Annotated in this window: 88 protein-coding genes and 1 pseudogene (1 of these 89 only partly in view); 41 read left to right on the forward strand and 48 right to left on the reverse strand. The window is 64.0% G+C overall.

Annotated elements, in window-relative coordinates; genetic code table 11:
- Nucleotides 1-77: the 3' end of a cytochrome c biogenesis CcdA family protein gene (locus JOF48_RS02630; RefSeq protein WP_209677031.1), read on the forward strand. It extends 787 nt beyond the left edge of the window; 77 of the gene's 864 nt are visible here — the last part of the coding sequence; its start codon lies beyond the left edge, outside the window; its stop codon occupies nt 75-77.
- Nucleotides 74-535, forward strand: coding sequence for a hypothetical protein (locus JOF48_RS02635; RefSeq protein ID WP_209677033.1), 462 nt, complete (start codon nt 74-76; stop codon nt 533-535). Before JOF48_RS02630 ends, JOF48_RS02635 begins: the two co-directional genes overlap by 4 nt.
- Before the next feature lie 279 nt (nt 536-814).
- On the opposite strand, the gene JOF48_RS02640 is transcribed toward JOF48_RS02635, so the two are convergent.
- The 8 genes from JOF48_RS02640 to JOF48_RS02675 form a co-directional block, all read right to left on the reverse strand.
- Nucleotides 815-1,726 carry an alpha/beta hydrolase family protein gene (locus JOF48_RS02640; RefSeq protein WP_209677035.1) on the reverse strand — a complete coding sequence of 304 codons (912 nt, stop codon included), beginning with the start codon at nt 1,724-1,726 and terminating at the stop codon, nt 815-817.
- A 91-nt stretch (nt 1,727-1,817) separates the two neighbouring features.
- The gene (locus tag JOF48_RS02645) at nt 1,818-3,494 is read right to left on the reverse strand and encodes an acyl-CoA dehydrogenase family protein (protein WP_245346378.1); all 1,677 of its coding nucleotides are present in this window, start codon (nt 3,492-3,494) and stop codon (nt 1,818-1,820) included.
- A 209-nt stretch (nt 3,495-3,703) separates the two neighbouring features.
- Entirely contained in the window at nt 3,704-4,177 is a 474-nt protein-coding gene (locus JOF48_RS02650; protein ID WP_209677037.1) for a hypothetical protein, read from the reverse strand.
- Between the two features lie 39 nt (nt 4,178-4,216).
- Complete coding sequence (locus JOF48_RS02655) at nt 4,217-4,651, reverse strand: DUF1810 domain-containing protein (protein WP_342591137.1); 435 nt, start codon at nt 4,649-4,651, stop codon at nt 4,217-4,219.
- Complete coding sequence (locus tag JOF48_RS02660) at nt 4,641-5,315, reverse strand: alpha/beta fold hydrolase (RefSeq protein ID WP_209677039.1); 675 nt, start codon at nt 5,313-5,315, stop codon at nt 4,641-4,643. Before JOF48_RS02660 ends, JOF48_RS02655 begins: the two co-directional genes overlap by 11 nt.
- Nucleotides 5,316-5,375: 60 nt before the next feature.
- Complete coding sequence (pcp, locus tag JOF48_RS02665; RefSeq protein WP_209677041.1) at nt 5,376-6,026, reverse strand: pyroglutamyl-peptidase I; 651 nt, start codon at nt 6,024-6,026, stop codon at nt 5,376-5,378.
- Between the two features lie 50 nt (nt 6,027-6,076).
- The gene (locus JOF48_RS02670) at nt 6,077-7,657 is read right to left on the reverse strand and encodes an ABC transporter ATP-binding protein (protein ID WP_209677043.1); all 1,581 of its coding nucleotides are present in this window, start codon (nt 7,655-7,657) and stop codon (nt 6,077-6,079) included.
- 322 nt (nt 7,658-7,979) lie between these two features.
- Nucleotides 7,980-13,493: a DUF3320 domain-containing protein gene (locus tag JOF48_RS02675; protein ID WP_209677045.1), complete on the reverse strand. Its 5,514-nt coding sequence runs from the start codon at nt 13,491-13,493 to the stop codon at nt 7,980-7,982.
- A gap of 528 nt (nt 13,494-14,021) precedes the next feature.
- On the opposite strand from JOF48_RS02675, the gene JOF48_RS02680 reads away from it, so the two are divergent.
- Entirely contained in the window at nt 14,022-18,860 is a 4,839-nt protein-coding gene (locus tag JOF48_RS02680) for an InlB B-repeat-containing protein (protein ID WP_209677047.1), read from the forward strand.
- A 127-nt stretch (nt 18,861-18,987) separates the two neighbouring features.
- Here the strand turns inward: JOF48_RS02680 and JOF48_RS02685 are convergent, their stop codons facing one another.
- From JOF48_RS02685 to JOF48_RS02695, 3 genes are all read right to left on the reverse strand, one after another.
- On the reverse strand, nt 18,988-20,466 hold the full coding sequence (locus tag JOF48_RS02685) for a carboxypeptidase-like regulatory domain-containing protein (protein WP_209677057.1): 1,479 nt from the start codon (nt 20,464-20,466) through the stop codon (nt 18,988-18,990).
- A gap of 360 nt (nt 20,467-20,826) precedes the next feature.
- Nucleotides 20,827-21,468, reverse strand: coding sequence for a vitamin K epoxide reductase family protein (locus tag JOF48_RS02690; protein WP_209684060.1), 642 nt, complete (start codon nt 21,466-21,468; stop codon nt 20,827-20,829).
- Nucleotides 21,469-21,495: 27 nt separating this feature from the next.
- Nucleotides 21,496-22,191 carry a DsbA family protein gene (locus tag JOF48_RS02695; RefSeq protein WP_209677059.1) on the reverse strand — a complete coding sequence of 232 codons (696 nt, stop codon included), beginning with the start codon at nt 22,189-22,191 and terminating at the stop codon, nt 21,496-21,498.
- Nucleotides 22,192-22,325: 134 nt separating this feature from the next.
- Here JOF48_RS02695 and JOF48_RS02700 point away from each other — a divergent pair, with 134 nt between their 5' ends.
- Nucleotides 22,326-24,563 (forward strand): putative transposase, encoded by a 2,238-nt coding sequence (locus JOF48_RS02700; RefSeq protein ID WP_209677061.1) that lies wholly within the window; start codon nt 22,326-22,328, stop codon nt 24,561-24,563.
- Between the two features lie 319 nt (nt 24,564-24,882).
- Here JOF48_RS02700 and scpC read toward each other — a convergent pair whose 3' ends face one another.
- Nucleotides 24,883-26,394 carry a succinyl-CoA:acetate CoA-transferase ScpC gene (scpC, locus tag JOF48_RS02705; protein ID WP_209677063.1) on the reverse strand — a complete coding sequence of 504 codons (1,512 nt, stop codon included), beginning with the start codon at nt 26,392-26,394 and terminating at the stop codon, nt 24,883-24,885.
- 221 nt (nt 26,395-26,615) lie between these two features.
- Here scpC and JOF48_RS02710 point away from each other — a divergent pair, with 221 nt between their 5' ends.
- The gene (locus JOF48_RS02710; RefSeq protein ID WP_209677065.1) at nt 26,616-26,924 is read left to right on the forward strand and encodes a hypothetical protein; all 309 of its coding nucleotides are present in this window, start codon (nt 26,616-26,618) and stop codon (nt 26,922-26,924) included.
- Between the two features lie 347 nt (nt 26,925-27,271).
- On the opposite strand, the gene JOF48_RS02715 is transcribed toward JOF48_RS02710, so the two are convergent.
- On the reverse strand, nt 27,272-28,930 hold the full coding sequence (locus JOF48_RS02715; RefSeq protein ID WP_209677066.1) for an ATP-dependent nuclease: 1,659 nt from the start codon (nt 28,928-28,930) through the stop codon (nt 27,272-27,274).
- Nucleotides 28,931-29,680: 750 nt separating this feature from the next.
- On the opposite strand from JOF48_RS02715, the gene JOF48_RS02720 reads away from it, so the two are divergent.
- Nucleotides 29,681-30,046, forward strand: coding sequence for a hypothetical protein (locus tag JOF48_RS02720; RefSeq protein WP_209677068.1), 366 nt, complete (start codon nt 29,681-29,683; stop codon nt 30,044-30,046).
- A gap of 49 nt (nt 30,047-30,095) precedes the next feature.
- Nucleotides 30,096-30,449 carry a hypothetical protein gene (locus JOF48_RS02725; RefSeq protein ID WP_209677070.1) on the forward strand — a complete coding sequence of 118 codons (354 nt, stop codon included), beginning with the start codon at nt 30,096-30,098 and terminating at the stop codon, nt 30,447-30,449.
- A gap of 10 nt (nt 30,450-30,459) precedes the next feature.
- Here the strand turns inward: JOF48_RS02725 and moaA are convergent, their stop codons facing one another.
- A complete protein-coding gene (moaA, locus tag JOF48_RS02730; protein WP_209677072.1) occupies nt 30,460-31,488 on the reverse strand; it encodes a GTP 3',8-cyclase MoaA in 1,029 nt (342 codons plus the stop codon).
- A 138-nt stretch (nt 31,489-31,626) separates the two neighbouring features.
- Between moaA and JOF48_RS02735 the strand changes: the two genes are divergently transcribed.
- Complete coding sequence (locus JOF48_RS02735; RefSeq protein WP_209677074.1) at nt 31,627-32,022, forward strand: hypothetical protein; 396 nt, start codon at nt 31,627-31,629, stop codon at nt 32,020-32,022.
- Nucleotides 32,023-32,090: 68 nt separating this feature from the next.
- On the opposite strand, the gene JOF48_RS02740 is transcribed toward JOF48_RS02735, so the two are convergent.
- Nucleotides 32,091-32,507: a winged helix-turn-helix transcriptional regulator gene (locus JOF48_RS02740; protein WP_342591138.1), complete on the reverse strand. Its 417-nt coding sequence runs from the start codon at nt 32,505-32,507 to the stop codon at nt 32,091-32,093.
- A gap of 89 nt (nt 32,508-32,596) precedes the next feature.
- Between JOF48_RS02740 and JOF48_RS02745 the strand changes: the two genes are divergently transcribed.
- On the forward strand, nt 32,597-33,238 hold the full coding sequence (locus JOF48_RS02745) for an NAD(P)-dependent oxidoreductase (RefSeq protein ID WP_209677076.1): 642 nt from the start codon (nt 32,597-32,599) through the stop codon (nt 33,236-33,238).
- Nucleotides 33,239-33,336: 98 nt separating this feature from the next.
- Here JOF48_RS02745 and JOF48_RS02750 read toward each other — a convergent pair whose 3' ends face one another.
- The 4 genes from JOF48_RS02750 to JOF48_RS02765 form a co-directional block, all read right to left on the reverse strand.
- Nucleotides 33,337-33,477, reverse strand: coding sequence for a hypothetical protein (locus JOF48_RS02750; RefSeq protein WP_209677078.1), 141 nt, complete (start codon nt 33,475-33,477; stop codon nt 33,337-33,339).
- 13 nt (nt 33,478-33,490) lie between these two features.
- Nucleotides 33,491-34,408: a DNA-methyltransferase gene (locus tag JOF48_RS02755; protein ID WP_209684079.1), complete on the reverse strand. Its 918-nt coding sequence runs from the start codon at nt 34,406-34,408 to the stop codon at nt 33,491-33,493.
- A gap of 211 nt (nt 34,409-34,619) precedes the next feature.
- Nucleotides 34,620-35,363, reverse strand: coding sequence for a pullulanase X25 domain-containing protein (locus JOF48_RS02760; RefSeq protein ID WP_342591139.1), 744 nt, complete (start codon nt 35,361-35,363; stop codon nt 34,620-34,622).
- A gap of 131 nt (nt 35,364-35,494) precedes the next feature.
- Nucleotides 35,495-36,334, reverse strand: coding sequence for a protein NO VEIN domain-containing protein (locus JOF48_RS02765; protein ID WP_209677080.1), 840 nt, complete (start codon nt 36,332-36,334; stop codon nt 35,495-35,497).
- A 310-nt stretch (nt 36,335-36,644) separates the two neighbouring features.
- On the opposite strand from JOF48_RS02765, the gene JOF48_RS02770 reads away from it, so the two are divergent.
- The gene (locus tag JOF48_RS02770; RefSeq protein ID WP_209677081.1) at nt 36,645-37,793 is read left to right on the forward strand and encodes a DNA cytosine methyltransferase; all 1,149 of its coding nucleotides are present in this window, start codon (nt 36,645-36,647) and stop codon (nt 37,791-37,793) included.
- Between the two features lie 199 nt (nt 37,794-37,992).
- On the opposite strand, the gene JOF48_RS02775 is transcribed toward JOF48_RS02770, so the two are convergent.
- Nucleotides 37,993-38,448 (reverse strand): hypothetical protein, encoded by a 456-nt coding sequence (locus JOF48_RS02775; protein WP_209677083.1) that lies wholly within the window; start codon nt 38,446-38,448, stop codon nt 37,993-37,995.
- Nucleotides 38,449-39,024: 576 nt separating this feature from the next.
- Here JOF48_RS02775 and JOF48_RS19975 point away from each other — a divergent pair.
- From JOF48_RS19975 to drmB, 4 genes are read left to right on the forward strand one after another with little or no spacing between them, the layout of a single operon-like run.
- A complete protein-coding gene (locus tag JOF48_RS19975; protein ID WP_209677085.1) occupies nt 39,025-43,803 on the forward strand; it encodes a sacsin N-terminal ATP-binding-like domain-containing protein in 4,779 nt (1,592 codons plus the stop codon).
- Nucleotides 43,800-45,317, forward strand: coding sequence for a nuclease-related domain-containing DEAD/DEAH box helicase (locus tag JOF48_RS02785; protein ID WP_342591322.1), 1,518 nt, complete (start codon nt 43,800-43,802; stop codon nt 45,315-45,317). Before JOF48_RS19975 ends, JOF48_RS02785 begins: the two co-directional genes overlap by 4 nt.
- Complete coding sequence (locus tag JOF48_RS02790; protein WP_209677089.1) at nt 45,314-48,478, forward strand: helicase-related protein; 3,165 nt, start codon at nt 45,314-45,316, stop codon at nt 48,476-48,478. The genes JOF48_RS02785 and JOF48_RS02790 overlap by 4 nt, the downstream gene beginning before the upstream one ends.
- Nucleotides 48,459-50,276 (forward strand): DUF1998 domain-containing protein, encoded by a 1,818-nt coding sequence (gene drmB, locus JOF48_RS02795; protein ID WP_209677091.1) that lies wholly within the window; start codon nt 48,459-48,461, stop codon nt 50,274-50,276. The genes JOF48_RS02790 and drmB overlap by 20 nt, the downstream gene beginning before the upstream one ends.
- An 812-nt stretch (nt 50,277-51,088) precedes the next feature.
- Here the strand turns inward: drmB and JOF48_RS02800 are convergent.
- A complete protein-coding gene (locus JOF48_RS02800) occupies nt 51,089-51,352 on the reverse strand; it encodes an ATP-binding protein (RefSeq protein ID WP_209677093.1) in 264 nt (87 codons plus the stop codon).
- A 166-nt stretch (nt 51,353-51,518) separates the two neighbouring features.
- Between JOF48_RS02800 and JOF48_RS02805 the strand changes: the two genes are divergently transcribed.
- The 6 genes from JOF48_RS02805 (at nt 51,519) to JOF48_RS02830 (ending at nt 57,309) form a co-directional block, all read left to right on the forward strand.
- Nucleotides 51,519-53,201, forward strand: a complete 1,683-nt coding sequence (locus JOF48_RS02805; protein WP_209677095.1) for an NERD domain-containing protein — start codon at nt 51,519-51,521, stop codon at nt 53,199-53,201.
- Nucleotides 53,202-53,359: 158 nt separating this feature from the next.
- On the forward strand, nt 53,360-53,953 hold the full coding sequence (locus JOF48_RS02810; protein WP_209677097.1) for a hypothetical protein: 594 nt from the start codon (nt 53,360-53,362) through the stop codon (nt 53,951-53,953).
- Nucleotides 53,954-54,014: 61 nt separating this feature from the next.
- Nucleotides 54,015-54,644, forward strand: a complete 630-nt coding sequence (locus JOF48_RS02815) for a TY-Chap domain-containing protein (protein WP_209677099.1) — start codon at nt 54,015-54,017, stop codon at nt 54,642-54,644.
- 194 nt (nt 54,645-54,838) lie between these two features.
- Nucleotides 54,839-55,282 (forward strand): hypothetical protein, encoded by a 444-nt coding sequence (locus tag JOF48_RS02820; RefSeq protein WP_203312756.1) that lies wholly within the window; start codon nt 54,839-54,841, stop codon nt 55,280-55,282.
- An 80-nt stretch (nt 55,283-55,362) separates the two neighbouring features.
- Nucleotides 55,363-56,568: a YncE family protein gene (locus JOF48_RS02825; RefSeq protein WP_209677101.1), complete on the forward strand. Its 1,206-nt coding sequence runs from the start codon at nt 55,363-55,365 to the stop codon at nt 56,566-56,568.
- Nucleotides 56,569-56,733: 165 nt separating this feature from the next.
- Entirely contained in the window at nt 56,734-57,309 is a 576-nt protein-coding gene (locus JOF48_RS02830) for a hypothetical protein (protein ID WP_209677103.1), read from the forward strand.
- Nucleotides 57,310-57,428: 119 nt separating this feature from the next.
- Here the strand turns inward: JOF48_RS02830 and JOF48_RS02835 are convergent, their stop codons facing one another.
- A complete protein-coding gene (locus tag JOF48_RS02835; RefSeq protein WP_209677104.1) occupies nt 57,429-57,839 on the reverse strand; it encodes a peptidoglycan-binding domain-containing protein in 411 nt (136 codons plus the stop codon).
- A gap of 281 nt (nt 57,840-58,120) precedes the next feature.
- Between JOF48_RS02835 and JOF48_RS02840 the strand changes: the two genes are divergently transcribed.
- From JOF48_RS02840 to JOF48_RS02875, 8 genes are all read left to right on the forward strand, one after another.
- Complete coding sequence (locus JOF48_RS02840; protein ID WP_209677105.1) at nt 58,121-59,284, forward strand: ABC transporter substrate-binding protein; 1,164 nt, start codon at nt 58,121-58,123, stop codon at nt 59,282-59,284.
- 41 nt (nt 59,285-59,325) lie between these two features.
- Nucleotides 59,326-61,089 carry an ABC transporter permease gene (locus JOF48_RS02845; protein WP_209677106.1) on the forward strand — a complete coding sequence of 588 codons (1,764 nt, stop codon included), beginning with the start codon at nt 59,326-59,328 and terminating at the stop codon, nt 61,087-61,089.
- Nucleotides 61,082-62,209 carry an ABC transporter ATP-binding protein gene (locus JOF48_RS02850; protein ID WP_209677107.1) on the forward strand — a complete coding sequence of 376 codons (1,128 nt, stop codon included), beginning with the start codon at nt 61,082-61,084 and terminating at the stop codon, nt 62,207-62,209. Before JOF48_RS02845 ends, JOF48_RS02850 begins: the two co-directional genes overlap by 8 nt.
- A gap of 142 nt (nt 62,210-62,351) precedes the next feature.
- The gene (locus tag JOF48_RS02855; protein ID WP_209677108.1) at nt 62,352-63,560 is read left to right on the forward strand and encodes an MFS transporter; all 1,209 of its coding nucleotides are present in this window, start codon (nt 62,352-62,354) and stop codon (nt 63,558-63,560) included.
- Nucleotides 63,561-63,588: 28 nt separating this feature from the next.
- Nucleotides 63,589-65,283, forward strand: coding sequence for an ATP-binding protein (locus tag JOF48_RS02860; protein WP_209677109.1), 1,695 nt, complete (start codon nt 63,589-63,591; stop codon nt 65,281-65,283).
- A complete protein-coding gene (locus JOF48_RS02865; protein ID WP_209677110.1) occupies nt 65,280-65,966 on the forward strand; it encodes a response regulator in 687 nt (228 codons plus the stop codon). The genes JOF48_RS02860 and JOF48_RS02865 overlap by 4 nt, the downstream gene beginning before the upstream one ends.
- Before the next feature lie 396 nt (nt 65,967-66,362).
- Nucleotides 66,363-69,569, forward strand: coding sequence for a glycosyl hydrolase family 95 catalytic domain-containing protein (locus JOF48_RS02870; RefSeq protein ID WP_209677112.1), 3,207 nt, complete (start codon nt 66,363-66,365; stop codon nt 69,567-69,569).
- 275 nt (nt 69,570-69,844) lie between these two features.
- Nucleotides 69,845-70,315 carry a DUF6941 family protein gene (locus JOF48_RS02875; protein WP_209677114.1) on the forward strand — a complete coding sequence of 157 codons (471 nt, stop codon included), beginning with the start codon at nt 69,845-69,847 and terminating at the stop codon, nt 70,313-70,315.
- A gap of 83 nt (nt 70,316-70,398) precedes the next feature.
- Here the strand turns inward: JOF48_RS02875 and JOF48_RS02880 are convergent, their stop codons facing one another.
- The 10 genes from JOF48_RS02880 to JOF48_RS02925 form a co-directional block, all read right to left on the reverse strand.
- Nucleotides 70,399-71,919 carry a SulP family inorganic anion transporter gene (locus JOF48_RS02880; protein ID WP_209677116.1) on the reverse strand — a complete coding sequence of 507 codons (1,521 nt, stop codon included), beginning with the start codon at nt 71,917-71,919 and terminating at the stop codon, nt 70,399-70,401.
- A gap of 173 nt (nt 71,920-72,092) precedes the next feature.
- Nucleotides 72,093-73,040 carry an aldose 1-epimerase family protein gene (locus JOF48_RS02885; protein ID WP_209677118.1) on the reverse strand — a complete coding sequence of 316 codons (948 nt, stop codon included), beginning with the start codon at nt 73,038-73,040 and terminating at the stop codon, nt 72,093-72,095.
- Nucleotides 73,041-73,189: 149 nt separating this feature from the next.
- Nucleotides 73,190-73,924 (reverse strand): copper homeostasis protein CutC, encoded by a 735-nt coding sequence (locus JOF48_RS02890; RefSeq protein WP_209677120.1) that lies wholly within the window; start codon nt 73,922-73,924, stop codon nt 73,190-73,192.
- A gap of 19 nt (nt 73,925-73,943) precedes the next feature.
- Nucleotides 73,944-75,518 carry a M81 family metallopeptidase gene (locus JOF48_RS02895; RefSeq protein WP_209677122.1) on the reverse strand — a complete coding sequence of 525 codons (1,575 nt, stop codon included), beginning with the start codon at nt 75,516-75,518 and terminating at the stop codon, nt 73,944-73,946.
- The gene (locus JOF48_RS02900) at nt 75,515-76,954 is read right to left on the reverse strand and encodes a sulfatase family protein (RefSeq protein ID WP_209677124.1); all 1,440 of its coding nucleotides are present in this window, start codon (nt 76,952-76,954) and stop codon (nt 75,515-75,517) included. Before JOF48_RS02900 ends, JOF48_RS02895 begins: the two co-directional genes overlap by 4 nt.
- Before the next feature lie 20 nt (nt 76,955-76,974).
- The gene (locus tag JOF48_RS02905; protein WP_209677126.1) at nt 76,975-77,853 is read right to left on the reverse strand and encodes an ROK family protein; all 879 of its coding nucleotides are present in this window, start codon (nt 77,851-77,853) and stop codon (nt 76,975-76,977) included.
- Nucleotides 77,850-79,193 carry an alpha-L-fucosidase gene (locus tag JOF48_RS02910; protein WP_209677128.1) on the reverse strand — a complete coding sequence of 448 codons (1,344 nt, stop codon included), beginning with the start codon at nt 79,191-79,193 and terminating at the stop codon, nt 77,850-77,852. Before JOF48_RS02910 ends, JOF48_RS02905 begins: the two co-directional genes overlap by 4 nt.
- Nucleotides 79,194-79,226: 33 nt before the next feature.
- Nucleotides 79,227-80,117: a carbohydrate ABC transporter permease gene (locus JOF48_RS02915; protein WP_209677130.1), complete on the reverse strand. Its 891-nt coding sequence runs from the start codon at nt 80,115-80,117 to the stop codon at nt 79,227-79,229.
- Nucleotides 80,110-80,922 carry a carbohydrate ABC transporter permease gene (locus tag JOF48_RS02920; RefSeq protein ID WP_209677132.1) on the reverse strand — a complete coding sequence of 271 codons (813 nt, stop codon included), beginning with the start codon at nt 80,920-80,922 and terminating at the stop codon, nt 80,110-80,112. Before JOF48_RS02920 ends, JOF48_RS02915 begins: the two co-directional genes overlap by 8 nt.
- A gap of 169 nt (nt 80,923-81,091) precedes the next feature.
- Nucleotides 81,092-82,381 (reverse strand): ABC transporter substrate-binding protein, encoded by a 1,290-nt coding sequence (locus JOF48_RS02925; RefSeq protein WP_209677134.1) that lies wholly within the window; start codon nt 82,379-82,381, stop codon nt 81,092-81,094.
- A gap of 142 nt (nt 82,382-82,523) precedes the next feature.
- On the opposite strand from JOF48_RS02925, the pseudogene JOF48_RS20125 reads away from it, so the two are divergent.
- Nucleotides 82,524-82,688 (forward strand): annotated as a pseudogene (locus JOF48_RS20125) (winged helix-turn-helix domain-containing protein); the annotation flags it as partial.
- 60 nt (nt 82,689-82,748) lie between these two features.
- Nucleotides 82,749-83,720 carry an ROK family protein gene (locus JOF48_RS02930; protein WP_342591140.1) on the forward strand — a complete coding sequence of 324 codons (972 nt, stop codon included), beginning with the start codon at nt 82,749-82,751 and terminating at the stop codon, nt 83,718-83,720.
- 1 nt (nt 83,721) lies between these two features.
- On the opposite strand, the gene JOF48_RS02935 is transcribed toward JOF48_RS02930, so the two are convergent.
- The 8 genes from JOF48_RS02935 to JOF48_RS02970 are packed head-to-tail and all read right to left on the reverse strand — an operon-like array spanning nt 83,722 to nt 92,189.
- Nucleotides 83,722-85,068, reverse strand: a complete 1,347-nt coding sequence (locus JOF48_RS02935) for an alpha-L-fucosidase (protein WP_209677138.1) — start codon at nt 85,066-85,068, stop codon at nt 83,722-83,724.
- Complete coding sequence (locus JOF48_RS02940; protein WP_209677140.1) at nt 85,065-85,949, reverse strand: amidohydrolase family protein; 885 nt, start codon at nt 85,947-85,949, stop codon at nt 85,065-85,067. The genes JOF48_RS02935 and JOF48_RS02940 overlap by 4 nt, the downstream gene beginning before the upstream one ends.
- The gene (locus JOF48_RS02945) at nt 85,946-86,275 is read right to left on the reverse strand and encodes an L-rhamnose mutarotase (RefSeq protein WP_209677142.1); all 330 of its coding nucleotides are present in this window, start codon (nt 86,273-86,275) and stop codon (nt 85,946-85,948) included. Before JOF48_RS02945 ends, JOF48_RS02940 begins: the two co-directional genes overlap by 4 nt.
- A gap of 9 nt (nt 86,276-86,284) precedes the next feature.
- Nucleotides 86,285-87,802, reverse strand: coding sequence for a sugar ABC transporter ATP-binding protein (locus JOF48_RS02950; RefSeq protein ID WP_209677144.1), 1,518 nt, complete (start codon nt 87,800-87,802; stop codon nt 86,285-86,287).
- Nucleotides 87,799-88,896 (reverse strand): ABC transporter permease, encoded by a 1,098-nt coding sequence (locus tag JOF48_RS02955; protein ID WP_209677146.1) that lies wholly within the window; start codon nt 88,894-88,896, stop codon nt 87,799-87,801. The genes JOF48_RS02950 and JOF48_RS02955 overlap by 4 nt, the downstream gene beginning before the upstream one ends.
- Nucleotides 88,893-90,020, reverse strand: coding sequence for an ABC transporter permease (locus JOF48_RS02960; protein WP_209677148.1), 1,128 nt, complete (start codon nt 90,018-90,020; stop codon nt 88,893-88,895). The genes JOF48_RS02955 and JOF48_RS02960 overlap by 4 nt, the downstream gene beginning before the upstream one ends.
- The gene (locus JOF48_RS02965; protein WP_209677150.1) at nt 90,017-91,105 is read right to left on the reverse strand and encodes a mandelate racemase/muconate lactonizing enzyme family protein; all 1,089 of its coding nucleotides are present in this window, start codon (nt 91,103-91,105) and stop codon (nt 90,017-90,019) included. Before JOF48_RS02965 ends, JOF48_RS02960 begins: the two co-directional genes overlap by 4 nt.
- Nucleotides 91,106-91,133: 28 nt before the next feature.
- Nucleotides 91,134-92,189 (reverse strand): sugar ABC transporter substrate-binding protein, encoded by a 1,056-nt coding sequence (locus JOF48_RS02970; protein ID WP_209677152.1) that lies wholly within the window; start codon nt 92,187-92,189, stop codon nt 91,134-91,136.
- Nucleotides 92,190-92,306: 117 nt separating this feature from the next.
- On the opposite strand from JOF48_RS02970, the gene JOF48_RS02975 reads away from it, so the two are divergent.
- The 8 genes from JOF48_RS02975 (at nt 92,307) to JOF48_RS03010 (ending at nt 100,743) form a co-directional block, all read left to right on the forward strand.
- Nucleotides 92,307-93,020, forward strand: a complete 714-nt coding sequence (locus JOF48_RS02975) for a GntR family transcriptional regulator (RefSeq protein WP_209677154.1) — start codon at nt 92,307-92,309, stop codon at nt 93,018-93,020.
- 55 nt (nt 93,021-93,075) lie between these two features.
- The gene (locus JOF48_RS02980) at nt 93,076-93,243 is read left to right on the forward strand and encodes a hypothetical protein (protein ID WP_209677156.1); all 168 of its coding nucleotides are present in this window, start codon (nt 93,076-93,078) and stop codon (nt 93,241-93,243) included.
- A 530-nt stretch (nt 93,244-93,773) separates the two neighbouring features.
- A complete protein-coding gene (xylA, locus tag JOF48_RS02985) occupies nt 93,774-94,964 on the forward strand; it encodes a xylose isomerase (protein WP_209677158.1) in 1,191 nt (396 codons plus the stop codon).
- Between the two features lie 2 nt (nt 94,965-94,966).
- A complete protein-coding gene (gene xylB, locus JOF48_RS02990) occupies nt 94,967-96,424 on the forward strand; it encodes a xylulokinase (RefSeq protein ID WP_209677160.1) in 1,458 nt (485 codons plus the stop codon).
- Nucleotides 96,425-96,493: 69 nt separating this feature from the next.
- The gene (locus tag JOF48_RS02995; RefSeq protein WP_245346384.1) at nt 96,494-97,666 is read left to right on the forward strand and encodes a Gfo/Idh/MocA family protein; all 1,173 of its coding nucleotides are present in this window, start codon (nt 96,494-96,496) and stop codon (nt 97,664-97,666) included.
- 28 nt (nt 97,667-97,694) lie between these two features.
- Complete coding sequence (locus tag JOF48_RS03000) at nt 97,695-98,696, forward strand: sugar phosphate isomerase/epimerase family protein (RefSeq protein ID WP_209677162.1); 1,002 nt, start codon at nt 97,695-97,697, stop codon at nt 98,694-98,696.
- A 107-nt stretch (nt 98,697-98,803) separates the two neighbouring features.
- Nucleotides 98,804-100,045, forward strand: coding sequence for an ROK family protein (locus JOF48_RS03005; RefSeq protein ID WP_209677164.1), 1,242 nt, complete (start codon nt 98,804-98,806; stop codon nt 100,043-100,045).
- A gap of 83 nt (nt 100,046-100,128) precedes the next feature.
- Nucleotides 100,129-100,743, forward strand: coding sequence for a hypothetical protein (locus JOF48_RS03010; RefSeq protein WP_209677166.1), 615 nt, complete (start codon nt 100,129-100,131; stop codon nt 100,741-100,743).
- Between the two features lie 83 nt (nt 100,744-100,826).
- Here JOF48_RS03010 and JOF48_RS03015 read toward each other — a convergent pair whose 3' ends face one another.
- From JOF48_RS03015 to JOF48_RS03050, 8 genes are all read right to left on the reverse strand, one after another.
- Entirely contained in the window at nt 100,827-102,551 is a 1,725-nt protein-coding gene (locus JOF48_RS03015; RefSeq protein WP_209677168.1) for an ABC transporter family substrate-binding protein, read from the reverse strand.
- Nucleotides 102,552-102,629: 78 nt separating this feature from the next.
- On the reverse strand, nt 102,630-104,732 hold the full coding sequence (locus tag JOF48_RS03020; RefSeq protein ID WP_342591323.1) for an ABC transporter ATP-binding protein: 2,103 nt from the start codon (nt 104,730-104,732) through the stop codon (nt 102,630-102,632).
- 136 nt (nt 104,733-104,868) lie between these two features.
- A complete protein-coding gene (locus JOF48_RS03025) occupies nt 104,869-105,795 on the reverse strand; it encodes an ABC transporter permease (protein WP_209677172.1) in 927 nt (308 codons plus the stop codon).
- On the reverse strand, nt 105,796-106,779 hold the full coding sequence (locus tag JOF48_RS03030) for an ABC transporter permease (protein ID WP_209677174.1): 984 nt from the start codon (nt 106,777-106,779) through the stop codon (nt 105,796-105,798).
- 616 nt (nt 106,780-107,395) lie between these two features.
- Nucleotides 107,396-108,235 (reverse strand): ABC transporter permease, encoded by an 840-nt coding sequence (locus JOF48_RS03035; protein ID WP_209677177.1) that lies wholly within the window; start codon nt 108,233-108,235, stop codon nt 107,396-107,398.
- 9 nt (nt 108,236-108,244) lie between these two features.
- Nucleotides 108,245-109,183 (reverse strand): ABC transporter permease, encoded by a 939-nt coding sequence (locus JOF48_RS03040; RefSeq protein WP_209677179.1) that lies wholly within the window; start codon nt 109,181-109,183, stop codon nt 108,245-108,247.
- 86 nt (nt 109,184-109,269) lie between these two features.
- On the reverse strand, nt 109,270-110,442 hold the full coding sequence (locus tag JOF48_RS03045) for an ABC transporter substrate-binding protein (protein WP_209677181.1): 1,173 nt from the start codon (nt 110,440-110,442) through the stop codon (nt 109,270-109,272).
- Between the two features lie 35 nt (nt 110,443-110,477).
- Nucleotides 110,478-111,599 carry an ABC transporter ATP-binding protein gene (locus JOF48_RS03050; protein WP_209677182.1) on the reverse strand — a complete coding sequence of 374 codons (1,122 nt, stop codon included), beginning with the start codon at nt 111,597-111,599 and terminating at the stop codon, nt 110,478-110,480.
- A gap of 182 nt (nt 111,600-111,781) precedes the next feature.
- On the opposite strand from JOF48_RS03050, the gene JOF48_RS03055 reads away from it, so the two are divergent.
- The 3 genes from JOF48_RS03055 (at nt 111,782) to JOF48_RS03065 (ending at nt 115,246) form a co-directional block, all read left to right on the forward strand.
- Nucleotides 111,782-112,546 carry a FadR/GntR family transcriptional regulator gene (locus tag JOF48_RS03055; protein WP_209677184.1) on the forward strand — a complete coding sequence of 255 codons (765 nt, stop codon included), beginning with the start codon at nt 111,782-111,784 and terminating at the stop codon, nt 112,544-112,546.
- Between the two features lie 58 nt (nt 112,547-112,604).
- Nucleotides 112,605-113,270 (forward strand): cache domain-containing protein, encoded by a 666-nt coding sequence (locus JOF48_RS03060; RefSeq protein ID WP_209677186.1) that lies wholly within the window; start codon nt 112,605-112,607, stop codon nt 113,268-113,270.
- 131 nt (nt 113,271-113,401) lie between these two features.
- Entirely contained in the window at nt 113,402-115,246 is a 1,845-nt protein-coding gene (locus tag JOF48_RS03065; protein WP_209677188.1) for a hypothetical protein, read from the forward strand.
- Nucleotides 115,247-115,343: the final 97 nt, after the last annotated feature.

The raw sequence follows: 115,343 nt of genomic DNA on the forward strand, positions 1-115,343 counted from the left end.
TGTGGCGGTTGCGCCGGGCCGCGGCGGCCCCCGGCGGCGCGGAGACCAGCGGCGCCGAGGAGGTGGATGCCGCATGAGCACGATCTTCTCCAACCTGCGGCAGTGGACCGCCCGGCGCTGGCTGGTGGCCGTGGCGGTCGCCGCCCTGGTTTATGTGGCGGTGGCCATCCCCACAGTCCTGATCCCCAACACCTTTTTCAGCCGCGAAATCCCGCCGAGCTGGTGGTCCTACGCCGCCTTGGCGGCCACGTCGGTCCTGACGGGGCTGCTCACGGCCACGTATGTGGCCTCCCCGTTGGCCCGGTCCGGCGCCACCAGCAAGTCCGGGATCTTCGGCTCAGTCCTGGCATTTTTCGCCGTGGGCTGCCCCGTCTGCAACAAGCTGGTGCTCCTCGCGCTCGGGACAACGGGCGCCATGACCTACTTTGAGCCCCTCCAGCCGCTGCTGGCCCTGCTCTCCATCGGATTGCTGGCGTGGGCGCTGCTCCGGCGGGTTTCACAGGAGAACGCGTGCCAGGTGCCGGCTGTTTCCTGATGGACGCACGACGGCGGGCCGCGCCTTCTCAGGCCGGCCCGCCCTTCGCCGTGGTTGCGCCGCCAGAACCAGACGGACAGGGAACCCGTCAAGCGATCGTCTCAACCAGCAACATCCGCAAGCTGCGGAACACACCGCAATTCGACTCAGGGTCCGGTCCAGCTCATGCCCGCGGGTACAAGGAAAACAGGCAGAAACCGCCTTCAATGTCGTGAGAGCGGGCCTGTCCTCGCCAGTGCAAGGATATTTCCACTGCATCGGCGAACTCTGGCACTGCACTCAATCAACTTGTCCCGGACTGACTTCGGCCAGCTTCCCCTCCAGCCACACCACTACCTCCGGCCACAAGCCGTCCCGGAGTCCGCGGCGGAAGAAGCCCATGTGTCCGATGGCCGGAACACCGAATTCGGCCGGGGAATATGTCCGCCGCTCAACACTCGCCGCGGTCATGTGGTCCGTGATCGCTTCGATCTGCTGCGGCGTGGCCCAGGGGTCGTCGCTGAAGCCGATGGACAGCATCGGCCCGGTGACCGACGCGGCCTTCTCGAGCGCCCGCATGGTCGGATCGTCAAAGAAGTACCCGCGATGCTTGGACCAACTGCTCCATTCCAGCATCGCCGCTGCCGGGAAGTCCTCCCCCAGGCCCAGCTTACTGCCGGGCATGTAGCCCAAGACCTTGGTGGCCAGCGGACCCGCTCCACTCAACACGAACCGAACTTTTGCACGCTCTGCCACTCCCCGCACAGTCGCCGTCACACCAGCGTGTGAAGCAATGGCCACCATGCCGTCCAACCCGTCGGTGCCGGCACCCAGGGCGAGCGCGTGCGCACCCACGCTGTGCCCGATCGCAAGTCGCGGCAATTCAGGGAACCGGGCAGCCGCCCATTCTGCGACGTCAGGAACGTCTTCAAACATCCAGTCCCGCACGCGGACCTGTGCGAAGGTCTTGGGTGCACCCGACCGCCCCGTACCGCGGTAGTCATACGTCACCACCGCGTACCCCTGTCCGGCCAGAAATTCGGAGAAGCCCAGATACAGGCGCTCCGGGACGGCCGTCGCCGGATGAATCACCACCAAGGCCCGCGGTTCGCCGTCGGCCGGCTCCCGCAGTGTGCCGCGAATCAGCCCTCCGCCACGTGACTCTATGGTCAGATCGGCCGCAGTTACCATCTCTTCCACATTGTTACCCATGAGTAACATGCTAGATGGTGCCCGCTGCGGTGTCAGCACATTACGCCCGCTGTCAGCTCCCAGGATGACAAAACCCGGCGTATCGGCTGCCCTACGCCCTCGCCAGTATCGCAGCCAAGTCGGCCGACGGCGCCAGCCCCCCATAGTTAAAGGTGCGGTCGGCTCCCAGCCGGGCGTCGACAAACGCATCGGACACGGCTGCCGGGGCGAACCTGATCAGCAAAGATGCCTGGAGCGCCAGCGCCATGCGCTCCACAACATTGCGGGCCTGCCCGGCAAAGTCCTGCGGCGCCTGCGCCACAGCGGCCACCCCTTCGCGAAGCACGGCTACAGAGTCGTCAAACACCCGGTTCTCCCCCGAGGCGATCCGGACCTCGGCGAAGAATGCCTCCACCGATTCTGGCTCAGTGGCCATGGCCCGCAGCACGTCGAGCGCGATCACGTTGCCGGTTCCCTCCCAGATCGCCATGACCGGCTGCTCGCGGTATCGCATCGCCAAGGGAAAGTCTTCGATGTAGCCGTTGCCGCCCAGGCATTCCATGGCTTCGTAGGCGTGGTTGGGCCCGCGCTTGCACACCCAGTATTTGGTGACCGCAGTCGCCAGGCGACGGAAGGCACGCTCGGAGGGTCCGGCGTCGTTGTCAAAAGCGCGGGACAGGCGCATGCTGACCACCGTGGCCGCCTCCGATTCGAGCGCCAGGTCCGCGAGGACGTTGGTCATGGCGGCCTGGTCTATCAGGCGGGCGCCAAATGCGCGTCGGTGCCGGGTGTGCCACACCGCCTCGGCGACAGACTGGCGCATGCCGGCGGCCGTGCCGAGAATGCAGTCCAGGCGGGTCTGGCCCACCATGCCCATGATGGCGCGGACGCCGCGGCCGGGCTCGCCGATTCGCCAGCCGGCCGTGTTGGCAAATTCCACCTCGCTGGAGGCGTTGGACCGGTTCCCCACCTTGTCCTTGAGCCGCTGCAGCATGAAGACATTGCGCGTGCCGTCGGGCAGGACCCGCGGAACGAGGAAACAGCCCAGCCCGGCGTCATCCTGTGCAAGCACCAGGAAGGCATCGGACATCGGCGCAGAGCAAAACCACTTGTGCCCGGTCAGCAGGTGGCGGTCTCCCGCCGCTTCGGCGCGGGTGGTGTTGGCACGCACGTCCGAGCCGCCCTGTTTCTCGGTCATGGCCATGCCGAAAAGCGCGCCAGGCTTTCCCCGTGCGAGCTCGGGGCTGTACTGCCGCGAGTAGAGCCGCGGCAGCCACTCCCCCGCCAGTTCCGGCGCCAGCTGCAGGGAGTCGACGGCGGCATGACTCATGGAGACAGGACACGCATGCCCGGGCTCCACCTGCGCAAAGAGCATGAACTGCGCCGCACGCAGGGCATTGGCCCCCTTGCCGGGATCCTCCCACGCGGAGGTGTGGGCTCCCGCGGCTACAGCCTGCCCAATGACCCGGTGGTATGAGGGGTGGTACTCAACCTCGTCGATCCGCTCGCCGTATTTGTTGTGCGTGTGCAGGATGGGAGGGTTCCTATGGGCCAGGCGCGCGTCGTCCTGGAATTGTGCTGAACCCACGACGGCGCCAGTTGCCTCGAGTTCCCCGTCGCCTTCCGCTTCGCCCACCGAGTGCAGGTATTGCTGCAGAGGGATGTTGGCCGTGTACTCGTTGATGTCCACGCGGGGAGGCGGCTGGTTGAGCACGCGGTGCGTTGCATTGCTGGCGGACGGGCTGTCGGTGAGGGGTCCGGCGGTCATGCCGGCATCGGTGGCGGTCATGTCTTCAGGCTACGCCGTGGGTCAAGGGCGGGGTGACTCCATCATGATTCGGCTTGGCTTGACGGACACAGGCAGGCTGAAGCTCACACAGCCGGCAGTGGCCACCTGAATCTGTTCCCGCGATTTCAAAGTTAGGGAAAGGCCATCGTGAGGATGGAGTTGGCTTCGGATCATTCCCCACCGGTGCCGGATTCCCCGACCCGCGCCGGCTATGAGCCCTGCTGTTGCTTTTTGCCCTTGGCCTTGATGGCTTTGGGATCGCCCTGGAAGTAGTCGGTCCAGTGGAGCAGCTGGCCGGATGCGGCAAAAGCGTCGGCTGCCTTCGCAACAACCTTGAAGACGAGGTCGTTTCCACGTCGGGGAAAGCCGTTGCTGGTAATGGTCACGGCATGATTGCCATGCTGGTCGATTTCGGAGGAAATGAGCACATCAATGGTAAGTTCCCAGCGCTGCAACTTCTCCGGCAACAGGAAGCTGGGGAAGAATTCGGTGTCGGCCACCAGGTCCTTCCAGAAGTTGCCGTAGCGCAGCCTGACTGGGCTCGCGCCGGGTGCCGAGGTGACCTTGAACTTCTCCTTCTCCAGCACCTGCACAAACGGCAGGACCGGGTGCGCCACCGAGCCGTCAACCACAAAGGTGCGTGCGGGGATGCCGAAGGGAAGCCCCGAGCCGTAGATCTTCATGGCTCCAGATTATCCCGACAGCCCGGCGGGCATGACCTGTTACTCCTGTGCACCCCACGCATCGAGGATCCGCAGCGTGGCGGAGTCCGGGACGCCGTCGTAGAACCGGTCCAACACCTCGCCAAAAACAGCATCCCCGGGCGCGACAGCCTGGAACAGTGTCATCGACGAGCGCAGCTTCATGGCGTCCACCTGCCCCATGATGTCCGCGGCCGACGCGCCGGGAGCCGCGAGCAGCAGCCCGGCGCACTCGCGCAGCCGTGCGCCGAGGACCGGGTGGGCAACGTATGCCACGGCCTCGGCCAGGGACGCCAAGCCGTAGAACTGCGCGATGGGGCTCCGGCCCAGGCCCGCAGCCTGCGGAAACACAAACCACATCCAGTGTCCCCGCTTGAGCCCGGCACCCAACTCAGCCTTGGCGCCGTCGTACATCCCTTCCTGGGCCGCCACGAAACGGTCCAGGTCAAAGTCCACTGCAGGCCCCGTCCAGGAACTCCGCCACCTCGCGCGGGCGCGATAGCACCGGGGCGTGGCTGGAGGCGATTTCGGTGACGGCGGCACCCATCCGCTCCGCCATTTCACGCTGCAACACGGGCGAAACGCAGCGGTCTGCCGTGGCGACCAGGTAGTGCGAGGGCAGCTCCAGCCAGGCGGGCGGGCCCACGTCGACCCGGTCCAGCCCGATCCGGACCATCCGCTGCGTGGCGGCGGCAACGGCAACAGCCTCGGCGGGGGCGTCGGCGGCCAGCAACTCGCCAAATGTGGCACGGCGGATGTAGGTGTGGTTGCCGGAAACCACCACGTGCGCCGGGATTTCGTTGGGATACTTGCGTGACAGACGGCTGACGGATTCCCCCTCCGCCGGGGCAAAGGCGGCCACATAGGCGAGCGCCTTGACGGCCTCCACGCCCTTGGCAGCTTCGCCGATCACCGCTCCCCCGTAGGACCAGCCCGCCAACAGGACGGGACCGTCAACGGTGGCGAGGGTGCGGCGGACGGAGGCAACGTCGTCGTCCATGGATTCCAGGGCCAGCTGGGCGGCGACCGGCGTGTGGCCCATGGCGCGCAGCACGGTGATGACCTGTGCCCAGCTGGACCCGTCCGACCACAGTCCGTGGACCAGGACAATTGTTGCCACGCCGGCACCTCTTCCTTGAGCTACTTTCAAACTATCAAAGCACGACGCCGGCCTGCCGCCTCAGTGGGTTGCGCCGGCTCCCAGCGCGATGTCGCCGGTGGTGGCAAGGGCCGTGCGGGCGACGATTTCCAGTCCGCGCGCCATCTGCGCCACGGGCATGGACGGCGTCCCGGTGCCCGAGGCCTGTTCCGGCGCGTACGGCACGTGGATGAACCCGCCCCGCGTGCCGGGCAGCGTCGACAGCTGGTGCATGAGCGCATAAAACACGTGGTTGCAGACAAACGTCCCGGCAGTTTGGGACACCCTGGCAGGGATTCCGGCGTCGGTCAGCGCTGCAAGGCACGCCTTCACCGGCAGGGTGGCGAAGTAGGCCGCGGGGCCGTTGGCGGCAACGGGCACGTCGATGGGCGAGCGCCCGGCATTGTCCGGAATCCGCGCGTCGTCAATGTTGACGGCCACCCGCTCCAGCGCGAGCTGCTCGGTCCCGCCGGCCTGCCCCACGGCCAGCACCAGGTCAAGACTCCCCCGGGCCCGGGCCTGCGCAGTCGCGGCAGCCAGGACGTCGGCCGCGGTGCCAAACTCCACGGGCAACAGGACCGCCTGTGCCGGATATCCGGCGTCGGACAGCGCCTCGGCGGCCAGTTGCGCGGCGGGCCACGACGGGTTGAAGGACTCGCCGCCGAAGGGCTCAAAACCGGTCAAGAGGATCATGGTTCAACTCTAGGCTGCCGGCCTGGCAGGGTCGACGGCGCTGGGCCGGGTCAGTCGCACAGGAAGACCCCGGCGCGGTAGCCGTAGTCGCGCTCGAGCCGGTCAATCCCGTCGGGATCGTGGCAGGTCAGGGCTTCCTGGATGGCTTCCGGAGGGGCCGGGTACTCGGCGTTGAGGTGTTTCAGCGCCCACGCGTTGGACGTAAACGCCCATTCAAACACCAGCAGTGCGCCGATCACGGCCGCCCAGGTCAGCACGTGCGCGGGTGTCCACGCCAGTTCCTGGTGGAGCGGGGCCATCACCATGGAGTCGGTGGCCAGCATGGCGAACCCCGCGGCGAAAAAGCCCGCGAACACGGCAGCCTCGGTGGCGCCGAACGATACGCCCGAGCGGACGAACCAGCGCGTCCGCAGCATGAACTGCCAGTAGAGCGCGGCGTTGGTGACGGTCAGCGCGGTGTACAGCCAGAGCGCGGCGAGCGTCCACCATGGCACGTTTTCGATCATGGCCGGAACCAGCAAAGTGCCGGCCAACGCCAGCGCGGCAATGAGGTTGGGCGGGAGACCGATCAGGAAGCGGGTGCGCCGTGCGGCTTTGTGGGTGGCCGGGGCGTGGGACTCGTCCGCCGCCCATTGCGGCTGCAGCAGCAGCTTCGCGGCAGGGTTGCCTGCCACCGTGCCGTCGGGGGTGTCGGCCAGGGTGATTCCCCCGCTCAGGCCGGAGTCGGAGTCTGTGCGTTCCGGCGCCGGGATCCGGTGCACGGCCTCCTGTCCCGCGGCGTGGGACACCGAGACGGGCTCCGCGTCCAGCGGCACAAACACCTGGTCCACGTACCGGCGTTCCAGCAGGATCCGCTCCTGCACAAACGGCCGTTCGGGATCGCTCCACACGTCAAAGACGTTGCCCACGGCGGGTGCCCACACGGGGTAGTCGTGGAATCGGATCCTGGCAGACTCCTGCCTCCCTCCCGTCCGGTATTCCAGATCCACGTGAAACATGGCCCGGCCGTCGACGATGAAATCCTCATAGGTCACGGCGACCACCACACCGGTGGAGTGCTCACCGTCTCGGACGATGTCCCCGTTGGTGCGTTGCACGTCGATGGCCTGCCGCCACATGATCCGGGCCAGCCGCAGCACCTTGACAGTGGGAATCACCAGCACAATGGCCAGCCCGCCCAGCAACAGGGCCATGACCCAGTCCTGGACGGCCGCCCGGATGATGCCCGCGGCACCCATGCCCAGCAGCACACCAAGCAAGGTCGCACCGCGCTTGAGCCGCAGGCCCCGCCGCGGCACCACAGTGTGCCCGTGGAACTCCGAGGTGCGTTTCAGGCGGCCGTAGCCAAGGACGTACTTGAAGGCCCTGCCAATCTCCCTGCCCAGACTGAGGGCGCCCACCACAAAGATGACAAACAGCACGGCGGGCACCAGCCGGGCAACGTCGTCCACCACGCGGCCCATCCGCAGGGGCGAGAAGAAGCCCAGCATGGTCACCGCCAGCGCCCACAACAGCGTCGTGCCCAGGCTTGCCCGCAGCGCCCTGCTGGCGTACCCGGCCCACACAACGGGCGACGTTGGCAGCGGCACCGATTCCGCACCCGGCACTGCCCGCGACATCGGATACGCCATGGCCGCCCCCTTCAGTTGGCTGGTCTTTCATTCTGCCCACGGCCAGCGGCGATGTCGAGTTTCCCGGTCCGTCCCACGCACGACGGCGTCTTCCGGACCGGGTGCCCGCCCCACCCCGGCGCCCGGTGCATCGTTGCGGCGGCTGGAAATTCGGCGCACCGCATCACTGGGCCTGGCGCCGGGTGTCCCCCGGCGGTGCGATGGCGTTGGGCGGGCAACCCGCCGTTGCCATTGCTGCGACAGCGTCTCCGAAAAACCCGCCAATGCTGCGATGGCGTCGAGAGGGAAGGAGGGAGAGGGAAGGTGGGAAGGAGGGAGGCTGCTATTCCGCGAGGCGGTAGACGCCCTGGGGGTCCTTTTCGCACACGCCGTTGCGGACGCTGCGGTAGATAGAGCGGCTGGCGGCGGCCTGGATGTCCGGGCCGGTGCGCTGCCAGGAGAACACGGAGCGCAGCGCCGCCACAACCTGCTCTTCCGTGGACCCCATGGAGTCGCGCAGGATCAGCCGGAGCGCCTCGTCGAACTCTTCCGGGGCAATCGCCGACGCCCTGCGCGGCACGCCGCCCGGTCCAGAACGCCTGACCGCCACGGGACCGGGCGGGCCGAGCCGGATGAAGGAGTCGTTGTCCAGACGGGCGCCCACACCGTTGACGGTGGTGCGGGCGAGGGCCTCAAGCAGGTTTGCCTTGATCCGCGAGCCGATACTGCCCACGCCCCATGTTGCCCGCAGCCGCGCCTGCAGCAGGTCCAGGTGCAGCGGCGCCTCCACGGCCAGAACCTTTTCGCAAAACGCAATCAGCTCAGGCAACGCCTCGGGCGACCCCGGCTGCACGGCCGATGCGCCCCGCTTGTACCGTGCCTGCTTGTAGTCAATGCTCCAGTCAGGTGCGGTGAACAAGTCCACGGCTTCAAAGTCGAGGCCCGTCTCCTCCACGGCACCCACCGCGGGCACCCCCGCCAACCCGGCAGGTTCAGCGGCCGCTGCCGTCGCATCGTGCGGTGCAGTCCCCGTGCCGCCCGACGTTTCAACCGCGGACGCCGCGGCCAGCGCGGCATCCAGCACGGACTTGAGCCGCGCCAGCCCTCCGGCCGGGTCGCGGTGCCAGGCGAGCCCCCAGACGCGCGCCATGGTCCAGCCGAGATTGCCCAGCACCGCCCCGCGCAACCGGTCGCGGTCGCGTGCGGTTTTCGCGGAACTGTACGCCCCGCCGTCGCACTCCACACCGAGCAGGAAGGTGCCCTCAAGCGAGGGGTGCAGCACGCCGATGTCCACCCGGTACGCGGCCGAGCCCACCCGGGCAACGGTCTTGTAGCCGAGGGACTCGACGGCGGCCCGGACCTGGGACTCCAGGAGGAAGTCGCCGGGCTCCGCGGTTTCGGCGGCGGCAGGCAGTGCGGCAGTGCCCCGGGCAGCAAAGTCCAGGTAGTTGCGCAGGTGCCGGTTGCCCTCGGAGGTGCCCTCGCGCATGTCGGCGGCCCGGAAGGAGCTGACGATTTCCACGCGGCGGCGGGCGCGGGTGATGGCCACGTTGAGCCGGCGCTGGCCGCCCTTGCGGGTCAGCGGGCCAAAGTTCATGTCCAGTTTCCCGTTGGCGTCGGGGCCGTAGCCGACACTGAAGATGATGATGTCGCGCTCGTCGCCCTGCACCGATTCCAGGTTTTTCACGAAGAAGCCGTGGAGGCGGTCGCGGTCCTCCAGCAGCCCGGCCAGGGCGGGCTCCGCCACGGAGCGCCGCTCGATGGCGTCGAAGATGGCGTCCGCCTGGGCCGTGGAGAAGGTGACCACGCCCAGCGACAGGCCGGGGTTGTTGATGCGGTGCCCGATGACCAGGTCCACCACCCGCTCAGCCTCGACCGGGTTCGTGGCGCCGGCGCCGCGCAGGTACATGCCCGGCACGAATTCGTGGTGCACGCCCAGGTCCGGTGAAGCGTGGACGGCACCCGGGAACGTGTTGAGCCTGCCCTCGTAGAAGCCAAAGTTTGAGTAGCTGATGAGGTCCTCATGCATGCTGCGGTAGTGCCATGACAGCGGCAGCGAGGCGATCGCACCCGATGCCTTGCACAGGTCCAGCACACTGTCGAAGCTGTCCGGCCCGTCGTCGGGCTCATCCAGCGCCGTGGTGAAGAACGAGGTGGGCGGGAGCTGCTTCTGGTCGCCGGCCACGATCAACTGGCTGCCGCGGTAGATGCAGTTGACGGCGTCGGCCGGCCGGACCTGCGACGCCTCGTCAAAAATCACCACGTCAAAGCGCATGTCCCCCGGAAGGTACTGCGAGACGGCCAGCGGGCTCATCATGAAGCACGGCTTGAGCGCCTGCGCCACCTCCCCCGCCTGTTCCAGAATGGTGCGGATGGGCTTGTGCCGCGCCTTCTTCTGCGCCTCCCGCACAATGACGGCCGCCGCACCGAACATGGACCGCGGCCGCCGCGCCGTGCACGCCGCCACCACGGATGAGTAGGCATGACGGATGAGCTTTTCATCCAGCGCCCGGAACTCCTGCACGAGCGCGTCGCGGTTGCCGGCCCGGTAGTCGGCCAGCCGCGCATCCGCCGCCGCCACGGCCGCAAGCCACGGCTCCAGCGCCGCCCGCTCCAGGGCGGCGGGCAGCTCCACGGCCTGCGCGCCCGCACGCTCCAGCCCGGCAACAACCTCGCCCAGCCCGTGCCCGGCGGCCCAGTCCCGCAGCCGGCGGAACTCATTCCACGCGTCAATGTCCGTGGCCGCAACATCGTGCATGTGCCGGGCCAGGGCCTCCGACCCCGCCACGTCACGGCCCAAAATCTCCGCCAGTCCGGCCGCCTCCACCCCGTCAAACAGGGCCGCGAGGGAGGCCACGGCGCCGTCCCATGCGGCGGCTGCCTCCTCAAGGCCAAGTCCGACGGCGGTAAACCCGCCCAGGAGCGCCAGGGCGGCTTCGTCCAGGGGCGCCTGCAGCGCGGGCCGCGCTTCCCGGCACCAGGCAAGGTCCGCCCCGAGGGCCTCCCAGTCCGTTTCGAGCCCCGCGAAGTGGCGGCCCAGCAGCGCAGAGTCGGCGGCAGCACCGGCGTCGTTCTTGGCATCCAGGGCACCCAGCCCGGCGATCGCCTCGAGTGCGGCGGCGGCCCCGTCGAGTGTCAGGGAGGCGGCACCCATGGCGGAAAGGCGGGCCAGGGCTGGCTCGGCATCATCCAGCACGGCGGCAAATGAGGCCGTGCGGGCCAGGGCCTCGGTGATTGGGGCCTGTACCGCCCAACCCTGGAAATCGATGTCAAGGGAAGCGGCGAACACGGCCGCCAGCTTGTCCGTGCGCGCGGTGATGTTCCCGGCAACGGGAAGGAGCAGGCGGTCGGGCTGGTAGTTGTTGGAGAGCTGCGCGGCCAGGCCGGCCAGGTCCACATCGTCCCCGGCCAGCACGGAGGCCTGCCGGGCCATGTCAATGGCGGCACGGACCCGCGAGAAATCGGTTTGCAGGCCCTGGTAGTGGCTCTTCAGGCGCGGGCCGTAGCTGCGTTCGGCGTCGTAGAGCCGGGCCAGCGCGCCCTGCCAGGCAATGGCATCGGGCAGCGCGGCCACCGTCTCCTTGTTGACGACTCCGTGCGGGGTGGCCGGGCGCAGCAGGGCCCGATCCGCGCGGGCCGCAGCGGACCAGCGGCTGAAGAAGCCATTGTGCTCGGTCTCGAAGCGGTGCTTGAGGGCCTGCAGGTCAAGCTCCAGGACAGCCGGGGTGAAGGTGTCGCGCAGCTTGATCTCCAGCTGGCGCACGGCATCCACGGCACCGCCAAGAACGCGCACGCTTTCCTCGAGCGAGGCGTGGACGGCGGGGTCCAGCCAGTCGGCCTCGGGGCGGCGGTCGATCCGGCTCAGCTGCGCCAATTCGCACAGCACCCCAACCTTGCGCAGGCTGAGCCCGTCAGTGCCGGTTTGGAACAGCCCGGCCAGGTGGGCGGAGTCGGGCAGGAGCGCGCGCAGGTGCCCGGCCGCGCCATGGAGCTGCTCCCGCAGCGCCAGCGCCTGGGCCACGGTGAGCTGCCCGAGCCCGCCCGGGACGGGCATGTCGCGGCCGTCGGCGAGGGCGCGGTTGAGCGCGGCCGGCCCGTCAGCGGGGGTCCACTCGATGAAGGATGCGCCGATCGTTTCCACCATCGTTGCGCGGGCTGCAAGGTTGTCACGCCATTGCGCCGCGCATTGTTCGACGGCGGCAAAGTCGCCCGTGAGCCAGTGGTCCGGGACGTCCGGACGGGAGGCGATGAGCTCCGCGGCCCCCTGCCGCTGCCGGATCCCCGCCCGGCTCATCGGCACGGCCAGGAACGGCAGCCGGGCGTCCAGGCGCAGGGCCGCATCGACCAGCGGCGTGCACTGTTCCGCAACGGCGAGCGCCGCACCGGCGGCAGCACGGATGGCGGCGGCGTCCGTTCCGGGTGAGGCCAGGCCTCGCCACAGGAAGTCCTCGCCTTCTTCGGCGGGGCGCCAGGCGCGTGAGAGCTCCCCGACCTTGCGCTGGATCTCCCCCAGCAATTCGGCGTCGAGCTGCGCAAAGTCCTCGGGCCTGCCCACCGTATAGTTCTCGGGGACAGCCAGTTCCAGCAGCCGCCCGAGCACGGCGTGCAGGCTGCGGCCCAGCGGTTCGCGGAGCTCGTTCATGGCGGTCGCGTAGCCGCTGAGGTCCAGCCGGGAGGTCTCCAGCCGCGAGAGTTCCGTGGCGTCGAGGCTGCTGCGGCCCACGGGCTTGTGCGTCATCTCGCGGGCGAGCGTCTCAACCACCTGCTTGCGCGTTGCCTTGTGGCTGTGGAGCTCCAGCAAGAAGGGGCCCAGTTTTTGCGCCGTGAGCCTGTCGCGCACAACGTCCAGCGCGGCGGCCTTTTCGCTGACGAACAGCACGGTCTTTCCCACGGCCATGAGCTCGGCAATGATGTTCGCAATGGTCTGGCTCTTGCCCGTGCCGGGCGGGCCGTCCATGACAAAGCTGCGGCCTTCCCTGGCGGCGATGATGCACCTGCGCTGGCTGGCGTCGGCGTCGAGGATGTTGTGCAGCGTCTCCGGCGGAACCAGTTCGTCCAGCGCTGCATCGTCGGCCAGCTCGAAGTTGAGGGTGTCCGAGGCCCCGGCGTCCGGCCCCAGGGCCATGGCCTGGATCAGCGGGCTGGCCATGATCCGTTCCTCATTGGCCGCCAGGTCCTGGTACATCGCCTCCTTGTGGAAGGTAAACGGGCTCAGGATGCTGCGGCCGTCCACTGTCCAACCCGGCTCTCCCGCTATCGCCTCGCGCACCCCGGCCACCAGTTCCTCCACCGTGAAGTCAGGGTCGTCAAATTCCGGCAGGGCAAGGCCAAAGTCGCGCTGCAGCTTTAGGGCCAGCGAGGAGTTGACTACGGCTTCGTCGCCCGTGCGGCGCAGCCGGAACCGCGTGCCGTGGCGCTGCAGCCGCACCGGCACAAGCTTCAGTGGGCTGCTCGCAGGCTTCCCGTCGTCCGGGTCCACCCAGTTCAGCATGCCCAGCCCCACGTACAGGATCCAGACACCGCGGTCTGCATACTCCTGCTCCGAACGCTGGTGCAGGCGCCGGCAGGTGGCCAGGATTTCGGACTCATTCTTGTCCTGCACCGTGGCGGTGCGCTTCCTGGGTGCCGGCCCCGCGGCACCGACGGGGTTGGCGGCCAAGTTGACGGGCCCGGATTCGAGCCAGCTCTCCAGTTCGGTCATGTCCGGCAGCAGGAATTCCAACGACCCCACCTTCGGGTGCTGGAAGTACAGCAGACGCTGCCGCCGGTCCAGTGCCAGCAGGTCCTCCCGCCACGCCTTCATCTGGTCTTGCAGCCGGGCCGGCACCGCCGTCGCCTCGTCCAGCACCACGTCCATCAAGTTCTCCTTTGTGCCAGCCCGGTCCGGCGCCGTCCCCAACATCTCCGGACAACGCCCCTCATTCTTCCATTTATCGAGCACGACGCCGGACGGCCACCGTGGGTGCGCCGGTTCGCCGCTGAGACCGGACAGGGCATGCGGCGATTGGTCCAGTGCCACTGCCCGGCCGCCATTTTACGGACGTCAGGACATTTAACTGAGTACTCAACACGCGATGCGAGTGAAATTGGGCCAAAGTGCGAGTGTTCGCCACTCTAGATGCGCCCCACCTCACAAACATAGCCTCACGGTACTGATCTGAGGCTGGGCGGAGAAGAAGAAATGTTGTTCGCATGCAAATTTAAAGGACCGATTGGAACTTATCCAACCGGCCCTTAAACGTGCCATTGAACAAGCTGCTTGATTTTCCATTCCAGCCCTGCAGCAGGGGGAAGTTCTTTCACCTTTGGCTGCCGTCAAATCCACGGCGGCGGCCAAGAATTCAGCACCACCGAAAGTTCTAATAAGTTCAGGAAATGGGGAGTCATGTTACGCAATTCCGGAAGGTCTCTACACCGGCAGGGAGGTGCAGCGCCGGCATGGACCTGGTTCAACCAGTTCCTTGCCTTCACCGCAGCCCTTGCCCTCACATTCGCGAGTCTGGCAGGCCTCGCAGTCAACCCGGCCAGCGCCGACGACGCGACCGGCACCACAGCTTCCAGCGAAGCGCCCGCCGAAGCACCGGTTGCAGCCAAGGCGGCGGCCGAAGCGGCCCCTGCGGCCCAAACTGCCGGAGCCGAAGCGGCACCCGAGCCGGCAGCGGCTGAACCCATTCCGGCTCCGGCAGCGGCTCCCGAACCCGTAGCGGCCGAGCCCGCTCCGGCACAAGCCCCGGCTCCCGCGGCAGCCGAGCCAGAACCTGCACCCCAACCCGTGGCACCTGCGCCGGCAGCACCGGCCCCAGCGAATGCACCTGCCGCTCCTGCAGCGGATGCACCTGCCCCGGAGCAGGTCCCTGCACCAGCCCCGAAACCAGCACCTGTTGCTGTACCTGCCCCAGCTCCCGCACCCAAACTCGACGCGGCACCGGCACCAGCACCGGATCCAGAACCCGCGGCTGCACCGGCACCGGCGAAGGCAGCGGCCAAGGCACCCTCACAGGCAAAGGCGGAGCTGCAGGCCCCGGCGGCAGCTCCCCTCGACGCCGCCCCAAGCGCGGACGAGCAAAAGGTTGTCTTCTGCCACGCCACCAATTCCTTCTCAAATCCCTACAAGGACCGCATCGAAACCTCGCTGGATTCCTTCAAGACCGGCCACGCCAGCCACACCGGCCCGCAATTCCCGGAAACGAACGCGGATGGCAAGTGGGGCGACATCTTCCCACCCATCCCCGGATACAGCGCGACGGGCCAAAACTGGGATTTCATCGGCCAGTCCATCTGGAACAACAACTGCCAGACCGATGTCCCAGTCACGCCCGTTGCACCCGTTGTTGTCCAGACGGAATGCACAGGCCCCGGCACGCAGCAGGCGCCGACACTTCAACTCGCCACGACTCCGGGAATCACCTACACGATCAATGGCACTGTCGCCGCCGGCCAGACGGTCACGGTAATCGCATCCCCGAACCCGCCCGAAGTATTCAAACTGACGGCCGCCGCCAACTGGATCCTCAACACCAACGGCACGGCCAGCTTCTCGGTCACATTCGGCAATCCAGACTGCATCGAAGAAGCCCTCCCTGCGGCACCGGTTCTGCACCAGGGCGGGTGCGCGGCGCCGGGAGTCCCGGTAGCGCCGACCCTGACCATGGCCGCCACCGAGGGAATCGTGTACACGGTCTCACCTGCCGGCCCCTACACACAGGGCCAGACCGTAACCGTGACGGCCACCCCGGCCGCCAACTACACGCTGGGCAGCGTCGACGGCTGGGCCCCCGGAGCCAACGGCACGGCAACGAAGGAGATCACCTTCGCGGTCAACGACTGCATCGTCGCAGTGGCGCCGCTTCTCCCCACTGTCGTCCAGCAGGAATGCACCGGACCCGGGACCTACACGGCCCCCTCACTGACATGGAACGCAGTCGAGGGCATCACCTACTCCAACACCCCGACGACGGTAACACCCGGCGTTGATGTGGTCGTCACGGCCACCGCCGCCACCGGATACACACTGGGTGCAAGCGACGGGTGGACCATTAGCGGGGACGGCAAGACCGCCACACATACTGCCGAATTCGTCGTCAAGGACTGCACCGTGGGCGTTGCACCGGAAGCACCGGTCGTCACCAAGCAGGAATGCACCGGACCCGGCACTTCCACCGGCCCGTCACTGGCCTGGGCCACAACGGATGGCATCAGCTACTCAACCATCGGCACCGTCGCGCCAGGCGGCACGGTCATCGTGAAGGCCACCGCCAACCCCGGCTACAAGCTGACGGCCGCTGACGGCTGGGCACTGGATGGCCTCGGCTCCGCCACATTCACGGTGGAATTCGCCGCAGCCGACGACTGCCTCGAAACCGCAATACCGCAGGCACCGGCCGTCACCCAGGAAGTCTGCACCGGCCCCGGCACCTTCAGCGAACCCACGCTGCACCTGGCGGAAACTGACGGCATCACGTATTCCGTCAGCGCACTGTCACCCATGGCCGGCAGCACTGTCACCGTCACGGCGACGGCCAGCGAAGGCTACGAGCTTGGAGCCTCGGCCGGCTGGGACGTGAGTGAGGACGGAAAGACAGCCACGCTCGAGGTGGAGTTCGATGCTGCCCCTGACTGCATCGACCCCGTCACCCCGGCCACACCAACCTTCACCCAGGCGGAATGCACGGGCCCCGGCACGGCTTCCACCCCCACACTGACAGTCCCGGAGGACACCGACACCATCAGCTACACCGTTGAAGGCATTGTCGCCGAAGGTGAAACGGTCTACATCACCGCTCGCGCCGCCTTCGGGCACAGCATCACCGCAGGCAACGGTTGGAACCTCAACAGTGACGGGACAGCAACCTTTACGGCACCGTTCATCGACAAGGACTGCACCGTAACGGCCACACCGCTGAACCCCACGGTCGAGAACCAGAAGTGCACGGCCCCCGGAGTCTCCACAGGCCCAACACTGACCTGGACCGCCGTCGACGGCATCAGCTACTCCTACGCAGGCACCGTCGCCGCCGGCAACACCGTCACCGTCACCGCAAGTGCCAATGACGGCTACAAGCTGGCGGTCCCGGCCGGCAGCGACTGGTCCCTCAACCCCGACGGAACGGCCACGCTGACGGTCACATTCAAGGCTGCCGAGGACTGCATCGTCCCCGTCACCCCATCCATGCCAACCGCCACCCAGGCGGAATGCACGGGCCCCGGCACGGCATCCACACCCACCCTGACGGTTCCGGAGAACACCGACACCATCACCTACACAACGGAAGGCACCATCGCTGAAGGCAACACCGTCAAGGTCGTCGCCACTCCGGCCTTCGGCCACTCCATCACCCTCGGCGAAGGCTGGGAAGCCATTGACGGCAAGGCCACCTTCACCGTCGAATTCCTGGTCAGGGACTGCATCAAACCGGTGACACCGCCGGCACCGACGTACGAGCAGCAGGACTGCACGGCGCCCGGCACCGCCAGCGAAGCAACGCTGAACGTGACAGCCGTCGAAGGCATCAGCTACTCCTACGAAGGCACCATCGCCGCCGGCAACACGGTCACGGTCACGGCAACCCCGGCCCCCGGCTACCGCCTGGTCCTTCCGGGCGGCGCCATGACCTTCATGGCCGCGGGAACCTGGACCATGAACGGGGACGGCACGGCATCCTTCACCGTCACCTTCAATGAGGCACCGGACTGCATCGTCCCCGCCACCCCGGCCACGCCAACCTTCACCCAGGCGGAATGCACCGGACCGGGCATGGCAACCACACCCACACTGACGGTCCCGGAGAACACCGACACCATCACCTACACAATGGAAGGCACCATCGCCGAAGGCAACACCGTCCTGGTCATCGCCACCCCAGCCTTCGGCCACAGCATCACCCTCGGCGAAGGCTGGGAAGTCAATGAGGGCAGGGCGGTCTACACAGCCACGTTCGACACCACCGACTGCATAGTCCAGGCGGAGCCCGTGGCACCGGCCATCACCCGCGCGGTGTGCATGGACGCCAGCTCGCCGGTGCCGCCAACCCTGGTGCTGGCGTCGACCAAGGGAATCAGCTACACCAAGGAAGGCGAGGTCGCAGCCGTGGCAACCGTCGTCATCACCGCCACCCCGGATGCCGGCTACACGCTGGGCGCCGTGGACGGTTGGACACTCAACGAGGACGGCTCGGCAACACTGACCGTCACCTTCGACATCCCCAACTGCATCATCGGGGCAACACCGCAGGCACCAGTCGTTGAGCAGCAGGTCTGCACCGGCCCCGGCACCTCCACCGGACCTTCGCTGGCCTGGACCACGGTCACCGGAATCAGCTACTCCAACACCGGAACCGTCGCCGCCGGCAACACCGTCACCGTGACGGCCACCCCGGACGACGGCTACGAGCTGGAGGTCCTGCCTGAGCCCATGGCCCTTGCCGACACAGGCAACTGGACCCTCAATGAGGACGGCACCGCCAGCTACTCGGTGGTCTTCGCCGCCGCACCGGACTGCATTGATCCTGCAAGTCCGACGGCGCCGACCTTCACCCAGGCGGCCTGCACCGCACCGGGTGTTGTCTCCGATCCGACCCTGACTCTGCCCAAGGACAGCGACACCATCAAGTACACCCTCGAGGGCACCGTCGCTGTCGGCAAGACCGCCACGGTTCTCGCAACCCCTGCAGCCGGCCACGCCGTCACCGAAACCGACGGCTGGACCCTCAACGAGGACGGCACCGCCAGCTACACGGTCGCCTTCAATGCCGCACCGGATTGCACCGTCGAGGCGACCCCCGCCGCACCCGGCATCAAGCAGGCCGTGTGCACGGATGGCAAGGTCACCCAGCCCGCCATGACACTCGCCAGCACCAAGGGCATCACGTACGCCACGTCCGGCAACGTGGCCAACGGCGAGACCGTCAACGTCACTGCAACCGCAGCCAGCGGCTACAGCCTGGGCAAGGCCGAGGGCTGGACTGCCAACAAGAACGGCACCGCCGCCACCTATGTGGTCGCCTTTGACACGGTGAACTGCCCGGCAGTGGTCGTTCCCCCGGCACCGCCCGCCGCCAACCCGGCGCCCCTGGCGGCAGTCATCAAGCCGGCACCCGTGGTGTCCTCCCCTGCACCCCTGGCCCGTACCGGCCTGGACGCTGGATGGAACATCACCTTGTCCGTCCTGTTCCTGATCCTGGGAGCAGGAGCCGTATGGCGCAGCCGCCGCCCCAGCAACGGCTAGGCAGCACCGCGCGGCAACGCTGAAATGCCCCGTTCCTGCAGATTCGAACTGCAGGAACGGGGCATTTTTGCTGCCATCCCATCATGTCGCCGCTCAGCGCCGGGCCGGGCGCCAGGCAGCTGTGGCATCAATGCCGGTGGCGGCGCCGGGCCGCTCCGACCATGGCAGCACCGCTCCCCAACAGGATCAATACGGCCAGCAGAACTGGTCCCGCCTTGTCCGCTCCGGTGGCGGCCAGTGCCCGGGCGGTGTTGCTTGGTTGCTGCGTGGCGGAGTCGGGGGTCACCGCAGCGGCCGTGGATGTCGAGACACCAGAAGCTTCCATGGTCCCGGGACCAGTTGGTTCCACAGGGGTGGTCGAAGACGTTGCCGGTTCCGTGGTGGGTGACTGTGTCGGTGCATCCGTTGGATCCACGGTCGAGGTCCCCGTTTCCGTCGGTGTGCCGGTTGGCGTACCGGTGGACGTCGGAGTGCCCGTGGGTGTACCGGTCGGCGTCGGCGACTTGGTCGGCGTCGGCGACTTGGTCGGCGTCGGCGACTTGGTCGGCGTCGGCGACTTGGTCGGCGTCGGCGACTTGGTCGGCGTCGGCGACTTGGTCGGCGTCGGGGACTTGGTGGGGACAATAATCGCCGTCAGGCGGAAGTCCACGCCGCCGACATCCCCTTGCCCAAGCTCGACCGCCTGGCTGGGTCCGCCCTCGAACTCAAATCCCTCGGCGGGCGTGGCGTTGACGGTGTAGTCGTCCAGCGCAAGGAAGTTCTCGAAAGCATAGGCGCCGGAGGAATCGGTGACTGTGGAGGCCACGGGGTTTCCCTGCCCATCGTTGAGCGTGACTGCCAGGCCGGCAACCTGGACGCCGGAAACCGTGCCGGAGATGCTGTGCGCCACCGTGGCGAACCATGTCTGGTAGACGGGCAGGCCCGACAGCCTGGTGTAGGTGACGGTCAGGCTGGTCAGCGGCACGCTCGGCATGAACCACCCGGAAGCGCCGGCGGTGTCCCGGTTGCTGCCAAATCCGCTGCCCAGCAGCGTCCCCGTGGCCGGGTCCCACATTGGCAGGTCAAAGCCTTCGGGATCACCGGTGCACGGCCTGGGCGCCGGTGCGTCGCAATAGTTGAACACGCCCTGGAAGCCAAGATCCGCCACTGCCACGGGCTGGCCGTTGGCGCCCAAGGCAGAGACCACGGCCTTGTCGGCATCGATGTCGCCCAGGATGAAGCCCCACGCGCCCGACGGCGTTGGCTTGCTGAAGGTGTAGGTGGTGATTCCGGGATCCGTGGGCGTGTCCTTGAGGGGCCGCTGGTTGATGTACCCCTGATTCTGGCTTGAGCCGAAGACCAGGCCCGGTGCACTTCCGGCAGGAAGGAAAGTTGACCTACCGGTCTGGGAGGTCAACTGGCGGCTGGATGCCGTGAAGCTGGTTTCCGGGAATCCGCCGCCGAGGTCAAGGCTGCCCGAATAGGACGGAGCGGATCCGGTCAGCAGCCACGATGCGTAGCCGCCCCCGCTTCCGTCCACGACATCTGCGGGCGCCGCGGCGGCACCGCCCAGGACGAGGGCCGCCGCCAGCGCCGTTGTTGCCAGGGCAGACAATTGCTTCCCCATGTAATTCCCCCAATTATGTGGCTTGAAAAGGCCAGAGCCTGCCGCGGCGTCCAGCGCAGCCGAGCAAAAAACTATCAAATCAAGCCGTCTGCTTTCCAGAGCCAGATGACTATTTTTGCCACTCCAGGATGCGCCCTGAAAGCCGCTGTGCCGTCTGCCCGGGCTGCTCCGCTGCCCTGTCCGACCGCAAGAATGCCCCGTCCCTGCAGCATAGGCGCTGCAGGAATGGAGTATTTCCGGACCAGCCGGACCGCGAATATTTACAGGCGCATGCCGCCGTTCTCAGTGTGGTGCCGGCGCCGGGACAACTCCGCGTCCAAGTCCATGCACGACGTCGGACACCCGGCTTGGGTGCCTCCGTCATCCTCCCGTGATGGCTGGGAAGAAGCGGACCAGCACGGACAGGGCGATCGCCACGTAGATTGCTGCCACGATGGTCCCGGCCCAGTTGGCGGCGAAGGCCGTCACCGCTTGTGGGGCGGCGATGACTCCGTGGACGAGGTTGCGCACGGTGAGCAGGACCAGCAGCGGGACCATTGCCGCCCAAACCACCATGCAGTAAAGGCACAGGACATAGATCTCAAAGAGCGCCTGGCTCCACAGCCAGGCGACCAAGACAGCCCCGAGCACCACACCCGCCTGCAGGCCGAGCCAGTACCATCGCACGAGTTCGGCGCCGGCGAGAACTGCCATGGCCGTGGCCAGCACAATGGCAAAGGCCACGATCCCGATTATTGGGTTGGGGAAGCCAAACAACTCCGACTGCCAGGTGCCCATGACGCGGCCGCAGGACACCCAGGGGTTGACGTCGCAGCTGGTGATGTGGCCTGGATTGCGGTACATGGCTAGCCGTTCCAGGACCAGGACGGCCGAGGCCGCCCAGCCCACGGCACCTGTGAGCAGCAGGACGACGCCGAAGGCCCGTCTTCGCGCGAAGCCGGGAACCTGGCTTTCCGGTTTACGGGGCGGCTCTGCGTCGGGTCCAGCCGTTGGCTGGCGCATGGCATCCTGCAGGTCCACTGCCAATGCTTACTTCGCCGCGGTTGCTGCGACGGCGGCTTCAAACTCTTCCAGGGTCTGGAAGTTGACGACCTGCCCGTCCAGGAAGAACGTGGGGGTCCTGGTGACTCCAAGGGCTGCGCCGTCCGCCTTGTCGAGCTCCACGCGGGCCTTGGTGGCGGGATCTGCCACGGCCTCGTCGAAGGCGGTCATGTCCAGGCCGAGGTCTTCCGCATAACCGCGGAACACCGCGCTCTTGTCGTCCGCGGACTCGCCCCACTGGGCTTGGGTTTCAAACATCTTCTTGTACATGGCCTCGTGGGCGTCCTGCTGGGCCGCCGCTTCCACTGCCAAAGCCGAGGTCATGGAGTTGCGGTGGCCGGGCAGCGGGAAGTAGCGCTGGACGAACGTGACATTCTCCCCATACTTGGTGCGCAGCTCCTCCACGAATGGGTAGGCAGCACCGCATGACTCGCATTCAAAATCCAGGAATTCCACCAGGACGGCCTTCTCGTCCTTGGCCTGGGACAGCACCCTGCTGTTCTCGCGCACCAGGTTCGAGGCCTGCACGGCCGTTCCTTCCGGTGCAGCCTTGGCGCCGTCACTGCCCTTGGACCCGGACACCCCCACGATCACGGCAACCACGGCGGCGATGATGACGGCGGCCAGCGCCGCCCAAACAATGATCTTGGACGTCTTCAGCCCTGAGTCCAGGCCTCCGGACATGGTCAGTGCGCGGTTTTTGTAGTTTGTTGAATTGCCGCGGTTCTTACTGCGGCTGAGGCTGTTAATTTCACGCCTGTTGTGAGATAATAAAGGCGTGATGATTTCTTGTGTGGGTGGGTGAAACAATGGTTTCAATGACTACCCAAACCGCCCTTCCCGTACTTCCGGACCTTGGCGCTGTGCTCATGGGCGAGCGTGCGGCCCTGCTGGAAAACGCCTCTGGTGGCAAGGTCTTCATTAACGGGCAGCTGGCCTATGTGTGGGGTGCGGGCCAGGACGGTCTGCGCCGGTTGGCGGCCTCTCAACTGGTCGATACCGGTGCCGCCCAGGTCAACGAGGTCGCCGCAGCTTTCGGCGTCAACACGGAGTCGTTGCGGCGCTGGCGCAAGTCCCTTGAAGGCACTGGCCTGATGGGCCTGGCACCGGTAAAGAAGGGACCCAAACGCCCTTCCCTGCTCACGGAAGCCAAAGCAGCAGAAATTCGTGCTATTCGTGCCGGCGGTTTGAGCCTGCGGGCCACCGCTGAAGCGACGGGGGTTTCCACCGACACGGTCCGGCGCGCCATGGCCATGACCACCACGGCAGAAACACCGACCACTGATGCTGCCCACGATTCTCTGGTACCCCTTGAAGCAGCGGGGCAGCGTGCACTGCCGCTCTTACCAGCCCCGGTGGCCCGCGATGCCGAGCGGGCCGCTGCCGGCCTGCTCGAGGCTGCAGCGCCTTTGTTTGCCCCGGCCGCCAACGTTCGCCACGCCGGCTTGTTCCTGGCCTTCCCCGCACTGGAATCCACCGGTCTGATCAGCTGTGCGAAAGAGGTGTACGGGGCGTTGCCGAATGGTTTCTACGGCCTCGAGACCGTCCTGATTGATAGCGTGCTGCGAGCACTGGCCGGGGAATCTAGGGCTGAGGGCGCGACGCGCTTTGACCCGGGTGAGCTCGGGCGGGTGTTGGGGTTGGATCGGGCCCCGGAAGTAAAAACCATCCGCCGCCGGATCAGCCAACTCGCCGAAACCGGCAAGGCCGGGGAACTGATTGCCGCCCTGGCCAAACACCATCTGACAGGCACCGGGCCTGGCGGGGAGGACCTGGCTGCGGTGCTTTATGTTGACGGGCACGTGCGCGCCTATCAAGGCACGAAAAAGATTGGGAAGATCTACTCCACGAGGCTCAAGTTCCCAGTCCCGGCGACCGAAGAAACCTGGGTCACCGACGCCCATGGTTCACCGGTCTTCGTTGTCATGGCCGCACCCGGCGCGTCCCTGGCCGCCGAACTGCGCGACCTCCTGCCCGAGCTGCGCACAGCCGTTGGGGATGACCGGCGCGTGTTGGTCGGCTTCGACCGCGGCGGCTGGTCACCGGCATTGTTCAAGCACATGGACTCAGCCGGTTTTGATGTGTTGACCTGGCGCAAAGGCGTTACGGAGGACATCAGCGAAGATCTCTTCACAGAGGTCACGCACACCGACGACCACGGGCAGAGACGCAAATGGTCGGTGGCGGACACGCTCGTTGATCTGCCCCTGGCAACGACCAAGACCAGCGGTGAAGTCTTCACGATCCGGCAGATCAGCAGGGTCGTGGGCACCACCGGTGACGGGAGCAGGCAAATCCATATCCTCACCACCGACCGGACCATGAGTGCCGGGGAGGTTGTGTATCGCATGGGCAATAGGTGGAGGCAGGAAAATCAGTTCCGCTACGCCCGGATGCACTTCGATCTTGACTCCCACGATTCCTACACCAGCACCGGTGACGATGAGGAGCGGATGGTGCCGAACCCTGCCAAGGCCAAGGCGTACCAAAAAGTCGTTGCCGCCCGGAATGCTCATGCCGAGGCCGCTGCGATCGCCGAGACGAACCTGATGGCGCTGAAAACCCCGGCAGAAGGCTCCACGGAACTGGCTGTCACGGTCACCAGCGCCATGCACAACCAGGCCATGGCACCGCTCTGGGACGCCGAAAACGCATTGATCGCGGCCGAGAAGGCTCACAAAGCCATTCCGGCAAAACTCCGTCTCGGGGAACTGAACCCGGGCCAGCAAGTCCTGGATACCGAGGTCAAGCTCATCCATACCGGCATCCGCATGGCCGCCTACAACACCGCGATGACCATCGCCCGCGAGATCCGCACCAACACCGGCTACCGGCGCGCCAGCCAGGAAGCCCACGCCCTCATGCGTCAGATATTCAACCAGCCCGGCGACATCGACACCACCAAGCCCGGCCTCCTCACCATCACCCTGGACCCGCTACCCACCAAGGCCAAAACCGCGGCCGCCGCCCAACTATGCGAGCACCTAAACAGCGCCGAAACTCGCTACCCCAGCACCGAGCTCATCCTGCGCTACAAAATCAAGAACACCACCTAGCACCCCACAGCAATTACCTCACCATGACCGGAGCCCTGGAGTCGGCTTTGGCGTTCGTTTTCACGTGGCGTTCCATTCTGTGGCTGGCTCGTGGAAAATTTCCATTCACCGGTTCGTTGGCGGCCCTGTCGCGGGTCACCGGATACTACCAAATCAACTTCGCAATTTGCCGGTCCTGAACACCTGGCCGTCGCCAGGCAGCCGCCGGAACGCCGCGTCCACGGTGCCCCGCATCCGGCCGGAAGGCAAAAACGCCCCATCCCCGCAACGTGGACGTTGCAGGAACAAGGCATTTTTGGACGTGCCGGCACGTGATGAATTACAGGCGCATGTCGCCGGTCTCGATGTAGCGCTGGTGCCAGGACAGCGCCTCGCCCATCAGGTGCGGGGTGTGCTTTCCGTAGGACTCACGCGAGGCCCGCTCGAAGTAGTCCTCCAGCATGGGCTTGTAGTCGGGGTGCGCGCACTTCTCGGTGACCAGGCGGGCACGCTGCTTCGGCGCCAGGCCGCGCATGTCAGCCAGGCCCTGCTCGGTGATGATGAGCATGGTGTCGTGCTCAGTGTGGTCCACATGGCTGGCCATCGGCACGATGCCGGAGATCTTCCCGCCCTTGGCCGTGGACGGCGACATGAACGCGCCCAGGTAGCCGTTGCGGGCAAAGTCGCCGGAGCCCCCAATGCCGTTCATGACGTGCGAGCCCACCACGTGGGTGGAGTTCACGTTGCCGTAGATGTCGGCCTCGATCATCCCGTTGAGCGCGATGCAGCCCAGGCGGCGTATCAGCTCGGGGTGGTTGGAGATTTCCTGCGTGCGCAGCAGGATGCGGCTGCGATAGAAGTCAACGTTGCGGTTGAACTCCTCGATGCCGGCCTCGGACAGGGAGAAGGAGGTGGCGGAGGCGAACTCGATGGTGCCGTCCTTGATCAGCTCCAGCATGCCGTCCTGGATGACCTCGGTGTAGGCCTTGAGCCCGCGGTACCCGCCGCGCGAGAGCCCGGCGAGCACGGCGTTGGCAATGTTGCCCACGCCGGATTGCAGCGGCAGCAGCTTGTCGGTCAGGCGGCCGGTCTTGATCTCGCCGTCCAAGAAATCCAGCAGGTGCTGGGCGATCTGGTTGGAGGCCTCATCCGGCGCGGCAAACGCGGAAAGGCGGTCCGGCGCGTCGGTCTCCACCACGGCGATGACCTTGTCCACGTCAACGTCCAGGTACGGCTGGCCGATGCGGTCCTCAGGCGCCGTGAGCTGGACCGGCTTGCGGTGCGGCGGCAGGGCGGTGCCGTAATAGACGTCGTGCATGCCTTCCATCAGCTCGGACTGCTGCTTGTTGACCTCCAGGATCACGGCATCGGCCATGTCCAGCCAGGTCTTGTTGTTGCCCACCGACGACGACGGAATCAGCGAACCGTCCTCGCGGATGCCCACCACCTCAACGATCGCAATGTTGATGCCGCCGTAGAAGCCGAACCAGGTGTGCTGTGCAACGTGGCTCAGGTGGATGTCCATGTAGTCGAGGTCGCCGTCGTTGATCCGCTTGCGCAGCGCCGGGTCCGACATGTACGGCAGCCGCAGCTCCATGCCGCCAACCTTCGCCAGCACGCCGTCGAGCTCGGGGGCGGTGGAGGCACCCGTAAGCACCTTGATCTTGAAGGAATCGCCGGCGGCATGCGCGGTTTCCATCTGCACGGCGAGGGCCTGCGGGACCGCCTTCGGGTAGCCGGCACCGGTAAAGCCGCTCATGGCCACCGTCATTCCCGGCTTGATCAGCGCGGCCGCCGCCTCCGCTGACATTCGCTTCTCCAACAACCCGGCATGGCGGATACGATCGTGCACAGTGCTCCTAAAAAAAATTCAGTCTGGTGCTTGACATCCGGCAAATGTCATCCAGACCACTATAGGCGGTGATGGAGGATACACCCAGTTGAGACGTGCGTCTATAGTTTTCCCTCAAATTATGTACGACGCCGGTCCCCGCCTTCCAGCGCACGGCACCTGCCGCCCGTCCCCCGGAAGTCGTGATGGACGGGGGCGCGGATGTGAGGGTTCAATGGAGCATGACTCCCAAGAGGATCAAGCTGGGCATCGGGCTGGCCGCCACTGGCTGGCTCCTCGCTGCGGTGCCCCTGCTGGTGTTCGCCGGCTATGCCGGGACGGTCGGCCAGTGCGTGTCGGCGGGAACCAGCACCAGGGAGTGCGGCAGCAGCACCTCGGTCATGGCGGCCATGGCGTGCCTCGCGGCAGGACCTGCATTTCTCGGTATTGCCGTGGCCACCAACAGGGCGTGGGCATGGCTGGTCACTGCACTGCTGGCGGTTCCCGTGGCGTTCGTCGGCTACGACTTCCTGACCTTCACGTATCTGTAGCGCCGGGGCAACATAAAGATATTGCGCTAATTCGACACCGACCACAGCAGCCCTAAATGCCAAGGCGGGTCTCGTCATGAAACCCTGCATGCGACAGAAGAATCTATCTTCTTTGGGATGATGGCCGCTCGGCGGCCATCCCAACCGTTTCACTGCGCTGGAACGTGAAAGCCAGGAGCGCTATGCACAGCAATGCCATTAGCCATGACGTATCGCAAATTCAATCAACCAAACAACAAGCAGCAGACGTCGTCAACGAGAGATCTACCCCGGATCGCAATACACGGTAAATGCGCGCCCATCTCAACACCGACCACCCCAAAATAGACTCTCTTCAGCCCTCGAACCTAACCAATTTTGGTCGACCCTTCATCTATACCACCAGGACTAATAAACTGGCCACAGCCATGCTCTAGAATTGAATTAATACTGGTAGTTACTGGTAGGTCAGCTTTTACACTACGCTGCACAGACTCGACGTAGCACTTTGCCAGAATCTGCGTTATATACTCGCTTGCATGCCCCGTCCGCTGGCCAATATCGTAGGACAGATTATGATGATCCCCTACCCCAATGGCGGCAGATTGGATAATCTCACGCACGTCAGTGGCTTCGCCCCCCAACATGCCAGCAACGCGAGCCACGGCTTTATAGTCTGCAAGAATTCCGTCTTTGATTACTATTTCCGGAGCGTCAGTTTTGCTGTGAACATAGTTAGATTCCATAATCTGCGGTGGGCCGATTCGAGTCCACTCTATTCGCGGAGCACCATCAAGACCCTTTCCACCATTAGCCCTGCTTGATGCATCACGAATTTCCGCATTAGTTGCATCCCCATCCCAAACTATAAGTATTGGAATATTTTCATTTGCGCGTCGCGCATAAGCCGCAGCAATTGACAACTCATGCTTCGACCCACAAGCTACAATATCGATCCGGTTCTTGGTTACCATGGGCAGTGACGCTTCAACAAGTGCTGCGCCGACTGGATCCTCACAAATGACCAGCAACTCACTTTGAAACTTTCCAGCGAGTGAGCTTTCTGCAAACCTGGTCGTAACATTCGGTATACATGTATGGGAATCACCATTCACCTGAATCAGCAGTCGAGCCTGCCTTGGCAGTGCATCTATGAACCATCGAGAGTGCGACGTGCAGATAATCTGCAGATCCTCCTCCAACGCCCGATCAATTAGAACCTGTGCAAATTTGGCCTGAGCGCTGGGATGAATTGCCATTTCAATCTCTTCAATCAGCACCAATGTACCTTTGGGACAATTTGATATTTCTGAGAGAATTGAGAGCGTCGCCGCTTCTCCAGTTCCCATATTGAATCCACTGTAGCGATTTCCAGAATGCCGCTGAAGTTGAGGCACGACAAACTTTCCGGCAGCCAAGGACGATGAATTCGAGTATTCGCGGCTAAAGATCTTTGACATGGAACTGGACACCCAATCACTATGTACAGTAGCCTGTGGAGACTTTTCAGAAATGAAGGCACGCTTGTGCGAAGGGCTTTCTGACCATGAGCTTATTCTGGAGAGCCCGAGATGGATAACTTCAGCATCGTGACGTCGTTCATAGCGCATCCATCTACTAGTGGACTTTCGCTGCATTACGGTTTGCTTGTCTTGATTACTTTTCGTTACGTACTTCCAAGTGATGGAAAAGTTCTGTGGCTGATCTTCATTTCTTGTAGAGCAAAAGAAGTCAGGGAATCTATATCCCGGACTTGTTCGCGATGTTGGCGTAAAACGTAACCCTTTATAAGACAAGGCGGCGATGTTTAGGATCGTAGATTTTCCGCACCCGTTAGGGCCGACTATTACACTTACCGGATAATTGAACTCTACTGTAATATCTTGTATCCCGCGTATGCCTGTAACTTTGGCTTCGGCGTCAAGCGGCTTAATCTGAATTGATCGCAAGTAGTTTGCTTTATAGCTAGGAGCGTCCCATTTCTTTTGAAGGCTTTTTTCGGCAGTCGAAAGATTTACTCCAGGCATCTTTTCCCCTAAATTATAACTGACGGCTAATATTAGCCGAATTCAGTGTATCTTACAATTATGCGGCTGGTGCAACTGTGTCACAAAAGAATGTCATCTCGTGTCCACGTGACCGGCTTCGGCCGCCCACTTTGCGTTCATCCATGTGCTGCGCACCGCACTGAGGTTGACCGCTGTCGGGTCGTTGGCGTTGCATGCATAGCCATTCAACCGCTGGCAAGTCACAATCAAGCGGACAGGTGGCGTTCACGGATGTTGTCATTACTGTTCTCGCGATCCAGGTTCACGGTTTTTTCAGTCTGTAGCCGCTTCCTGATTTCACTGCCTTCAGTTTGGCCCGCACTCCAAGGACACATGCCACCATAACGCCGCGTTCTAGCGCCGCCTTCATGTACCCATGCCATCCAGAGCAGGTTTGATGGAGCCACCGCATTAGCAGCTCGCGGCTCGGCTCGTTCCCACCATTCCCGTCCGCCAAATCTAGGGCCAAGTGAGCGAATTTGCAGGTACGGCCCGCATTAGCGCGTTCTGGAAACTACAATCTGCGCATTCCCCTGCCTGCATTGGCGCGCCGGACAATGTGCATTGCCAAAAGCCCGCGGCTGGCTCCACTCAGTACCAACAGGCCGGTCGGGAAGTCCGGACTTCCATAATCGCGCTCAGCTCCGCACCGACCAAAGTGGCATCTGCTCGGACTAGCGCCACCGCCACGAACAGACGCTTCCGGGCTCCGGCTGGTAGAAATAGAACATGACTGATTCACCGGGCACCCCTGCACCCCACGGCGAAGCACTTGCTCCCCAGCGTTCACAACTCACTGGCGCCGTGACCACACTCGTTGCGTGGGTTGCGGTGATCCTGCCGATCATCCTCATGGCTGTCACCATTTTTGCCGAGATCATGCGGCCGGACCAGGGCATGTGGACCGCGCGCAACCTGTCGTTGATGTTCCTTGGCGCACTGCTGTTGTTTTGCATGATCGCGTTCCCGCAATTCCTGGGCAACGCCGTCCGTTTCCGGGAGAAGGCCATGTGGCGCTCGGCGATCATCACCGGCATCCCCACCGTCGCCGTGATGGTTTACTTCATCTTCCGCTGGATGGCCAACCTCGGCTGACCGCCGGCGCCTGCCAATGTCCCCGCAACCGCCCCAAGGAGCATCCACCGTGTCGTCCACCGCCACCCGCCGGAAGCGCAGCATCCTCTGGGGCATCTTGTGCGCCGTGGGCGGTTGGGCACTCTTCGCCATCCCCTTCCTCTACGGCATGGTCTTGCTCGTATGGGGCGGCTACGGCTTGTCGATGTCCCAGAGCTCCGGTGACTACGACTGGGCCGAGCTTCTCCTTCTCTTGGGAGTGGGGATCGCCATGCTGGGCATGCTCATTTCGCCGGTCATTTGCGGCATGGCCGTTGTCACCGGGCGCCGGTCCCAGTGGCTCGCGGGTGCCATCTTCGCGTTGCCTGCCGTTATTTGCGCGTGTGCCGCCTACATCCTTTGGATCGGCGAACTCACCCTCTGACAGCACGGGCCTAGCCGCCGATGTAATTCATTTCAATCTTCTTCATCCCCGGCGTGCTGGCGCTGCGCAGCTCCGAATACCTGTCGGTCCGCGCACCCCACAGGGCCCCGAGCGCCCCGGCCAGTTCGCCGTCGGTGGCCCCGTCGCGCAGCAGTGCCCGCAGGTCGGTTCCCTTCGTGGCAAACAAGCACGTAAACAGCTTGCCGTCCGCGGACAGCCTCGCCCGCGTGCAACCGCCGCAGAACGCCCGGGTCACGCTGGAAATCGCACCGATCTCCCCCGCGCCGTCCACGTACCGCCAGCGCTGGGCGGTCTCGCCCGCATAGTTCGCATCCAGCGGCTCCACGGGAAACACCTCGTTGATCCGCTCCATGACCTCGGCAGAGGACACCACCTGGCCCATCTCCCAGCCGTTCGAGGTGCCCACATCCATGTATTCAATGAACCGCAGAATGATTCCGGTGCCCCGGAAATGCCGGGCCATCTCCACAATGCTGTGGTCGTTCAGCCCCCGCTTGACCACCATGTTGACCTTGACCGGCCCCAGCCCAGCCTCCTGCGCTGCATCAATCGCGTGCAGCACCTTCGCCACCGGGTAGGCGACGTCGTTCATGGCCTGGAAAACGCCGTCGTCCAGGGAATCCAGGGAAACGGTGACCCGGTCCAGCCCGGCGGCCTTGAGCGCCTCCGCCTTCTGGGCGAGGACGGAACCGTTGGTGGTCATGGCCAGGTCCGGCGCCTGTCCGTCGGGAGTACGCAGCTCGGCGAGCATCCTCACCAGGTCCTCGATGCCCCGGCGCAGCAGCGGCTCGCCGCCGGTCAGCCGGATCTTGTGCACCCCGTGGCCCACGGCGATGCGGGCGAGTGTGGTGATTTCCTCGAAGGTGAGCAGCTGGTCGTGCGGCATGAATACGAAGTCGCGGCCGAAGATTTCCTTGGGCATGCAGTAGACGCAGCGGAAATTGCAGCGGTCCGTGACGGAGATCCGCAGGTCGCGCAGCGGGCGGCGCAGCTTGTCGGTCATCAGTGGTGCAGCCATGGTTCACCCTCCTACAGGGACGCGGCGGCCCCTTACCCTCCACCATAGGCCCGGGCACCGACACCGTCGAGGGCTCCGACGCCCGTAACGTCCCGTCATCACAGCGCCCCTCCAGACTCGCATGGTAAAAACGTAGTCATGCCCCGACCACACCGTGAGATTCCTTCCCAGCGCCTGGCCGTCGCCCGCTCAAAGGCACCCGCCGCCCCGCCCGAACCGCACCGGTCCGTCTGGTGGGCTGTCGGCATCACGCTTGTCGGCTGTGCGTTGCTCGCCTACCCCGTGGTGCTGCTGCCGCTGCTTTCAATCATCGTCATGACGGGCACGCTCGAGTCGACCTCCGCCGCGCCCGGCATTGCCCTCGGGATCACGGGGTTCGTGTTTACCCTGGCAATGGTGGCGTTTCCGCTGCTGCTGGGCCTCGCCGTCAAGACACGGCGGCGGGCTTTCTGGATCGCTGCGATAGTCACCGGAGCGATGTCCGTCGCCGCCTGCATTTACCTCACGGTGGAGTGGCTGATCCCGCTCAACTGACGCCCCGCCCCTCGCCGACGCGGCATCAGATAAACACCGATTTTCACCAACGCGGCATCAATCGCCCGTCACCGCGTGGCAGCCTCCCGGCCGTCGTACACCTTCTGGTCCGCCAACACCCCGGAGAGGTGCTCGATGGACCACTCCTCCAGCGCCTTGAGCGGCCCGCGCAGTGAAAGTCCCGCCCCGGTGAGTTCGTACTCGACCCGGACCGGAACCTCCGGGTACACCGTGCGCGTCACCAGGCCGTCGCGTTCCATCTGCCGCAAAGTCTGGGTCAGCATCTTCTGCGAGATCCCACCCACCCGCCGCTTCAATTCGGAAAAGCGCGCCTTCCCGCCACCAAGTGCACCCACGAGCAGCACGGTCCACCGGTCCCCGATCCTGTCCAGGATCAGCCGCGTGGGGCACTCAGGATCGTAGGGATCACCAATTCCACGGCCGTCACGACCCTCGCCAAACAAGCCTTCAACCTTGGTTACCACAAAGTGCCTTCTTCCCAACGGGTTCTTAGTCTCTTATGGTAACTACTAAGGGCTCACAAAGCCATAAAACAAGCAAGAAGGAATCACCCATGGCCAACATCACCGTCATCGGAGGCACCGGCTACGCCGGCTCGCACATCGTCAAGGAAGCCGCCGCCCGCGGACACAAAATCACCTCACTGAGCAGGAAGCTGCCCGCCACACAGCTGGACGGCGTGCGCTACCTCCAGGGCGACGCCCGCGACGCCGCGTCCGCAATCGATGGCGCAGACGTCGTCATCGGCGCGCTCTCACCCCGCGCTGGCAGCGAGGGCACCCTCGTCGAAACCTACAAGACCATCGCGGCGCAGACCGCCGCTGCCGGTGCCCGCCTGCTCGTCGTCGGAGGCTTCAGCTCCCTGCGCCCGGCCCCGGGGGCACCGCGCTTCGTCGAAGCCAACGACCTCCCGCCCGAGTTCGCCGCCGAGGCCGCGGAAATGAACAGCGTCCTCACCAGCCTCGAATCCGGCGCCCCGGACGGCCTCAACTGGGTCTTCATGAGCCCCGCCGCAACCTTCGGCGCCTACCAGCCGGACGGTGAGCCCCGCGGCACCTACCGCACCAGCCCCGGCATCGCGCTCCTCGACGAAAACGGCAAATCCACCATCGAGGGCCCGGACTTCGCCCTCGCGGTGATCGACGAGGTTGAGAAGTCGGTCCCCTCCCAGGGCCACCTGCACTTCGCCAACTAAACAACCAAGCACGACGCCGGACAGCCCACCTTGCGCTGTCCGGCGCCGTCGGTTACTTCAGACTGCCGGTCGGCCGTGCCGCAACGAAGGGCCAGCCGCTAGTCAATCGGCGGCACCTGTTCATGCTGGACGACGGCGTTGATTCTGGCATAGTCCAAGGCTGTTGGATGTCCCAGCCCGTCACCCTTGCCCAGATGCTCCAGCCAATCGTTGACCGCGAACCCGGAACTGAAGCTCAAACGGCTTCACGCATCACTCCGCGGCAGCACCAGAGACCAGGCCCCCACCCGGATGCCGCACAAATGTCACGGCCTCCGGGTCCAGCCGCCGGCGCATGACTTCAATGGCCTCCGGGTTCTGGTCCACCATGACGAACCGCCGCTCCAGCTCCAGCGCCGCGGCCCCGGTCGTGCCGGATCCGCCAAAGAAGTCCAGCACCCAGTCCCCGCGTTCGGTGCTCGCCTGGATGATCCGGCGCAGGATCCCCAGCGGCTTCTGCGTCGGATACCCGGTCTTTTCCCGCCCGTTCGGTGACACAATCGTGTGCCACCACGTGTCAGTCGGCAGCTTCCCCAGCGCAACCTTCTCCGGCGTCACGAGCCCCGGCGCCATGTACGGTTCCCGGTCCACCTCGGCGCTGTTGAAGTAGTACGACTTCGGATTCTTCACGTACACCAAAATATTGTCGTGCTTCGCCGGCCAGCGCCTCTTCGTCCGCGCACCGTAGTCGTAGGCCCAGATGATCTCGTTCAGGAAGCACTCGCGGCCGAACAGCGCATCGAGCAGCACCTTCGCATAGTGCACCTCGCGGTAGTCCAGGTGCAGGTACAGCGTCCCGTCGTCCGCCAGCAGCCGCCACGCCTCTTCCAGCCGCGGCTCCAGGAACTCCCAGTAGTCGCCGAACTGGTCGTTGTAGCTGAGCGTCAGCCCCTTGATCGTGTCGTAGCTGCGCCCCTTGAACCCCACGCGCGATCCCGACTCATTCGCCACATTCTTAATGGACTGTCGGGCCTGCACCTTGCCGGTGTTGAACGGCGGGTCGATGTAGATCAGCCGGAAGCTCTCATCCGGCAGCGTTGCCAAAAAATCCAGGTTGTCACCCTCAACGACGAGGTTCCCGCCCTCCCCGTGCCAGGCCGTTGCCGCCACCTCGCCCAAGGGGGAATCCATCGCTTCAGTAGTCATGCATCAAGGCTAGCCCAAGGGCCCGCCCGGCCCGTTGAGACGCGGCAGGTGGCGCCGCCCCAATACTCTGTGATGTCCGACGCCGGACCCCGCCTTCCGCTGCGGCCGGCGGCTTGCTCCGGGCTGCTTTGGGGAACGACTGCCACCCCGCCGTTGCCCCGGCCGCCAAACATGGCGGGAACAGGCAGAGGGGTCTCTAGAATCCCCCGCGCAATACGTCGTTGGTCACCGGGTTGTATACAAAGTCGACCGGACCGCCGGCGTGCATAAACTCGTGGTTCGCCCCGTCCCGGACGCCAAACGCACCATAGTTCTCATCCCACGACCCGTTCAGCACCGCCTTGTAGCTGTATTCCCCCGCAGGCAGATCAAGCAGCAGCTTCCAGAGGCCCTGCTCCGCCGGCGACATCTGCAGCTTGTCAGCCGTCGGGTCCCAGTTCGGGGCTCCAACCACCTCGCCAAAATTCCCGGCCAGCGCGACAGCCTCCGGCCGTCCGTCCTGGTGGTTGCCGAACACTTCCGCTTCGCCAAAGCCCGCCGCCGGAACGCTGGTCACCGTCGTTGACGGCTTTTCAGCCGGGTTTTCAGGCATCGGCGTGCCGGCAGGAATAAGAGTTCCGTTCTTGAGTGCTTCTACAAGCTTCTCGACGGTGTTAAAGGCCACCGTGGCACGCAGGCCGTTGTCGGTGATCGACCAGCCGCTGCGCCCCTTCGTCATCCAGCCGGCCTTTACCAGGTCGGCAGTCGCCTTGGTCAGGTTCTTGTGGCCGCGCGGAACACCGCCGCTAAGCAGCTCAGCTTCTTCAGCAGTAAATGGGATGCGCTTGGCAGCTTCCAGCAGCACCTCTCCCCCGTTGGGCTTGATATCCAGCCGCGATCCAGCGGCCATGACGTCCAGTACTTCCTTGAGCCGGCGGTTGGTGTTGTCTCGAATGCTCACAGTGGTTCTCCTCGAAGAAGCGTACGTACACTCCCACTGTGGCACGACGAAAAGTTACGCGACAGTAGATGACGAAGGATGGCCACGGATGCGTGCTTCGCAAGACGCAGCACGCCCCAATGGCAGCAAGATCACTTTGCGTACGCGTCAAAATCGCGCGGCACGAGCGCACACGTATCTTCGAGCGAACCTGGCAACGTGAATAGCCCAGGTCTCCGGCCACCGTAGCCATATACGCGGTACAGATGGAATTGCTCAGGGATCTCCGTAGAAAACGCCACTTCGTTCCTTGTTGCAATGAAGGGCCAGGTATCCGCTCGCCGAGTCGTTTTAACCTCGATGAAGCGCTCGGACCCGTCAGCATTGAAGGACAATACGTCAAAACCAAGTCCGTCACCCTGAGTGACGGACACGTGCTCCACGCGATCCGCCAAGCTGCTACAACCGTTCAATACCAGTCGGTGCTTCTCGTGGTTCACCACCGCCAACTCCCCAGCAATGCCGAGATCCCGCTTGTTGGATTCGAGCCGAACGAAATCAGTTTTGATTGCTCGCCGGTGGTATGTGAAGTCCTCCACCTCCAGAGTGGGGGCAGCGGTTCTCTGCAACACCAAATCCACCGCTGGGTTCACTACTGGAACATCCACAGCCCGGAACATCAAAGATTCCAACGCGCTGTCAGCCCTCAGCTGTCGCTCTACCTCTGCTCTCAGAGAACTCTGCACGTTTGATCGTGGTTTATACCCGTTGATATAGAAAGCTTTCATCTGGTGCAGCACAGCGCTAATGTTGGCAAGTTTGAACTCGATGGCACCCCTACTCCGGCCCGTCGATTCTTGCAGACCGCGATTGAACTGAGCCTTGTTGAGACGCTCGCCGGACAACTCCGTGCGCAACATCCCGAAATACGTGGAGACGGTCAGTGCGTTCTCATCGTCGGTCCACGGGCCTTCAACCACACCCACTGCCATAGGACCAGGTTACATGTTCAAAGAATCCATCACGCGCGGCTGCGTTGTGCCCTGAGGAGTCGTTTAGTTCTCGGCTATTGCATTTCGGTTCTTGGATGTGATTTTGTGCGTCGCGTGATGGTCTGCTTGCACTGATCGAAGTACTCATGCTTGGGCCAGCTACACGACGGGACACAACGATCCAGACTGTCTTGCCCGACGTGCTGCACAAATTTTGAACACCATCGCACCTGCGTGCGTTGCTCATGGTCCGCTGGAAGCCCTGGATGCTGGTCCGCCGGTGATCTGGCGACCGATAGGATTGTCTTCCATGACGTTCGTGAAATCAGACCCACCCCATTCTGTTGCCCAAATGGTAGATCTCTTCGCCGGCCCGGGTGGATTGGATGTCGCAGCGCGTTGGCTTGGATTGTCCGTGGCAGGTATCGAATGGGATGAGAACGCCTGTGCGACCAGGCGAGCTGCCGGTCTGGAAACTGTGCAAGGTGACGTGCGGGAACATGGCCCGGATGAATTCCGCCAGGCGACGATCCTTGCCGGAGGCCCTCCATGCCAGACGTACACCGTGGCTGGAGCAGGTGCCGGACGTAAAGCATTGAACCAGGTCCTGTCGTTCATTGCGCGCATGGTCCATGGGGAGGACGTCACTTCCGAATTAGCTGCGTTGGACGACGAACGAACAGGATTAGTGCTACAACCGCTGCGATGGGCGTTGGAGGCCCATCAAGCTGGAAACGCGTATGAGGTGATCGTCTTGGAGCAAGTACCAGCCGTCCTTCCCGTGTGGGAGGCCATGGCGAAGGCGCTCGAATCCCTTGGTTACAAGACCGTAACTGGCATTCTCCACGCTGAGGAGTACGGTGTCCCACAGACCCGCCGCCGTGCAATTTTGATGGCGAACCGATCCCACACACCCGTGCTGCCCGCTGCCACGCACCGTAGATTTACTAGAAATGAGCTGAAAGCTTCGACGGACCGTCCGGCGTTGCTGCCGTGCATAAGTATCGGAGCGACCTTGGACCGGATCGAGCCATATGTCCTCGTTTCCAACTATGGCACGGGTGGCGATCCCAAAGCTCGAGGCCGGCGTACTTCGAAGGAACCAGCTTTCACAGTTACCGGGAAGGTTTCCCGGAACCGCCTGTTCTCCAACGAGCGCGAACTTGATCGCCTGAAAGTCTCAGAGGCGGGCCGGCTCCAGACATTCCCTGCTGACTACCCCTGGTCAGGCAAAGACATCGCTCAACAGATCGGTAACGCCATTCCACCACGGCTCGCGGCTCACGTTCTGGCGGCAGCTCTCGGTCGAGAGCTGCCCGTGGACTTCCTCGATAAGATGACCAGAACACAGTGGGTCGACACAGCCGAGGCCATATCTGCAGCACAAAACGCCGAGGACAACCACGACATTCCCGTACTGCGGACCGGTATTCTAGACCTGATGCCGTCACCCCTCTGAGCGTACCGTGGGCCTGAGAGTCCTATTCTAGGTTCGTTCATCGGACCCTGCCCCCTATACGTCGTCGTCAACGGACCGGCGTGAGGCAGGGTGTGTTTGAGGGTTCCCAGCGCCTCGGTGACGAAACACATTTCTTCGCACTTCGGGCCAAAGTCGCCGCCCCTTTGCGTTGGCGTTGGCCGGTGATGACCGGGGCGGCCTATTCCCTCGAAGCGGTGTCCAGGACGTTGTTCAGCCCACGGATCCCAGAGTAGCCACACCCGGAGCCCTGCATCTGATACCCGTGGACCTCCGAGATCGTGTCGTCAACTTCCGCGAACACGAACGACTCCCCGGACGGTGCCCCGAACAGGGGTGCTTTGCGGGCCAGGTTGATCAGTAAGCGAGATACGTCAGCGTCGAGTTGGCGCACGTGCCCGAAGGTGAAGAAACGCAGGAACACGCCCAAGCGTTGACGGGGCAAACAGCCCGTGAAGACTTGCTTCATTGCACCGTGGCACAGCACGGCTATGTCACGAATGCTGTCAGCTCCAGCGACAATGCAGTCCGCCAAGGTCGCGGCCTTCAGCCCCGCATCCGGGTCGTTATCTGTGGGCACCGACAACCATTCATCCGGCAACGAATGCAGGCCCGCGTCCTTGGCCAGGCGCATCATAGGGACCATCACGGCAGGCGAGACAACGTTCTCCCTGTCAAAGGAAACTGGCACGGCCGCCCGGGTGTGGGAAACTAGCAGCTGCGAGGTGCTTTCAGCTTCAGGAAAGTTGAGCTGTGGTCAGTCCAACTTTCCCCGAGAAGACCGGCATTTCGTGTTTAGAACACCGTAGCAACCCCAGAAAGATCGGTGGATCACGGCCTAATTACTTTAGGATGCGGCCAAATATTCAAGCTTCTGCGCGGGGTGAACAACCTTCGAGGGGCCACTCCACCGACACGCGGACCGGGCTTACCCATTCGACCATCATGGCCCACCAGAGACAATTTTGGATCAGACTACGCTACACGGCTTGCCTGGTCCTCGAACCACGCAATTCTGCGGACTTGCTATGACCCAGTGGAGCCGGTCCAGCCTGACACATAGGGCCTGGCGGATCGCGAAGTCGTCATACATTCCTTGTCCATCCGAGATGAGTCACGTCACGTTGGGCGGGGACTCTTCACAGTTTGCCGATTTGCCTACGGTTGTTGTTATGGTGTCTAAAAACCGGCATGCGAACATGGGGAATAGACAGTGGAGACAACGACAGACTGGGCGCCCAATGAGGTGCTAGTTCGGGAAATAGATGGTCAATTCGACAAGGCGATCGCAGCCTACCGAGCTAACCCTACGCTGATCACTGAACACTCCAACCACGAGGAATCCATCCGGACCGGGGGCTATGCAAATCGGACCCTTCTCGAGCTTGTACAAAACGCTGCCGATGCAATGTCCGGACCGACTGAGGCCGAGCCGGCAGATATCGGCCGAGTTGAGATCATACTGGATCTGAAGTCACGCTCACTCTATTGTGCTAATTCGGGTCGCCCGTTCTCCAAGAGTGGCCTGATCGCAATCAACCATGCGCACGTCAGCGGGAAACGGGGCGACGAAATTGGGCGATTCGGGCTCGGCTTCAAGTCGGTCCTAGCCGTAACTGACTCCCCACAGGTCTTGAGTCGGTCTATCGCTTTTGAGTTCAATTCAGCTCGTGCACAGAGGGAAATTAGGGGCGTTGGAGCTCCTGTACGTCGCATCCCAGTCCTACGCACGGCCACGGCGGTCGACGCCGCTTCGGTCATTTCCGAGGATCCTATCCTTCGAGAAATGTCTAGCTGGGCTACTACCATTGTCCGTCTCCCCGACATCGAAAACACGGATCGCTTGCGTCGCGAAATGCTGTCGTTTTCATCAGAATTCCTTCTCTTTGTAAACGCGGTTCGTGAGGTTCGACTCAGAGTCCTTGGCGACGATGGATTCTCGACGAGTCACGTGTCACGAAGGATCGGCCCCGGACACTACAAAATCGAACGTCCGGATGGCACCGGTGACGAGTGGTTCATCGGTGAACGCATGCACACACCGAGCCAGGCAGCACGGCACGAGGTCGGGGAAGCAGTCTCGCGAGAGAAAATCAAGGTGAGCGTTGCGGTACCACTGAAGCCTCGAAGGGCTAATTCCGATGTAGGCGATGCTGGCACGCAAGTCGGCCAGTTCTGGAGTTACTTTCCCTTGCAGGACAAGACATCGGCCACTGGATTCTTCAATGCACCGTGGAGCGTGAATGACGACCGAACCACGCTCTTGAGTAACGGCTATAATCGAGAAATCCTCGCCACTCTTTCAGACATATTCGTCGAAATTCTCCCCAGACTTAGCACCCCTGAGGATCCTGCAGCCCCACTTGATTATCTCCCTGCCCGTGGCCGTGAGGCTATCTATTTCGGCGACGAGGTGTTGTGTGCGTTGGTGCCGCCGCTCGCTGTTGCATCCAAGCTGATTCCGGACGGCAACGGGCTTCTCAGCAGTCCCTCAGCTCTGCGGCCGCTCGACTTTTCGTGCGACTGGAAAATCCAGGAGTCCGACCATAGAGCATGGATCAATTCGCCGAACACACTGAACAATGTGCCACATTGGCGGTGCTATGCCTCCAATCAACGAACGGCTCGGATGCGTCAGTTGTTTGCCGTGAGCGTGGATCCTAGTCAGTTCGATAGCGACGTTCGCGATCTCAAACGGGCACTCGAAGTAATCCCGAAACGAGGAGTGCTTTCCTGGCTCAAGGAATGGGCTGACGGACCTGCCCTCGCTTCTGCAGCCGATGCGCTTGGCGTAGTCTTAACCAACCTCGGGCAGACGGATGCCGAAAAGGCCCGTGTGATACCGACGGATGATGGGCTGCGATCGATCGACGAAAGAGCTCACGTGTTCCTCGCCCAGACAGAGGATATCGAAATCGAAGGAGCCGCATTCGTCACGGCAGAGTTCCTCAACCTGCCAAAGCGAAATCTTGATCATGTCTTGCGCAAGGTTGGTTTCCGAGATCTGGATCCCGTAGCTATTCTGACCGCCCGGCTCGATCGCCTCACACCCAATGCTGGTCCCGAACTGCAAGAAAAATTCTGGGAGGCTGCACTTGACGTCAGATCTCAAGATGCAGTCACAGCAGTCCGCGCCAATCCAAGGGCAGTCGTCCTAGTACCGACCAAGGACGGAGGATGGCACTGGCCCCAACAAGTCATCGATGTCGACGACCATATCCATAGTGCGGACGCCAGGCTCCTCCTCGATCGTGAACGGTGCCTGCCTGCCCTCGCTCACGTGCTCGGCGTCATCAATGCGCCTTGCAAAGATTTCTCCTTCGAGGACGAATTCGAAGCTGATGAGTATCGAAAATGGGTTCTGGAGGAATTGAACGCTCGTCTCACCCCTGGAGACCGACCGATCGAACAGATCTCGTTGTACCCGAGCCGAGGCGAATCACAGGGACCATTCTCTGTCCTACTACTTCTCAAGGACGCTGGTGCCAGCGAGGCTTCACGAGAGTCCTGGACCCGCCGTCTGCTGGAATTCGGCGATGCACCATGGGATTGCGAAGATACCGCGACGGGTCTGAATTACCGCGTGAAATCTCCCGTGCGATGGGCAACGGAACGCGCCGGCATACTCAAGAGTTCACTTGGCTATCGTCCTGTATCGGAAGTAGTTGCTCCATCTTTCGCTCAGTACAAAGACTTGCTCCCCGTTTATGAGGGCCCCCGCAGCATAGTCGACATCCTGCACATACCAGCCACTCTCGATGCTATTTCGGTTCCGGTACTTCAAGCAGCACTTCGAATAGATCTCTTACCTCCGAAGACCACCGACGCATTTCTAGTCGAGTTCATTATCGAGGCGGCTCACCTTGCTTATCCGGGAACCCAGCCGCCAAGTATTCCGGCCCGTGTGGGGCGCATCATCGAGTCAAGCACAACGACAACAGTTTTTGTCGCGATCGATGACGAACAGCGCGACTATCTACAGTCGCGCCAGCGCCCATACCTGTTCGCAACAGAGTCACAATCCACCTCCCTCATAGAAGACGTCGGCTGCCTGCGATTCGAGGATAGTTTCGAGTTTTCTATACGCATCGACGGTCAGAGGGAACCTGAGCCACTTCTGGACGTTTTCACAGGACTACGTGGTTTAGCAGCTGGCACCAACCTCAGCGATATTGCGATCATTCGTGCCGAATCAATCACCAAGAATGTGTCGACGGAGCACGGCACCGAAGAACAGTCCATCGACTCCTACCGAAACGGAGCCACTTTTACAGTCCACATCGGCTTCGACGAACGTCGAACTCTGCAACTCATCAGCAGCGAGTTCAACCTTGGTTTCAACAATGCCGACATTGATCGCGTTCTCCAAGTCGGCCTTGAGCACCACCTGGAATTGCTGCGTCAAGAAGCCCACGCCGCAACTTCAGATGCCGATCGCCTTGGAGTCTATTTCGGAGAAGATGACTTACGGGAAAAACTACCAAAAGGCCTCTGGCAGGGACTGGAAGCACAGGGACTTGTTTCGAATACCACGTCCGTTGCTGAACTTTACCTTTCGGTATATGGAAAAGACACCATCCGAGAACTTGCAGAAATGTTCCGCCGCGAAGGCTTCCCCGACGTTCCGAGCCAGTGGGCGGGCCGCGAGGCAACTATCTCGTGGCTTCGCAAAATGGGATTTGGCCCCAAATATGCTGGCCAAAGAACTCACCACCCGGAAGCCGAGTTCCTCGTTCCAGGTGCAACGATCCTGCCACCACTTCACGACTACCAGGATAAGATCAGTGCGGATTTGCGTGAAGTTCTACTCGAAATTGGGGAGAAAGGCCGCCGCGCCAAAGCCATGGTCGAATTGCCGACAGGCGCGGGGAAGACTCGTGTTGCAAGTCAGACAGTTCTTCAGTTGTTCATTGATGGCAAGCTCAATGGGCCGGTCCTCTGGATCGCCCAGTCTCAGGAACTTTGCGAGCAAGCTGTTCAGACATTCAGCGCGGTGTGGCGGGGCCTTTGTACCGATCAACGGATTGACATACCTCTAACAATTGGTCGGCTCTGGCAGGGCAATGAAGTCCACCGACCGGAAACGGAACTCAGTATCATCGTCGCTACTGATGCAAAACTAGAAGTCGTCATCAACAGTGGCGAATATGATTGGTTGGCAGAAGCGGGCGCTGTAATCATCGATGAAGGTCACGTCGCCGGAGCCTCGTCACGATACACGACTTTATTGTCGTGGCTGGGCGTGGACGGGTACAAGTGGGACCGGCCCCTAATCGGACTGTCCGCAACGCCATTCAAGGGCACTTCCGTTAAGGCTACGGACCAGCTCGCAGCCAGGTTCGGGCGGCGCAAACTAGCTGCCTTCGACACGAATCCCTACCAGGAGCTTGTCTCACGTGGTGTGCTGGCCAAGGTGAAACACGAAATCCTTCACGGTGCGCGCCTTTCCCTCACACCAGAAGAGGTCAGTGAGGCAACACGAATGAAGCGCGTCAGCGGAACTGTTCTCGACAAAGTCGCGGGAGACCACGCACGCATGGGAACACTCGTGGACAGCATTATGGGTCTTGGGCCCGAGTGGGGTAAGTCCGTCCTTGTGTTTGCCCCGACAGTACTATCGGCCCAAGTACTTGCTGCGACACTTCGGTTCCGGGGGATAGAGGCGGCATCCGTTAGCGGCCAGACCGGCCGCCAGGAAAGGCGCGACGTGATCGAACGATTCAAGAACGATGAAATTCAAGTACTTACGAACTGTGACCTACTTACCCAGGGATTCGATGCGCCCGGAGTAACTGCGTTGTACATCGCCAAACCCACATTCAGCCCCAACGCGTATATTCAGATGGCTGGTCGCGGACTTCGTGGCCTCAAAAATGGTGGCAAAGAAGAGTGTCTAATCGTAGATATGGCAGATAATTTTGGCAGCGCCGATATCAACAACCTGCTTGGGTTCCGCGAGTATGAAGAACTGTGGCAGGAGCAACAATCGTGATACTAAGCCCAGACCTAACCGAAATTGAACGGACAGCTCAAAGTGACGCGGAACGCCGACTGGCCCGTCTTCTACACGCGATTCCGGATCGAGAGGCCGTTGGGTTCTACTCGGTAAAGCTTCGCTCGCATGCCTACAAGCAGATGGCTGAGGCCGATTTCGTAGTCCTTTGGAAAGGAGTTGCCATGATCGTGGAGGTCAAGGGCGGCGGGGTTCAGAAATTTGAGGGCGTCTGGTATTCGACCGATCGTCGCGGTGACTCGCACAGGCTCGGATCGTCTCCAATGGAGCAGGCAAGATCTGCAATGTTCGCGCTCAAGAGCATTCTTCGGGAGGATGGCTTAGGCTGGTTTGCTGCCGAAGCAGTCGTAGTTACCCCAGACATTGACGCGCCTCCGTCTTCCACAGAATGGAAGGCCAGCCATTGGCTTGCGCGTGATTCGATGTCAGTCCAGCACTTGACAGCAGCATTGGACGAAGTCGCAAGTTTAGCCCACGCCGCACCATCCCGCGAACGGATCGCTGGTTCTTCGGACCTTCGCACGAGATTGTTTGGCGAATTCTCAAGAATGCCAATGTTGGATGCCCAGCGTGGCGCAGTACTAGATGAACAGAATCACGCCACAGAGGGTCAGGCTCGCGTCTTATCCGGTCTGGCGAAGAATCCACGGTTAGTGGTGCTCGGCGGTGCCGGAACCGGGAAGTCCCTTGTCCTCGCTGAAGCCGCTAAACAGGAATCATCGGCCGGTCGGTCGGTACTCGTGACATTCCGATCGCCTGGTCTTCGGTCGTTCTTTGAGCCGATATTTGCCAATCGTCCCATCGAGGTGATTCCTTTTGATGCACTGACTTCGGAGCGACAATTTGACGTGGTTCTTGTGGACGAGGCCCAGGACCTGATGTCAGCTGAAGCAATGGACACACTAGATCTAGTGTGCCGGGGTGGGAGAACACAAGGTCGTTGGCGGATGTTCTTGGATCCGAACAACCAGACCCATGTTGACGGCAGCTTTGATTCAGATGTCTTCGATCTTGTTGGACAAGATGCGCTCGAGTATGACCTGAGTTTGAATGTGCGCAACACTCGGGCGATCGTTCATATGGTTCAGGAGTATTTAGGTGCAGACGTCGGTGACCCTGGAATTGTTCACGGGGACAGAATCCATTGGACGTGGGCACCGGATACCTCCACACTGGCCCTAGCCCTCAGTACAGCAACACTGTTGACCAGAAACGGCATCGAACGATCGGATATCTGGGTAATTCCCGTAACCGCACCCCCTGAAATGGACGAGTTTCATGACGGAATACGCGTCCTCAGCCCACGAAATGCAAAAGGACTCGAAGCCGAGCACGTGATCGTTTGTGATCTTCCGTGCGAATTCGACGAACCGGGACTGTCCAACTTCTACGTTGCACTTACCCGTGCAAGGGTTGGCCTGCACATTGTTGCCTCTGAGCCGGACAAAAAGCGTCTACGAGAAATCGGACATGTGAAAGGACGGCTACGATGAGCCTCACTGCAGCTCAATCGAGCGCTTTAAAGCACATCAGGAAGGCGTACCTTGGCCCAGAGCAAGGCGTTGATGAAGTGCTATTCAACCGACCGTCACTCCAATACATAGTTGGAATGCTTTTTCCGTTTGACGATTCCTCGTCGTCATCGAGCGCTACCGACACACCAGAGTTGAACCCAGATGATTTTGTGTCCGCAGACGTTGAGGAAGGCGACGTTGAGGAAGAATATGCTTCGACACCACTCGCCGAAGATTGGCGCCCTTCATCTGTGGCAATTTCATTCGTGACCGACGGGGATTCCATCGCGTGTGACTTTGCCGCTGCTACCTATGTCATGGCGCTCGACGATGGACCACGACGCTGGACCAGACACACCCATTCATACTCCGAAGTGCGGCTAACCAAGTCCATGCCTCATCGCCCGATTAATGTGGGTGGCATACCCATAGAGATCGGTACAAGGTGGCGCCGCTACGGAGATAACTGGCTGGTGACCCTACACGTTCGAGTCCTTGCGAAGTCTACAGGCGATGATCTCGAAGACATTGAACGGATTCTGTTCCAGGTAGATATCTCCGCACGCCCTGCTGCTGGCAGTCAAATCCTCGAGTACGATGTGGCACAGTCGATCGACCTCGATAGTGAATCAAGGGAGTTACTGCTGCGATATCGGCGACGCAAGGTCTTCGGCGTCGGGCATGGCATGGCGGCTGGCTGGGACATTGATGATTCAGGGAAGTGCAGTCGGGTATTCCTTGATCCGGTGCCCCACTACGTCGTACCTGCGATTGCTCAAACGGGGCTCGATCCAGCCAGTATCGCAGCAATGTCGCTAGATATCGCCCATTTGGAGACGATCGACCGCGATCCTGCCGCGGTGATCCACTCATTGCACGCCTTTGTCGACCAATTCGCGAGCTGGGTTGTCGAACAGGAACTCGAAGGAAAAGACCTGGGTTCCGATGCTGTCAACGTTGCTGCCAGGTCCAGAATTGCCGCCAAACGGATGAAGACTGGAATTGATTATCTAGCTAGTGAAGAAAATACACAACTTAGGCTGGCGTTCTCTCTCGGAATGTCCGCCATGCGTCTTCAGATGGAAAAGCTACGTCCGCTAGACAAAGCGGTCTGGCGACCGTTCCAACTGGGTTTCATTCTTGTCTCGCTGGCCTCGACAACAGATGCGACTCATCCTGATCGCGAACTTGTGGACCTCATCTGGTTCCCGACAGGCGGAGGGAAGACCGAAGCGTATCTCGCACTTGCCTCGATCGCGATTTTCCTTCGCCGCATCAAACATGGGATCAAGGGCGCTGGTACAGCGGTGATCACCAGATACACGCTGCGTCTCCTGACGTCCCAGCAATTCCAGCGCGCCGCGTCGGTCATTTGTGCGATGGAACTCCTACGAGAACTCGACCCCAGAGTCCAAGGGATGGCTAAATTCTCAATCGGACTTTGGGTCGGAAACGAGGTGACGCCTGGCACCCGTGCAGATGCCATATACTCACTCGACCGCTTGTATAAAGCCCGGAACCCGCGCGAAGCGAATAAATTCCAAATCAGCCAATGCCCATGGTGCCGAACTGAGCTTGTACCTGAACTTAGAGACGATACTAAACGAGCCTACGGAGCCCAGCAGGCTGGAAAGGACGTGATCTTTCGATGCGTCAACCGTGCATGCGAGTTCTCATCCCGGGAACTGCCGATGGCTGTCGTTGACGAAGTTCTGTATGATGATCCGCCAACCTTTCTACTTGCCACGGTCGACAAATTTGCGAGACTTCAATTCAAAGAACGTGCGGGGCGACTGCTTGGGATCGGGACAGCGTACAAGCAACCATCACTCATTATTCAAGATGAGTTGCACCTCCTCTCCGGGCCGCTTGGGACGACAGTCGCCGTGTTCGATGCCGTAATTCAGCTACTACTCAATCGTTCCGGGACTCATCCCAAGATCATCGCGTCAACCGCCACAATTCGCGCGTCCAACGAGCAAGTTCAAGGACTGTATGGTCGCAAAGTAGCACTGTACCCGCCAGCCGGTCTTGATGGTGATACAACATTCTTTGCCCAGCCGATTGCCAGTGGCAAGGGACGATTGTATTTAGGAGTCATGCCTCAGAGCATTCCTCAAGCAACTGCACTCGTATCAGCTGCTGCCCCCCTGTTGGAAATTCCGGCAGTTGTCCAGGACACCGAAAAGTTAGGCAGCAAAGTAGATCCGTACTGGACCGTAGTCATGTACCACAACAGTCTTCGGGAACTCGGACGCACAGGTTCCCTGCTCCTTGACGACGTCAATGCCCGCCTTGAAACTCGATCTGATCGTCTAGGTGTTGATTTACGCCGGATTCAAGCAGAATCCGTCTTGGAGCTGACCAGCAGGCGCAGTCCTGAGGAGCTTCCAAATGATCTACGACAGCTTGAGACCAGCGCAGATGTTTCGTCAGACGCTGTCGATGTGGTCCTTTCATCGAATATGTTGTCCGTTGGCATCGATGTTCAGCGCCTCGCTATGATGCTCATGGTGGGACAGCCAAAAACCACAGCTGAATACATCCAGGCGACAAGCCGAGTTGGTCGTGGCTCAATCAACGGCATCGTCGTTACGCTATTCCGGTCCAATCGGGCTAGGGACCGTTCTCACTTCGAGACCTTTCGCAGCTATCACGATGTGCTGTACCAAAACGTCGAACCTACGAGCGTAACTCCATGGTCGCTTTCGTCGCGTGATCGATCTTTGGCCGGCGCTCTGATAATGCTGATGCGCCAATCAATTCCGGCACTTGCATCGGATGACTCGGCTACGAATTTCGATTTAGAGAATCTCAGCCTGCGATCGATTCTGGACCCCCTGATCGACAAGTTGCTCGCCTCGATTTCCCGAGCCGACCCCTCCGAACGCGACGAAGCTTCTGAGCAACTATGGGCTCTTTTGCGCGACTGGGACCGGGTGGCGCGCACGGCACGGGAAGATGGACAACCGTTGCTGTACGAGCGTCGTGCGGGCTCCGGTACGGGCCTCCTTAAGCGGTTCGGGGAACCTGGATCAGGCTGGCTCGTCGGAGATTCCATGCGATCAGTCGAACCCAACGTGGCCGTTGAAGTCCAAGAACCCTTTCAGGAGGTTGAACGTGCGCAAGATCAAACATGACCTGCGGCTATCGGAAACGTTGTCACCGTTCGGCGTTGGCGCAATTGTAGATGTCCTTGGCGAATCCCTCATCGCGCCAGACACGTCTTGGTGGGATCGCCAAACAGCCCCAGAGATCACCTGCGACCGACTCGTGGCTCAGCTTGGGGGAGGCATACTACGGCAGGCACCGTCACACGCGGGACGCGCCGGAACAGATACAACAAGCCTGCTCTACTTCAGGTTCCCTGCATGGCGCTTCTGTGAGCGGTGTGGTCGACTGTCACAACTCACTGGCACGAACAAAGGGAAGTACCAAAACAAGTGCGCGTGCAATGGAGCTCTTGTCCCGATGCGATACGTTGCAGTTTGTGAGAAAGGTAGCCATATTCAGGATGTCCCGTGGTTTATGTGGACACACAGGGGGAACGACGAAGGGATCACTGCGGAAAATCGCTTATGCCGCGCCGTCTCAGAATTACGATTCGAACGTTCAAGCAAGCACGGTGAAGGACTCGCGTCGCTACGCGTCGTCTGCGGCAAGTGCAACCGATCCCGTTCCCTAACAGAGCTGGTGGGAAAGAGTTCTCTGCTGCGTGACGGAGTCCGTTGCGCTGGGAAACAGCCATGGGAACCGAAAAATACGGTCGTCACACCCTGCGATTCATTGCTGCGAGCCGTACAGCGTGGTGCCACCGGTAACTACATTGCTGATCGGGTGTCAGCGCTCGACATACCGGAAGAAAAGCCAAAGTCGCAAGAAATTATAGAGAAAGTACGTACACACGACCTGTACCAACGACTTGTAGACGACAACGGCGGCCCGCGCTCAGAACAGATCGCGGGTTGGATCGCGGAAGAGCTCGGCGCTTCTTCTGAGTCGGTTCTTGCCATTGCGCTATCGTCTAATTCGGAATCAGAGCCCCAACTCCTTGACCTGAAAGATGGGGAATGGGCAGCTTTCATCAAGAAGATCGAGTCGGGCAGGGACAATACTGCTGGCGATTTCGTCGTGGACGGTTGGCAATCGAGCCAATTCACTACAGGTCCAGTTGAACTTCACCAAGCACTCACTGGTGTCGGCCAGGTTCGTCGTGTGCGAGAGGTGCGTGCTCTTAGGGGCTTCCGGCGCCATTCTCCACAGAGTGAATTCATCCGTGCAGATCTCGACAAGGATCCAAAACACAGGCCCGCTTACCCCTCACTCGAACTATTCGGTGAAGGAATATTCCTTCAGTTCAATGAAGATGTAATCGCAGAGTGGGAAGCACATCCTGCCGTCCGTGCTCGGGCTGGCATCCTGATAGAGCGCCGAAACCATACAGAATGGGCACATCGCCTCGATGTGCCCGAGCCCAGGTTCATTGCGCTGCATACACTTGCACATATATTGGTGAGGCGCCTCGCCTTCGCTAGCGGATACTCCTCGGCTTCCCTGAGCGAGCGCATTTATGCCAATTCTGAGCGAGCAGATAATACTGCTGGGATCCTGATCTATACTGCAGCGGGAGATGCCCAAGGTACCCTCGGTGGCCTGGTCCGCCTAGGCGCCCCAAAGCAACTCTTCCCCTTGCTTATCGCCGCTCTTAACGATGCAGATGTTTGTTCTAATGATCCTGTTTGCATTGAAAGCGACCGGCAGGGGTCTTCGCAACTTAACCTTTCCGCGTGTCACGGCTGCGCCCTGGTAAGCGAGACATCGTGCGAAACTTCGAACCGACTTTTGGATCGCCAGTTATTGCTCGGCGGTAGCGAGGTTCCGGGTCTTCTTGAGGCTGTTCTTCCATCCATCCGTCGATCGACTCCAACGTTGTCTTAATCGACTCGGTCGTGACAGCGCGCTGTCACGACCGAGTACGAGTTCTTCAAGAATGATGAGGCGGCTGGCAGCCAATCAACCTGGTCGACCGTGTTGATTGGCTGCGGGCACCACTACTCTCTCGAGGGGCTCAGTTGTATTCCTCAGCCTTGTCCACCGGAATTCCTTCGCCCGCGCGAGCTAGGCGAGCAAATCTGCACGGGTATAGCCCGTGGCGCTAGTGAGTAGTTCGGCCGCGTCCTGGTGCTTGCGAAGCCGGTGGGATTCCGCTTCGAGGTCCAGCACCGCGGATCGGTGCATGGAAGATGCTTTGGATAGCACGTGTGAGGCGATACAAACTCATGAGACCCGATGTCCACGAAGAGGTGATTCTCACGGTCCATAATGTAGCGCGACTACACACCGGATACCCAGACGTGCGCTACCTCCAGGGGCCGCTATGCGCCAGCGACAATGCCATAGCCCTGGCAGCCGCGGACCGGCTGCAGCGCCATCTGATCCTGGCCATGCAAGTCCGGGCAGAAATCGCCGGGGCACACACTGTACGACACCGGTCCCGAATTGCCAACCCCAACCCCTGTCCGCGCAGACACCGCTCATGGGCCAAACCATGGAAGGCAAGGCCGCCGCAGAATCCGTCTCGAACTCTCCCGCTTCGTTTGCCGGTGAACGCATCCAGCACGGCCTATCCAACACCATGCGCCCCATCCACCCTGGAAAGCAGCATGAGTGCGGCCGCTCACTGCAAATGCAGCGGCGTGGAGCCCGGCACGACCGCGCTCCAAAGCTGCTATCCGATCGATCCACAAGTGCTACCGAAAGCCACATCCAAACAATCGGCGCAGCAGACGACTAAGTCTGGCCGCGGCAATGGTCGAATCCTCGAGGATTTCACCCCAAGCTACTCCGTTCCTATTGGTCGTGATCACGATGCTGGTTTTCAGGTATCGCAGGTTGGCGACATGGATCAATGCCAAGTCCGCATCTTCTGGCAGCGCAAAGTACGCCAGTTCGTCGATGACCATCGACCCTCCCTCGATTGTGGTCTCGTGGCAGCGTGCGGCTCGTCCGTCCACCGATGTGAAATATGAACACGGTGACTCGGCCTTCGCCGCGCACTACCAACCCAGCCCAGCGGCCAGGTGTGCTTTGTCGACCGGGGCGACACGCTGAGCACAACTTGGGCAGTGTCGTCCCACGCCAGTAGATTGATGACATCACCGATCATAGAAAGTTATCGCCATGCACCTCATCCCGCCCGACCCCGACTTCGTCGATGGCCAGACCGCGGAAAGGGCCGTCTGGGATGTCCTGAGGGCAAGCCTGCCTGACGAGGTCGTACTGGCACATTCCGTCCAGGTGCGTCATGGCCGGGCGGAGCATGAGATCGACATCCTGGTGCTATGGCCCGGCGTCGGAATCGCCGCCATTGAAGTCAAGGGCGGGCTGGTCAGCGTTGAGCACGGCCAGTGGTACCAGTCGGGCGGGACCGACAAGAAACACAAACTCCAAGATCCACTGGCCCAGTCCCAGGGCTCGGCCCACGCGTGGAAGGACTGGCTCGCCGACCAGATGGGGTCGCTGCTGACCAGCAGGCTTGTCTACATGGCGGCGTTCCCCTACTCCAGGGTGGCACCTGAATGGACGAAGTCGGGCAACCCCCGCTCAATGTTTCTGGACCAGGACGACCTGCAATCCCCAGCCGAGAAGATCCGCCACGCGATCGAGTCCGAAGGCGGCGGCACTGTTGCCTTGGCGCCGTCGTTCATGGAAAGAATCATTCCGCACCTTGAGGGGAACCTCGAACAGCCTGACGGGGACGCAGCCGGCAGGGAGGAGTACGAGGACCTGCAGGACCAGCTGACCGAGCGGCAGTCGGTGCTGCTGTCGGCAACGAGGTCGCTCCCCCGGATCAGGTTCACCGGCGGCGCGGGCAGCGGCAAGACATGGCTGGCCGTGCAAAAGGCGCGGGAACTGTGCAAGGCGGGCAAGCGCGTAGGCCTGTTTTGCTACAACAAGGGTCTTGGCATGCACCTGTTGAACCAGGTGCATGGGTGGCGGAGCGCGAAGCCGGCGTTCACGGGCGAGTTCCATGAGTACGTGCTGTCGCTGGGTGTGCCGGAGGGTGTCGGGCAGGAGTATTTCGATGTGGATATGCCGCGGCTGTTGAAGGAACTGGCCGCCGGGCTCCCGCAGGGCGAAAAGTTTGACGCGATCATCGTGGATGAGGCGCAGGACTTTGCGCCCAGCTGGTGGGAGGCGCTGCGGGCATGCCTGAAGGAACCCGGCGCGTCAGAGATCTACGCTTTCATGGACGACCGGCAGGATGTGTACAAACGCTGGGATTCAGCAGATGCTCTTCAGGATCTGGTGACCATCCATGTGGATGACAACCTGCGGAACACGAAGAAGATCGCCGAGACCTTCAAGTGCTTTGCCGGCGACAAGTTCACGCCCCGCGGCAGCACCGGGCTGGCCGTGCGGCGCGTGGAGTGCCTGCCGGAGGAGGCCATGGACGTGGCGAGCGACTGCGTGGATGCGCTGATAGCCGACGGGTGGGCGAACAACCAGATAGCGCTGCTGACGACGGACCGGAGGCACCCGATCCATCAGGAGTTCTTCGATTCTGATTCGTTGGACGAGTACTGGCGCGAGTTCCACGCCAACGAGGCCGAGTTCTACGGGCACGTGCTGGGGTTCAAGGGGCTTGAGCGTTCCGTGGTGATTCTGTGCGTGGATGGTTTCCGGGACATGGACCGGGCGGCGGAGCGCTTGTACGTTGGGCTGTCGCGGGCACGGACTCTGCTGGTGGTGGTTGGTTCCTCGGAGCAGCTGCGGGAGGCCGGCGGGAACCAGCTGGACCTGGCGCTGTCACGGGCGCAGACGTGGAGCCCCTACACGAGCAATCATCAGTCACGGTCATAATGGGCAGGGAGACGGAATCTCCCTTGTCGATATCCGGCGTCCCGCAACGTCCCGTCGATGCATCCCTGACCTACCGGCAATCGAAAATTCAGGGAGCGCTTGGAGACGCACTCAGACCAACACGCTACAGTGTCAGTGCGATCGGGTACCGTGCCCTTATGACATTGATTCCCGTGGCATCTCCGCGTTTCTGGTGGCGTACGACGCCAACGTGCGTTCAGCTTTGGGTCGACAGCGACCCAGACATTGATGACGGCCAAGGACCAAGGTGGCAAGACCGTGACCATCAACGTTGGGCTCGGATCGCCGCCGTTGTTGCACAGGTCGGCGAGGCAATCGCCGCTGGCGAGTGGATGGTCGATCCTGAAATGGACGGGTACGGATTAGTGCAGGTGCAGGACGACCTCTCCGACTTAACGAAAACCGAACGCCACATCATCAAGAAGTGGTTCAGCGCCTCGCAGGCGGTTCGATTTGATCCTTGGTTTGTTCCTCTAACCGATGGCCGCCATCGCCTCTGGGCGACCCTTCCGTACTTTGGTTCGTCCCTCGTGCCAATCTGTGGGGACGCGCTCGACTATGCCACTCCGGGGAACGCTGAGGCTCTTGGCAGCGGACGCGCATACTTGTTCTCAGAATCATTGGGACAGTTGGATTCCGTCACGTGGTTCGACCTGTCGGACCCTGCGAATCAGAGATTCCGGGCCGGGCTCGTTGAAGCGGCCGAAGGTGGGTTTCCGTCTCAGATTTGATCGTTGGGCACCGCTCTGGGCGCACACAACTCACAACCTGCAGACAACCTATGGAGCTCGCATGGAATCCGGAAACGTGAAGAAACCAGTTCGTCTGGTGGCCCTCCGTGCCGCGCCGGGGCTTGCTGGCCTCGGCGCTTTGGTCTGGCAGGCTGCACGGTTGCAGACTCGCCAGGGACGGCAAACTCCAAACCCAGTGCGAGCGCTTCACCGCGTCCCAGCGCATTTTGGCGGCGTGTTCCTGACACCGACTGACGTGGCTGCACCTCCGGCGTCCGAGGACTATCCGGAGCAGGGATGCATGGACCGGATGTGGCAGCTTCAGGTCAATTCCTTGTCAGGTGATGTCCAATGGCTCAAGGACGGCGACTTCCTCACCGTAAATTACTTGTCCGACGATCCGGACTACGCCGTTTACGAACAGCTGGCGCCTGAAGAGGGCGGCTTCCACTGCGAAGTGGTTTCAAACCAGTTCATGGCCGCCGACGACTGGCTGTTGGACGCAGGCTATCTCCACCAGTCAGGCTGGCATCCACCCGACGAGGAAACCCCCAACTGGTTCCGTGTGGTGGTTGGCGCCAAACTGGCGGCCGAGCAGCTCCTGCTTGCACTCCGCCACGGCCGCGGATGCGACGACGCGCGCAGGCTGCAGTGGAAGCCCGCGACCTTTCCGGGGCAGGCCGACGACTGACGACAAGGCCAGTGCGGTCAGGACCCGGTCATTCGCGAAACATGACAGTTAGAGTTTTGTAACTCCGAAGTTGTCAAGTCCAAAAGTTTTGTAACTCTGGGGCTGTCAAGTCTGGAGTTACAAAAATTTTGCAACTCCGCACCTGACTGCCATTTGGCTGCTTCAAGTGTCGTCCTGCGGTTAGTCTGGGGTGCATGACCGCAACCATTTCTGAGCCCGCCGACATCGACGATCCTGACGTGTGGGCCACGCAAACTGAGCTGGGCAAGGAGTTCGGCTGGACGGCCGTGGAAATGGGTCACTGCCTGTTGTTGCTGGGGCTGCGGATGGACCGGGAGCCAACGGCCTCAGCAAAGGACAACCTCCTGGTCCACACACTGGAAAGGTTCAACGGGACCGGTGCGGCATACACCCAGACACTTTGGCACAAACACGGTGTCTCGGAGCGGGTTTACGACTACAGCCGGTTGGTCGGCGGCCTGGACAATGCCACCGCCATCATTGGCGGCATCTCCACCAAGCCGGCCGCGAAGGCCAAGCAGAAGAAGCCGACGATCGCCCAGCTGGCCGAGCAGATTGAGGCCTTGAGCCAGCGCATCCAAATCCTGGAGTACGGCCAGGGTGATTCCGGTTCGTAGCGGCCGGCTAACAGGAAACTTCCAGCCGGGACGTGAAGGCTGTAGAGACTGATTGCTCTTTGACGGCCGGAGGAAGCCCCATGGATTCGGGAAACATTCAGGAACCGGCCCCGTTTGTGGCGCGCCGGGTGGTGCTGGGACTCGCAGGCCTTGGCGCACTTGGCTTGGCGGGCTGCACGGCTGCGGACTCCCCCGGCGCCGCTGACACCAAGCCCAGCGCGAGTGCTTCACAACTCCCCAGCGCAACTGCCGCCGCACCCAACCCGGAGCCGACAGCGTCGGAGGGTCCGGCGTCGAACTTCCTGCTGGCAACCTTGGCGCACACGGACAAGATTGCGCGGATCGATCCGGCAAACGAGGACCCCAACGCCGTTGAATTCCTGGCGGTGGGAGCGGCGCCGTGGGGAGTCGGCGTCCATGCCGCCGGGAACGCCGCGTACGTGGCGACGGCGGAGGGCCTGGCCGTGGTTGACCTGGCGACGTTCACGCGGACGGCCCTGGTGCCGTACCTGCATCCGGCGCCGTCGATCGGGCAGGGCGAGTACCGGCCCGGCGGGCTGGGACTGGCGGTGGCGCCGGACGGTTCCGCCGTGTACGTCGCCGTGCTGAGCGACGTGGAGACGTCGCACCTGGAAATGTTTGACGTGAAACGTGGCGTTTTCACTGGCTCCGTGCAGGTGGGGTGGCGTCCGTTCGACGTGGTGGTGGCACCGGACGGGGCGTGGGTGGCGACGATCGACCACGACAGTTTCTCGGTGACCGTGGTGGACCCCGTGGCGATGACGGCGAAGCGGCACGAGATTGCACCGTTTGGCACTGAGGGCGGGCTGGGGTCGTGGGAGAAGGTCCACTACGGCGCGGTGGAACCGGGAGGGACGATCCTGCTGCCGGTGCAGGGGAAGGTGGTGGTGAGGTTCGACCCGGGGACCGGCGCCTCGACGACACTGGCGAGTGCGGCGAACTCGCACGCCCACGGGACAGCGCTGGCGGGGCGGCACCTGCTTTCTGTGGGGACAGGCTCGTTTGGCAATGCCACCGGTTCGCCGAATCTCTCCATTCTGGACCTGGACACGGGCGAGGAGCGGATCGCGCCACTCGATGTGCCGCACGAGACTGTGGCCGCGTACACCTCTGCGGATGGCGACGGGTGGGCCGCTGTTGCCGGCGGGAACACGCGCGACATGGGCTGGGACGGGCTGACTTTTGTCCGGCTGTCGGACTTGGCGCAGCGGCGGCTGGACGTTGCCGGGTACCCGCAGGTGGTTGTTTCCTACACAACTGCGTGAGGCACAGCGCCTTGCACGGGGTCGGCGCTTCTCCTATGGTTGCTCCAGTTCGCAAGGCCCCAAGTTCCGGCGCCTCCAGGGGTCAATTCTCGTCGTTGACATCCGGGATTCAGAAGGCACAAACTGAGCGCAAGGTTGTGGTGGAAACTTATGGGAGGGGCCGTCATGTCACTGGAAATTCGTGCTGGAGTTGGAACTGGCAGGGCGAACTACCGCCAAGACGTTGCCACTGTCCAATTCTTTCTGGGCGTTACGATCGATGGCGTCTTTGGGCCCATATCGGCTGGAGCTCTCGCAGCGTTCCAGACGGCCAAGTTTGGATTCACCGACGGCTTCGCAGACCCCTGCGACATCACGTTCAAGCGGCTTCGGGGACCTCTCACTGACTCGTACAGCGCACTGTCGCGCGCACTGGTGCTGAACGCACTCGGCGAAACCGCCCTCGGCGCGGCAGCCACTCAAGAAGTCGCGTCGGCCGACGGCCTGGGGCTCGTGACAACATGGGCCCAAGGCGACGGCATCGCGAAGATCTACAGCCATCCGATCTGGGGGACCTGGGACGTCCGCGGCCTGATCCTGTCCCGCTATTTGGAGTTGGATGAGGAACGCGGAGCACTTGGCATGCCGATCTCCGGTGAACGCGACCACGGCAATTCCGGCGGCCGCATCAGCTACTTCGAGCACGGCAGAATCATTTTTGAACCGCCAAGCAGTGTCATTGAGACCATCGTTCCGGAATAGGCAGGCCCGCAACTGCTGCTGGGACACTTCGGGGCTTGGCCCCGCCGGGGTGGGTGGCGTGCCATGAGGCACGTGCCCCGTCACCGCGGGCCCGCCTGATCCGAGTACGTCCTTGGCTGCTAAATGTTGCAGCCTGACGCCCGTGCTGCAGTGTACGGATACCAGGCGATGGGCCCCGGCCCCATGTGGGGCTGGCACATGGAATTCCACGTCTGGGCTCCAACAATTCCATCAGGGGTCAGTCCCCAGAACTTCTGGAACTTGATGACCGCCGCCTTCGTGGCGGGACCGAACTTGTTGTCAACGGCCAGTGGGGCGTACGTGGATCCCATTCTTGGACGGAAGGCGTTGAGCAGCACCTGGATGTTGCCAACACAGCTGGAGTAGCCGCCATAGCTGTAGTTGTAGTTGACACACTTGCCGGCAGCCTCGGCAGGCGCCGGCGCCGCCACCGATGTCACTCCGCCAAACGCCATGGCCAGGGCCAGGGAAGCGATGGCCGTCTTGAACGATCGAGACTTCTTGCTCATTGAATTTCACCTTTCTCGGGGATTTCTACAAACGTATGGTGGCAGCCCATGAAAGTGAATGGGTTGAACTCCCCTCCCGGACGCCAGATGTCCCGACGACTGCCAACTTTGGGCCACCGTCGCAGCGGCGCAATGCGCCGCATGCGGACAGAAAATCCTGACCAATACGACCAAAAGCCCCCTTGCGGTTTCCAATACGACCAAAAGATTGTTGCCCACTCCGGCGCCCAGCACCATGAACACAGCAGCAAATCGTGTTCCATGTCACAAAGGAGTGAACAATGTCCCACACCACCCCGCTCTCCGAAAGCAGCCTCAGCCGCCGCAAGGCCCTTGGCTTTGGCCTGCTCGGCGCAGCGTCCCTGACAGCCGTGCTCACCGGTTGCAGCACCGGTTCCGACACGCCGGCTGCGAGCGCCGGAGCCGCAGACTTCCCCAGCTATTACCCTGCCGACTACTCGGCGATCGTTGACGCGTCCAAGGCCGAGGGCGGCAAGCTGACCATCTACTCCAACACCGACCAGGAAAACTGGGCGCCCATCCTGCGCGACTTCAAGGCCAAGTACCCGTGGACGCAGGTCTCCGCAGACAACCTGGACAGCGACGAGGTGTTCCAGCGCCAGCTCAGTGAGATGGCCACGGGGAAGGCACCGGCGGACATGCTGGTCTCCAACGCCGTCCAGGCCTGGGCCAACTACGCCTCCGATCCCAGCCGGCTGATGGCCTATGACTCCCCCGAGACGAAGGAGCTGCCGAAGAACGCCGTGCTGATGCCCAACGTCTGGGCCATGTCCCTTGACCCCGTGGGCATCCTCTACAACACGGCCCTGCTGAAGGATGAGCCGGCCAGCATCGAGGCGCTGGCCAAGACCGTCTCTGCCGACTCCGCCACGTTCAAAAACAAAATCACCACCCGAGACGTGAAGGGCGCCTGGGGCTTCACGGTCTCGCACGCCTTCACCGAGGGCAACTCCGATGCGTGGACCGGACTGGACGAGATCCTGCCGGCCGCCCGACCGGAAACCTCCTCCGGAACGCAGAAGGAAAAGATCATGTCCGGCGAGTACGTGGCCGGCTTCTTCATCAGCTCCGCCGTGGGATACCCGGCACAGGACGCCAGCGGCGGACTCGTGAAGTTTGTGCTGCCCACCGACGGCACCGTGGTGCTGGGCCGCGGAATCGGCATCACTCCCAAGGCACCGCACCCCGCCACTGCCAAGTTGTTCCTTGACTTCGTGCTCTCCGAGACCGGCCAGAACGCCGTTGCCGAGGGCGGGCTCAGCTCCTACCGCGAGAGCGTGGAACTGACCGAGGGCCGCCACACCTACCAGGAGGTGGAGAAGGTGGCCGGCAAGGACGGCATCATCCAGGTCCCCTACGAGGTGGTTCCGGACGCCGACGTCACCAGCTTTGTCTCCAAGTGGGACGCCCAGCTCGGCGCCTAGACCCATCCGCACGAACCAACTGTGACCAGGCAGGCTAAGCAATGACCATCACCCGCACGGAAAGTGCAACCAGGCCGGCGGCCAGCAGAACCACCCTGCCGGCGCCGAAGTACCCCCGGGTCTTCGGCGCCGGGCGGGGCAGGCTCCTGCAATACGGCGTCTTCATCTTCTTGGCGCTGTTTGTACTGGCGCCGATCGTCCCCATCCTCTACCAGTCCTTCCGGGACCGTCCGCTCTACGAAGTGGGCGGGCTGCTGACGGCCGACAACTATGTGCGGCTGTTCACGGATGCCGGCTTTGGCCTGGTCATCTGGAACACCGCGGTCTTCGCGATCGGCACCACGGTGCTGACACTCCTGATCGCCATCCCCATGGCGGTGCTGGTGGTGCGCACCAAGCTCCCGTTCGGGCGGCTGCTGGGCCTGTCCATGCAGTGGCCGTTCTTCATCTCCACCCTGATCCTGGGCTTCGGCTGGATCACGCTCTACGGGCCGGCAGGCTTCATCAGCGTCCAGGTCCGCGAGTTCCTGGGCTTCCTGCCCTGGAACCTGTACTCGCTGGGCGGCATGGCCGTGACCGAGGCCGTGGGCCTGGCCCCCATCGCCTACGTGTTCTGCGCCAACGCTCTCAGGCAGGCCGACGCGTCGCTGGAAAGTGCCGCCCGCGTCTGCGGTGCCGGCCCGCTGCGCATCCTGTTCAAGGTGGTGGTGCCGATGCTGCGCCCGCCGATCGTCTACAGCTCCATCCTAGTGTTCAGCATGTCGCTGGAAACGCTCAGCGTGCCGCTGCTTTATGGCACACCCGTGCGCATTGAGGTGTTCTCCACCTTCCTGTACACGAACGGCCTGCAGTCCATCCAGCCCGACTACGGAATCCTGGGTGCTGCGTCCACGCTGATCCTGGCCGTCACGATCGGCACCGTCGCCATCCAGGCGAAAGTCCTGAAGAACTCCCAGCGCTTCATCTCCGTCCGCGGCAAGGCCACCCGCCCCCGCCTGCTGGATTTGGGCAAATTCAAGTGGGTCGCCGCCGCGGCGATCGTCATCTACATCGTGTTCGGTGCGCTCCTGCCCATCCTGGGCCTGGTGTTCCGCTCTTTCACGCTGATCTTCACGCCGCTGGCCAACCCGTTCAACACGCTCACGCTCTCCAACTACGGCCGCGTCTTCACCTTCCCCGTCTACATCCAGTCCATCACCAACAGCGTCACGGTGGCCGCCGCAGGCGCGGTGCTGGTCAGCGTGCTGGCGCTTCTGGCCGTCCTGGTGGCCCGGCGTTCCCCGTTCAAGTTTGCCCGCAGCGTTGAGTACCTGGCGCTGATGCCGCAGGCCATGCCGGGCATCATCGTGGGCATCGGCTTCTTCTGGGTCTTCGCCCTGGTGCCGGGCGGCGGGCTGGTGCAGGGCACCCTGATGGCCCTCATCGTCGCCTTCGGCCTGCGGGCGCTGCCCACCGCGTTCGGCTCCATCGCCCCCGCCGTCATGCAGATCGGGCGGGAGCTCGACGACGCAGCCCGCACCTCGGGTGCCGACTGGTTCGGCACGTTCTTCCGCATCCTGCGCACGCTGCTGAAGCCGGCCTTCGTGGGGGCGCTCATCCTGGTGTTCGTCACCATGATGAAGGAATACTCCGCGGCGCTGTTCCTCTCCTCTGCCAACACCGGGGTCATCGGCACCACCATGCTGGAGCTCTGGGTCCAGGGCAACACCGGCTCCGTGGCAGCCCTGGCCACCATTCAAATCACGATCACCGCCGTGTTCGTCGCAGTTGCGAACATGTTCATGAAGGGACACACCGATGCCTGAAGTCAAAGTCTCCGGCCTGCACAAGAAGTTTGGCGACACCACCGTGCTGAACGACATCAATTTCACCATCAGGGAAGGCGAGTTCTTCACCCTCCTGGGCCCCTCCGGCTGCGGCAAGTCCACCACCCTGAACTCCATCGCCGGACTGGAATCCCCGACATCGGGCTCCATCACCGTGGGCGGGACGCCGTTCGTGGACACGGAGAAGAAGGTCTATGTGCCCACCGAGGAGCGCAACCTGGGCATGGTGTTCCAGTCCTACGCGCTCTGGCCGCACATGACGGTGGAGGCCAACCTGGTGATGCCGCTGGCCATCCGCAAGGTGTCCAGGGAGGAGAAGGAGTCTCGGATCCACGAGGCCCTCGACACCGTGGGCCTGGCCCACCTGAAGGACCGCTTCCCGCACCAGCTCTCCGGAGGGCAACAGCAGCGCGTGGCCCTGGCCCGCGCCCTGGTCTACTCCCCCTCCGTGCTGCTCCTGGACGAGCCGCTGTCCAACCTGGATGCGAAGCTTCGTGAGCAGTCCCGCGCCTGGCTCAAGCGGCTGCAAGTGGAGCTGGGCATCACCACCGTCTACGTCACGCACGACCAGGACGAGGCGCTGTCCCTCAGCGACCGGATCGCGGTCATGTTTGAGGGGAAGATGGCGCAGATCGGCACGCCCGCGGAAATCTACGAGAAGCCCGCCACCGCCGCCGTCGCCGCCTTCGTGGGCAGCTGCAACTTCTTCACCGGCATCCTCGAACACACCGCCGGCGGCACGGCGCACGTCCGCCTCGACAACACCGGGCTGGTGGTCAAGGTGGCCAGCACCCTGGAACTGTTCCCGGGCGACGCCGTCACCGTGGCCGTCCGCCCCGAACGCCTCACCATCACCCCGGCCACCGCCGACACCAGCGGCGCCAACGTCCTGGAAACCACCGTGCTGACCCGTTCCTATGTGGGCTCCCGCTACGAGTACGGGCTGAAGCTGGGCAGCAACGTGGTCCAGGTCATCTCACCCGTGGGAAACCTCGACGGCGGTGTGCGGCTGGTGTTTGAAGCAGACGATGCGCTGTTGTACGCAGGCGCCGACGTCCCGTCGGCTGAAGCCCAGGAACTCATGACCGTGAGCGCCTGAGCCGCACGCCATGACCCGTTCCCCCAAAAACCCCCGGAAGGTGCCGAGGCAATCCCCCAACATGCCGCGGCGCCTTCCGGGTTTCCCCAGGCGCGCTGCGGGCCGTTCCCCGCAGCGCGCTTCCGGGCGTCCGCCAAGGCCCGTGAACGCCAAACTGGCCGTGGGGCTGGTGCTGGCGCACGCCGTCGTCATCCAGACCATCACCTTCGGCATGCGCCCCACCCTCTCCTACGCCGTCCTGGACGCGGGCGGCTCGCAGGCGCTGCTGGGCGTGCTGGTGGCCGCGTTTGCGGTGCCGGCGCTGCTGCTGGCGCTGCCCGCCGGGCACATCATCGACCGCACGGGCGAGCGGGCGTCCCTCATCGCGGGGGCGGCGGCGCTCATTGCGGCGGCGGCGCTGGCACTATTTGGCGGCGGCTCGGTGGCCGTGCTGCTGCTGGCCACCATGTTCCTGGGCGTGGGCCAGCTGCTGTCGGTCATCGGCGAGCAGGCGATCGTGGCCAACACGACCAGCCGCGGGCAGTTCGATTCCAAATTTGGCCACTTCACGTTTGCCTCCTCACTGGGCCAGACTGCCGGGCCGCTGCTGCTGGCCCTGCCCGGCGGCACGCTTGAGACGCCGCCGCTGGCACTGATCTTCACCGTCTGCGGCGCCCTGTCCGTGGTGCTGCTGGGCATTTCCTTCTTCGTCAGTAGCTCGGCCAAGGTGCCGGTGGAGGGCGAACGGCTGCGCATGCTGCCCGCCGTGGCCTCCCTGCTGCGCACGAAGGGACTCATCCGGGCCCTGCTGGCCGGGTCCATGGTGCTGGCGTCGGTGGACCTTTTCCTGGCCTACCTTCCCGCATTGGGTCATGAGCGCGGCATCGCGGCCGGGCTGGTCAGCGCCATGCTCGTGGCCCGTTCGCTGCTGTCCATGTTCTCGCGGCTGTTCCTGGGCCCCATGGTCCGGGTGCTGGGCCGGCGCCGGGTCATGGTCTGGTCCATTGCCCTTTCTGCCGCGGCGCTGCTGCTCTTTGCCCTGCCGCTGCACGTGTCGCTGCTGCTCCTGCTGGCGTCCATCTACGGCTTTGCCATCGGCACCTGCCAGCCCATCACCATGTCCTGGATCGCAGAGCTGGCCGACCCCGGCACCCGCGGGCTCGCCATGTCGCTGCGCCTGGCCAGCAACCGGCTGGGCCAGACGCTGCTGCCCACCGCCCTCGGCGCCCTGTCCGCAGTGGCCGGCGTGGCGGGCGTTTTCCTGGGGACCGGGATCATGCTGGCCGGGGCCGCGTGGTCGGGGGCCGCCGTCGGACAGGCCGCCGGCAGCGAACCGGAAGGGGTGCCCGATGGCAGGACAACCGGTATGTAAGCTGCGCCACATCTGGCAAAATAGGGGGATGCGACGACGGATGACACTGCGGGACCAGCTGCTGATGCTGCAGGTGGTCATCGTCCTGATCACCGTGGTGGGGACGGGTGCCGTCGCGTTTCTCTCCCAGCAGCACCAGCTGCGCTCCAACTACCAGGACCGGATGGTGGGGGTGGCGCGGCAGGTGGCCACGAACCCGGTGATCCTGGCCGCATTCAACGACGCCGACCCCAGCCAGGTCATCCAGCCCATCACGGAGCTGATCAGCAAGTCCTCCGGCATTGCGTACGCCGTGGTCATGAACGCGGACGGCATCCGCTACTCGCACCCCGACCCCGGCAAGATCGGCAAGCACGTCTCCACGGATCCGGAGGAGGTGCTCTCCGGCGACATGTACGTGGGCACCCAGACCGGCACCATGGGCACATCATGGCGCGTCAAGGTGCCCATCTTCAACCCCGAGCATGAGGTGATCGGGGCGGTGTCCGTGGGTGTCCTGGAATCCGACATGCGCAACGAATACCTGGCCAACGCCGCCTGGCTGTTCATCACGATCGGCATTGCCGCGATCTTTGGCGTGGTGGGCGCGGCGTGGGTGACCGTGGTGATCCGGCGGCGCATCTTCGGACTGGAACCGGAGGAGATCGCCGGGCTGCTGGACGAGCGCGAGGCCATCCTGCACGGTGTGCGCGAGGGCGTGCTGGCCGTGGACGAGAACGGCCGCATCGCCCTGGTCAACGACGCCGCCGTGCGCCTGCTCTCCCTCGGCGGGCGGACCGAGCTCGTGGGAAGGCCGGCCCGCGACACCCTCGAACCGGCGCTCGTTGAGCTGCTGGAGGGCGACGGCGCCGAGCAGTCCCTCATACTCTCCGGCGAGCGCGTGCTGCTGGTGCGCCGGGACGTGGCGAGGATTGGCGGGCGCGAAATCGGCGCCATCCTGATCCTGCGCGACAACACGGAACTGCACACGCTCATGCGCGACCTTGACGGCGTGCAGGGCCTTGCCGACGGGCTGCGCGCCCAGGCGCACGGCTTTGCCAACAAGCTGCACGTCATCTCCGGGCTGCTGGAGCTGGGCCGCGTGGAGCAGGCAGTGTCGTTTATTTCGCACGAACGCTCCGGCGGGGCGCTGACGCGGCTGGCCGGGCAGTCCGGCATCAGCGAGGTGGAGGTGGCGGCGCTGCTGCTCATGAAGCAGGTGCGGGCCGACGAGCTGGGGATCGACATCTCCGTCAGCGACGACTCCGTCCTGCCGGCCCTGGCCGCAACCGCGCGGGGCGAGGCCCTGCGCGAGGACCTGCTGACCATCACCGGCAACCTGATCGACAACGCCGTGGAGGCCACGGGCACCGGCGGCCGGATTTCCGTTTCGGTGGCGCTGGCCGGCGGATCTGGCGGCCGGCTGCTGGTGTCCGTGGCCGACTCCGGCGAAGGGATTGCACCGCAGCTGCGGGAGCGAGTCTTTGCCGCCGGCTACTCGTCGAAGGCGGCGCTGCCCGGCGCCGTGTCCACGGGCCGCGGCATCGGCCTGACACTGGTCAAGCGCATTGCCGCCCGGCACGGCGGCACCGTGTCCATTGGCGACGGGCTCCCCACCACCGGCGGCCTGTCCGTTGCGCCCGAGGGTGGAGCCGGGCTTGGCGCCAGGATTACGGTGGAGCTGCCCATCCCGGCCGGCGCCATCTTCGCTGCCCCGGCCCACCATGCAGGGGTGAACCAATGAGCGCCCAGCTGCGCGTGGTGATTGTCGAGGATGACATTGGCGTGGCCCTGGTCAACCGCGAATTTGTCTCCTCCCACCAGGGATTCACGGTGGTGGGAGAGGCACACAACGGAAGGGACGCCGTCGACCTTCTTGAACGGCTGCGGCCCGATGTGGTGCTGCTGGACTTTTACCTGCCGGACTTTTCCGGGCTGGAGGTGCTCTCGCGCATCAATCCGGACGTGCTGGGCGCCATGGAGGTCATTGCGGTCACGGCCGCGCGCGACGTGGACAGTGTCCGGCTGGCCAGGGCCCGCGGCGTCCGGCACTACCTGGTGAAGCCGTTCATGGCGGCGGCCCTGTTCGAGCGGCTCGAGGAGGTGTCGCGGCAGTTTGACACTGTTCGGCGCACGTCGCGGGGAAAGCTGCTGGACCAGCGCAGCGTGGACGCGCTCATTGCCAGCACCGCCGCGCGCTATGCCCCTCCGCCAAAGGGCCTGTCCGAGGTCACGCTGCAGCGCGTGCGCCTGGCGCTCCAGGCGGCGGGCACGGATGTGTCGGCCGCCGAACTGGCCGAGCTGGTGGGCATGTCGCGGGTTGGCGTGCGGCGGTATCTGGAACATCTGGTGGACATTGGGCGGGCCACCCTTACCCCGCGCTACGGCGCCGGCCGCCCCGAGAACAGGTACAGCGCCTCCTCGTAACCGCGTTGCGGTGCTCTCCGCCCTCGCCGGCCGGGCTTTGCCCATGCGCAACCATGACACCCTCAACGTGCGCAGCCATCACGGTGGCGCACACCCACGGCACGCGCGTGCGCATAGCCAAAGTCGCGGCGGCGGGCCAACCTGTCCGGACTTTGTGCATGCGCAACACCAACAGGCGGCAACGCGCAGCCATCACGGTGGCGCTACCCTGGACTGCCCGCTGGCGCATGTCCAAAGTCGGGGCGCCCGCGGCTCCACCGCGCACGTGTCCACATCACGCAAACACGTAGACATCGGATGTTATGCATGCCAGTATGGGTTGTTGTCGCGCAGATCACAGGAAAATCCGGCCATGCGCGGTTTAGACACCCGACCAATGCAGCTCAGGAGTTGTTCATGTCCTTCGCATCCCCCAGCCGTCGCAGCCTATTCAAGCTAGGCGGGGCCCTCGCGCTGACGCCCCTCGTAGTGCAGGCCTTCGCCAAGGGCGCCACTGCCGCCCAAAACGCAGTTCTCGCCCCGCACCCGGCCCTGTCCACCCACGCGCTCTGGTACCAGCAGCCTGCAACGGTCTGGGAGTCCGGGGCACTGCCCATCGGCAACGGCCGCCTCGGCGCCATGTTCTACGGCGACCCCGTCCGCGACAGGATCCAGTTCAACGAAGAGAGCCTCTGGGGAGGCGTCAACAACTACGACAACGCACTCGCCGGCCAGGGCGACGGCGCCTACGACACCAGCGTCACCGGCTTCGGCTCCTACCGGAACTTCGGCAATGTGGTCATCACGCTCGCCGAAGACCAGGCCGCCCCGCCGGTCATCACGGCCCCGGGCGGCCCGTACAAGATCTGGGGTGCCGAGGACGTGGACAAGTCCGTCGACGGCAATACCGGCACGAAGTGGTGCATTGACGGCCCGCCGGCAACGGTGAGCTGGCAGGCACAGCTGCCGTCCGCCGTCGCGGTTTCCCAGTACACCATCACCAGCGCCAACGACGTCCCGGCCCGCGACCCGCAGAAGTGGACCTTCTCCGGCTCCCAGGACGGCACCACGTGGACCGTGATCGACTCCCGTGAGCAGCCACCTTTCGAGAACCGCAAGCAGGCCAAGGACTTCACGTTCGCCAACACCACTGCGTACAAGTTCTACAAGTTCGACTTCAGCCCCAAGGCCGGCGTCAGCCACTTCCAGCTGTCTGAGATTTCACTGGCCGGCGTCAGCATGGGCGGGCAGGCTGCGACCTCCTTGTATGTTTCCTCCCCCACGGGCCAGTCCGACGGCGACGGCGCCGGCTCTGACATCCTGCGCACCTTGGACGGCAACCCCGCAACGGCGTGGACGGCACCCAACCCGGGAGCCGGCGTCGTCTGGCAGGCAGACCTGGGCAAGGCAGCGGCCCTGACCTCCTACGCGCTGACCTCCGCAGCCGACGCCGGCGAGGACCCGACGTCATGGACGCTGGAAGGCTCCAACAACCGCCGTGACTGGACCGTCCTGGACAGCCGCGAACCCGGCGCATTTGCCGGCCGCGGCGAGACGTCCACCATCACCCTGGCGGGCGCAGCTTCCTTCAGCTCCTACCGCCTCACACTTCACGCCGCTGCCGGCTCGGCGAAGCTGCGCATTGCCGGCATCGAGCTGGCGGGCAACGGCTTTTCGTCGAAGAACGCCGCCGCCGTGGCCGAATACAAGCGCGCCCTGGACCCGTCGGTCGGCATCCACATCACCCAGTTCGGCACCACCGGCAACCGCGTGATGCGCGAGGCATTCGCCAGCAAGGAAGCCGACGTCATCGTCATGCGCTACGAGACCGAGCGCGCCGGCGGAATCACCGGGACCGTGGCCATCAGCTCCGGCCAGGAGGGCGTCACCACCACCGCCGACGCCGCCGCCAAGTCGCTGCACTTCTCCGGCGAAATGGCCAACCAGCTCAAGCATGCCGCAACGCTGAGCATCGTCGACACCGACGGCCAGGTCACCGGCTCCGGCGCGGACCTCCAGGTCGCAGGCGCCACCGCCATGACGCTGATCCTGGACGCACGCACCAACTACAAGATGGACGCCGCCGCCGGCTGGCGCAGCACCGATCCCGAGCCCCGCATCGCCGCAGCCATTGCCGCGGCGGCAGGCCGCAGCTACGAATCCCTGCGCGAGGAGCACTCTGCGGAACTGTCCGCCTTCATGTCCCGCGTGTCCGTTGATTGGGGCACGACGCCGGATGAGGTCGCCCAGGTGCCCACCGATGTCCGGCTGGCCGCCTACGGCGCAGGCCAGGACGACCCGAGCCTGGAACAGACCCTGTTTGCCTACGGCCGCTACCTCCTGCTCGGCTCCTCCCGCCAGGGTGGGCTGCCGGCCAACCTGCAGGGCGTGTGGAACGAAAGCAACACCCCGCCGTGGGCGTCCGACTACCACACCAATATCAACGTCCAGATGAACTACTGGGGCGCCGAGACCGCCAACCTCTCCGAATGCCATGTGCCACTGGTGGAATACGTGAAGCAGGTGGCGGTGCCTTCACGGGTTGCCACCCGCAACGCCTTCGGTGCCGAGACCCGCGGCTGGACCGCGCGGACCAGCCAGAGCATCTTCGGCGGGAACTCCTGGGAATGGAACGTTGTCTCCAGCGCCTGGTACGCCCAGCACATCTACGAGCACTGGGCCTTTAGCCAGGACCGGAAGTACCTGGTTGAGACGGCACTGCCGATGCTCAAGGAAATCTGCAACTTCTGGGAAGACCGCCTCGTGGAAGACGCCGACGGCAAGCTCGTCTCGCCGAAGGGCTGGTCGCCCGAACACGGCCCCACCGAAGACGGCGTCATGTACGACCAGCAGATCATCTGGGACCTGTTCCAGAACTACGTCGACCTGGAGGACGCCGCCAAGGCGGACCCGGCCTACCGTGACAAGGTCAAGGACATGCAGTCGCGCCTGGCACCGAACAAGATCGGTGCCTGGGGCCAGCTGCAGGAATGGCAGACGGACCGGGACGACCCCAACAACATCCACCGCCACACCAGCCACCTGTTCGCCGTCTTCCCGGGACGCCAGATCAACCTGAAGGAAAACCCCGAGCTGGCCGCGGCCGCCCTGGTGTCGCTGAAGGCCCGCTGCGGCGAGCGCGAGGGCGTGCCGTTCACGGAGGGAACGGTGTCCGGCGACAGCCGGCGCTCCTGGACGTGGCCGTGGCGTGTGGGCCTGTTCGCCCGCCTCGGCGACGCCGAACGTGCCCAGTACATGCTGCGCGGACTGCTGCGCTTCAACACGCTGCCGAACATGTTCACCACCCACGCGCCGTTCCAGATCGACGGCAACCTGGGCATCACCGGCGGCGTGGCAGAAATGCTGATCCAAAGCCACACCGGCAAGATCGAGCTCCTGCCGGCACTGCCCGCCGCGTGGAAGGACGGCTCCTTCAAGGGCCTGCGCGCCCGCGGCGGATACCAGTTGGACTGCACGTGGAAGGACGGGAAGGTCACCGAGGTGGTCCTCATCGGAGACAAGTCCCCCAACCAGGGCAACATCACCATCTCCATGAACGGCAAGGATTACAAGGTCAAGCCCACCAAGCCCGGCCACAAGACCAAGCCCTTCTCACCGAGCTAACCCCGCCCCCCTCCGACGCCGCATCAGATAATCGGCCTTTTCCCCCAACGCGGCATCAGATAAATGGCCGTTTCGTCCAACGCTGCATCACTTTCTGGTCCCGGCCGGGCACGGCGAGCATTGCCGGGCCCGGCCGGGGCCAACAGCGAAAGGGGGCGTGCCCGACGTCGTTCTTCATAAAGGGCCATGCCGGCACAACCGCCGGCTCTTGGGCCTATTGTGGAAGCTATTCCCGCCCCGGGGAATGGCTAAGCCTTGGAGGCCTGCGCGTGACAATGAGTTCAAGTACTGGCAGCGGCACCGTGCTGATCGCGGATTTCGTCAACGTCGACGCGGCCGGGAAGGTGAACATCATTGGCGGCGGCATCCAGTTCCTGGGCTCGGACCCGGAGACGGGGCTGACCGCGCCGTTTGCCGTGTATGTCAACGTCACCGTGAGCATTCCGCTGTTTGACGAGACGTCGGCCGCGGTGGAGGTGGTGCTGGTGGACACCGACGGGCAGCCGGTGGTGGTGCCGAGCCCGGAGGGGCCGAACATCATGCGGTTCAACCAGGACGTGGATTTCCGGCACACAGTCCGGCCCGAGGTGCAGCCGCCGCCCATGGGGTTTCCGGGGACGTCGAACATTGTGCTGAACTTCCCCGGCGGGCTGCCGCTGCCCACCGGTTCCAGCTATGAATGGGTGGTGCTGCTGGACGAGTCGCGGCTGTGCTCCACCACCTTCTTTGTGCCGGGTGCGGAGTAGCTTCCGGCCTTGACGCTCCACCCTGTGCACGGACCAACAGCGGCAGGGGACGCGACCGCCGTCGTGCATCAAGGGCGCAGGGCTCAGCCGCCCAGCTTTCCGGCGAGGCGCTCGCGCATGCGGGTGCTGGCATCGTTGAGTCCGACAATCTCCACGTCCTTGCCGTGGCGCCGGTATTTGTCGGTGATGGCGTCGAGGGTGGCGCTCGTGGAGGCGTCCCAGAGGTGCGATTCAGCCATGTCGATGATGACGCGGTCCGGGTCCAGGGCGTAGGAGAACTGCGTGTAGAGGTCGTTGGATGAGGCGAAGAACAGCTCGCCGTTGACCACGTAGGTGACGCTGCCTTCATCATCCGCGGGCACCCGGGTGACTGTGACAAAGTGGGCGACGCGGCGGGCGAACATGACCATGGCCAGCACCGTGCCCGTGCCGACGCCGATGGCCAGGTTGTGTGTGGCAACCGTGGCGATGACGGTTGCGACCATGACGAAGGTTTCACTCTTGGGCAGGGCCTTCAGGGTGCGCGGGCGGATGCTGTGCCAGTCGAACGTGGCCCAGCAGACGAAAATCATGACAGCGACGAGCGCGGCCATGGGGATGACCGAGACGACGTCGCCGAGCACCACGACCAGGAGCAGCACGAAGACTCCCGCAAAGAAGGTGGAGATGCGGGTGCGGGCGCCGGATGCCTTCACGTTGATCATGGTCTGGCCGATCATGGCACAGCCGCCCATGCCGCCAAAGAAGCCGGTCACGATGTTGGCGACGCCCTGGCCCCAGGCTTCGCGGGTCTTGTTGGAGCGGGTGTCGGTGATGTCGTCCACGAGCTTGGCGGTCATGAGGGATTCAAGCAACCCCACAAACGCCATCGCGAGGGCGAACGGGAAGATGGTTTGGAGCGTTTCGAAGGTGAACGGGACGTTGGGAATGAGCAGTGAAGGGAGCGAGTCCGGCAGCTCGCCCTTGTCCCCCACCGTGGGAACGGCAATGGACGCCAGCACGGTGACGAGCGTCAGGACCACGATCGCCACGAGCGGCGCAGGCACGGCCTGGGTGAACCGCGGCAGGACAAACATGATCAGCAGGGCGGCTGCCACGAGCGGATAGACCAGCCACGGCACCCCGATGAGCTCCGGCAGTTGGGCGATGAAGACGAGGATGGCGAGCGCGTTGACGAATCCGACCATGACCGAGCGCGGAATGAACCGCATCAGCCTGGCCACGCCGGACACCGCGAGGATGATTTGGATGACTCCTGCGAGGATGACGCAGGCAATGAGATAGTCGACGCCGTGCGACCTCACCAAGGGGGCGATCACCAGCGCCACGGCGCCCGTTGCTGCAGAGATCATGGCCGCGCGTCCTCCCGTGAACGCGATGGTCACTGCCATGGTGAAGGCAGCGAAGAGGCCAATCCTGGGGTCGACGCCGGCGATGACGGAGAACGCGATGGCTTCCGGGATGAGCGCCAGGCCCACAACGAGTCCGCCGAGGATCTCTGTCTTCAGCCTGCGAGGGGACTTCAACGTGCCCCACACCGACTGCAGTTGCTCCGGTGTCAGTGCGTCTGACTTGGTGGTGCTGGCGGCCAAGGTTGGCTCCATTCATGGTCGGTCGGGCGGGCTCCTCCACCTTAACGCAACCGACTGGCGAAGGAGCCACCGAGCGGCAGGGCCGTTCCTTTCCCCTGCCAAGAATTTCCCTGGCGCCGCCGCGGCACCGGGCGTTGGTGCTGCAGGGAGCAGGCGCCTACATGGGGCAGGGGGAGATGCGCCGGTTAACCGCCGAAGATGGTCCAGCTGGCGGCGTGGGAAGTGCCCGGTTCCAGGGCGATCAGGTCGGTGCCGGAGTTGAAGGCATCGGGCGGGCAGGTCATTGGCTCCACGGCCAGGCCCCTCCGGCTGAGGGCGGGGTCCGGCTTGTCGGCGGTGTGGATTTGGAGCCACGGGCAGGAAGCATCCCAGCGCATGCCCACGTGGCTGCCGGAGGGGTCGGTCACCGTCAGCTCGGAGGTGCCGGTGACGTCAGCAGCGAGGCCGGTGAATGCGTGGTCGATCTCCGTGGAGCCGATGGTCCTGGCGGCCCGGAAATCGAAGGGGTGGCCGTCCACGGCGCGCGGCTGGAGCGGCAGCAGTCTGTCGGGCGTGACCTCGAGGAATTCTGCGGCATCGACCTGCAGCGTCCACTCATCGAGCGGGGCCGGCCCGGCCACCAGGTAGGGATGCGGGCAGACCCCGTAGGGGATCCGAACCACGCCGTGGTTGCTGGCGGTCACGGTTGCGTGCAGCCCGTCGGCATCGAGCCGGTACTGCGCCACGAGGGACAGCGGCCCGGGATAGCCGCGGGACGGTTCGAGCTCGCAGCGCAAGGTGAGGGAATCGGCGTCGTGCTTCTCCACCTCCCACAGCCGGTCAAAGACCAAGCCGTGAAGGGCCGTGCCGCGGTCGGGTTCATTCAGGTGCAGGTGCTGGACGACGCCGTCCCAGCGGTAGGCGCCGTCGGCAATGCGGTTGGGCCACGGCGCGGCGATGATGCCGCGGTAGTCCGGAATGCGCTGGTCGGGGTCAAATGGCACGACGAGGTCGCGTCCGGCCAACTGCAGCTCCGAGAGAGCGGCGCCCCGGGACGTGAAACTTGCCGAATACCCTCCTGCGGCAATCCGGAAAACGTCGCCGTTTGCACTCGAGTGCTGCACGCGGTTGGCGAGAAGTACATTTGATTCCATCAAAACTCCTTGGTGAATGGGGCCGTGTCCCCGTGGCGACCCATAAACTCTTCCGATCCAGTGTTAGCGCTCACAGGTGGCCTGTCAAGCAATGCCCACGCCGGGAGGCGGGTTCCGGACCGCCAAGGTTCAGGCCGCCAGATCCAGCGTCAGGACATGGACCCGGCCGAATCAAGGGCCCGTCTGGCTTCTGCCACAAGGTTGGCACTTGTCGCGTCGAGTTCCTGGGCTCCCCCGCCCGGACCGGCAGGGTTCGGATCGTTGAAGGGGACTCGGGCGGACAAGTGGACGGACCCGACGCCGAGAGCAACCAGGGCGGGGATGTCTTCGATGCGCACACCGCCGCCTGCCATGATCTGAATTCCCGCAGGTCCCTGCTGCACCATCGCTTCAAGCACGGCGCCCCCGTCGATACTGCGCACGGCTCCGCCCGAGGTGAGCACGCGCCCGACACCGGTGCCCTGCAATCGCAGGAGCTGCTTCAGCGGATCCGCGCATGCATCAATCGCGCGATGGAAGGTGACCGGCAGACCGTCGGCAGCTTCAATCCATTCCTCGAGTGCGGCAAGGTCGATGTCGCCATGCCGCGTTAGGGCTCCCACCACCACCCCATGCACTCCGGCGGCCCTCAGATGCCGGATTTCACGGCTCATCGCGAAAATTTCCTCGCTGGTGTAGACGTATCCGCCGCCTCTGGAACGCACCAGGGCATGGACAAAGTCCGGCCGCCCTTGCCCCTGCTCCAGGACAGCCTCAACTGTTCCGTTGGAGGGCGTCAAACCGCCCAGCCGCAGCGCGGTGCACAACTCAACACGGGTGGCGCCGCCTTCCACTGCCGCGCGGGCCCCAGCCGGGTCCTGGACCGCAATTTCCAGATCAGTCATTTGTTTTAGCCTTCCAGCTTTATCGGCGGTGGATGCGGGCGGTCAGGGACGGTGCTGCGCCGTCGGCGGCAAAGGGGAACACGCCGTCGGACAAGTGGGAATGGCCCAGCCGCAACAGGTCCTGGTCCACCCCGCCAGGGGTGAGGGCAAGCTTCCAGCCCGCGGCGGCATCAAACAGTTCCGGCTCCAGGTAGCCGATCTTGACCACGATAATGCCGAACTCCGACGGGTCCAGTCCCAGCTGCGTGAAGTCGGCAATGTGGTGGAAAGGCTTGCGGCGTTCGGTGACAATGGCAAAGACGTTGCCCACCTGGATCACGGCCTGCGTCCCGGCGGTGGGATCACCCTCGGTGATTGAGTAGACGGTGCCCTGCAACCGGACCGGGCCGTGGGCGTTGTGGTCAACCCGCGCACCGGCTTCCAGGTCCACGGACCCGCCGACGCCTGCGGCCACAGCCTGGGCGACGGCTCCGGCGTCGAAAATCGAGGCATGGACAAGACGGACATCCGCCGCGGCAAGCGTGTCGCTGGCGATCAACTGGGCCAGGGTCCAGGTGACGTCGCCCGCTCCCCCGGCGGTTGGATTGTCCCCTGTGTCGGAGAGGAAATACGGCCGCGGCGCATCCGGTGCGAGGGCTGCCTCGATGCCCTCTGCCAAGGTGGCGGTCTCTGCCACGAAGGCAAAGTCATCCCGGGCATCCCAGTACAGGGAGGCCAGCCGTTCCGCTTCCCGCCGAATGACTGCCTCGTCATCGCCGGTGACGACGACGTATGCCTGGCACCGTGGCTCGTCGGCCCAGGCGTACCCAACCCAGATTGCGGCGTCGACGACTCCGTCCAGCGCAGCAACCGGCGGCACCTGGTCATAAATGCCCTTGGCCGGCTCGATCCTGGTGCTGGTCTTTTCCCCGGGCAGCAGCACTGGAACCGGCACCCAGGCCTTCAGCGGGCGGCGCTTCTGGACATCGGCGCCGTCCATGGAGCGAAGGCGCGTCAACAGGTTCCAGACGGCCCGCTCCTTGGTGTTCATCTCATCCTCATGCGGCGCCATGCGGTAGCAGGTGATGAGGTCGACGCTTTCCAACAGCTCCCAGGACACGTTGCCGTGCAGGTCCATGGACGTTGACACAAGGACACCGTCCCCGAGGGCTTCGCGCACATGCCGGGCAAGGTCGCCTTCGGCATCCTGCCGGCCGATGACGCTCATGGCACCGTGGATGTCGAAGAACAGGGCATCCAGGTGCCCGGCGTTCCTGATCCGCTCAACAATCTCGTCCCTGAAGGCAACATACAGGTCCGCATCCACAGCACCGCCGGGGAGCGAACGGGCGTGCATGAGCGGCACCCACTCGGCAGCGCGCCTCAGCTCCCGCCCCTCGTCGAGGAAGGGATAGTAGCCAATCAGGTCTTCGCCGCGGCGGACGGTGAAAGCTTCCGCGCCGCTGATGTGCGGGGAAAAGGTGCTGGATTCGATGGAGATGCCGGCGATGCCAATCCGTGGCCGCGGCAACCCGCCGTCCTGCAGCGGTGCCAGCGGCGGGCACCAGACCTCGGATTGGTCGGGCAGGCCTGTGGCGTTTAGCTGTGCAGTCATCGTGTTCCTCGCATGAATCCGGTGGAGCGCTCAAAAGTTTCTATCATTTCCAGTGCCTTGTCATTCTTCTCGGCCCAGAGGTTGGTGGCCTCACCGGGATCGGTGTCCAGCTCGTAGAACTGTCCGTCCCCGCGGCCGGTGTCGTCAGGTGCCCCCACAGGTTCGGAGAAGCCACCTGATCCGGTACCAAAGATGGCTTTGCCCGGACCGCTGCGCAGTACCAGTGTTCCGTCGAAGGCCTGGTGTCCCAGGATCCTGGAGTCAGCCGTGCTGCTTGAATCTGCGGAAAGGGCTGGGGCAAAGGAGACCCCGTCACCCAATTCGGTCGCTGCAGACGGCGCCGCGCCGGCGCCGGCTTCCGGCGATGACAGCAAGTCAGCAAGGGTGGCACGCACATCCATCAGGCTGACCAGGTCCGTGCAGACATCACCAGCTTTAATTCCCGGACCGGCCACTATCAGCGGCACCCGGTGTCCGGCCTCCCAGGCATCTGCCTTTTGGCCGCGCCAGGGCCCGTTGGGGCGGTGGACTTCCACATCGCCGTCTTCCGGGAACATGGTGGGAGCGCCGTTGTCGGAGGTAAAAATGAAGATTGTGTTCTCACGGTCTTCTCCCAACGCCTCCAACAGCTGACCCACCATCCAGTCAACCAATACAACTCCGTCGCCGCGCACGCCGGCGTTGGAGCTGCCCTGGATGAATTCCGGAGGAACACAGGGCCGGTGCGGTGCAGCAGTGGCCACATAGGCAAAGAACGGCTTTCCGCCGTGGCGCTGTTGTGTGATCCATTCGGCGGCCTTGGCAACCACTGTGGTGTCGACGGCGTCGTCCCGCCAGCCCGGGCTCTGCAATCCGGGGCGCTGGGACGAAACCAAGTCTGGTTTCTCTTCCAGCGGCAGCCCTACCGCGCGATCCTGGTCAAGGAAACAGTAGGGTGGCATGTCGAGGGATCCGGCAATGCCAAAGTAGTGCTCAAATCCCAAGTCCGTGGGACCGCCGGTAAACGGCACCTCATAATTGATGTCCCGTCCGTGCCCCTGCATTTGCGCCGCAAAATCGGTGGCAAAGGCGTCCCGTTTGGACCCGTCCAAAGCTGTCCAGTCGAGACCCATGTGCCATTTGCCAAACGCACCGGTGGCATAGCCGGCTTCTTGGAAGTCCTTGGCCAGCGTGGCTTCTTCCGCGCCGATGATGGCAGGATCGAGCCCACCAAGGACCCCGCTTTTCAGGGGGCTGCGCCAGGGATACGAGCCGGTCATCAAGCTGTACCGGCTGGGGGTGCAGACGGCCGATGAGGCGTGGGAGTCCGTAAACCGCACCCCGGCCTGGGCCAGGCCGTCCAGGTTCGGGGTGCTGATTCTTTTCGCCCCGTAGCAGGAGAGGTCTCCCCAGCCCAGATCATCTGCCAAGACCACCACTACGTTCGATTGGGCCACGACGGCACTACCTTCCATTCCTAGTTCAACAATCCGTGTGCAAGGGGCAGTGGCCGGTCGGGAGGGACCGGCGCATTGTCAGCGGCATAAGCGGCCGCCCCAATGAATCCTGCATCAGGGCCCAACTCCGCTGAGCGGACTCGCGGGGCCGATTCGCGGCCGTGTTCGGCGAGGAGTTCCGCCAATTTCTCTTGTGTTGGCCGCACCAGCGCAGCACCGGCCGCACTGACCCCTCCACCGAGCAGGATCACGTCAGGATCCAGCAACATGGAGACCTGGCTGAGGCCAAACCCGAGCCATCGAGCGATCTCGGCGAAGTCTTCAGGGGTCTGGGCATGCTTGGTCAGCGTGCTCCCGCTGGCATACCTGTCCAGGCAGCCACGGCTGCCGCAGCCGCAAGCCCGTCCACCCGGGTCCACGACCATGTGCCCGATCTCTCCGGCCCAGCCGTGGGCGCCGACAACGAGTTGCCCGTTGACCAGGAGTCCGCCTCCGATTCCCGTCCCAACCGTCACCATGGCCACATTCTGTGCTGAACGGGCTGCACCGAACCTAAACTCAGCCCACAACGCGGCGTTGGCATCATTGATTACCAGACAGGTGATGTCCAGCTTCGCTTCAATCAGATCGGCCAGTTTCGTATTTTCCAGTTCCAGGTTCGCGGCATAGACAACGGACCGGTGGTCCGTGGAGACGTATCCTGGCACCGCAATGCCCACCAGGGTTCCGCCCACCTCCGGCTGCAGCTCCAGAATCGCCTCCACGACGGTGTTGGCGATGGCCTGCTCACCTTCAGGTGTTGCCTTTTGAACCCGTGCCAGGACGTGCCCTTTGTCATCGACCAGTCCGGCGGCTATTTTTGTCCCGCCGATATCTACGCCTATCCACTCGGGGCTCACGGCAGCTCAACATCCGATGATCGGTGCGGAATGCTCAGAACGGCGATGGGTTCCCCGCGGAGCGCAGCCGGAACAACCACGCCGCCCACGGCAGCATCACCGGTGCCAAGCCAGCTTCCTCCGGCAAGGTCCAACGGTGCAGGTGGAAGCTCAGCGTCAGGTGTCAGGACACACAGATATGTTGCCTCCGGCCCGACCGTGACGGCATAGTGCGGTTGCTGCTGGTCGCTGAGCGTTCCCGTCCATGGACGAGTGTTGTAGATGGCCTGGCCGTTGACATCCAACCAGGCGCCAAGGCCCAACAGCCGGTCGCGGTAGATCGCGGGAATGGTGCCATCGGCTGCAAGGCCGATGTTCAGCAGGAAGTTGCCGTTGCGAGAAACAACGGAAACGAGGTGCTGCACCAGTTCAGCCACGCTGAGGACGTCGGCTGCCGTCTCCTGTTGGTTGACGCCGAAGGACTTGCCCAGTCCGCGGCAGCTCTCCCAGTTTTTGTCCGATAGCCCTCCGATGTCGCTGTATTCCCGTGTCAGGTAGCCGTGGGAGGGAACACCCCAGCGGTCATTGACGATGCCTTCCGGCACCGTCCGCAGGTATTCGCGGAACAATGCCGCCACACCGAATTCTGAGTCTGACTTTCCCCCGTCAGGCCATTCAATGTCATTCCACAGGATGTCGGGGGAAAAGCGCTCGATAAGCTCCACCGCCTGTGCGTGGGAGTAGCGCGCGAAATCTTCATCGTTGCGGCGCAGCCGGAAAATGTCGGCATCTGAGTCAATGGCCCTGAAATCGCTCACATGCCAGTCGAGCGCACCTGAAAAGTAGCTGCCAAACTTGAGCCCGGCGGAACGGGATGAATCGGCAAACTCCTGCATGAGGTCACGCCGGGGGCCGCGAACCGCGCTGTTGAAGGGCGTGGTGTCGGTTGCCCACAGGCAGAATCCATCATGGTGCTTGGCCGTCGGCACAACGTATTTGGCGCCTGCCTTCCGGAAAAGCGCAACGCAGTCATCGGCGTCGAACTTCTCTGCCGTCCACACATCAGCCAGGTCTTCATAGCTGGTTCCCTCGCCGAAGGTGGCGCGCTGGTAGGCCTGGGCACTGCTGCCTTCGACACGCACCGTGTTGCCGTACCATTCCGCATACTGGTGGTCCCGGTAGGCGTCCTCAACCGCTGTCGGCGAATCGCCTACTTCAGCCCAGGCGGGAACGGAGTACAGCCCCCAGTGGACGAAGATGCCGAATTTTGCGTCGGCGAGCCACGTGGGAAAGTTCCACTCGGGATAGGTGGGGTTGTGTTCGCCAAAGTCAGGCCCAACACGGTCCTCAAAATTAATCACTTTTATACCTTTGTATGAAGAGGTGGATGGCGGCTAGCGGCCGGCCAGGCCAACAGTCGCGATGCCCTTGACCAGGTGCTTCTGCAGGGCTATCACCATGATCAGGGTGGGAAGAATGGCTATGACGGATGCCGCCATCACGAGGTTCCAGGAGTTTCCGTGTTCCCCGAAGAACGTCTGCAGGCCCAAGGACACGTTGCCGAGTTCGTTAACGTCGTTGACGACAATCAGGGGCCACAGGAAGCTGTTCCAGAAGGTAATGAACGTCCAGACGCCCAGCACGGCCAGTGAAGGCTTTGCCAGTGGCAGGATGATCCGGGTGAAGGTCCGCCATTGGCTGCAGCCGTCCATCCTGGATGCTTCCACCAGTTCGTAGGGGATGCCGAGGAAGAACTGCCGCAGGAGGAATACCCCGAAGGCCCCGAAGGCCCACGGGAGAATCAGTGCCTGCCAGGTGTTGATCCAGCCCAGTTTCTGCATCAGCAGGAACATGGGAATGACCAGCACTTCCTGGGGAATCATCATGGTGGCCAGGTAGAGCAGCATGTACTTGTCGCGACCGCGCCATTTGAGAATTCCAAAGCTGTAGGCGGCCAGTGATGAAACGGCCAGGACGATCAGCGTGCCTGCAACTGACACGATCAGCCCGTTGATGATGAAGCGGAAAAATGGCGTGTAGTTGAAGACTTCAATGAAGTTCTGCCACCGGATCTCAGAACCTATCAGGGTCGGTGGCTGGGAAAATATTTCACCGTTCGGCTTCAGGGCGGAGAAGAAGGTGAAGATAATCGGGAACAGAAAAAGTACTGCCACGATGGCCAGCAGGACTTCACTGCCGAGCTTCAGCGGGCGGAACCGGAACTTGGACTTTTCAGTGTTCTGGCTCGCGTGCGGGGACTTGGCCTGGACTTGGATGTTAGTCATAGTGAACCCATTTCTTCTGTCCCAGCCACTGAATCATTGTGACAATAAGGATCAAGGCAAAGAGAATGATGGCGGGGGCAGCTGCGGCACCGAGTTCGCCACCTTGGAAAGCGGTTTGATAGACGTTCATGACCACGGTCACTGTGGAGGTTCCCGGACCCCCTGCGGTCATCACAAATGGTTCGGAGAATATTTGGAATGCCGAAATCATGGTGACCGTTGAAGCGAAGAAGATCGCGGGTGTCAGCAGCGGAATCTTGATTCGGAGGAGCTGGCCCAACCCGTGGGCACCGTCCAGCATGGACGCATCAATGATGTCTTGGGGCAGCTGGTCAATGGCCGCAGAGAAAATCAGCATGTTGTAGCCAAAACCCTGCCACACGATGACAACCACGACGGCCAGAAGGGCCGTGCTGCTGTCACCGAGAACGTTGGGCATGTGGATGCCAAACCATGACTGCAGGGTCGAGTCGATAAGGCCGTTGGGCTGGTAGATCAATTTCCAAATAACGGCAGTTGCCACTGTTGGTGTCACGACCGGCAGGAAAAACAAGACCCTGTACAGCCGGCTGAAGCGGCTGGTGGCGACCCAGAACGCCGTTGACAGCGTCAGGACGAGATTTACCGGGACAACGACGATGGTGAAGACGAACGTGTTGATCAGTGCCGCCGTGAATTGGCTTCCTGGCGCGAAGAGGTTGCGGTAGTTGTCCAATCCGGCAAATGTCACTTCCCCGAACGTGGGCCAGTGGAAGAAGCTCGTGGCGATGGCCAAGATGGTGGGGAAGAGGATGAATACCGTCATCCCGATGGCGCTGGGGGTTAGAAACCCCAGCGCCGAACGGGAATCAGAGCCCTTCCGCTTCTTTGGCGCAACAGGATCGGGGATCCTACGTGGCACGGTTTTAGTAGTTATTGCCGTCACGGTGGCACCTTTCTGCTGCTGCCGGCTTGAGCGGAATCGTTTGCAAGGGCTACTTCGCTCCGCTTTGCTGCACGGCCTTCAGTGCTTCAGACGGTGTGCTCTTGCCGCTGAACGCCTGCTGGAACTGCTGCGCCATCAATTTGGTGACCTTGTCCCAGTTGCTGGTGCTGATGAACGGTGTCGCCGATTCGGAGGCAGCCTTGGTCACAACCGAGGCCTGATCTGAGTAGCCGGGATTCTTCGGGTCCACGTCCTTCTTCAACCCTTCGATGAAGGCAGGGACGGCCGCGGTTCGGGCCGGCAGGTTGCCGGCGTTGGCCGATGCCATCTGCGACTCTGCATCGGTGAGCACACCGATTGCCTGGGCGGCTTCGGTCTTGTTCTTGCAGGTGGAGGAGATGCCGAATCCGGAGTTGGCTGAGAACGTTCCGGCGCCTTCGGTGCCCTGGGGCAGGGTCACAACCCCTACCTGGAATCCGGCGGCGTCAGTGACGTTGCTCTTCATGTTCCATGAGCCGTCAACGGCCATGGCCACATTGCCGGCGACGAACTGCTGCTCGCCCCACGGCACGTCAGACGAACTTGCGGGAATGCTGCTGATCTTGTCTTCGGTGGCGAGGCCCGTGTACCAGGAGAATGCGGATTCAAATGCCGGGTCGGTCATCTGCAGCTCGCCGTTGGCGGAGACTGGCTTGGCGCCGTTGTAGGCGAGAAGCTGTGCTGACATGTGCAGGTCGGAGAACGTCTGGCCGAAGGCAGGCTTTCCGGTTGCCTCCGTGATCTTCTTGGCTGCCGCGACGAATTCGTCGGTGGTCCAGCCGTCCTTGGGTTCTTCAACGCCGGCAGCCTTGAACGCATCCTTGTTGTAGTACATGACCATGGTGGAAAGACCGTAGGGCAGCGCATACTGCTTGTCACCATTCTGAAGGGCCTTCAATGCCCCCGCTTCCCATTCTGATTCGGTGAAGCCCGCGGCTTTGGCAAGATCACCGTCGATGGGTGTCATGGCCTTGGCAAATGCCGGCAGGCGCAGGCTCTGCATGCTGACGATGCACGGGGCCGTGCCGGATGCCAGCTGCGACTGCATCTTGGTGAAGTAATCCGAGAACGGCGCCGTTGTCAGATTGACCTTGATGTTCGGGTACTTCTCAGTGACCTTTCCGGCAAGGTCCTTCCAGGTCTGATTGCCTTCATCGCCCTGTGACCAGAAGGACCAGTCAAGGGTAACTTCGCCGCCGGCGTTGCCGCCGTCGGAGGGTGCCGTGGAACCACAGGCACTGGCACCCAGTGCAAGTGCGCCACCAAGGGCAATCGCTGTTAGCTTCTTTGCTAATTTCATGTCAATCCTTTGTCAGAGCCGTAGGCTCGTTGGCCTTGTGCTTATAATTAATTCGGCGCCGAATTAATGGCGTGATGTTAGGATAATCACAAGTATTGGCGCTAGTCAACACCGGCTCACCAGGGGGAAGAAAATTTCAAAGTTGAGAATCCGCCCCCACACGACCCCAACTCGCGACGCCGTCAGCCGCGCCGAGATACTCGGACTCTTGGGGCAGACAGGCACTTTGAGCCGCAGTGAAATCGCCAAGCTGCTGGGTCTCGGGCCGGCAACCGTCACTGCGCAAGTCCGAAAACTCATCTCAGATGGATACGTCCGTGAGCTGGCAGTTGACGCCCGGTCAGGAGCCGGACGGCCCCGGATCCCGGTGGAGCTGATCCCCGACTCCGCCCTCGTAATCGGCGTCAGCGTCACCCCGACGAGCCTGATCACCGTGACCATGCTGATCGACGGCACGATCCTGAATGCCAGGTCCCGCGTTTTTGATCCTTCCAAGCACGTGGTGGAGCAATTCAAGGCCCTGGTGAATGACCAGCGGGCCACCTTGGACCACCCTGAGCGTGTGATTGCCGTGGGGATCTCCATCTCTGGTGCTGTGGACCAGGCGCTGACGACGGTTCGCATCTCCACGACATTGAATTGGCAGGACTTTGATCTTGGTCCCCGGCTGCAGCGGGCCGTCGATCTTCCCGTCTTCGTCTCGAATGACCTGTTTGCCCTCTCGACCCGAGAGGTCAGTTTTGGGTTCGGGCATGACAGGGATGATTTCCTTCTGCTCGGCCTTGGCTACGGCGTCGGTCTGGGCATCGTCAACCGACGGCGTGTTTTCAGCGGCTCGGGGGGATCGTCAACGGAATTTGGCCACATGTCGGTGGATACGAATGGTCCGCTGTGTGTCTGCGGCAACTACGGCTGCCTTCAGGTTTACGCAGGGCTGGAAGAACTGCTCCACCAAGCCCCTGGCAGGCCCTCTGCCGGTCGCCTGGCTGAGCTCCAGCAGAGGCTCCAGGCTGAAAACGACAACGAGCTGGCGGATTTCCTGGAGGATGTTGGGCACCGCATCGGGCGTTCCGTTGGCGGAGTCGTGAATCTTTTGGGCATTGGAACGATTATCGTCACAGGCGAAACGACGAGCCTCTGGCCCGCCCTTAGCGATGGATTCACCCGCGGCCTGGACGAAACGGTGCTCAAGTTCCTGCAACCGGTGGAAATCACAGTCAAGACTTGGACCGACTCTGAAGACGCGGTCGGTGCTGCCGGTTTGGCCTTGCACAATGCGATCAGCCTCAACGTTCCGTTCCATGCCCGTGGCCGCCTTGCCCAGGCGGCCACGGAGTAGGCTACTTCCGCGGTTGCGGGTCCATTTCCAACACGAAGACCGGCACCACGCCGTTCACGTCAATTTCCCTGACGTCGATGTTGAGCTCGCCGAGCGGGTCGCTGAGGAACCTGTCATCCAATGTCGTCCGGAAGGTGAACGGCAGCTGTGCTCCTGAACCCAGGTGCCGGACCGCGGTGACGCGCTTGCCCGGAATGCTTCGGACGGTCACGGTTTCCACCGGCTTCGCCAACGCGAACAGGTAGGTGTTGTTGCCAGCGGCTGTGCTGGGTCCGTAGTACTGCCACGGCTCAAGGCCCGGTTGAACACCGTGCACGGCTTCCTTGTTGCAGGCCATCCACCCTGCCAGCCCGTCCAGCAGGGCGGACTGTTCGGGTGCGAGGCTGCCATCGGCGGTGGGGCCCACATTCAGCAGCAGGTTCCCGCCCTTGGCAACAACTTCAACCGCGGTCCGGACAATTTCGTGCAGCGACTTGTAGTTCTGGTCCTCGGGCACATAGCTCCAGGTGTCGCACATGGTCATGCAGCATTCCCACGGCTCAGCAAGTGGCTGTGCAGGGATGAACTGCTCGGGTGTGCGGTAGTCCCCGCTGCCGATGAGCCTGTCATTGATCACGATCTCCGGCGCCAGGGAACGGATGTGGGCTTCCAGCCCTGCCGCATCCCATTCCTCGCGTGTGCGCTCCCATTCGCCGTCGAACCACAACAGGTCGATGGGGCCGTACCAGGTCAGCAATTCCGTGAGCTGGTCCTTCAAATACTGTTGGTAATCGGACCAGTCAGCAGCACCGGCCCGTGGATACCTTCCGTGCTGGTAGGGGCGCATCTCGTCGGTGAAGGCGGGATACTTTGCGTGGCCCCAGTCGGACAGCGAGTAGTACAGGCCGACCTTGATTCCGGCGGCGCGGAAGGCCTCCGTGTATTCCCTGACCAGGTCTCCCCCACGCCGGCCATACGGGGAGGACTCGATGGTCCGCCCGCTGGCCTTCGAGGGCCACGACGACCATCCGCTGTGGTGCCGCGCCGTGAAAACGGCGTATGTCATGCCCGCGGCAGCAGCCTTGCGGGCCAATGCCGCCGGATCCCAATGCTCCGGATCAAAGCTGTCAGCGGTGCTGTGATAGTCCGCGACCAGCGCTGTGGGGCTGTACCCCAGTCCGGCCACGCCGCCGAGCAGCGGCCATGATGCCTCCAGGCCCTGCTGGCTCGCATGGTCGTAGTGGATAAACATCCCCAGGCCTGCGGCCTTAAACCAGGGTTCCGTATGCTCTGCGGAGTTCGGTCCCAAGGGCGCCTCGGTTTTGGGGTCGTGAACCTTTTGGTCGGTCCAGTCAATTTCATTGCTCAAGGCTGTTCCTCAATTCCTTCGATTGCCAGGGCCGCACACGGGCCTGGGTCAAGCTTGTACACACGCCGGGCGTTGCCACCGAAAATGGCTTGCTGGGCGTCGGTGCCCAGTCCTTCCAGCAGCACCGCCAGCACCCGCGGCCAGGTCGCGTCCGTGCCCGCCAGCAGGGCCACCGGCCAGTCCGTGCCGAACATGAGCCGTTCCGGACCAAACACCTCAAGGGCATGGTCGACGGCGTCCCCCAGTTCCGCGGTTGTCCACGCCTCCCAGTCTGCCTCAGTCGTGAGGCCGGAGAGCTTGGCCGCCACGTTCGGCTGGGCCGCCATCTCGGCCAGGTCGGCGCGCCACGCCGCCACGTCTCCGGAAGCCAGTGGCGGCTTGCCCAAATGGTCCAGCACAAAACGGGTGTCGGGGTTGCTGCGGACCAGCCCGGCCGCGGCGGCCAGCTGGTCCGGGCGCAACACCAAGTCAAAGGTGAGACCGGCCGCGGCCAGCTCCTTCAGCCCGGCGGCGACGGACGGGCGGGACATCCACTGCGGGTCCGGGTCCTGGTGGACCAGATGCCGCACGCCCACCAGCGCACCCGAGGCAATGGCGCCGTCGTACTTCTCAAGCTGCGGGGCAAGCGGGGCGGAGAAGTCCACCCATCCCACCACACCCGCAACCGCAGGATCCGCGGCCAGCGCCAGGAAATCCCGGGTCTCCTGTTCCGAGTTTGCAGTCTGCACCAGCACCGAGGATGAAACTCCGGCGGCAGCCTGCATGGCAACCAGTTCGGCCAGGGCGAAATCCTTGTCCAGGGCCGGCATCTGGGCGGGGTCAATCCATGGCTGCGGCGTCCGGGACCGGGTCCAGAGATGGGCGTGTGCGTCGATGCTCATGGGAGGTGGTAGACCTCTTTGGCGTCAGTCCACATGGCACCGGCAGCCGCCGCCTCTGGCAACGGCTCCTGGCAGGGATCCGTCAGCTTCCACCACTCCCTTGTTTTGGGGTCATCGCCCATGGCCGCCATGTCCGCCGCATAATCCGTGCCGACATGCTCGAAGTAGCCGTACAGCGTGTCCCCAAGGTTGAAGATGGAGTAGCTTTCAAAGTTGCTGGCCTTCAGCCGCGCCTCCACTTCGGGCCACACCTCACGGTGCAGCCGCAGGTATTCCTCACGGCGCTCCGGCCTGAGCCCAATGATTTGCAGGTGCCTGGTTCGCATGGTCCGCTCCTATGCCAGTGCCTTGTTGTGGATGAGCCGGATGACGTCCTGGCTCATGGTGTCGTAGTCGTGGCTGTTGTCCACGGTGCCGGACAGCGTGAAGGAGTCCATGACGGCAATCCGGTCCGCGAGGGTGATCATCTCGGCGAGGTCGCTGGAGATCAACAGGATGGCCAGGCCCTGGTCGGCAAGGCCCCAGATCAACTCATAAAAGGAGCGCTTGGTGCGCACGTCGATGCCGATGGTGGGCTCGTCAATGATCAGGATCCGAGGGTCCGCCGCCAGCCACTTGGCCAGCGACACCTTTTGCTGGTTGCCGCCGGAAAGCTGCCCGGCCAGCTGGTCCTGCGAGGAGATCTTGATGTCCAGCTCCGCCACGTACTTCTCCACGAGGGACCGCTCACTGGCGCCGCGGACCATGCCGAGCGGCCCGGCCAGGTTCCCCCAGCTCGTGACAGCCACGTTGCGGGTGATGTTCTGCTCCAGGAACACTCCCTCTTCCTTGCGGCTCTCGGTGACGTAGCCGATCCCGTGCGTGTGCAGCGCGTCCCGCACCGAATGGATCACGGCGGGGCTGCCGTTGACCAGCAGCTCACCCTCGGTGATGCGCTCGCGGCCCAGGATGGCGTGGGCCAACTCGGTCCGGCCGGCGCCGACCAGCCCGTACAGGCCCAGGATTTCACCGGGGCGCACCTCAAGGCTGATGCCTCCGTGGCCTGCAGTGGTGGTGACGTTGCGCATCTCCAGGACGGGCGCCTGCCCCTGGTCCACCGCGCGTTCGGGTGTCACAAGCGATGCCAGCGAGCGGCCCACCATGATGTTCACGATCTCATCGTGCGGGTGGTCCGCGAGCGCGGCGTCACTGAGGACGGTCTTGCCGTCGCGCAGCACCGTGACGGTGTCGCAGTGCGCATAAACCTCATCCAGCTTGTGGCTGACGAACAGGATGGCGGCACCGTCCGCCTTCAGCCTGTGGATCACGGTGAACAGCTTGGCCGCCTCCGCGTCGGAGATGGAGGCGGTGGGCTCGTCCAGGAGCAGCACCTTGGTTTCGGTGTAAAGGGCCCGGGCGATTTCCACGAGCTGGATCTGTGCGGAGGACAGCTGGGCAATGGGCGTCTGTGGGTCGATCTCGAAGTCCAGCAGGGCCAGGCAGCGGGAAGCCTCGGCGTTCACTTTTTTCCAGTCGATGAAGCCGAACCGCTTGGGCGTGCGGCTGAGAACGATGTTCTCGGCCACCGTGAACTCACGGATCACGTTGCGTTCCTGGTGCACCACGCCCACCCCGGCCGCGCCGGATTCGGACGGGTTGGTGAACTTTTCCTCCACCCCGTTGATGAGCAGGGTGCCGGAATCGGCCTGGTGCACGCCGGTCAGGTACTTGATCAGGGTGGACTTGCCGGCACCGTTTTCACCGAGCAGGGCGTGGACCTCGCCCGGCATCAGCGTCAGGTTCACATTGTCCAGGGCTTTCACGCCGGGGTACGTCTTGGTGACGTTGCTCGCTTGCAGGATGGGTGCGCTCATTGCTTGACCTCTTCAGATGCGGACGGGGCAGGCTCGCTCGACGGCGGTGGGCCGGCTGGCGCTGCGGCTGCGGCCGGTTGCAGGGCCGCCGTGTTGACGCGGTGGTTGGCCACCCTGGCGCGCAGCATCCCGGCCTTGGCCGATTCGCGTGATTCACGCAGGCGGCCCAGGGCCACGGTGCCAAGGATGACGGCGCCGATGACAAGGTTTACCCAGGCCGGTGCCAGCTGGAATTCAGCCCGGGCACTGTCCACGAGGCGCACCACGAAGGCGGCCAGGACGGTGCCGAACACGGCCACGGTGCCGCCGGTCAGGGAGACCCCGCCAATGATGGGCGCAGCGAAGCTGGACAGCAGCCAGTCCCCGCCCACGCTCTGGTTGACGCCCGGCAGGGACGCGAAGGAGACAAATCCGGCAAAGCCGGCGATCAGCCCCGAGGCGCCGTGGGCAACCGTGAGGCTGCGGTCGTTCGAGATCCCTGCCAAGGTGGCGGCATGCTCATTGTCACCGGACGCCAAAAGGTGACGTCCCGTCGTCGTATATCTAAAGGCCAGCCCCACCAGGACCGCCACGATGATGGCGATCACGAAGATGGCCGGCAGCCCCAGCCAGCGGGCCTTGCCGAGGGCGGCGACGGGGGCCCAGTTGTCGGACGAGATGGTGCGGGTGTTGACCAGCGCATATTGCACGCCGAGCAGCACGGTCATGGTGGCGAGCGTGACGATGAAGCCGTTGATTTTCGTGACCACCACCAGGATGCCGTTGGCGATGCCCGCGACGGCGCCGACCAGCAGTGCGACCAGCGCGCCGAGCCAGGGGTTGAGGCCCCAGTCGGCCACCATGACGGCGGCGAGGCAGGCAGCAACGCCGCCGATCGCGCCGATGGCCAGGTTCAGCTGCCCCACGGCGAGCGTGATCATTTGCGCCAGGCCGATCAGGATGGGCACGGCCAGGAACTGGAAGAACGTCTGCATGGAGACGGGGCCGAAGAAGTTTCCGCCCGAGGAGACGCCCAGGATGATGGCGCCGAGGATGATCGTGGCGATCAGGACAAGGTATTGGGAGCCCATGGTGGCGGGCAGTTTCAGTTTCACGCTGTAGCTCCGCTCTCTGCGGGGGCCGGTTCGGCGGCCGCGGGTTCGGCCGGCGGCGGGCCGTCCGGGGGTGTGGGTGTTGGCTTGCGACGGCGTACGGTGCGGATGCGTTCGGCCGACAGTGCCACGAGCAGGATCAGGCCCAAGAAAATGTTCAGCATTTCCACGCCGGCGCCGAACAGTTCCAGGCCGCGGCGGATCAGCAGGGTCAAGGTGATGCCCAGGAAGGTTCCCGTGACGGAAATGTAGCCTCCGGCCAGGAGGGTGCCGCCGAGGATCGGGCCAAGGAAGGACTGCAGCATGAACTCGTTGCCGATGGCCGGGGTGAACGAGCCGGTGCTGGTGGCCAGCAGTATCCCGGCAAGTGAGGCGAGTGCGCCGGAGAGTGCGTGCACCAGGACGACCCGCTTGTTGGTGGGGATCGCGGAGAGCTCGGCGGCCTTGATGTTGGCTCCCGTCAGCAGGATCTCGCGGCCCAGCTTGGTGCGTGCGTAGAGCCCGCCGACCAGGAGCACCACGAGCAGGACCGGGACCACCATCACGGGAATGGCCGCCGGGCCGCAGTAGCCCACCATGCATACGTCGAGGAAGGTGCCTCGGCCCAGGAACTCCATGCCCTCGGGCTTGGCCGTGAAGGCGGAACCGGGGCTGAGCATTGAGTAGACCGTGGGCACCAGGCCCAGCAGTGCGAAGCTCATGGCCAGGGTGACGATGAAGGAGTTCACGCCGGTCTTGGCGATGATCCAGCCTGTCAGCCCGCCGATGGCCGCACCCGCCACGAGGCCGGCAATGAGCCCCACAATGAACGGCATGTTCCACAGGTCGAAGGCCATGCCGGTGAACATGGCGCCAAACGCGGCCATGTTGCCCACGGCAATATTCATCTGGCCGATGGAGAGCACCATCATCTGGGACAGGCCCACGATCGTGAAGATCGCGATGCTGGTCAGCAGCGGCGCCACCACAAACGCGCCGTTGAAGGCGTTGGGCTTGGCCGCGCCGATCAGGCCCACCAGCACCAGGATGATCAGCGCCAGAAAGAACTGCGGCGAGGTCAGGTACCGCTTGAAGTCAGTGCCCTGCCGGCGCCTTGCATCGCCGGCAGGGGTTGTTGCATGGCTCATGCCACGGTCCTCTTTTCAATGGCCGCCCAGTCCCAGTCGATGCCCAGGCCCGGGGTGCTGGGCGCGATGGCGAAGCCGTTGGCAATGCTCATCTCGGTGTTCGTGATGGCGCGAAGCTGCGGGATGTGCTCCACGTAGCGCCCGTTCGGGATGGCTGCCAGCAGGCTGATGTGAATTTCCATCAGGAAGTGCGGGCACACGGCCACGTTGAACGCCTCGGCCAGGTGGGCCACCTTCAGCCACGGCGTGATTCCGCCAACCCGGGCCACATCGACCTGGATGATGCTTGCGGCACCGCGCTGGAGGTACTCGCGGAACTGGGCCACGGAGTACATGGACTCCCCCACCGCCACGGGGATCGAGGTGGCCTCGGCCAGGCGGGTGTGCCCGGAAATGTCGTCCGCCGGCAGCGGTTCCTCCAGCCAGAAGATCTCCAACGGTTCCAAGGCCTTGGCCCGGCGGATGGCCTCGGCACTGGTCATGGACTGGTTCGCATCAACCATGATGTCCATGCCCGGGCCCACGGCCTTCCGGACCGCCGTGAGCCGCTCCACGTCCTCGGAAATGTGCGGCTTGCCGATCTTGATCTTCAGCCCGGGCCAGCCGGCCGCCTGGGACGCCTTGGCCGAGGCCACCAGCTCCTCCGTGCCCAGGTGCAGCCAGCCACCCTCCGTGTCATAGAGGGGAACTTCCTGGCGGAAGCCGCCGGCCACCTGCCACAGTGGTTCGTTGGCGCGCAGGCACTTCAGGTCCCACAAGGCGGTGTCGACGGCGGCCAGCGCCAAGGACGTGATCGCACCGGTGGTGGTGGCCCGGGTCGAGGCGAAAAGATCCATCCAAATCTGCTCAATGTTGGCAGCGTCCTGTCCCACCAGCCGCGGAACAAGATGCTCGCGCAGCATAGACAGCACGGCACCGCCGCCCGTGCCGATCGTGTACGAATAGCCTGTCCCGGTCAGCCCGTCATCAGTCTTGATCTCAACGAAGATGGTCTCCTGCTTCAGGAAACTCTGAACAGCGTCCGTGCGGACCGTCTCCACGTCCAAGTCGACGAGGTAGGCACGGGCGTGGGTTATGCGGGGCATGATGGCCTTTCGAAAAGCGGGGTGGGTGTTACTTGCAGTCCAGGTACTTCGAGTCGAAGTCCTTCGCCAGCTCGGCCGACTTGGCGTCGCGCTCTGCGTCGTAGTCCTTGACGTTGTCCTTGGTGACAATGAAGGAGCCGGAGTCAATGATTTCGCCCGGGCTGGCCATGGTGCAGGCCTTGGTGGCGAGCTTGGCCAGGGCGTAGGAGCCCACGAAGGCTTGGCCTGAGGGGTTCTGCACAACCGTGGCCGAGACCGAGCCGTCCTCAATGGCTGAAAGGATCGTGGCGTCGTCGTCAATGGCAACGAGCTTGATGGGCAGCTTGGAGTCCTTGACTGCTGTGGCCGCGGCTACTGCCGGGTTGTAGGCCGTGGAGACGATGCCGTTGATGGTGCTGCCCTTGGAGGCGAGCAGGTCGGCGACTGCCTTCTGCGCGGTGGTCAGGTCGGTGTCGATGTCGGTGACGTCGGGCAGCAGCGTGACAGCGCCGCCGGTCTCGGCAACGGCCTTCTTGACACCGGCGATGCGGCGCTGGGTGTTGGAGTCGACGTTCACGCCGGTCAGGTGGGCAAGGACGCCCTTGCCGTCCATCGCATCGATCGCAGCCTTGGCTGCCTTGTAGGCGGCTTCCTCGGTGTCTGTGGACAGGCAGAAGTCGGCTTCATTCGTGTCACCGGCGGGGCAGGAGCCCAGAGCAGCGGTGGCGACGCCGTGCTTCTTGAGGTTGCTGAAGGTGGAGTTGATGTCCGTGGGTGAGACGCCGAAGACACCGAAGGCGTTGTAGCCGTTGGCCACCATGGAGTTGATCACGTCATTCTGCTTGGTCTGGTCCCACTCAGCGGTTTCGTTGAAGGTGACATCGCCCAGCTTGAATTCGGTCTTGGCCATGGCGCCTGCCTCCGTCCATGGCTGGAAGTAGGGGTGTGCACCGCCTGAAATAAGGCCAACCTTCACGGTGTCCATGGCGGCAGGGGCGCCGCCGTTGTCTCCGCCGCCTGCAGTTTCCTGAGGGGTGCAGGCCGTGATGGCCAGGACGGATGCAGCCAGGACGGCCACTGCGGTGGAAAGGGCGTTCAGTCTCATCGTTGAGCTCCAGTCAGTATCGAAAAAATCCTATAGGATATAGTGATATCCAATTATCTGGGCCGTTATACTTTCTGTCAAGGACTTTGATCGGAGAAGGTTTTGGAACCGTCATACTTGACATCGCTGCAGGGCATGGCCCCCCGCCAGGAACTGGCTGACGAGGTCCATGCACTTCTACGCGGCCACATCATGCGCGGCACCATCCCGCCCGGCGTGCGCATCAACATTGAAGATGTGGCCCGGCAGCTCAACGTCTCCCCCACCCCCGTGCGAGAAACGCTGGCCCGCCTGGAGTCCGAGGGGCTCGTCGACCGGCAGCCCCGCCGCGGGTACAGGGCCACGGAACTGTTGGACCGCGACGACGTCCGTGACCTCTACGAGCTGCGCATGCTGCTGGAGCCCCACGCCGTGGAGGCCGCCGCCAACCGTGCCGATGCGCCTTTGCTGCAGCTGATCAGGGAAGAACTGGAGCGCGGACGCGAGCTGACCCGGGACACCTCCACGATTTCACCGGCCGAGCTGTCGGCCCACGACGAGCGCTTCCACGACCTCATCTTCCAGGCGGCCGGCAACGAGCTCATCCGGCAGTCCTACGCCAGGACCCACTGCCACCTGCACATCTTCCGGCTCGCCTACTCGGACAGCTACGACGACCACACCATCCTGGAACACGGGCAAATCCTGGCCCCGCTGGTGGCGGGCGACGCCGAAGCCGCCACGGAGGCCATGCGCCGGCATGTGCTCTCCTCCGAAGCGCGCGTGATGCGCTATTTTGACAGCCAGGAACCCAAGAAGGCCGCGTGGCACGGCAACCCGGCGACACTGTAGGCACCGGCCGCACAACCACTATGGCGAACGCCGCCCGAAGGGCTAGTCTGAGGCCATGAACAGGAACCCGGACTTCAACGACAACGAACTCATCCACGACCGCGGATCCGTGGACGGCCTCGGCGAGATCTACTCCGAGATGGTCACCCCTGACATCGAGGAAATGAACGAACACGCCGACACGCTGGAACAAGAATCCCAGGTGGAGCCCGACGCACTTTAGTGCCGGCCTGCTCCACCCCGCCACCCACGGGAGGGGCCGGGCTGCCACCGGGCCCCTCCCGTTCGTGCCCTGTCCGCGCCCTTCCGCGCGCACGCACAGCCCCCACCTGCCCCCACCTGCCCCGGGCGCAGCTAATTCAGTCCGGGCGGCGCATGCCCTGGCTCGACCCTGCACCTGCGCGCACCATGCCCCTTCAGCCGCGCAGGCGCGACTGTGGCACACCCTGGCACCCCAGTGCTGCGCACGCCCAAAGCCCGCACCGATCCGCACCAGGTGCACCAGGTGCACCCGCAAGACCGGCGGCAGCACGCCGTCGGCCACTTCAGGCATGCGGCACACAGGCACAATTTGCCGCTTTAACCCACAAAACTCCGCACTGCCGCCAAGAATCCAACCACAGCCTAGACTTTTGGCTACTTTTCCAAGCCGAAGTACCTTGATAAATGCATTGACAGCACCAGCTTTGCATCATATGTTTGTAGTCAGAACTTATTAAAGAGATCTGCACCACTGACACTTGGAGGCAACCCATGGCTCTTGAGCCCACACGCGAAGACAAGTTTTCCTTTGGCCTTTGGACCATCGGCTGGAACGCCCAGGACCAGTTCGGCTCGGCCACCCGGCCGCACCTGGACGCCGTGGAGGCCGTCAACAAGCTGAGCGACCTCGGCGCCTACGGCATGACCTTCCACGACAATGACCTGTTCCCGTTCGAGTCCACTGCGGCCCAGCGCCGCACCGAGATCGACCGGCTCAAGGGCGCCCTGGATTCCACCGGCCTGGTCATCCCCATGGTCACCACCAACCTCTTCAGCCACCCGGTCTTCAAGGACGGCGGCTTCACCTCCAACGACCGCAGCGTGCGCCGCTTCGCCATCCGCAAGGTCATCGAAAACCTGGACCTGGCCGCAGAGCTCGGCGCCGAAACCTTCGTCATGTGGGGCGGGCGCGAGGGCAGCGAATACGATTCCGCCAAGGACATCCGCGGCGCCCTCGAGCGCTACCGCGAGGCCGTGAACCTGCTCGGCGACTACGTCACCGACAAGGGCTACAACATCCGCTTCGCCATCGAGCCCAAGCCGAACGAACCCCGCGGCGACATCCTCCTGCCCACCCTGGGCCACGCCCTCGCGTTCATCGAGACGCTGGAACGCCCCGAACTCGTGGGCATCAACCCGGAGACCGGCCACGAGCAGATGGCCGGGCTGAACTTCACCCACGGCATCGCCCAGGCCCTCTACCAGGGCAAGCTGTTCCACATCGACCTCAACGGCCAGCGCGGCGTGAAGTTTGACCAGGACCTCGTCTTCGGCCACGGCGACCTGCAGAACGCCTTTTCCCTCGTGGACCTGCTCGAAAACGGCGGCCCCAACGGCACCCCCGCCTACACGGGCCCTCGCCACTTCGACTACAAGCCCTCCCGCACCGAGGACATCAACGGCGTCTGGGATTCGGCCGCCGCCAACATGCGCATGTACCTGCTCCTGAAGGAACGTGCCGCAGCCTTCCGCGCCGATCCCGAGGTCCAGGCCGCACTCGCCTTCTCCAAGGTGGATGAAATCAACCAGCCCACCCTGAACCCGGGCGAAGGCTACGATGCCCTGATCGCCGACACGTCCGCCTACGAGGACTTCGACGCCGCCCCGTACTTCGGCGGCAAGGGCTTCGGCTTCGTCAAGCTCCAGCAGTTGTTCCTCGAGCACCTCCTGGGCGCCCGGTAGCCATGGCATACGTTGCCGGAGTCGACTCCTCGACCCAAAGTTGCAAAGTTGTTGTGGTGGATTCCGGCACCGGCGCCACGGTCCGCGAAGGCAAGGCGGCCCATCCGGACGGCACGGAGATTGACCCGCGCCACTGGTGGGATGCGCTGCAGGCCGCCATGCACGACGCCGGCGGGCTGGCTGACGTGTCCGCCGTCGCCGTTGCGGGCCAACAGCACGGGATGGTCCTGTTGGACTCGGACGGGCAGGTGGTCCGTCCCGCCTTGCTGTGGAACGACACCCGCTCCGCCCCGTCCGCCGAGGACCTCGTGGCCGAGGTGGGCGCCGCGGAGCTGGCCGCCCGCTGCGGCTCCGTCCCCGTCGCTTCCCTGACCATCACGAAGGTCCGCTGGGTCCGCGACAACGAGCCGGAAAACGCCGCCCGTGTTGCCGCCGTCGCACTCCCCCACGACTGGCTTTCCTGGCGCCTGCGCGGCTTCGGCCCCGTGGGCGAAAGCCCGCTGGGCCCGGACCTGGACCAGCTGGCCACTGACCGTTCCGACGCGTCCGGAACCGGATACTGGTCGCCGGCCGCCGGCAGCTATGACCTGGAACTGTTCCAGCTCGCCTTCGGCCGGACCGCACGCGAGGCCGGTTCACCGCGGGACGGTGCCGTGGTCCTGCCCCGCGTCGCAGCCCCAGACGAATCCATCGGCACCGTCCATCCCAGCCTGTTCAATGCCGCGCCCGACGGCGTCCGGCTGGCGGCAGGTGCCGGCGACAACGCCGCGGGCGCCCTGGGCCTGGGCGCCGCGGCAGGCGACGTGGTGGTGTCCGTGGGGACAAGCGGCACCGTTTTTGCCGTCGCCGAGGCCCCGGGCAGCGACCCCACGGGGACCATCGCCGGCTTCGCCGACGCCTCCGGCGCGTACCTGCCGATCGCCGTCACCCTCAATGCGGCGCGCGTGCTCGGTTCCGTCTCCACGCTGCTCGGCGTCACCTTTGACGAGTTTGCGGACCTGGCGCTGGCTGCCCAACCCGGCAGTGCCGGCGTCGTGCTGGTCCCCTATTTTGAGGGCGAGCGCACCCCCAACCTGCCGGATGCCAAGGCCAGCTTCCACGGCCTGAGCATCGCCTCGACCACGCGGGAGAACATTTCCCGGGCCGCGATCGAGGGCATGCTGTGCGGGCTGGCCGGAGGGCTCGAGGCGATTGTGGACAGCGGGGTTGAGGCGAAGCGGCTGCTGCTGATTGGCGGAGCCGTGCAGAATCCGGCGGTGCAGGCGGTGGCGGGGCAGGTCTTCGACGTGCCCGTCGTCATTCCCTCGCCGGGCGAGTATGTGGCCCGAGGCGCCGCGGTGCAGGCGGCCTGGATGTTGGCCGGCTCCCGTCCGGACTGGCCCCTGGAGACTGCACCTGCCCCGGCCTCCGACCATCACCCGGAGATCCTGGCGAACTACAAGGCGGCTGCCGGCCGCTGAGCATTCCGCGGCCGGCAGTCCGGATCGACCGACACCACGTTGAAAGCACCCACCTTAGAGAGGTATTCCATGACTGAAAAACCCAGGCCGCTGCGGGTGGCCATGATCGGGGCAGGGTTCATGGGGGCCGCCCACTCCCAGGGCTGGCGCGTCGCCCCGCGTTTTTTCGAGCTGGACGCCACACCCGAAATGTCGCTGCTGGTGGGCCGCGACCCCGCCCGGACCCAGGCCGCCGCGGACCGGTGGGGCTGGGCGGAGACGTCCACGGACTGGCGCGAGGCAATTGCCCGCGACGACATTGACGTCATTGACATTGTCACCCCGGGTGATTCGCACGCGGAGATCGCCATCGCCGCGCTCGACGCCGGAAAGCACGTCATGTGCGAAAAGCCGCTTGCGAATTCGGTTGCGGAGGCGCAGGCCATGGCCGGCGCTGCTGCGCGGGCGGAAGCCCAGGGCGTCCTGTCCATGGTGGGGTTCACCTACCGGCGGGTGCCCGCCGCAACACTGGCCCGGGACATGGTCGCCGCGGGCCGCATCGGCCAGATCCGGCAGGTCCGTGCCGCCTACCTGCAGGACTGGCTCTCGGATGAAAACAGCCCCATGAGCTGGCGTCTGCAAAAGGACCGGGCAGGGTCCGGATCGCTGGGAGACATCGGCGCCCACGCCGTCGACCTTGCCCAGTTCATCACCGGGGTGGAACTGGAATCCGTCAGCGGCATCCTGGAGACCCTTGTTAAGGAGCGGCCGCTGGCGGCGGACTTCTCCGGCCTGTCGGGAACCGCCGGTGAGGGGCGCGGGGAAGTGACCGTGGACGACCTCGCCCTGTTTACCGGGCGGTTCAACGGCGGGTTCCTGGGCTCATTCGAGGCCACCCGGTTCAGCACGGGGCGCAAGAACGCGCTGCGGATCGAGGTGGCCGGGTCCAAGGGCGCCCTCAGCTTCGACCTGGAGCGCATGAACGAACTGGAGTTCTTTGACGCCACCGCGCCCGCGGCCGAGCAGGGCTTCAAGACCATCATCGTCACCGAGGCGGAGCACCCCTACATGGCCGCATGGTGGCCGGCGGGGCACACGATCGGCTACGAGCACGGCTTTTCGCACCAGGCGCACGACTTTGTGCAGGCGGTTGCCTCAGGCACCGCACCCTCGCCGTCGTTCGCCGACGGGCTGCAGGTGCAGCGGGTCCTGGCCGCCGTCGAGGCCAGCGCCGGCGCCGGCAGCGCGTGGACCACCGTTTAATTGCCCACCAAGCATTGAGGAGACTGAAGTGAGCCGACCGATTACCCTGTTCACCGGCCAGTGGGCCGACCTGCCGCTGGAGGAAGTGGCCAAGCTGGCGTCCGGCTGGGGCTACGACGGGCTGGAAATTGCCTGCTGGGGCGACCACCTGGACCCCTGGCGCTGGGACGATGAAGAGTACGTGGCAGGCAAGCTGGCCCTGCTGGCGAAGTACAACTTGAAGGTCCACGCGATCTCCAACCACCTCAAGGGCCAGGCCGTGTGCGATGACCCCATTGACCAGCGCCACCGCGACATTCTCCCCGACATTGTGTGGGGAGACGGCGACCCCGAGGGCGTGCGCCGGCGGGCCGCGGAGGAAATGAAGAACACGGCACGCCTGGCCGCGAAGTTGGGCGTGAAGACCGTGGTCGGCTTCACCGGGTCCTCGATCTGGAAGTACGTGGCCATGTTCCCGCCCGTTTCGCAGGAGCTCATCGACGCCGGCTACCAGGACTTTGCCGACCGCTGGAACCCCATCCTGGACGTCTTCGACGAAGTTGGCGTCCGCTACGCCCACGAAGTGCACCCGTCCGAGATTGCGTACGACTACTGGACCACCAAGCGCACGCTGGCGGCCATCGGCCACCGCGAGGCGTTCGCCCTGAACTGGGACCCCAGCCACTTCATGTGGCAGCAGCTGAACCCGGTGGACTTCATCCTGGAATTTGCGGACCGGATCATCCATGTGGACTGCAAGGACGTGAAGCTGCGCCTGGGCAACGGCCGCAACGGCGTGTTGGGCTCGCACCTGGCCTGGGCGGACCTGAACCGCGGCTGGGACTTCGTCTCAACCGGACGCGGCGACGTTCCCTGGGAAGCCAGTTTCCGTGCACTGAACCAGATCGGCTACGACGGCCCCATCTCAGTGGAGTGGGAAGACGCCGGCATGGACAGGCTGCTGGGTGCACCGGAGGCCCTGGACTTCGTCAGGCGCAACGCCTTCGCCGCCCCGGACGCCGCCTTTGATGCAGCGTTCAAGTCCCAGTAGGCGCCTCCTTCCGTCATGAAGACGGCCCGCACCGGGGCTTCCAGTACCCTCGGGTAATATGGTGCGGGCCGCTTTCCCTAGCAAGCGTGTCGAAAGAGGTGGTTTGAGTGGCAGTACCCGAGCTTTCCCCAGCAAAGCACTCGCGCAGGGGCAACAACCTCGACGACGTCCGGCGCACCAACCTTGCCATTGTGCTGAACCTGGCCCATGTTCAGGGCCGCCTCTCCCGGGCCGATGTCACCCGGACCACGGGGCTGAACCGCTCCACCATTGCCGGACTCGTGGCCGAGCTGGTGACGCTGGGCCTGGTGGAAGAGCAGGAACCCGGCGCCACGCACCACGCCGGCCGGCCCAGCCCCATCATCGTCCCGCGCGAGGACGTCGTGGCGATCGCCGTCAACCCTGAAATCGACGCCGTGACCATTGGCCTGGTGTCCCTCTCCGGCAAGGTCCTGAAGCGGATCCGCTACGACACCGCCCGCGTGCCCACGCCGGAGGAAGTCGTGAACATTGTGGCTGCTGTGGTCGCCGGCATGCGCGGGGAACTTGAAGCCTCCTTCCGCACGGTCGGCGTCGGCGTGGCCGTGCCCGGCCTGGTCCGCGAGCACGACGGCGAAGTGGTCCTGGCCCCGCACCTGGACTGGCACAGTGTTCCCCTGTCGGCCATGCTTGCCCAGGCGCTGGACTTGCCCGTCACCGTGGCCAACGACGCCTCCACCGGCCTCATGGCCGAGAGCATCTACGGTGCCGGCCGCGACGCCCGGGACCACATCTACCTCAACGGCGGCGCCAGCGGCATCGGCGGCGGCATCTCCGTGGGCGGCTCCCCCATGACCGGGGCCACCGGCTTTGCCGGCGAAATCGGGCATGTCCTGGTCAACTCCGGCGGCGTGCTGTGCCACTGCGGGCGCACCGGCTGCCTCGAGACGGAGGTCCGGCAGGCCCCGCTGCTGGCAGCCCTGGGCCTGGGCACCGCCGAGATTGAAAAGCTGGATGAAACGCTGCTGGGGCAGTTCGAAAAGGGGCCGTCTCCCGAGCTGGTGGAACTGGTACACCGGCAGGTTGATTTCCTCTCGGAATCGCTGGCCAGCATGGTCAACGTGTTCAACCCGGAGTTGGTCATCCTGGGCGGCTTCCTTGGCACGCTCTACGCCACGGATCCGGAACGGCTGGAGGCCGAGGTGAAGTCCAAGGCCATGGCGGGGCCCCGCGACGACGTCCGTTTCACCCGCGCGGCACTGGGCCTGGACCTGTTGCTGGTGGGTGCTGCCCAGCAGGCGTTCGCCCCGGTGCTGGCCGACCCCGCCAGCATCGCCGACGCCGGCCGCGGCACGGAGGCCATCGGCTGACACCCGGCGGACCCCCTCGCTGACACCGGCCGCCGCGCACCTCGCTGCGCTCACCGGCAAAACTCTGGCATTCTGGAACCATCATGACTATTGCCCCCGACACCACTCGCCGCGCCATCTATTCCACACCCACGCGCGTGCTGGGTGTGGTGGCCATGGCCCTGTGCGCCTTCTTCACGCTCAACCTGCTGCTGACCGGCAGCGCCGCCTCCATCTGGCAGTTCCTCCCCTGGCTGCTGCTCGCCGGCTGGGCGTTCTACGTCCTCCTGTGGCGCCCATGCCTCATTGTTGCCCCTGACGGCCTGCGCGTCATCAACATCCTGCGCGGGCACACCATCCCGTTCAGCGAGCTCACCGCCATGCGCGTGCTGCAAACCGTCAGCTTCGACACCACCGGCGGCCGCATCCCCAGCTGGGGCGCCCCCGGTGCCGGAAAGCTCGGCCCGAAGATCTCCACCGGCACCGACGGCAGCCGCAACGCTTCAGTCCCCCTCACCCAGGCGGCAGTCCAGAACGCCTGGGACGCCTGGGAGCGTGCGGGGCACCATCCCGCGCCCGACGCCGAAGCCCCCTCCGCGGACCACCCCGCCTCCCAGCCCGGCCAGGCCGGGAAGGTGGAGTCCCGCTGGAACCTGCCGGCCGCCGTCGCGGGTGTCCTTTTGGCGGTGCTGGCCCTGGTGAGCGCACTGGCCCCTTAAACGCCGACGACGTGGCAAAGCGGCGGGCGTAGGGGAAATTTCCCCTACGCCCGCCAGCTTGCCACGTCCCCGGTGGGCGCGGGTCAGCCCTTGAAGCCCACGGTGGTCCAGTCGATGGATTCGAACTGGGCTGCGCCGTAGTTGACCAGGTCGGTCCGCACGCCGAGGGTGTTCGGGGTGGGGGTCAGCGGGATGACGGGCGTGTAGGCGAAGATCGTCTTGTCGATCTCGTTGGCCAGTGCAATCCGCTTTTCCGGGTCGAGTTCGGCGTTGGCCGCAGCCCACATGTCGCCCAGCTTCTCGTCCGTGATGCCGGAGAAGTTCTGGCCGGCGTCGGCGGGGTAGAAGATGGATTCGGTGGAGGCGATGGGGTACGCGGTGCCCGACCAGGCGAAGCCGGTCAGTTCAAAGTTGGACTTGAGCACGTAGTCGGAGAAGAACTTGTCGGCCGGGACCGTGTTGTTCTTCAGCGTGATGCCCACGGCCTTCAGGTTGGCCTGGATCTGCTTGAAGATCTGCTCCGAGACTGGGTTGTTGGCGTCCAGGGTGTAGGCGATCTCCAGCTTGGCGCCGTCCTTCTCCATGAGACCGTCGGAGCCCTTGGTGTAGCCGGCTTCCTTCAGCAGCGCCTCGGACTTGGCGGTGTCGTAGCCGATGATGGCGGTGGCGTTGTCCTCGTACCCCTTCTGGCCGGGCATGAAGATGTAGCTGTTCTGGCTGGCCACCGGTGCGCCGATCGGGCTCAGGCGGCTGGCCGAAATGGTGTCGCGGTCAATGGCGCGGGCCACTGCCTGGCGGACCTTGACGTCGGCCAGCGGTCCCTTGGAGCCGTTCATGGTGACGTGGTTCCAGGTCAGGCCGCCGGACTGCTGGACGGCACCGTCGGCACGCTTCTTCGCGGTTTCGTAGTTGTCCTTGTTGGTGCCGATGCTGAACGCGTCGAGTTCCTTGTTCGCGTAGGCCTGGGCCAGCGCGTCACGGGAGACGACCTTCATGATGATCTTTTCCAGCTTGGGCTTCTGGCCCCACCACTTCTCGTTCGGGACGAGGGTGATGACCTGGCCGGCGGCGTCAACCTTGTCCACCTTGAAGGGTCCGCTGGAGGGCAGCGGCTTGGACTTGTAGCCCTCGTTGAACGCGGTCACGTCGGAGGCGACGGCGGCGGGCAGCACTGCTGTCTGGGCCGAGCCGGCGGTGCTGCCGCCCAGGATGGAGGGCCAGTCGGCGTTCTTGTTCTTGAACGTCATCTTGAAGTCGAAGTCGGTGTCGCCCTTGGTGACGGACTCGATGTCCTTGTACACGTTGTCGCCGACGATCTGGTAGTCCTTGTTGGAGCCGTTGTTGGCCTTGATCGTGGCGTCGTAGTCCTTCCAGGTGATGGGCGTGCCATCTTCCCAGACGGCCTTCGGGTTGAGCTTGACCTCAACCACCTGGGGATCGTCGCTGGCCAGCTTCACCTCGGTGGCGTAGTCGGGGTTGATTTCCCAGCCGCCGTCCACGGTGTTGACCACGGGCCCTCCCGTGGTGGGGTCGATGATCTGGGCTCCGGCCTTGACGTTGCCGTCAACCTGCATCGTGTTCCAGTTGTCGGGCATCTGGTCTACGGCCAGGTTCAGGGTTCCGCCGTCCTTGACGCTGGCGTAGTCTGCAACGGTCCATGCGGTGGTGGGCAGGGCTCCGGTTTCAGCAGCTCCCTTGCTGTTGTCCACGGTGGGCTTGTCGCTCCCGCCGCCGCCGGCGCTGCAGCCGGTGACAGTGAGGGCGAGTGCCAGTACTCCGGCCCCCACCATCTGCTTCATGTGTTTCATTTTTTCCTCCCATTGTGTTGCCTGCGGGCCCGGTCGGGGTCCTGGCAGGCTGGTTTTTGTGGTGAGACTTGTGTGGATTCAGGGGCCGTCCGGCCCAATTTCATGCCCGACGGCGGGTCCCGGCCGGCTGCCCGCGGCCGCACCCATGAGCTCGATGTGCTCGGCGTGGTGGCAGGCCACCATGGCATGGCCCACCGGGCGCGGCTGGGGGTCCTGGTTGAGGCAGCGTTCCTGCCCTGCCGCATCCATCAGCTGGAACAGCGGGCAGCGGGTGCGGAAGTTGCAGCCCTTGATGTCGTCGGTGGGACTGGGCAGGTCTCCTTCCAGGATGATCCGGGTCCGGCTTCGCTCCAGCGTGGGGTCCGGCACGGGCACGGCCGACAGCAGCGCCCGGGTGTAGGGGTGGCTGGGGTTGTCGAAGATGTCCTCGGCCGGCCCGCTTTCCACAATCCGGCCCAGGTACATGACGGCCACGTTGTCCGCGATCTGGCGCACCACGGCGAGGTCGTGCGCCACGAACAGGTAGGACAGGCCCAGCTTCTCCTGCAGGTCCTGCAGGAGGTTGATGACACCGGCCTGGATGGAGACGTCCAGGGCGGAGACGGGTTCGTCCAGCACCACGATCTTGGGGTCGGTCACGAGCGCCCGGGCGATGCCGATGCGCTGGCGCTGGCCGCCGGAGAACTCGTGCGGGTAGCGGGAGGCCATGGACGGGTCCAGGCCCACCAGGTCCAGCACGGCCCGGACCTTCTCCAGCCGCTCCTTGGCGGAAATGCCATGCACGGTGAGCGGTTCCGCCACCAGGTCCTGCACGGGAAGTCGGGGGTCCAGCGACGCCATGGGGTCCTGGAACACCACTGAGATGTCCCGCCGCAGTGCCTTGCGATCCCTGCCTGAAAGCGTGGAAACGTCCGTGCCGTTGATGCGCACCATGCCTGCCTGCGGCCTGGCCAGCTCCAGGATCTCCATGATGGTGGTGGACTTGCCGCAGCCCGACTCCCCCACCAGGCCCAGTGTCTGGCCGCTGCGGATGTCAAAGCTGACCCCGTCCACGGCCCGGACCGTGCCGATGGAGTGCTTGAAAACGGAGCCCTTGGTCAGCGGGAAGTGCCGCTGCAGCTGGTCCACCTCGAGGATCTTCGCCGGCTCCACCGCGGCCCGTTCCGCGGCCGCAACCGGCTCCGGAACGGGGTACAGGTGGTGGCGGTCCAGCACGCCGCCGGCAATCTCGGCCACACGCAGGCATGCCGAGGCGTTCAGCGGGTCCCCGGCAATGGCCGTCAGCGGCGGCTCGGTGGTGCGGCAGGCGTCAATGGCCACGGGGCAGCGCGGGGCAAAGGGGCACCCCGGCGCCAGGTTGCTCAGCAGCGGCGGCCGCCCCTCAAGCGGCACCAGCCGGGAGTGCCCGGCCGTGGCCAGGTTCGGCATGGAGCGCAGCAGGCCGATCGTGTACGGCATGGAGGGCTCGTGGAAGACCTGCTCCACGGTGCCGGTCTCCACAATCCGCCCGGCGTACATGACGGCGATCCGGTCCGCGTTGCCCGCCACCACGCCGAGGTCGTGGGTGATGAGCACGACGGCGGCGCCCGTCAGTTCCTTCGCCGTCTGCAGCACCTCCAGGATCTGGGCCTGGATGGTGACGTCCAGCGCCGTCGTGGGCTCGTCGGCGATGATCAGCCGCGGGTTGTTGGCAATGGCGATCGCGATCATGGCGCGCTGGCGCATGCCGCCGGAAAATTCGTGCGGGAAGGACTGCGCCCGGCGCTCCGGGTTGGGGATGCCCACCACCTTGAGCAGTTCCACGGCACGGGCGTTGGCGGCCAGCTTGGACAGCCCCTTGTCGTGGAGCGCCAGCGCCTCGGCAATCTGTGTCCCGATCGTGTACACGGGGGTCAGCGCGGACAGCGGGTCCTGGAAGATGATGGAGATGCCGTCACCGCGCAGCCTGGACATGTCCTTGTCGCTGCGGCCCAGCAGGGACTTGCCCTCAAAGAGGATGTCGCCCTCCACCTTGGCCGACGACGGCAGCAGCCCCATGACCGCCAGCGAGGACACCGACTTGCCGGAACCGGACTCGCCCACGATCCCCAGGAATTCGCCCTCGTCCACATGGTAGTTGACCCCGCGCACTGCGGTCACCGCACCGCCGTGCTGCGGGAAGGTGACCTTCAGGTCCTTCACTTCCAGCAGCCGTCGCGGACTGTTCGACGGCGGATGGTTGGCTTGCGCTCCCGGCCCGGGCGCCGCCGTCGTGCTTGGCAGTCCGGTGCCGGCGCTTCCGGGGAGGGTGCTTCCGGGACGCTTGGTGGAGAGTTTTTCAGTCACGGTTGGCTCCCGAGGTGGGGTCGACGGCGTCGCGCAGGGCATCGCCGATGAGGCTGGCGGAGAGCACGGTGAAGACGAGGATGGCGGCGGGGAAGATGAACAGCCACGGCCGGGTGGCGGCGGCGGACTGGCCGGCGGCGAGGAGCGTGCCGAGCGAGACGTCCGGGGCCTGGATGCCGAAGCCGAAGAAGCTCAGCGTGGTCTCGCTCAGGATGGCCCCGCCCACGCCGAGCGTGGCGTCGATGATCAGGAGGGAGGAGACGTTGGGCAGGATGTGGCGGCGGATGATGGTCCAGGTGTCCACGCCCATGAAGCGTGCGGCCTTGATGAAGTCGCGTTCGCGCAGGGAACGGGTCTGGGCGCGGATCACGCGGGCCATGATCATCCAGCCGAAGCCGGCGAGCAGGAAGATCAGGGCCACCCAGGACAGCGACTTGAAGATGGGGCTGAGCAGGATGAACAGGAACAGGCTGGGCAGGACAAGGAGCAGGTCGATGAACCAGACGAGGACCCGGTCCCACCAGCCGCCCAGGTAGCCGGCCACGGCGCCCACAATTCCGGCGATGATGGCGGCGAGCGGGCCCACGAGCAGGCCGATGATGAGCGACTTGCGCAGGCCCACGATGGTTTGGGCGTAAATGTCCTCGCCGATGTCGCTGGTGCCGAACCAGTGCAGGGAGCTGGGGCTGGAGCCCATGTTGTAGATGTCCAGGTCCGTGTAGTTCCATGCATTGGGGACCAGGCCGAAGATGGCCCACAAGGCAATGGCGCCCAGGCCCACCACCCCCACCCAGAAGCGGGGCATGCCGCGCAGCCGGGAGAAGACGAGGCGGGTGCGTGAGACGGGCTTGGCCGACTGTGGGATGTCGGCGCCTGCGGTGTCGGTTTCGGCGCCGGGAAGTTCGTCAAGGAGTGACATTTACACCCTCACTCTCGGGTCAAGGGCCGCGTATACGACATCGGACAGCGTGCCGGCGATGAGGATCAGGACGGCGTTGAACAGGATCGCGCCGGTGAAGGCGTTGATGTCGCTTTGGGTGATGGCGTTGACCAGCATCTCCCCCATGCCGTGCCAGCTGAAGACCAGCTCCGTCACGGCGGCTCCCGCCAGGACCGTGGCGAAGGAGTACGCAAAGTACGTGGACATGGGGATCAGGGCCACGCGCACGCCGTGGCGGACCATGGCCGAGCCGCGGGTGCGGCCCTTGGAGCGGGCGGTGCGGATGTAGTCGGCGGAGAGGACGTCCAGCATGGCGCTGCGCTGGTAGCGCGAATAGGCGGCCGCGCCCATGAGGGCCAGGGAGATGGTGGGCAGCAGCAGGTGGACCGCCCGGTCCCAGAAGTGTGCCCACCAGCCGCCCTCCAGCCCGGCCGTGTATTCGCCGGTGAAGCTGATCAGCTGCATGCCCAGGAAGTTGTTGAGCATGGTGGCCAGGATCATCAGCAGGATGCCGAGCACGAAGGACGGGATGGCCAGGATGGTGAACGAGCCGTAGGAGATGGCCTGGTCGCTGAACCTGTACTGGCGGACAGCACCCCACACGCCAAGGACCACCCCGAAGATGGCGGCGATGATGGTGCCGATGATGAGCAGGCGCAGGCTGGTTCCGGCGCGGGCCGCGATCTCGCTGACCACCGTGGTGTTGTGGATGGTTTCACCCAGGGATCCCTGCGTGACCAGGTTGACGATCCAGTTCCACATGCGTTCGATGACGGGCGTATTGGGGTTGACGCCCAGGTTGTCCAGGATCGCGTTGATGGTCTCATCCGACGGCCGCGGGTTGCGTCCGAGGTACCGGGCGGCGGGGTTGAGAATGGCGCTGGCCAGGGCGTAGGCGCTCAGGGTGGCGATGGCGGTGAGGATCGCATAGTTGATGAACCGCTTGGTGATGAATCCGATCAACGGATCAGCCTTTGCGGCGCGCCTGGCACGGCGTCGCAAAGACAGCGTGCCACCTGCTTTTGGGGTGTTAGCAGCGACATTCAATCATCCTTAAACCGGGCTCCCGCGCGCCTGCCAGGTGGTGGCCCGGACACAGCAAAAGCCCATCCATACAGTGGAGTAAACGGGGAAGTGTTGTCCCCGTCACACCTTTTAGGCAAATGTACCCCAGCTCACATTTGCGTTTTTCCGAGGAATCGCGGACCCCTGTCCAAAAGGACTACTGTTCGGTAACTTTGCGGAATTTTCGGCTTCCCGAAACCCGCGCAAGTTTACGGGAATACGCTTTCCGGATGGGTGGGAAATGTTATCCAAGCGTTACCGGTGCAACGTTAATCCGGACGACTGCTCGGGTTCTGCGCGCGGATGTGCTACCCGGCACTCCCATGGCTGCCCGCCCCTTCCGCGACAGGGCAGCCCCAGTGGGGCACGACCAGCCCGGGCCCCCGGCGGGGCCGCACAGGGAAGGCCCCCAAAAGCGCATTTTGGGGGCCTTGCCTGTGTAATCGCGGAGATGGTTGGAGTCTCCGTGTCAGGGAGTGGAAAAGAGGGGCCTGTGACGATGGGGAGAAACACGTCATGCGGCGGGCACCACCGCCTTGGCTGCCTTGCGTCCCGTGGTGGCACCTACGGAATCGGCGGAGAGTCGCTGCGCCAGCCAGATGGGCACAATCGAGATGACGATCAGCACCACGGCAACCACGTTCACCACGGGGGCCTGGTTGGGGCGGAACAGGTTCTGCAGGATCCAGATTGGGAGCGTGGTGTCACCGGCACCGATGGTGAACGTGGTGACGATGATTTCATCGAAGCTCAGTGCAAAGGCGAGCAGGCCGCCGGCCAGCAGTGCGGAGCGCAGTTGCGGGAACGTCACCAGCCAGAAAGTGGTGAACAGGCCTGCGCCCAGGTCGGCTGAGGCCTCCTCGAGCCGGGCGTTGGTGCGGCGCAGCCGGGCGATGACGTTGTTGAACACCGTCACCATGCAGAACGTTGCGTGGGCGATGATCACGGTCCACATGCTCAGCGGCACGCCCAGGATGGTGGTGAACATGTTGTTCAGCGCGATGCCGGTGACAATGCCCGGCAGGGCGATCGGCAGGATCACCAGCAGGTTGACCACCTCGCGGCCAAAGAACTTGTAGCGCTGCAGGGCCAGGGAGAGCAGTGTCCCCAGCACCAGGGAGATGACGGTGGAGACAACGGCCACCCACAGGGAGGTGACGATGGCCTCGCGGACGCCTGTCGATTCGAAGGCCCGCCCCCACCATTCCAGGGTGAAGCCCTTGGGCGGCCAGCCGAACGTCCTGTCGGCGTTGAAGGAGTTGACCACCACCAGCAGCAACGGTGCATAGATAAACAGCAGGACCAGCCCGGTGATGGTGCCGAGGATGGATTTTGCACTCTTGGAAAGTCGCATCGCGAGCTCCTACAGGTTGTTCAGGGCGCCGGTGCGGCGGACCACGAAGAGGTAGACCATGATGATCACGATCGGGATCAGGGACACCGCCGAGGCAAACGGCAGGTTGTTCGCTGCGCCCACGTTGGCGTACACCACGGTGCCGAGCATCTGGGTCTTCCCGCCCACAATCTGGGCCGTGATGTAGTCGCCCAGCGACAGCGAGAACGTGAAGATCGTGCCGGCAATGATGGAGGGGACCAGGATGGGCAGCATGACCAGGCGCATGGTCTTCAGCGGCTTGGCGCCGAGGTCGGAGGAGGCCTCCAGCAGCGAATCCGGCACCTTCTCAAAGCCTGCGTGGATGGGCAGGATCATGTACGGCAGCCAGATGTAGGCCAGCGTCAGGATCACGGCGGTCTCCGAATAGCCGGGGCTGGAGACGCCCACGGGTGCTCCGAGCCACTCGAGCAGCCCGCCGTCGGCCAGCACGTTCCGCCACGCGTACGCCTTGACCAGGTAGCTGGCCCACAGCGGCATCAGCACTGCGATTACCAAGATCTTCTGCCAGTGCGCCGTGGCCACCTTCGCGATGAAGAATGCGATGGGAATGGCAATGACCATGTCGATCACGGTCACGGCCAGCGCGATCCAGATGGTGCGCAGGGTGATGATTTGGTACACCGGGTCGGTCAGGACCTGGGTGATGTTGTCCAGGGTCCAGGTCGTGGAGACCTTGCCGGTGAAGGTGTCGACCGTCCACAGCGCCGTGATGAGCAGGGCGGCGAGCGCTGCCACGTACACCAGGATGAGCCAGCCGGCCGGCGCCGTCAGCAGCCCCGCGAGGCGGATCCGGGGTGCCCGGCTGAGGAAGGCTGAAAGGGTGTTCTTTTTGGCCCGGGGTACGACGGCGGGTCCCGGCAAGGTGCCCGGGTCCGGCTTGGTGCCGGGGTGCGTCTGTAATGACATGTCCTCTTACCTTTGGAAAGTGGTGGGGTGGTGTGTGCGGAGGGTATGGGGACGGCCTCCGCACACACCGGATTGTGGAAGGGCGGTCAGCCCTTGATCTCCGTCCAGGCCTTGGTCCATTCGGAGTAGTCGGTGCACTTGACGTCGGTGCGTCCGTCGATGCACTTGGCCACGGGGGTGGTCCAGTACCAGATCTGCTCGGCGTAGGCGGCATCACCGGAGTGGTAGGTGGTGCAGTGGTCCTTGTCTGTGGTCAGCTCGCAGGCCTTGGGGTTGGCCGGCGACTCACCGAAGTACTCGGCCACCTTGGCGTTGGCCTCGGGGCTGGCGATGTAGTCGAGCCACTTGTACGCGCAGTTGGGGTTCTTGGTCTTGGAGCCGATCATCCAGGTGTCGGACCAGCCGGTGGCACCCTCTTCGGGAAGCAGCGTCTCAACGGGCGCACCGTCGGCCTGGGCAATGTTGGCGCCCACCTGCCAGGTGGTGCCGATGACGGAGGTCCCGGAGGCGAAGGACTGGACTTCCTTCACCACGTCGTTCCAGTACTCGCCCACGTGGGTGCGCTGCTCCTTGAGCAGGGAGACGGCGGCGGCGAGCTGGTCGGCGTCGAGCGCGTAGGGGTTCTTGATGCCCAGCTCGGGCTTGTGCTTCATGAGGTACAGTGCGGCGTCGGCGATGTAGATGGGCGAGTCGTAGGCGGTGACCTTGCCGGAGTGTTCTGCGGCGCCGCCAAACACGGAGCCCCAGGAGGTGGGCTCCGGGCTGACCTTGTCGGTGCGGTACATCAGCAGGTTGGCGCCCCAGCCGTGCGGCATGCCGTAGTTTTTCCCGTCCACGGTGTTCCAGGCCTGGTCCTTCAGGAACGGGTACACGTCCGGGTAGTTCTTCAGCAGCGACATGTTCACGGGCTGCACGTCCCCGCCGGCCACCAGGCGCAGCGAGGCGTCGCCGGAGGCCGAGATGACGTCGTACTGGCCGGTGCGCATGAGCGTCACGGCCTCGTCCGAGGTGCCGAATGGCTTGTAGCTGACCTTGCAGCCGGTGTCGGCGGTGAACTGGGTGACCCAGTCGACGTTGGGGTCGTTGCTTCCGTCCTCCACATAGCCGGGCCAGGCCAGGATCGAGACCTGCCCCTCCCCGTCGCCGATCGATTCGGCCACCTTCGCGGTTTCCCCGCCGGAGGTGGTGCCGCACGCCGCCAGTGCCAATGCTGCCGCGGCGAGGGTGCCGATGACCTTCAATGCGTTTTTCGTTGCCATGGTCTTGTCCTTAGAAATTGAAGTTGATTGTTGATTCACGCTGCGTCGGGGAGCCAGACGGCGTCATTGTCAGCCCAGCTCACCGCCACGGCCTTGCCGACGAGGGTCTGCTCGTCCGGCAGGTCGTTGCCCGCCAGGACCACGACGGCGGTCCCGCCTTCCAGCGCAACCCTCACCTGCGTTGCGTGCCCCACATAAACCAGTGAGGTGACGGTGCCGGGGAGGGAGGTGACGCCGTCGTGCTTGGCATTGAGGCCGTCCCAGTGGACGGTGAGCCGTTCGGGCCGGAGCACAAACTGGCTGCTGCGGCCGTAGAGGGCGGTGGCCGACTCCGAGCCAAAGAGGTTGGAGGTGCCGACAAAGTTGGCCACAAACGCTCCTGTAGGGCGCTGGTAAATCTCGTGGGCCGTCCCGATCTGGGCCAGCTTTCCGTTGTTGAACACGCCGATGCGGTCGCTCATGGTGAGGGCTTCCTCCTGGTCGTGCGTGACGAAGATGAAGGTGATGCCGAGGCTGCGCTGCAGTTCCTTGAGCTCGATCTGCATCTGCTGGCGGAGCTTGAGGTCCAGGGCGCCAAGCGGTTCGTCGAGCAGGAGCACCTTGGGTTCGACGACGAGTGCCCGGGCAAGTGCGACGCGCTGGCGCTGCCCGCCGGAGAGCTGGGAGGGCTTGCGCGCCATGAACTTGCCGAGCTGGACGCGCTCGAGTGCCTCGACGGCGCGCTCGCGGCGCTCGGCCCGGCCCATGCCGCGGACCCGCAGCCCGTAGGCGACGTTGTCCACGAGGGACATGTGCGGGAAGAGCGCGTAGTCCTGGAAGACGGTGTTGACATCGCGCTGGAACGGGGCCTTGCCGCTGACGTCCTGTCCTTCCAGCTCGATGGTGCCGGAGGTGGGGAGCTCGAAGCCGGCAATGAGGCGCAGCACCGTGGTCTTGCCGGAGCCGGAGGGGCCCAGCATGGAGAAGAACTCGCCCTGGTGGATGTCAAGGTCGACGCCGTCGACGGCCTTGGTTTCGCCGAAGCCCTTCGCGCCAAACGTCTTGGTGAGGTTGCGCAGCCGGATGGCGGGGACCGCCTCGGCCGTGCGGCGGCCAGGCGCCGCAGCCCCGGCGGGCCCGGCAGTTCCCTGCGGAAGGGAGGAGGTGCTGTGGCTCATCGTGCACCCCTTTCTTGTGTCGTGGTGGCGGTGGCACCGGCTGTGATGCGGGCCACTTTTTGCTGATGGGGCTAAACACTATTACATAAGAGGATTTATGTATAGCCCTGGCGGAAAATCGTCTGTACGATGGGGAAAACGCCGCAACACCGGCGCCCCACCACCGTTGGAAGCAGATTTTCTTGTCCCTGTCCCCGCTTGGCGCATCCCGCAGCCTGGCCGCCGTCTTCACACCGATCAAGTCCGGCGGACTGGTCGATGAGGTGTGCCGGCGCATAGAACTTGCGGTTGAGTCGGGGCTGCTGGCCAGCGGACAGCGGCTGCCGAACGAGATTGAGCTGGCCGCGGCGCTGGGCGTCTCCGCCGTGACGGCGCGGGAGGCGCTGTCGCAGCTGCGCGGGCAGGGCCTGATCCGCACCACGCGCGGGCGCAGCGGCGGCAGCTTCGTCACGGAGAATTCCTTCCCCTCCGCGGGGCGGGCGAGGGAAAAGCTGCTGGGGCTGACCCGCCTGCAGATCACCGACCTCGGGCTGCACTTCCAGGCCATCGCCGTGGCCTGCGCCGGGGTCGCGGCCCGGCGCTCAAGCACCGAGGACGTCGAGGCGCTGCGCCAGTACATCCGGCCCGAAACCGCGGCAGGTGAATCCGCCACGGCCTTTGCCTGGCGGCTGTCCGCTGCAGAATTCCTGCTGGAACTGGCCTCCGTGGCCCGCTCCGCCAGGCTGGCCCGCGAACTCCTGCACCTGCAGGCGGACGTGGGCACCATGACCTTGCTGCCCTTCGAAGACCCGGGGTTTTGCGAGAAGACGGCGGCCATGAACCACGCCATCACCGAGGCCGTCGCCACCCACGATTCCGAGGCTGCCGAAGCACGCACCAAGGAATTGACCACCGCCACCACCAACTGGCTGCTGGCAGAACACTCCGACAGCCAGAACAAGCACTGACACATCAACAAACACTCAAGACAGAGGCACCCTTATGAACGGCAATGACGCCGCGCACATGACTGCAGGAGTTGGGGAACTGGCAGCGTTGATCGCAGGCCTGGAAGAAAAGCTGGGACAGTGGGCCGAGTCCACCAGCGAATGGCTGGGCACGGCCGGCAAGGCCACCGGAACGGCCATCGACAAGTTCATCCGCCCCACCGTGCTGGGTTTCATGCACGAGGCCGGCGGACTTGTGGCGGGCGCCGGCTTTGTGGCCGCCGCCGGGCTGCTGGGTGAGGACCGCAGCTACATCGCCTGGTGGCAGGGCGGGGACATGGAACGGGTGGACGCGCTGGCCAACTTCAGCCCCCAGTCCATGAGCCGCTACACCAAGGCTGAATGGTTCAAGGTGCCCATGGCCACGGGCCAGCCACACGTCACCGGCCCCTACATCGACCTCCTGTGCACGGACGAGTACGTGCTGACCTTCACCCACCCCATTTTCAGGGACGGCACCCTCGCCGGGGTGGTCGGCATGGACGTGACGGCCCAGTCCCTGGAACGGGCGGCACTGGCAACGCTGCGCGGCATCGGCCCCCGCGCCGCGCTGGTGAACGCGGGAGGGCGCAGCATCGTCAGCGCCGCGCCCGATGTCGATGCCGGGGACATCGTCCGACCGGCCGACGGCGCGCTCCGGCATGCGGTGGGCCGACAGTTCACCATCTATTCCGCCACCACATAAAACCCGGCCGCAGGCCGCCCGGCCCGCAGGCGTAACGTTGGCCCGCCATGGGCCGCCGAAGCAGCAGCCTCGCCCGGCACCACTGTAAGGTGAATCACCAGAGTTAACACTGGAGAAGGGAAGACACAGCCGTGCCCGCGCAGAAAAACCGGAACAGGCCCGCTTCCCCCACCGGACCGGCCGCCGCACCGGCGTCCGGATCATTCCCTGCTCCGGGAACACCGCCTGCCCTGCCTGCCCGCCTGGGCGGCACGGAACTGGCCGAGTACCTGCGCGACCCGCAGCGCAGCCGCACCGTTGTGGTCATCTCCCACCTGCCTAGGAACCCGCTGCGCTACGACGCCGCAGCCCTCACCGCAATGCTCGCCGGCGGGGCCGAGGTGTACGAACTCGCGAACGGGATCGAGACCCGCAAGCTGGAATCCGGCCTGGGCGATGACATGCACATCTTTGGCAACGCGGCGCGCGTCTACCCGTGCGGCCTCGGCTGGACCACGCGGATCTCCAGTCCGCACCTCCTCCACCACGCCGGCCAGCTGCCTGCCCTGTACGAGAAAATCGAGATGGAGGTGCTGGCCGCGGAGCATGCCGGCCGCCCGGCCGCAGCCCCCGCCACGGCATCCCTGCCCGTTGTCGCGGAGGCCCGGGTCCTGGGCTTCCCCTCCGCGGACCGCGCCATGGTTGAGATGGCCGCCGACGGCACCCAGGCCGTGATCCGCAGTGAGGACCTGCTGCCTGACATCCCCATCGACTGGCTGGTCTCCAAGGGCCAGGTGCTGTCCGGCGTCCTGGACGCAGCCGCCGGCACCTTCGACGTCCGCGGGCTGGTCCTGCCGCCCCTGTCCCCCATCAAAAAATACCGGCACGGCGACGTGGCCATGGCCCGCGTCGTCTCTGTCCGCCCCGACCACGCCACGGTGCTGCTCTGGCCCGGCAGCACCTTCCGGATCGGTGTCGCGGACATCTCCTCCAACGACCTCGACTCCGCCGAAGACCTCCTGACGGAGGATGAGGTGGTGCGGGTGCGCGTCCACTATGACAACGGCGCGGTCCGCTTGTCCATGCTGGATGTGGACGACGACGAAGCTGCCGTTCCAGCCCCGCCCCTCCTTCGCGGCGGGCCGCCATGGCTGGACCCGGAGCGCCCCTATGCGTCGATCCCCCACCGCGGTGCCCCCGTTTCCGTGCCGGCCCCGTGCCCGGCGGCCGGTGCCGGCGCAACCCTGCCCACCGCCGTCGGCCACGGCTTGGACCGGGAGCCGCCCACCGCGGCGGAACGGCGCACGGCACTGAAAACCACCCAGCTTGAGCTGGATTCGGCGCGGCACACCATTGACGAGCTGCTGGCGGAAACCCGCAAGAAGGGTGCCACCGACCAGCTGGCGCGGGTGCTGCAGGACCAGGTGGCGGAGCACCGGGAGGCGGCGGCGGACCTTGCGCGCCGCCTCAACGATGCCGAACGGCAGCTGGCCGCGGTCAAGGAGGAGCTGGCACGGACCAAGGCGTCGCTGGTGCAGTCAAGGCAGCGGCTGCGGGCGGATGCGTCGCGGTCGGAGAAGGCGGCCGGCCCGTTGTTCCTGGAGCCGGACAAGCAGTTCCACTACGAGCTCACGCAGGCCTGGGCCGAAACCGTCCCGCCGCACGACAAGGCGTCGCACACCCTGGGGACGTACCGGCTGGGCCAGCATTTTCTGGCGTCTTGGTCGGTGCTGACCGAGCCGCAGAGGGTGCGGGCGCTGCGGGCCGTGGTCGACCTTGTGGCCGACAGGCAGGGTCCGCTGCGCAAGCGCGAGCCGCACCACCTGCGCTCAAACGAGGGCGCGCATGCCGCCGCCGTCATGCGCGGGCACGATGTGTGCATGCGCCTGTACGTTGAGCAAAAGACACCCGGGGCGCTGCGCCTGCACTACTGGAAACTGGCCGGCGGCGGCCTGGAACTGCACGAGGTTGTCCCCCACGACGTGGTCAAGCCCTGACCCTCCCCTCCCCTCACCGACGCCGCATCAGATAAACCCCGTTTTCCCCCAACGCCGCATCACATAATCGCCGTTTTCCCCCGACCCGGCATCACAT

Source organism: Arthrobacter stackebrandtii, from assembly GCF_017876675.1.
Lineage (GTDB): Bacteria > Actinomycetota > Actinomycetes > Actinomycetales > Micrococcaceae > Specibacter > Specibacter stackebrandtii.

Excerpts from the sequence above, each read along its gene's own strand:
- JOF48_RS02925 (WP_209677134.1), bottom strand. The coding sequence starts at position 82,381 with ATGAAATTAGCAAAGAAGCTAACAGCGATTGCCCTTGGTGGCGCACTT.
- JOF48_RS02915 (WP_209677130.1), bottom strand. The coding sequence starts at position 80,117 with ATGACTAACATCCAAGTCCAGGCCAAGTCCCCGCACGCGAGCCAGAAC.
- JOF48_RS02715 (WP_209677066.1), bottom strand. The coding sequence starts at position 28,930 with ATGCCTGGAGTAAATCTTTCGACTGCCGAAAAAAGCCTTCAAAAGAAA.
- JOF48_RS02835 (WP_209677104.1), bottom strand. The coding sequence starts at position 57,839 with ATGAGCAAGAAGTCTCGATCGTTCAAGACGGCCATCGCTTCCCTGGCC.
- JOF48_RS03040 (WP_209677179.1), bottom strand. The coding sequence starts at position 109,183 with ATGTCATTACAGACGCACCCCGGCACCAAGCCGGACCCGGGCACCTTG.
- JOF48_RS02735 (WP_209677074.1), top strand. The coding sequence starts at position 31,627 with ATGCCCCGACCACACCGTGAGATTCCTTCCCAGCGCCTGGCCGTCGCC.
- JOF48_RS02825 (WP_209677101.1), top strand. The coding sequence starts at position 55,363 with ATGGATTCGGGAAACATTCAGGAACCGGCCCCGTTTGTGGCGCGCCGG.
- xylB (WP_209677160.1), top strand. The coding sequence starts at position 94,967 with ATGGCATACGTTGCCGGAGTCGACTCCTCGACCCAAAGTTGCAAAGTT.
- JOF48_RS02675 (WP_209677045.1), bottom strand. The coding sequence starts at position 13,493 with ATGGACGTGGTGCTGGACGAGGCGACGGCGGTGCCGGCCCGGCTGCAA.
- JOF48_RS03015 (WP_209677168.1), bottom strand. The coding sequence starts at position 102,551 with ATGAAACACATGAAGCAGATGGTGGGGGCCGGAGTACTGGCACTCGCC.
- JOF48_RS03050 (WP_209677182.1), bottom strand. The coding sequence starts at position 111,599 with ATGAGCCACAGCACCTCCTCCCTTCCGCAGGGAACTGCCGGGCCCGCC.
- JOF48_RS02745 (WP_209677076.1), top strand. The coding sequence starts at position 32,597 with ATGGCCAACATCACCGTCATCGGAGGCACCGGCTACGCCGGCTCGCAC.
- JOF48_RS02635 (WP_209677033.1), top strand. The coding sequence starts at position 74 with ATGAGCACGATCTTCTCCAACCTGCGGCAGTGGACCGCCCGGCGCTGG.
- JOF48_RS02875 (WP_209677114.1), top strand. The coding sequence starts at position 69,845 with ATGAGTTCAAGTACTGGCAGCGGCACCGTGCTGATCGCGGATTTCGTC.
- JOF48_RS03010 (WP_209677166.1), top strand. The coding sequence starts at position 100,129 with ATGACTATTGCCCCCGACACCACTCGCCGCGCCATCTATTCCACACCC.
- xylA (WP_209677158.1), top strand. The coding sequence starts at position 93,774 with ATGGCTCTTGAGCCCACACGCGAAGACAAGTTTTCCTTTGGCCTTTGG.
- JOF48_RS02895 (WP_209677122.1), bottom strand. The coding sequence starts at position 75,518 with ATGACTGCACAGCTAAACGCCACAGGCCTGCCCGACCAATCCGAGGTC.
- JOF48_RS02850 (WP_209677107.1), top strand. The coding sequence starts at position 61,082 with ATGCCTGAAGTCAAAGTCTCCGGCCTGCACAAGAAGTTTGGCGACACC.
- JOF48_RS02940 (WP_209677140.1), bottom strand. The coding sequence starts at position 85,949 with ATGAGCATCGACGCACACGCCCATCTCTGGACCCGGTCCCGGACGCCG.
- JOF48_RS02880 (WP_209677116.1), bottom strand. The coding sequence starts at position 71,919 with ATGGAGCCAACCTTGGCCGCCAGCACCACCAAGTCAGACGCACTGACA.
- JOF48_RS03045 (WP_209677181.1), bottom strand. The coding sequence starts at position 110,442 with ATGGCAACGAAAAACGCATTGAAGGTCATCGGCACCCTCGCCGCGGCA.
- JOF48_RS02765 (WP_209677080.1), bottom strand. The coding sequence starts at position 36,334 with ATGGCAGTGGGTGTGGTTGAAGGCCCGTGGACCGACGATGAGAACGCA.
- JOF48_RS03035 (WP_209677177.1), bottom strand. The coding sequence starts at position 108,235 with ATGCGACTTTCCAAGAGTGCAAAATCCATCCTCGGCACCATCACCGGG.
- JOF48_RS02680 (WP_209677047.1), top strand. The coding sequence starts at position 14,022 with ATGTTACGCAATTCCGGAAGGTCTCTACACCGGCAGGGAGGTGCAGCG.
- JOF48_RS02845 (WP_209677106.1), top strand. The coding sequence starts at position 59,326 with ATGACCATCACCCGCACGGAAAGTGCAACCAGGCCGGCGGCCAGCAGA.
- JOF48_RS02695 (WP_209677059.1), bottom strand. The coding sequence starts at position 22,191 with ATGTCCGGAGGCCTGGACTCAGGGCTGAAGACGTCCAAGATCATTGTT.
- JOF48_RS02970 (WP_209677152.1), bottom strand. The coding sequence starts at position 92,189 with ATGAGACTGAACGCCCTTTCCACCGCAGTGGCCGTCCTGGCTGCATCC.
- JOF48_RS02885 (WP_209677118.1), bottom strand. The coding sequence starts at position 73,040 with ATGGAATCAAATGTACTTCTCGCCAACCGCGTGCAGCACTCGAGTGCA.
- JOF48_RS02805 (WP_209677095.1), top strand. The coding sequence starts at position 51,519 with ATGCACCTCATCCCGCCCGACCCCGACTTCGTCGATGGCCAGACCGCG.
- JOF48_RS02950 (WP_209677144.1), bottom strand. The coding sequence starts at position 87,802 with ATGAGCGCACCCATCCTGCAAGCGAGCAACGTCACCAAGACGTACCCC.
- JOF48_RS02640 (WP_209677035.1), bottom strand. The coding sequence starts at position 1,726 with ATGGGTAACAATGTGGAAGAGATGGTAACTGCGGCCGATCTGACCATA.
- moaA (WP_209677072.1), bottom strand. The coding sequence starts at position 31,488 with ATGGCTGCACCACTGATGACCGACAAGCTGCGCCGCCCGCTGCGCGAC.
- JOF48_RS02720 (WP_209677068.1), top strand. The coding sequence starts at position 29,681 with ATGACTGATTCACCGGGCACCCCTGCACCCCACGGCGAAGCACTTGCT.
- JOF48_RS02685 (WP_209677057.1), bottom strand. The coding sequence starts at position 20,466 with ATGGGGAAGCAATTGTCTGCCCTGGCAACAACGGCGCTGGCGGCGGCC.
- JOF48_RS02755 (WP_209684079.1), bottom strand. The coding sequence starts at position 34,408 with ATGGATTCCCCCTTGGGCGAGGTGGCGGCAACGGCCTGGCACGGGGAG.
- JOF48_RS02830 (WP_209677103.1), top strand. The coding sequence starts at position 56,734 with ATGTCACTGGAAATTCGTGCTGGAGTTGGAACTGGCAGGGCGAACTAC.
- JOF48_RS02650 (WP_209677037.1), bottom strand. The coding sequence starts at position 4,177 with ATGAAGATCTACGGCTCGGGGCTTCCCTTCGGCATCCCCGCACGCACC.
- JOF48_RS02960 (WP_209677148.1), bottom strand. The coding sequence starts at position 90,020 with ATGAGCCATGCAACAACCCCTGCCGGCGATGCAAGGCGCCGGCAGGGC.
- JOF48_RS02645 (WP_245346378.1), bottom strand. The coding sequence starts at position 3,494 with ATGACCGCCACCGATGCCGGCATGACCGCCGGACCCCTCACCGACAGC.
- JOF48_RS02775 (WP_209677083.1), bottom strand. The coding sequence starts at position 38,448 with ATGATGCGCCTGGCCAAGGACGCGGGCCTGCATTCGTTGCCGGATGAA.
- JOF48_RS02945 (WP_209677142.1), bottom strand. The coding sequence starts at position 86,275 with ATGCGAACCAGGCACCTGCAAATCATTGGGCTCAGGCCGGAGCGCCGT.
- JOF48_RS02965 (WP_209677150.1), bottom strand. The coding sequence starts at position 91,105 with ATGCCCCGCATAACCCACGCCCGTGCCTACCTCGTCGACTTGGACGTG.
- JOF48_RS02980 (WP_209677156.1), top strand. The coding sequence starts at position 93,076 with ATGAACAGGAACCCGGACTTCAACGACAACGAACTCATCCACGACCGC.
- JOF48_RS02840 (WP_209677105.1), top strand. The coding sequence starts at position 58,121 with ATGTCCCACACCACCCCGCTCTCCGAAAGCAGCCTCAGCCGCCGCAAG.
- JOF48_RS02770 (WP_209677081.1), top strand. The coding sequence starts at position 36,645 with ATGACGTTCGTGAAATCAGACCCACCCCATTCTGTTGCCCAAATGGTA.
- JOF48_RS02865 (WP_209677110.1), top strand. The coding sequence starts at position 65,280 with ATGAGCGCCCAGCTGCGCGTGGTGATTGTCGAGGATGACATTGGCGTG.
- JOF48_RS02790 (WP_209677089.1), top strand. The coding sequence starts at position 45,314 with ATGAGCCTCACTGCAGCTCAATCGAGCGCTTTAAAGCACATCAGGAAG.
- JOF48_RS02670 (WP_209677043.1), bottom strand. The coding sequence starts at position 7,657 with ATGGCGTATCCGATGTCGCGGGCAGTGCCGGGTGCGGAATCGGTGCCG.
- JOF48_RS02995 (WP_245346384.1), top strand. The coding sequence starts at position 96,494 with ATGACTGAAAAACCCAGGCCGCTGCGGGTGGCCATGATCGGGGCAGGG.
- JOF48_RS02920 (WP_209677132.1), bottom strand. The coding sequence starts at position 80,922 with ATGACGGTATTCATCCTCTTCCCCACCATCTTGGCCATCGCCACGAGC.
- JOF48_RS03025 (WP_209677172.1), bottom strand. The coding sequence starts at position 105,795 with ATGTCACTCCTTGACGAACTTCCCGGCGCCGAAACCGACACCGCAGGC.
- JOF48_RS02890 (WP_209677120.1), bottom strand. The coding sequence starts at position 73,924 with ATGACTGATCTGGAAATTGCGGTCCAGGACCCGGCTGGGGCCCGCGCG.
- JOF48_RS02710 (WP_209677065.1), top strand. The coding sequence starts at position 26,616 with ATGACTCCCAAGAGGATCAAGCTGGGCATCGGGCTGGCCGCCACTGGC.
- pcp (WP_209677041.1), bottom strand. The coding sequence starts at position 6,026 with ATGATCCTCTTGACCGGTTTTGAGCCCTTCGGCGGCGAGTCCTTCAAC.
- JOF48_RS02690 (WP_209684060.1), bottom strand. The coding sequence starts at position 21,468 with ATGCGCCAGCCAACGGCTGGACCCGACGCAGAGCCGCCCCGTAAACCG.
- JOF48_RS03060 (WP_209677186.1), top strand. The coding sequence starts at position 112,605 with ATGACTGCAGGAGTTGGGGAACTGGCAGCGTTGATCGCAGGCCTGGAA.
- JOF48_RS02700 (WP_209677061.1), top strand. The coding sequence starts at position 22,326 with ATGACTACCCAAACCGCCCTTCCCGTACTTCCGGACCTTGGCGCTGTG.
- JOF48_RS02810 (WP_209677097.1), top strand. The coding sequence starts at position 53,360 with ATGACATTGATTCCCGTGGCATCTCCGCGTTTCTGGTGGCGTACGACG.
- JOF48_RS02815 (WP_209677099.1), top strand. The coding sequence starts at position 54,015 with ATGGAATCCGGAAACGTGAAGAAACCAGTTCGTCTGGTGGCCCTCCGT.
- JOF48_RS02860 (WP_209677109.1), top strand. The coding sequence starts at position 63,589 with ATGCGACGACGGATGACACTGCGGGACCAGCTGCTGATGCTGCAGGTG.
- JOF48_RS02870 (WP_209677112.1), top strand. The coding sequence starts at position 66,363 with ATGTCCTTCGCATCCCCCAGCCGTCGCAGCCTATTCAAGCTAGGCGGG.
- JOF48_RS02820 (WP_203312756.1), top strand. The coding sequence starts at position 54,839 with ATGACCGCAACCATTTCTGAGCCCGCCGACATCGACGATCCTGACGTG.